Annotated in this window: 90 protein-coding genes and 3 tRNA genes (2 of these 93 running past the window's edge); 45 read left to right on the top strand and 48 right to left on the bottom strand. The window is 55.0% G+C overall.

Going from position 1 to position 115343, the window contains the following annotated elements; translation table 11 throughout:
- Together SERS4_RS0117585 and SERS4_RS0117580 are read left to right on the top strand one after the other, a co-directional pair.
- On the top strand, positions 1 to 1147 hold the 3' portion of the coding sequence (locus tag SERS4_RS0117585) for an MFS transporter (protein ID WP_017893485.1). 98 nt of this gene lie to the left of the window's left edge; the window shows 1147 of its 1245 coding nt (coding positions 99-1245); its start codon lies beyond the left edge, outside the window; the stop codon is at positions 1145 to 1147.
- Between the two features lie 260 nt (positions 1148 to 1407).
- Positions 1408 to 1902 carry a DUF1097 domain-containing protein gene (locus SERS4_RS0117580; protein ID WP_017893484.1) on the top strand — a complete coding sequence of 165 codons (495 nt, stop codon included), beginning with the start codon at positions 1408 to 1410 and terminating at the stop codon, positions 1900 to 1902.
- A 1-nt stretch (position 1903) separates the two neighbouring features.
- Here SERS4_RS0117580 and SERS4_RS0117575 read toward each other — a convergent pair whose 3' ends face one another.
- Positions 1904 to 2887, bottom strand: a complete 984-nt coding sequence (locus tag SERS4_RS0117575) for a substrate-binding domain-containing protein (RefSeq protein WP_017893483.1) — start codon at positions 2885 to 2887, stop codon at positions 1904 to 1906.
- Between the two features lie 270 nt (positions 2888 to 3157).
- Here SERS4_RS0117575 and idnO point away from each other — a divergent pair, with 270 nt between their 5' ends.
- From idnO to elaB, 3 genes are all read left to right on the top strand, one after another.
- Complete coding sequence (gene idnO, locus SERS4_RS0117570) at positions 3158 to 3922, top strand: gluconate 5-dehydrogenase (RefSeq protein ID WP_017893482.1); 765 nt, start codon at positions 3158 to 3160, stop codon at positions 3920 to 3922.
- 24 nt (positions 3923 to 3946) lie between these two features.
- Positions 3947 to 4978 (top strand): L-idonate 5-dehydrogenase, encoded by a 1032-nt coding sequence (gene idnD, locus SERS4_RS0117565; protein ID WP_026142459.1) that lies wholly within the window; start codon positions 3947 to 3949, stop codon positions 4976 to 4978.
- Positions 4979 to 5063: 85 nt separating this feature from the next.
- Entirely contained in the window at positions 5064 to 5375 is a 312-nt protein-coding gene (gene elaB, locus SERS4_RS0117560; protein WP_026142458.1) for a stress response protein ElaB, read from the top strand.
- Between the two features lie 42 nt (positions 5376 to 5417).
- On the opposite strand, the gene SERS4_RS0117555 is transcribed toward elaB, so the two are convergent.
- Positions 5418 to 14060 carry a GH36-type glycosyl hydrolase domain-containing protein gene (locus SERS4_RS0117555; protein WP_017893480.1) on the bottom strand — a complete coding sequence of 2881 codons (8643 nt, stop codon included), beginning with the start codon at positions 14058 to 14060 and terminating at the stop codon, positions 5418 to 5420.
- A gap of 286 nt (positions 14061 to 14346) precedes the next feature.
- On the opposite strand from SERS4_RS0117555, the gene menF reads away from it, so the two are divergent.
- The 6 genes from menF (at position 14347) to menE (ending at position 21557) form a co-directional block, all read left to right on the top strand.
- Positions 14347 to 15639: an isochorismate synthase MenF gene (gene menF / locus SERS4_RS0117550; RefSeq protein ID WP_026142457.1), complete on the top strand. Its 1293-nt coding sequence runs from the start codon at positions 14347 to 14349 to the stop codon at positions 15637 to 15639.
- Between the two features lie 252 nt (positions 15640 to 15891).
- Positions 15892 to 17565 carry a 2-succinyl-5-enolpyruvyl-6-hydroxy-3-cyclohexene-1-carboxylic-acid synthase gene (menD, locus tag SERS4_RS0117545; RefSeq protein ID WP_017893478.1) on the top strand — a complete coding sequence of 558 codons (1674 nt, stop codon included), beginning with the start codon at positions 15892 to 15894 and terminating at the stop codon, positions 17563 to 17565.
- The gene (gene menH, locus SERS4_RS0117540) at positions 17562 to 18332 is read left to right on the top strand and encodes a 2-succinyl-6-hydroxy-2,4-cyclohexadiene-1-carboxylate synthase (RefSeq protein WP_017893477.1); all 771 of its coding nucleotides are present in this window, start codon (positions 17562 to 17564) and stop codon (positions 18330 to 18332) included. The genes menD and menH overlap by 4 nt, the downstream gene beginning before the upstream one ends.
- An 11-nt stretch (positions 18333 to 18343) precedes the next feature.
- A complete protein-coding gene (menB, locus tag SERS4_RS0117535; protein WP_012145996.1) occupies positions 18344 to 19201 on the top strand; it encodes a 1,4-dihydroxy-2-naphthoyl-CoA synthase in 858 nt (285 codons plus the stop codon).
- Positions 19201 to 20184, top strand: a complete 984-nt coding sequence (gene menC, locus SERS4_RS0117530; RefSeq protein WP_017893476.1) for an o-succinylbenzoate synthase — start codon at positions 19201 to 19203, stop codon at positions 20182 to 20184. The genes menB and menC overlap by 1 nt, the downstream gene beginning before the upstream one ends.
- Entirely contained in the window at positions 20172 to 21557 is a 1386-nt protein-coding gene (gene menE / locus SERS4_RS0117525) for an o-succinylbenzoate--CoA ligase (RefSeq protein WP_017893475.1), read from the top strand. Before menC ends, menE begins: the two co-directional genes overlap by 13 nt.
- Positions 21558 to 21595: 38 nt before the next feature.
- Here the strand turns inward: menE and katA are convergent, their stop codons facing one another.
- Positions 21596 to 23032: a catalase KatA gene (gene katA, locus SERS4_RS0117520; protein WP_017893474.1), complete on the bottom strand. Its 1437-nt coding sequence runs from the start codon at positions 23030 to 23032 to the stop codon at positions 21596 to 21598.
- A gap of 327 nt (positions 23033 to 23359) precedes the next feature.
- Between katA and SERS4_RS0117515 the strand changes: the two genes are divergently transcribed.
- Positions 23360 to 23902: a YfaZ family outer membrane protein gene (locus tag SERS4_RS0117515; protein ID WP_012145992.1), complete on the top strand. Its 543-nt coding sequence runs from the start codon at positions 23360 to 23362 to the stop codon at positions 23900 to 23902.
- 50 nt (positions 23903 to 23952) lie between these two features.
- On the opposite strand, the gene tyrP is transcribed toward SERS4_RS0117515, so the two are convergent.
- Positions 23953 to 25161 (bottom strand): tyrosine transporter TyrP, encoded by a 1209-nt coding sequence (gene tyrP / locus SERS4_RS0117510; RefSeq protein WP_012145991.1) that lies wholly within the window; start codon positions 25159 to 25161, stop codon positions 23953 to 23955.
- A 244-nt stretch (positions 25162 to 25405) separates the two neighbouring features.
- Here tyrP and SERS4_RS0117505 point away from each other — a divergent pair, with 244 nt between their 5' ends.
- Positions 25406 to 26602: a nicotinamide mononucleotide deamidase-related protein YfaY gene (locus SERS4_RS0117505; protein ID WP_026142456.1), complete on the top strand. Its 1197-nt coding sequence runs from the start codon at positions 25406 to 25408 to the stop codon at positions 26600 to 26602.
- A gap of 227 nt (positions 26603 to 26829) precedes the next feature.
- Positions 26830 to 26982, top strand: a complete 153-nt coding sequence (locus tag SERS4_RS0117500; RefSeq protein WP_017893471.1) for a Hok/Gef family protein — start codon at positions 26830 to 26832, stop codon at positions 26980 to 26982.
- Positions 26983 to 27043: 61 nt separating this feature from the next.
- On the opposite strand, the gene yfaE is transcribed toward SERS4_RS0117500, so the two are convergent.
- The 4 genes from yfaE to ubiG all read right to left on the bottom strand — a co-directional run bounded on the left by yfaE (position 27044) and on the right by ubiG (position 31960).
- The gene (yfaE, locus tag SERS4_RS0117495; RefSeq protein WP_017893470.1) at positions 27044 to 27304 is read right to left on the bottom strand and encodes a class I ribonucleotide reductase maintenance protein YfaE; all 261 of its coding nucleotides are present in this window, start codon (positions 27302 to 27304) and stop codon (positions 27044 to 27046) included.
- A 3-nt stretch (positions 27305 to 27307) separates the two neighbouring features.
- Positions 27308 to 28438: a class Ia ribonucleoside-diphosphate reductase subunit beta gene (gene nrdB / locus SERS4_RS0117490; protein ID WP_012145987.1), complete on the bottom strand. Its 1131-nt coding sequence runs from the start codon at positions 28436 to 28438 to the stop codon at positions 27308 to 27310.
- A 70-nt stretch (positions 28439 to 28508) separates the two neighbouring features.
- Positions 28509 to 30797, bottom strand: coding sequence for a class 1a ribonucleoside-diphosphate reductase subunit alpha (nrdA, locus tag SERS4_RS0117485; protein ID WP_017893469.1), 2289 nt, complete (start codon positions 30795 to 30797; stop codon positions 28509 to 28511).
- Between the two features lie 437 nt (positions 30798 to 31234).
- A complete protein-coding gene (ubiG, locus tag SERS4_RS0117480; RefSeq protein WP_012145985.1) occupies positions 31235 to 31960 on the bottom strand; it encodes a bifunctional 2-polyprenyl-6-hydroxyphenol methylase/3-demethylubiquinol 3-O-methyltransferase UbiG in 726 nt (241 codons plus the stop codon).
- A 212-nt stretch (positions 31961 to 32172) separates the two neighbouring features.
- Between ubiG and gyrA the strand changes: the two genes are divergently transcribed.
- Positions 32173 to 34821, top strand: coding sequence for a DNA topoisomerase (ATP-hydrolyzing) subunit A (gene gyrA / locus SERS4_RS0117470; RefSeq protein WP_017893467.1), 2649 nt, complete (start codon positions 32173 to 32175; stop codon positions 34819 to 34821).
- A 163-nt stretch (positions 34822 to 34984) separates the two neighbouring features.
- On the top strand, positions 34985 to 37858 hold the full coding sequence (rcsC, locus tag SERS4_RS0117465; RefSeq protein ID WP_012145983.1) for a two-component system sensor histidine kinase RcsC: 2874 nt from the start codon (positions 34985 to 34987) through the stop codon (positions 37856 to 37858).
- A gap of 51 nt (positions 37859 to 37909) precedes the next feature.
- On the opposite strand, the gene rcsB is transcribed toward rcsC, so the two are convergent.
- From rcsB to SERS4_RS0117450, 3 genes are read right to left on the bottom strand one after another with little or no spacing between them, the layout of a single operon-like run.
- Positions 37910 to 38560: a response regulator transcription factor RcsB gene (gene rcsB, locus SERS4_RS0117460; protein ID WP_004947156.1), complete on the bottom strand. Its 651-nt coding sequence runs from the start codon at positions 38558 to 38560 to the stop codon at positions 37910 to 37912.
- On the bottom strand, positions 38553 to 41255 hold the full coding sequence (gene rcsD, locus SERS4_RS0117455) for a phosphotransferase RcsD (protein ID WP_012145982.1): 2703 nt from the start codon (positions 41253 to 41255) through the stop codon (positions 38553 to 38555). The genes rcsB and rcsD overlap by 8 nt, the downstream gene beginning before the upstream one ends.
- Positions 41256 to 41276: 21 nt before the next feature.
- Positions 41277 to 42431 (bottom strand): MFS transporter, encoded by a 1155-nt coding sequence (locus SERS4_RS0117450; protein ID WP_017893465.1) that lies wholly within the window; start codon positions 42429 to 42431, stop codon positions 41277 to 41279.
- Positions 42432 to 43261: 830 nt separating this feature from the next.
- Between SERS4_RS0117450 and SERS4_RS0117445 the strand changes: the two genes are divergently transcribed.
- Positions 43262 to 44374, top strand: coding sequence for a porin OmpC (locus SERS4_RS0117445; protein ID WP_017893464.1), 1113 nt, complete (start codon positions 43262 to 43264; stop codon positions 44372 to 44374).
- Between the two features lie 279 nt (positions 44375 to 44653).
- The gene (locus tag SERS4_RS0117440) at positions 44654 to 45070 is read left to right on the top strand and encodes a VOC family protein (protein ID WP_017893463.1); all 417 of its coding nucleotides are present in this window, start codon (positions 44654 to 44656) and stop codon (positions 45068 to 45070) included.
- On the opposite strand, the gene SERS4_RS0117435 is transcribed toward SERS4_RS0117440, so the two are convergent.
- Positions 45064 to 45642, bottom strand: coding sequence for a TetR/AcrR family transcriptional regulator (locus tag SERS4_RS0117435; protein WP_017893462.1), 579 nt, complete (start codon positions 45640 to 45642; stop codon positions 45064 to 45066). The genes SERS4_RS0117440 and SERS4_RS0117435 overlap by 7 nt on opposite strands.
- A 114-nt stretch (positions 45643 to 45756) precedes the next feature.
- Between SERS4_RS0117435 and SERS4_RS0117430 the strand changes: the two genes are divergently transcribed.
- Entirely contained in the window at positions 45757 to 46224 is a 468-nt protein-coding gene (locus tag SERS4_RS0117430; protein ID WP_017893461.1) for a nuclear transport factor 2 family protein, read from the top strand.
- Positions 46225 to 46230: 6 nt separating this feature from the next.
- On the opposite strand, the gene SERS4_RS0117425 is transcribed toward SERS4_RS0117430, so the two are convergent.
- The gene (locus SERS4_RS0117425; RefSeq protein WP_017893460.1) at positions 46231 to 47133 is read right to left on the bottom strand and encodes a LysR family transcriptional regulator; all 903 of its coding nucleotides are present in this window, start codon (positions 47131 to 47133) and stop codon (positions 46231 to 46233) included.
- Positions 47134 to 47212: 79 nt separating this feature from the next.
- Between SERS4_RS0117425 and blaSPR the strand changes: the two genes are divergently transcribed.
- The 5 genes from blaSPR to SERS4_RS0117400 all read left to right on the top strand — a co-directional run bounded on the left by blaSPR (position 47213) and on the right by SERS4_RS0117400 (position 49258).
- Positions 47213 to 48109 carry an SPR family subclass B3 metallo-beta-lactamase gene (gene blaSPR, locus SERS4_RS0117420; protein ID WP_017893459.1) on the top strand — a complete coding sequence of 299 codons (897 nt, stop codon included), beginning with the start codon at positions 47213 to 47215 and terminating at the stop codon, positions 48107 to 48109.
- A gap of 134 nt (positions 48110 to 48243) precedes the next feature.
- Positions 48244 to 48573 carry an osmotically-inducible lipoprotein OsmE gene (gene osmE, locus SERS4_RS0117415; RefSeq protein WP_017893458.1) on the top strand — a complete coding sequence of 110 codons (330 nt, stop codon included), beginning with the start codon at positions 48244 to 48246 and terminating at the stop codon, positions 48571 to 48573.
- Positions 48574 to 48729: 156 nt separating this feature from the next.
- Positions 48730 to 48817 (top strand) — tRNA-Ser (locus SERS4_RS0117410).
- Between the two features lie 6 nt (positions 48818 to 48823).
- A tRNA-Thr gene (locus SERS4_RS0117405) sits at positions 48824 to 48899 on the top strand.
- A gap of 152 nt (positions 48900 to 49051) precedes the next feature.
- Positions 49052 to 49258: a DUF2767 family protein gene (locus SERS4_RS0117400; protein WP_017893457.1), complete on the top strand. Its 207-nt coding sequence runs from the start codon at positions 49052 to 49054 to the stop codon at positions 49256 to 49258.
- Between the two features lie 299 nt (positions 49259 to 49557).
- Here SERS4_RS0117400 and SERS4_RS0117395 read toward each other — a convergent pair.
- The 3 genes from SERS4_RS0117395 to SERS4_RS0117385 form a co-directional block, all read right to left on the bottom strand.
- Positions 49558 to 49634, bottom strand: a tRNA-Pro gene (locus SERS4_RS0117395).
- Between the two features lie 78 nt (positions 49635 to 49712).
- Positions 49713 to 51494 carry an LPS biosynthesis-modulating metalloenzyme YejM gene (gene yejM / locus SERS4_RS0117390; RefSeq protein ID WP_017893456.1) on the bottom strand — a complete coding sequence of 594 codons (1782 nt, stop codon included), beginning with the start codon at positions 51492 to 51494 and terminating at the stop codon, positions 49713 to 49715.
- Between the two features lie 9 nt (positions 51495 to 51503).
- On the bottom strand, positions 51504 to 51731 hold the full coding sequence (locus tag SERS4_RS0117385; RefSeq protein ID WP_017893455.1) for a YejL family protein: 228 nt from the start codon (positions 51729 to 51731) through the stop codon (positions 51504 to 51506).
- Positions 51732 to 52024: 293 nt separating this feature from the next.
- Between SERS4_RS0117385 and yejK the strand changes: the two genes are divergently transcribed.
- On the top strand, positions 52025 to 53035 hold the full coding sequence (gene yejK, locus SERS4_RS0117380; RefSeq protein ID WP_017893454.1) for a nucleoid-associated protein YejK: 1011 nt from the start codon (positions 52025 to 52027) through the stop codon (positions 53033 to 53035).
- Positions 53036 to 53119: 84 nt separating this feature from the next.
- On the opposite strand, the gene rplY is transcribed toward yejK, so the two are convergent.
- Positions 53120 to 53404: a 50S ribosomal protein L25 gene (gene rplY, locus SERS4_RS0117375; protein ID WP_012145970.1), complete on the bottom strand. Its 285-nt coding sequence runs from the start codon at positions 53402 to 53404 to the stop codon at positions 53120 to 53122.
- Positions 53405 to 53566: 162 nt separating this feature from the next.
- Positions 53567 to 55324 (bottom strand): DEAD/DEAH box helicase, encoded by a 1758-nt coding sequence (locus tag SERS4_RS0117370; protein WP_017893453.1) that lies wholly within the window; start codon positions 55322 to 55324, stop codon positions 53567 to 53569.
- Positions 55325 to 55633: 309 nt separating this feature from the next.
- Between SERS4_RS0117370 and rsuA the strand changes: the two genes are divergently transcribed.
- The 3 genes from rsuA (at position 55634) to SERS4_RS0117355 (ending at position 58547) form a co-directional block, all read left to right on the top strand.
- The gene (gene rsuA, locus SERS4_RS0117365) at positions 55634 to 56347 is read left to right on the top strand and encodes a 16S rRNA pseudouridine(516) synthase RsuA (protein WP_017893452.1); all 714 of its coding nucleotides are present in this window, start codon (positions 55634 to 55636) and stop codon (positions 56345 to 56347) included.
- A gap of 39 nt (positions 56348 to 56386) precedes the next feature.
- Positions 56387 to 57595 carry a Bcr/CflA family multidrug efflux MFS transporter gene (locus SERS4_RS0117360; RefSeq protein WP_012145967.1) on the top strand — a complete coding sequence of 403 codons (1209 nt, stop codon included), beginning with the start codon at positions 56387 to 56389 and terminating at the stop codon, positions 57593 to 57595.
- Positions 57596 to 58202: 607 nt separating this feature from the next.
- On the top strand, positions 58203 to 58547 hold the full coding sequence (locus tag SERS4_RS0117355; protein WP_012145966.1) for a YejG family protein: 345 nt from the start codon (positions 58203 to 58205) through the stop codon (positions 58545 to 58547).
- Positions 58548 to 58556: 9 nt separating this feature from the next.
- Here the strand turns inward: SERS4_RS0117355 and yejF are convergent, their stop codons facing one another.
- From yejF to SERS4_RS0117315, 8 genes are all read right to left on the bottom strand, one after another.
- Positions 58557 to 60149 (bottom strand): microcin C ABC transporter ATP-binding protein YejF, encoded by a 1593-nt coding sequence (gene yejF, locus SERS4_RS0117350; protein ID WP_017893451.1) that lies wholly within the window; start codon positions 60147 to 60149, stop codon positions 58557 to 58559.
- A gap of 1 nt (position 60150) precedes the next feature.
- Positions 60151 to 61176, bottom strand: coding sequence for an ABC transporter permease (locus tag SERS4_RS0117345; protein WP_017893450.1), 1026 nt, complete (start codon positions 61174 to 61176; stop codon positions 60151 to 60153).
- Entirely contained in the window at positions 61173 to 62267 is a 1095-nt protein-coding gene (locus SERS4_RS0117340; RefSeq protein WP_012145963.1) for a microcin C ABC transporter permease YejB, read from the bottom strand. The genes SERS4_RS0117345 and SERS4_RS0117340 overlap by 4 nt, the downstream gene beginning before the upstream one ends.
- A 10-nt stretch (positions 62268 to 62277) precedes the next feature.
- Positions 62278 to 64086 carry an extracellular solute-binding protein gene (locus SERS4_RS0117335; protein WP_017893449.1) on the bottom strand — a complete coding sequence of 603 codons (1809 nt, stop codon included), beginning with the start codon at positions 64084 to 64086 and terminating at the stop codon, positions 62278 to 62280.
- 89 nt (positions 64087 to 64175) lie between these two features.
- Entirely contained in the window at positions 64176 to 65762 is a 1587-nt protein-coding gene (locus SERS4_RS0117330) for a cyclic di-GMP phosphodiesterase (RefSeq protein WP_017893448.1), read from the bottom strand.
- Positions 65763 to 66096: 334 nt separating this feature from the next.
- Positions 66097 to 66672, bottom strand: a complete 576-nt coding sequence (gene mepS, locus SERS4_RS0117325) for a bifunctional murein DD-endopeptidase/murein LD-carboxypeptidase (RefSeq protein WP_012145960.1) — start codon at positions 66670 to 66672, stop codon at positions 66097 to 66099.
- A gap of 414 nt (positions 66673 to 67086) precedes the next feature.
- On the bottom strand, positions 67087 to 67791 hold the full coding sequence (locus SERS4_RS0117320; protein WP_017893446.1) for a phosphatase PAP2 family protein: 705 nt from the start codon (positions 67789 to 67791) through the stop codon (positions 67087 to 67089).
- Positions 67792 to 67842: 51 nt separating this feature from the next.
- Entirely contained in the window at positions 67843 to 68817 is a 975-nt protein-coding gene (locus tag SERS4_RS0117315; protein ID WP_017893445.1) for a GTP-binding protein, read from the bottom strand.
- A gap of 296 nt (positions 68818 to 69113) precedes the next feature.
- Here SERS4_RS0117315 and SERS4_RS26510 point away from each other — a divergent pair, with 296 nt between their 5' ends.
- Positions 69114 to 69422, top strand: a complete 309-nt coding sequence (locus SERS4_RS26510) for a type 1 fimbrial protein (protein WP_017893444.1) — start codon at positions 69114 to 69116, stop codon at positions 69420 to 69422.
- 78 nt (positions 69423 to 69500) lie between these two features.
- Here the strand turns inward: SERS4_RS26510 and SERS4_RS0117305 are convergent, their stop codons facing one another.
- Positions 69501 to 70982: a mannitol dehydrogenase family protein gene (locus SERS4_RS0117305; protein ID WP_017893443.1), complete on the bottom strand. Its 1482-nt coding sequence runs from the start codon at positions 70980 to 70982 to the stop codon at positions 69501 to 69503.
- Between the two features lie 337 nt (positions 70983 to 71319).
- Between SERS4_RS0117305 and uxuA the strand changes: the two genes are divergently transcribed.
- Positions 71320 to 72510: a mannonate dehydratase gene (gene uxuA / locus SERS4_RS0117300; protein ID WP_017893442.1), complete on the top strand. Its 1191-nt coding sequence runs from the start codon at positions 71320 to 71322 to the stop codon at positions 72508 to 72510.
- A gap of 42 nt (positions 72511 to 72552) precedes the next feature.
- Here uxuA and yeiP read toward each other — a convergent pair whose 3' ends face one another.
- A complete protein-coding gene (gene yeiP / locus SERS4_RS0117295; protein WP_012145953.1) occupies positions 72553 to 73125 on the bottom strand; it encodes an elongation factor P-like protein YeiP in 573 nt (190 codons plus the stop codon).
- A 127-nt stretch (positions 73126 to 73252) separates the two neighbouring features.
- On the bottom strand, positions 73253 to 74497 hold the full coding sequence (gene mtr / locus SERS4_RS0117290) for a tryptophan permease (protein WP_017893441.1): 1245 nt from the start codon (positions 74495 to 74497) through the stop codon (positions 73253 to 73255).
- 283 nt (positions 74498 to 74780) lie between these two features.
- Between mtr and SERS4_RS0117285 the strand changes: the two genes are divergently transcribed.
- Positions 74781 to 75035: a YkgJ family cysteine cluster protein gene (locus SERS4_RS0117285; protein WP_017893440.1), complete on the top strand. Its 255-nt coding sequence runs from the start codon at positions 74781 to 74783 to the stop codon at positions 75033 to 75035.
- A 7-nt stretch (positions 75036 to 75042) separates the two neighbouring features.
- Here SERS4_RS0117285 and SERS4_RS0117280 read toward each other — a convergent pair whose 3' ends face one another.
- The 4 genes from SERS4_RS0117280 to SERS4_RS0117265 form a co-directional block, all read right to left on the bottom strand.
- Complete coding sequence (locus SERS4_RS0117280; RefSeq protein WP_026142455.1) at positions 75043 to 76221, bottom strand: sugar efflux transporter; 1179 nt, start codon at positions 76219 to 76221, stop codon at positions 75043 to 75045.
- Positions 76222 to 76397: 176 nt separating this feature from the next.
- Complete coding sequence (gene torA / locus SERS4_RS0117275) at positions 76398 to 78878, bottom strand: trimethylamine-N-oxide reductase TorA (protein ID WP_017893438.1); 2481 nt, start codon at positions 78876 to 78878, stop codon at positions 76398 to 76400.
- 12 nt (positions 78879 to 78890) lie between these two features.
- Positions 78891 to 80051 (bottom strand): NapC/NirT family cytochrome c, encoded by a 1161-nt coding sequence (locus SERS4_RS0117270; RefSeq protein ID WP_017893437.1) that lies wholly within the window; start codon positions 80049 to 80051, stop codon positions 78891 to 78893.
- 257 nt (positions 80052 to 80308) lie between these two features.
- Positions 80309 to 80731, bottom strand: coding sequence for an NUDIX hydrolase (locus tag SERS4_RS0117265; protein ID WP_012145947.1), 423 nt, complete (start codon positions 80729 to 80731; stop codon positions 80309 to 80311).
- A 247-nt stretch (positions 80732 to 80978) separates the two neighbouring features.
- Between SERS4_RS0117265 and fruB the strand changes: the two genes are divergently transcribed.
- The 3 genes from fruB to fruA are packed head-to-tail and all read left to right on the top strand — an operon-like array spanning position 80979 to position 84747.
- Positions 80979 to 82112 carry a fused PTS fructose transporter subunit IIA/HPr protein gene (fruB, locus tag SERS4_RS0117260; protein WP_017893436.1) on the top strand — a complete coding sequence of 378 codons (1134 nt, stop codon included), beginning with the start codon at positions 80979 to 80981 and terminating at the stop codon, positions 82110 to 82112.
- Positions 82109 to 83050: a 1-phosphofructokinase gene (gene fruK / locus SERS4_RS0117255; RefSeq protein ID WP_012145945.1), complete on the top strand. Its 942-nt coding sequence runs from the start codon at positions 82109 to 82111 to the stop codon at positions 83048 to 83050. Before fruB ends, fruK begins: the two co-directional genes overlap by 4 nt.
- 11 nt (positions 83051 to 83061) lie before the next feature.
- Positions 83062 to 84747: a PTS fructose transporter subunit IIBC gene (fruA, locus tag SERS4_RS0117250; protein WP_017893435.1), complete on the top strand. Its 1686-nt coding sequence runs from the start codon at positions 83062 to 83064 to the stop codon at positions 84745 to 84747.
- A gap of 246 nt (positions 84748 to 84993) precedes the next feature.
- Here the strand turns inward: fruA and nfo are convergent, their stop codons facing one another.
- Positions 84994 to 85833, bottom strand: a complete 840-nt coding sequence (gene nfo, locus SERS4_RS0117245; protein WP_017893434.1) for a deoxyribonuclease IV — start codon at positions 85831 to 85833, stop codon at positions 84994 to 84996.
- A gap of 117 nt (positions 85834 to 85950) precedes the next feature.
- Positions 85951 to 87039 carry a YeiH family putative sulfate export transporter gene (locus SERS4_RS0117240; protein ID WP_012145942.1) on the bottom strand — a complete coding sequence of 363 codons (1089 nt, stop codon included), beginning with the start codon at positions 87037 to 87039 and terminating at the stop codon, positions 85951 to 85953.
- 249 nt (positions 87040 to 87288) lie between these two features.
- Between SERS4_RS0117240 and yieE the strand changes: the two genes are divergently transcribed.
- Positions 87289 to 88164 carry a DNA-binding transcriptional regulator YeiE gene (gene yieE / locus SERS4_RS0117235; RefSeq protein ID WP_012145941.1) on the top strand — a complete coding sequence of 292 codons (876 nt, stop codon included), beginning with the start codon at positions 87289 to 87291 and terminating at the stop codon, positions 88162 to 88164.
- 197 nt (positions 88165 to 88361) lie between these two features.
- Complete coding sequence (locus SERS4_RS0117230) at positions 88362 to 89843, top strand: amino acid permease (RefSeq protein ID WP_012145940.1); 1482 nt, start codon at positions 88362 to 88364, stop codon at positions 89841 to 89843.
- Between the two features lie 59 nt (positions 89844 to 89902).
- Here SERS4_RS0117230 and SERS4_RS0117225 read toward each other — a convergent pair whose 3' ends face one another.
- Positions 89903 to 91000 carry a diguanylate cyclase domain-containing protein gene (locus SERS4_RS0117225; RefSeq protein ID WP_026142454.1) on the bottom strand — a complete coding sequence of 366 codons (1098 nt, stop codon included), beginning with the start codon at positions 90998 to 91000 and terminating at the stop codon, positions 89903 to 89905.
- A gap of 358 nt (positions 91001 to 91358) precedes the next feature.
- On the opposite strand from SERS4_RS0117225, the gene SERS4_RS0117220 reads away from it, so the two are divergent.
- Together SERS4_RS0117220 and SERS4_RS0117215 are read left to right on the top strand one after the other, a co-directional pair.
- The gene (locus SERS4_RS0117220; RefSeq protein WP_012145938.1) at positions 91359 to 92441 is read left to right on the top strand and encodes an iron ABC transporter permease; all 1083 of its coding nucleotides are present in this window, start codon (positions 91359 to 91361) and stop codon (positions 92439 to 92441) included.
- Positions 92438 to 93226 carry an ABC transporter ATP-binding protein gene (locus tag SERS4_RS0117215; RefSeq protein WP_012145937.1) on the top strand — a complete coding sequence of 263 codons (789 nt, stop codon included), beginning with the start codon at positions 92438 to 92440 and terminating at the stop codon, positions 93224 to 93226. The genes SERS4_RS0117220 and SERS4_RS0117215 overlap by 4 nt, the downstream gene beginning before the upstream one ends.
- A gap of 50 nt (positions 93227 to 93276) precedes the next feature.
- Here SERS4_RS0117215 and SERS4_RS0117210 read toward each other — a convergent pair whose 3' ends face one another.
- The 4 genes from SERS4_RS0117210 to puuR all read right to left on the bottom strand — a co-directional run bounded on the left by SERS4_RS0117210 (position 93277) and on the right by puuR (position 98804).
- Positions 93277 to 95274, bottom strand: coding sequence for a ligand-gated channel protein (locus SERS4_RS0117210; protein ID WP_012145936.1), 1998 nt, complete (start codon positions 95272 to 95274; stop codon positions 93277 to 93279).
- A gap of 261 nt (positions 95275 to 95535) precedes the next feature.
- Entirely contained in the window at positions 95536 to 96531 is a 996-nt protein-coding gene (locus SERS4_RS0117205) for an ABC transporter permease (RefSeq protein ID WP_012145935.1), read from the bottom strand.
- Entirely contained in the window at positions 96528 to 98039 is a 1512-nt protein-coding gene (locus SERS4_RS0117200) for a sugar ABC transporter ATP-binding protein (protein WP_026142453.1), read from the bottom strand. The genes SERS4_RS0117205 and SERS4_RS0117200 overlap by 4 nt, the downstream gene beginning before the upstream one ends.
- A gap of 207 nt (positions 98040 to 98246) precedes the next feature.
- Complete coding sequence (puuR, locus tag SERS4_RS0117195; RefSeq protein WP_012145933.1) at positions 98247 to 98804, bottom strand: HTH-type transcriptional regulator PuuR; 558 nt, start codon at positions 98802 to 98804, stop codon at positions 98247 to 98249.
- 394 nt (positions 98805 to 99198) lie between these two features.
- Between puuR and SERS4_RS0117190 the strand changes: the two genes are divergently transcribed.
- Together SERS4_RS0117190 and SERS4_RS0117185 are read left to right on the top strand one after the other, a co-directional pair.
- Positions 99199 to 100617, top strand: coding sequence for a glutamine synthetase family protein (locus SERS4_RS0117190; RefSeq protein ID WP_012145932.1), 1419 nt, complete (start codon positions 99199 to 99201; stop codon positions 100615 to 100617).
- Between the two features lie 533 nt (positions 100618 to 101150).
- Positions 101151 to 102518 (top strand): APC family permease, encoded by a 1368-nt coding sequence (locus tag SERS4_RS0117185; RefSeq protein WP_012145931.1) that lies wholly within the window; start codon positions 101151 to 101153, stop codon positions 102516 to 102518.
- 58 nt (positions 102519 to 102576) lie between these two features.
- On the opposite strand, the gene sbcB is transcribed toward SERS4_RS0117185, so the two are convergent.
- The 3 genes from sbcB to SERS4_RS0117170 all read right to left on the bottom strand — a co-directional run bounded on the left by sbcB (position 102577) and on the right by SERS4_RS0117170 (position 104581).
- Entirely contained in the window at positions 102577 to 104004 is a 1428-nt protein-coding gene (gene sbcB, locus SERS4_RS0117180; RefSeq protein ID WP_026142452.1) for an exodeoxyribonuclease I, read from the bottom strand.
- Positions 104005 to 104103: 99 nt separating this feature from the next.
- Positions 104104 to 104295 (bottom strand): DNA polymerase III subunit theta, encoded by a 192-nt coding sequence (locus SERS4_RS0117175; RefSeq protein ID WP_017893429.1) that lies wholly within the window; start codon positions 104293 to 104295, stop codon positions 104104 to 104106.
- A gap of 76 nt (positions 104296 to 104371) precedes the next feature.
- Complete coding sequence (locus SERS4_RS0117170; protein ID WP_017893428.1) at positions 104372 to 104581, bottom strand: hypothetical protein; 210 nt, start codon at positions 104579 to 104581, stop codon at positions 104372 to 104374.
- A gap of 257 nt (positions 104582 to 104838) precedes the next feature.
- Between SERS4_RS0117170 and SERS4_RS0117165 the strand changes: the two genes are divergently transcribed.
- Positions 104839 to 105948: an SDR family oxidoreductase gene (locus tag SERS4_RS0117165; protein WP_017893427.1), complete on the top strand. Its 1110-nt coding sequence runs from the start codon at positions 104839 to 104841 to the stop codon at positions 105946 to 105948.
- 42 nt (positions 105949 to 105990) lie between these two features.
- Here the strand turns inward: SERS4_RS0117165 and SERS4_RS0117160 are convergent, their stop codons facing one another.
- Entirely contained in the window at positions 105991 to 106737 is a 747-nt protein-coding gene (locus SERS4_RS0117160) for a helix-turn-helix transcriptional regulator (protein WP_012145927.1), read from the bottom strand.
- Between the two features lie 203 nt (positions 106738 to 106940).
- On the opposite strand from SERS4_RS0117160, the gene SERS4_RS0117155 reads away from it, so the two are divergent.
- From SERS4_RS0117155 to tmaR, 3 genes are all read left to right on the top strand, one after another.
- Positions 106941 to 107708, top strand: a complete 768-nt coding sequence (locus tag SERS4_RS0117155) for an N-acetylmuramoyl-L-alanine amidase (protein WP_017893426.1) — start codon at positions 106941 to 106943, stop codon at positions 107706 to 107708.
- A 98-nt stretch (positions 107709 to 107806) separates the two neighbouring features.
- Positions 107807 to 108874 carry an FUSC family protein gene (locus tag SERS4_RS0117150; protein WP_012145925.1) on the top strand — a complete coding sequence of 356 codons (1068 nt, stop codon included), beginning with the start codon at positions 107807 to 107809 and terminating at the stop codon, positions 108872 to 108874.
- Between the two features lie 161 nt (positions 108875 to 109035).
- Positions 109036 to 109353, top strand: coding sequence for a PTS system regulator TmaR (tmaR, locus tag SERS4_RS0117145; RefSeq protein WP_017893425.1), 318 nt, complete (start codon positions 109036 to 109038; stop codon positions 109351 to 109353).
- A 54-nt stretch (positions 109354 to 109407) separates the two neighbouring features.
- On the opposite strand, the gene SERS4_RS0117140 is transcribed toward tmaR, so the two are convergent.
- On the bottom strand, positions 109408 to 110193 hold the full coding sequence (locus tag SERS4_RS0117140) for an ABC transporter substrate-binding protein (protein WP_017893424.1): 786 nt from the start codon (positions 110191 to 110193) through the stop codon (positions 109408 to 109410).
- Positions 110194 to 110229: 36 nt separating this feature from the next.
- A complete protein-coding gene (locus SERS4_RS0117135) occupies positions 110230 to 111399 on the bottom strand; it encodes a M20 aminoacylase family protein (RefSeq protein WP_017893423.1) in 1170 nt (389 codons plus the stop codon).
- 139 nt (positions 111400 to 111538) lie between these two features.
- On the opposite strand from SERS4_RS0117135, the gene SERS4_RS0117130 reads away from it, so the two are divergent.
- On the top strand, positions 111539 to 112492 hold the full coding sequence (locus SERS4_RS0117130; RefSeq protein WP_017893422.1) for a LysR family transcriptional regulator: 954 nt from the start codon (positions 111539 to 111541) through the stop codon (positions 112490 to 112492).
- A gap of 158 nt (positions 112493 to 112650) precedes the next feature.
- Here the strand turns inward: SERS4_RS0117130 and SERS4_RS0117125 are convergent, their stop codons facing one another.
- Both SERS4_RS0117125 and SERS4_RS0117120 read right to left on the bottom strand, forming a co-directional pair.
- Entirely contained in the window at positions 112651 to 114264 is a 1614-nt protein-coding gene (locus SERS4_RS0117125; protein ID WP_017893421.1) for an LA2681 family HEPN domain-containing protein, read from the bottom strand.
- 12 nt (positions 114265 to 114276) lie between these two features.
- Positions 114277 to 115343, bottom strand: partial view of an NACHT domain-containing NTPase gene (locus tag SERS4_RS0117120; RefSeq protein ID WP_017893420.1) — the 3' end only. It continues 3004 nt past the right edge of the window; 1067 of the gene's 4071 nt are visible here — the last part of the coding sequence; its start codon lies off the right edge, out of view — the gene reads right to left on this strand; it ends in the stop codon at positions 114277 to 114279.

The following is a 115343-nucleotide window of genomic DNA, read 5'->3' as shown; positions in this document are numbered from 1 at the left end:
ATTGCTCAACAGCAGTGCGCCGACGCCGCTTTATCCGCTTTATCAACATGAGTTGGCGCTAAGCTCGGTCAGCCTGACGGTCATTTATGGCGCCTATGCCGCTGGCGTATTGATCTCACTGTTCGGCGTGGGCAACATGGCCGGCAAGGTCAAAGACTTGCGCAGCATGATTGTGCCGGCGTTGCTGGTGGTGCTGGCCGGGGCTTTGCTGTTCTCTATGGCCGATTCGTTTTTGATGATGTTTATGGCGCGTTTGCTGGCCGGGATCGGCACCGGGGCATTAACCGGTGCGGCCAATATTGCGCTGGTGCGTTTTGGGCCGAAAGACGGCGGTAAAAATGCGGCGCTGATTGCCACGCTGTCGTTTACCACCGGCCTGGCGTTGGGGCCGATTTTCAGCGGTGTGGCGCTGCAAACCGGGTTCCATACCACTTCGCTGCCGTTCATTATCATTATGGCGGTGGCGGCAGTGGCCGCGCTGGGCGTGATGCTGAAATGGCCGGTTGAAGTGGTGGTCGCGCCGTTAAGCGGGGCGGCGGCGGTTGATGGCGCAGCGGAAAAAAGCTCATTGGCTGACGGCCTGCGTGCGACCGGTGGCAAGTTCTACCTGTGTGCCGGTGCACTGTTTATCTGTTGGGCGGTGGCTGCCAGCATTTTGGCGATTGGCCCGAGCGTGTCGGAAAAGCTGCTTGGCATGCACAGCCGCGGTATTTATGGTTACGTGATCGCGGTTTACCTGGTGATTGCCGGTATCAGCCAGATCCTGAGCCGTCGTGTTAATGCACGTCACTCGCTGATGTTTGGCTGTCTGGCGCAGGCGTTGTCGGTGGTGGTGTTCGCCGAAGCGATTCAAATTCACTCGTTGGCCCTGGCCAGTGTCGGTATGGTGATTGCGGGTTACGCCTACGGGGCAATTTTTGTCGGCAGCGCCACGTTGGTGAACCTGATTTCGCCGAAGGCCAGCCATGCAAGACTGATTTCGCTGTTTTATGTTATTGCTTATATCGCCAACTGGGTACCGATTCTGTTGGGGGTAGTGATCGACCATGCCAGCCTGCATCTGGCGGTCAACCTGTTATTTATGGTCAGTGCCGTGGTGTGCTTGATTCTGAGCTTTATGGTGACCCGTGCGGGCTTCCCGCGTTGAAATATTCTTGTTCTTTTAAGCGGAAGTCTTGCTGACTGAAACTTGAAATAAATATGTTCTCGCTGCGCAATGTGGCGAGCCAATTTCCCTGGTGTTGTTGTGTGTCATTTCCAGCGTGCTTGCCACGCTGGTTTTTTTTGTGACAAATTCCACATCTATGTAATTTTCTTGTTTATCGTTACATATTTTATGTGAAATACATCACATAAAAATACCGATTTTCGAGTAAACTGCGCGCTTTCTCTGCTGCGGGTCGGTTTATGAACGTTATTTTTGCCATTGCGGTGACAACCGGGATCCTCTCCGGCGTTTGGGGCTGGGTAGCCGTCAGCCTGGGGTTGATTAGCTGGGCTGGTTTCCTCGGCTGCACGGCCTACTTTGCTTGCCCGCAGGGTGGGCTGAAAGGGTTGTTGATAAGCTTGCTAACCTGTGGCAGCGGGGTATTTTGGGCAATGGTGATTATTCACGGCAGCGAATTGGCCCCAGGCTTGAGCATCCTCGGCTACCTGCTGACAGGCGCCGTGGCTTTCCTGATGTGTATCCAGGCAAAACAGCAGTGGTTGGGGTTTGTGCCCGGCACCTTTATTGGTGCCTGTGCCACCTTCGCCGGTGGCGGCGACTGGCCGCTGGTGACCCTCTCCCTACTGGTGGGATTGGTGTTCGGCTACGCGATGAAAAACAGCGGTCTTTGGCTGGCGGCACGCAATGAGAAACCCAAACCGGTAACGGCTGTTACCGAGCATGTTAACCGCTGATTTAAATGGTGCCGCCGAGTGAAATGCGGTAGTGCAGGTCAACGCGCTCGATGCACGGCACCCCTTTGATGCGTTTGAGTAAAATCTCTGTGGCGACTTTGCCCATATCAAACCTTGGGGTGATCACGCTGGCGATGCCCGGCGTGGTGGCCTTGCCAATATCCAGACCGTGAAAACCTGACAGCGCAATGTCCTGTGGCACCTTCAGTCCGAGCCGCAGACACGCCTGCAACACGCCAACCGCCAGATCGTCATTGGTGCACAAAATGCCGTCCAGACTGGGGTAGAGCTGGCGGGCCATGGCCAGCATGTCAGAACCGACCGAGACCGACGAGACCCGATGCGGCGTGATTTGCCGTGGCGTCAGTCCCTGATTTTCCATCGCCCGGCAATAGCCCTGGAAACGTTTGGTGTCGCGTGCGTCGGACATGGCACCAAAGTAAACCACCTGGCGTTTCCCGCTGGCGAGCAGCGCTTCGGTCATGTCAAAACCCGCCTGATAGTTATCAAACCCCACGGCGATCCGCCCCTCGGGCCCTTCAAGACTCATCACCTGCGCCACCGGGATTTTGGTTGCCGCCAGATATTTTTCCGCCCGCAGGGTGTGCTCCGAATCGGTGAGGATCAACCCGGCGATGGGGTAGGCCAGCAGTTGGATAATCTGTTCCTCTTCCCGCTGCCGGCTGTAGTCATAGTTAACCACCAGAGTTTGATAGCCGTGTTCGAGGGTGATGGATTCGATGCCGGCCAACAGATCGGCAAAGATCTGGTTGTTGAAGGAGGGGATCAGCACGCCGATGCGCGGCTTTTGGGACGATCGCGCCTCATCGCTGTCGGTGAAGTTAACTTCTTTCATCACCTGGGCAATTTTCGCAGCCGTTTCGGTAGCCACCTTGTCCGGCGTGCGCAGATAGCGGCTGACGGTCATTTTGGTCACACCGGCGAGCAGTGCAATATCCTGCAGCGTGACGCGTTGGTTCTTCATTTAGGGGCCTTAACAGCGTGGAGCGTAGAGATCGCGAATTCTGCCATGTTAACAAATCGATCTGGCGATAACAATCGACGTTATAAAGTGTAAAATCCCTATTTTTCAATGAAATGAATTAATTATCGGGCGCGCTGGAATGCGTGGCTTCACGTTAAAGGTAACAGCTTTTAGTAACACGATTTTAAGTGATCTTAATCACGTTTTTACCGGCGATGATCCGCTGAGATAGGCGTCAGTCCTATCCAAATGACATCGCCGGGGAACGTTATGAACAATTTATTTTCACTGGATAACAAAAAAATACTGATTACCGGCGCTTCTCGCGGCATTGGTTTTTTGCTGGCTCGTGGGCTGGCGCAGTATGGCGCCCATATTCTGGTTAATGCCACCACGCAGGAAAACGCCCAGCGCGCCGTTGAAACACTGCGACGCGAAGGTTTTCGCGCCGATGCTGCGGCTTTTGACGTCACCGACTCGCAGGCTATCCATGCCGCCATTGAGCAGATCGAAGCGGAAAGCGGCGGCATTGACGTGCTGATCAATAACGCCGGGATCCAGCGGCGTCATCCCTTTACCGAGTTCCCGGAAAAAGACTGGGATGACATTATCGCCGTCAACCAGAAGGCGGTATTTATAGTGTCGCAAACCGTAGCTCGCCATATGGTACAACGTCAAAGCGGCAAAATTATCAATATTGGCTCGATGCAGAGCGAACTGGGCCGCGACACTATCACCCCGTATGCCGCCTCCAAGGGCGCGGTAAAAATGCTGACGCGGGGCATGTGCGTTGAACTGGCGCGTTACAACATTCAGGTCAATGGCATCGCGCCGGGCTACTTCAAAACCGAAATGACTCAGGTGCTGGTGGACAACCCGGAGTTTACCGCCTGGCTGACCAAGCGCACCCCGGCCGCCCGCTGGGGTGACCCGCAAGAGCTGATTGGTGCGGCGGTGTTCCTGTCGTCCCAGGCTTCCGATTTTGTTAATGGCCAGCTGCTGTTTGTCGATGGCGGCATGTCCGCGGCGGTATAGCCGCTTGCCCAGGAGAAAATCATGATGAGAATTCAAACCCAATCCTGCGTGGTGAACGGCAAATATGACGTGGCGGTGGTGGAGCAGGAAGTGGATTATCAGGGGATCGGTACGCTGGTGAAAATCACCCGTGGCGGCATCTGCGGTTCCGACCTGCATTATTACCAGGAAGGCAAAGTCGGCAGTTTCCAGGTGCGTCAGCCGATGGTGCTCGGCCATGAGGTGATCGGTGAAGTGGTGGCCAGTGATACTGCCCGCCTGCCGGTGGGTCAGAAGGTGGCGTTAAACCCCAGCAAACCCTGTGGGCAGTGCAAGTATTGTCTGGCAAGTCAGCAAAACCAGTGTACTCAGATGCGTTTCTTCGGCAGCGCGATGTATTTCCCGCATGTTGACGGTGCCTTCACCCAGTACAAGGTGGTCGATAGCGCGCAGTGTATTGCCTTTGACGCCGATCGTGATGAAAAGGTGATGGTGTTTGCCGAACCGCTGGCGGTGGCGATACACGCGGCGAAGCAGCCCGGCGAAGTGACAGGGAAAAAGGTGTTTGTCTCCGGCGTTGGCCCAATTGGCTGCCTGCTGGTGGCGGCATTGAAGGCGCTGGGCGCCGGCGAAATTGTCTGTGCCGATCTTAGCCCACGTTGCCTGGATATTGCCCAGAAAATGGGGGCAACCCGTTGTCTGCATGCCGGCAATGACGACTTTAGCCTCTATCAGCAGGAAAAAGGGTACTTTGATATCGCTTTTGAAGTCTCTGGCCATCCGTCGTCGTTGCAGCGCTGCCTGGAGGTCACCCGGGCCAAAGGCACGGTAGTACAGGTGGGCATGGGGGGCAGCTTCCCGGATTTCCCGCTGATGTTGCTGATCGCCAAAGAGTTAAACTTGCTGGGTTCGTTCCGTTTTGTTGAAGAATTTGATTTGGCAGTAGCCTGGTTGGCCGAGGGGACAGTCAATCCATTGCCGCTGCTGTCTGCCGAGTTTGATAACCAGCAACTGGCGCAGGCGTTGGCCTTTGCCGGTGACAAGAGTCAGGCGGCCAAAGTACAGCTAGTGTTCTGATTTTAGCCAATAGTCTGATGGCGAAGAGCGGCGATCCTTGTCTATAGTTAAGGACCGTATCATTTTTAATCACGGAGAACTTAACATGGCGAGAAATACGGATAGGGATCAAACCACGCTCGATGACGATCTGAGAATGCTGAGCGACACGCTGGAAGAAGTGTTGAAGTACTCCGGCGATCGCGCCGATCAGGCCTATATCGACATCAAGTCACATGCCGAAGAGGCATTGAGCGAGGTTAAGTCGCGACTGGCTGATACTACCGAGTCCTACTATGCGCGAGCCAAGGACGCGGTTTGCCGCACCGACGGTTACGTGCGTGAAAACCCATGGCACAGCGTAGGTATTGGTGCGACGGTCGGTCTGGTACTGGGCTTGCTGCTGTCACGTAAATAAGCTCCCTGGAAGTTGGGCGCGGCCACCGCCGCGCCCCGATGTTTATTGCCCCAGCGTCACCTCTACCTGATGGGTTTTGCCATCGTCTACCAGCGTTATCACCGCCTCCGGCTGTATTTCACCGTCGACAGTTACCTGTGCCGCCCCCTGACCCTGACGAACGGTCAATTGATACTCGCTGCCGCCTTCCCGATAGTTAAGCGTCACCTGCGGCCAGTCCGCCGGCAGACGGGTGTTGACGGTCAGCCGATCCCCATGGCGTTTCAGCCCCAGCAGTGACTCGACGATCAACCGGTACATCCAGCCGGCAGATCCGGTATACCAACTCCAGCCGCCGCGGCCAACATGCGGCGCCACCGCATAAATATCGGCGGTAACCACGTAAGGCTCGACCTTGTAGCGTTCGGCAGCGGTGCTGTCCAGGCTGTGGTTGATCGGGTTGATCAGTGCCATCAACTCCCAGGCGCGTTCAATATTGCCCATTTCGGCAAAGGCCATCACGGCCCATACCGCGCCGTGGGTATACTGACCGCCGTTCTCGCGCACGCCGGGCAGATAGCCGCGGATATAGCCCGGATTCGGGCCGTTGCCGTCAAACGGCGGCGTCAGCAGTTTGATCAGCCCGGCCTGGTCGTCGACCAGATGTTTATCCAGCGATTGCATCGCCTGCAGGCTGCGTGGCTCATCACCGGCTCCGGACAGCACCGACCAACTCTGGGCGATGGCATCGATGCGGCACTCTGTCGATTCATGGGAACCCAGCGGTTCCCCGCTGTCAAAATAGCCCCGGCGATACCATTCGCCATCCCAGGCGTGATCGCGCAGGTTATCGCGCAGGGTGGCGGCTTGTTGACGGCACTGCGCGGCCAGTTCGGCGTCGTTACGACGCTGCGCCAGTGCGCCGTAGCGCTGCAGAATATGGAACAGGAAGAAGCCGAGCCACACGCTCTCGCCGCGGCCCTCCAGACCCACCATATTCATACCGTCGTTCCAGTCACCGGCCCCCATCAGCGGCAGGCCATGCTCACCAAAGGTCAGCCCGTGCTTCAACGCCCGCACGCCATGTTGGTACAGCGTCTCCTGTATCGCACTAGGCGCCGGTTGTTCGTAAGAGGATTCCTCGCCCGGCGCCAGTTTGCGCGCCTCCAGATAGCCCACTTGTTCTTCCAAAATGGCTTGATCGTCGGTGGCGTCCAGGTAGTGGCAAATCGCCAGCGGCAACCACAGATAGTCATCCGAACAGCGCGTGCGTACGCCATTGCCCTGCGGCGGATGCCACCAGTGCTGTACGTCGCCTTCGACAAACTGGCGTGAGGCGCACAGCAGGATCTGTTCCCGCAGGCGCTCAGGCGCGGCATGGGTCAGCGCCAGCGTATCCTGCAATTGATCGCGGAAGCCAAAGGCCCCGCCGGATTGATAGTAACCGCTGCGTGCCTGAATGCGGCAGGAGAGGGTCTGGTACAGCAACCAGCCGTTGGCCAGCAGGTTGACGGCCGGCTGTGGCGTGGTTATTTGCACCTTGTTGAGAATAGTGTCCCAATGTGCCGCGACCTGCTGCAGTTCATCCTGCAGGCTGTCTTCCCGCAGGTATTTTTGCAACAGCGCTTCGGCCTCATCGGCGTTTTGTCCAAGGCCCAGAGCGAAGACAAAGCTGCGCTGATCGCCATCGATCAGACTGATGGCCGACTGGACCGCACCGCAAGGATCCATGCCCGCGCCGGTCTTGCCGGACAGCCGCCGCAGCTTCAGCACCGCCGGGCTGGTCAGCGATCCGTTGCGGCCAACGAATTCACGCCGATCGCCACTGACAGAACAGTGCGCACCGGTCACGCCGAAGAAAGCCGTTCGTTCCGAACCACTGCCGCCGTAATGGTTGGTGGCCAGGATGCCGCAGCCGCTATCGAGCGTAGCCTCCTGGGTGACGATGTGCATAGCCGATTTTTGCCGCAGATCGCCGAGGATAAATTCCACGTAGCCGGTGGCCGACAGCTTGCGGGTACGCCCGGAGGTATTGGTCAGCGTCAGCAGGAACAGTTTTACCGGTGCCTCTTTGGCCACCAGCACGGTGAGCTGGCTGTCGATGCCGCTCTCGCGGTGATCGAACACGCTATAGCCGAAACCGTGACGGGTCAGATAGTGGCCGCGGCCGCGGGCAGGCAGCGGTGTCGGTGACCAGAAATGCCCGTTCTCTTCGTCACGCAGATAGAAGGCTTCCCCGCTGCGGTCACAGACTGGATCGTTATCCCACGGCGTCAGGCGGTATTCATGGGCGTTTTCGTACCAGGTGTAGGCCTGGCCGCTTTCCGAGATCACCGAGCCGAACATCGGGTTGGCTATCACGTTTGACCAGGGCGCAGGGGTGATCTTGCTTTCATTCATCGCAATGACATATTCGCGACCATCCTCCGAGAAACCGCCGAGGCCGTTATAGAACTGCAGCGCGTCAATGGCGGGCAGCTGCGGTGAATGCAGGTTGCGCGGCAGATTATCCACCGTTGCCAGTTTCGACGAGGCGGTGACCGGCGACAGCGGTTGCTGCAGGACCTGCGGCAGTTGCAGGCGCTGGTTGAGCTGTTCGGTCAGGCCACCGCGCCGATCGTCGAGATAAATTCGTGCCACGCTAAGCAGCAGGCGGTGATCTTCCGGTGACATATGCTCGCTGGTGCGTACGAAGATGCCGCCGGGCTTATCGGTCTGGGTGGACTCCATACCGGCGGCGATCAGGCTCATGATCTGATTTTGCAGCTCCTGGCGGTAGCCGCCGACGTCTTCGTTGAGGATCACCAGATCCACCTGCAGGCCTTTCAGACGCCAGTAGTTGTGCGCCTGGATCAGTTGCTGCACCAGTTCGATATTTTCACCGTCGGTGACGGTCAGCAGGACAATAGGCAGATCGCCGGAGATCGAATGTCCCCACAGCCCTGACTGGCCGCGTCGGTTCTGGATGATTTCGTTGCTGGCGGCACGCATTTCCTGCGCCGGGAACACCACCGCGCTGGCCAGGCGGTTGAACAGATTGGCGTCCTCCTCATTGGCGTTGAGTTGGCGCAGCACCACCTGGCTGTGCGACCAGGCCAGTTCAAACACGCGATCCGCCAGATGACGGTCGCGGTATTTCTCCAGCATTGCCAGGCTGCTGACGCGGTCTTCACAGACGCCATAGAAAATATCCAGCGTCAGCGGTACGTTCGGCTCCAGTACCACGCGCTGGCGAATAGCGATGATCGGGTCAATGACCGGACCGGCGCTGTTGCTCAGCGGCGCATTTTGATACAGCGCCTGCGGGTTGGCCGGGGTACGACCACGGCCGATAAACCTGGCGCGATCGGTTTCAAACGACGTTTGGCTGGTGCGGCCCTGTACCGTCATCATGTGCAGTAGCCACGGGCATTTCTCCTGGGGTTCGCGCGGGCGACGGTGGCACAAGATGGCGTCCTGATCCGGCAGCAGTTCGGTCTGTACGAACAGATTGCTGAAGGCCGGGTGAGCCAGATCGTTACCGGCCGGTGCCAGCACCACTTCCGCATAGCTGGTGATTTCGATGGTACGCGGTTGTTTACCGCGATTGAGCAACGTCACACGGCGTAGCTCGATATCGTCCTCCGGTGACACCACGATCTGCGTTTTGACCGACAGCGACCCCTGCTGGCGCTGGAATTCGGCACCGGCATCGTTGAACACGGCGCTGTAGCCCTTGGCAGCCCCGCCGATCGGTTGCCAGGTATTACTCCATACCTCGCCGGTTTGCGGATCGCGCAGGTAGCAGAAGGCGCCCCAGTTATCGCAGGTGGCATCTTCGCGCCAGCGGGTCAGCGCCAGGTTTTGCCAGCGGCTGTAGCTGCCGCCTGCCTGGGTCAACATCAGGTGATAATTGACGTTGGACAGCAACTGCACTTCCGGGATCGGCGTGTCCACCCGGTTAAATTCGCGTGCGGCGAAGCTGGCCGGGGTAATGGTGCCTTCGTGCGTTTCGAAGTGGCGGCGGGTGCTGTAAAGCTCAACGGCATCCGGCACCCGTTCCTGCAGCAGCAGCCGCGTCGACTGGAATGCCGGATAGCTGGCGAAGCGCGCCACCATCGGCGCATCCAGCAGCAGGTGCGACAGGGCCAGGAAGCTCATGCCCTGATGGTGCGCCATATAAGAACGGATAATCACGTACAACTGGCCACGGCTGAGGCGAGCGGTGGTGTAATCCAGCGCTTCGTAGAAACCGTAACGGCCTTTGGCGCCATTTTGTTCCAGCGTGACCAGGTTATTGCAGGCGGCGTCCGGGTCAACAATCAGCGCCATCACCGTAGCGTAAGGCGCAACCACCATATCGTCACCCAGCCCGCGCCTCAGGCCCAGCCCTGGCACGCCAAAGGCGTGGTATTGATAGTTTTGATCGGCATCGAAGCCAAAATAGCCGGATTCGGAAATGCCCCAGGGCACGCCGCGCTCCTTGCCCCAGGCAATCTGTCGCTCCACTGCCGCCCGGCACATTTGCACCAGCAGCGAGTCAGGGTAGGCGGGCATCACCAACTGTGGCATCAGGTATTCAAACATCGACCCACTCCACGACATCAATGCCGCTTTATGGTCGATCAGGGTGAACAGGCGGCCAAGCGCAAACCAACTGCGTTGGGGTACCTGGTTGGTGGCGATGGCGACATAGTTGGTCAGACGGATCTCCGACGCCAGCAAATCGTACTTACTGCCGTCCATGCGGTTTTGATCGCAGTTAAAGCCGACGGTCAGTAAATGGGTCGATTCGTCATACAGGAAGTTGAAGTCCATCTGCGCCATTTTTTCCAGCCGCTGCTGCAGGCTGTACAACTGGGTCAGTCGCTCCTGTGCCAGGGCGCTGGCCTCGTCGAACGGGCTTTGTTGCTCTGGCGACAGCTTCAATGTTTCCGGTGGGGTTGCCAGCCAGTGCAGGCTGGGCACCTGTTCCAGTTCGGACAGGCCGTCGCTCAACCAACCGAACCACAGCGCCCATTCGGCACAAAGCTCGTTGAGCTGTTGATGCAGCGCACCGGCCCAGCGCTTGGTTTCTTCATCGTGATTCAGCGCCGGTTCCTGCAGCCCATTGCTGTAATTTCGCATGGCATTCAGCTCCGCCAGCAGGGCGGCGGGATGGCAGTGGTGCGCCTGCTCAAAATGGTTGCGCAGTTTTGGCAGGTTCTTCGGTGCGGCGTCACCCCAGTGTTGCTCCAGCAGTTGCAGGCTGTCACCCAGCCCGGCCAGTATCCGTTGCGGATCAATGACCGGCTGGTGGGCCAGGGCCGGCAGGCCGGCGCTGAGCGTCAGCAAATGGCCGGCCAGGTTGCCGCTGTCGACGCTGGAGATATAACGCGGGTTCAGCGGCTCCAGCGTGCGAGTGTCGTACCAGTTGTACAGGTGGCCGCGGTAGTGTTCCATGCGGTCCAGAGTATTGAGCGTCAACTCGATACGCCGTAGAGCTTCACTGAGCGTCAGATAGCCGAAGTCATAGGCAGTGAGATTCGCCAGCAGCGACAGCCCGATATTGGTCGGTGACGTGCGGTGCGCGACGACCGGCTCCGGTATTTCCTGGTAGTTATCCGGCGGCAGCCAGTTTTCCTGCTGGTTGACGAAGGTATTGAAGAAATCCCAGGTCTGGCGGCTGGTATGGCGCAGGAAGCGCCGCTGTTCTTCGTTAATGGCAGTCTTGCTGCGCTGCGGTTCGTGGCTGAGATAGCACAGCAGCCAGGGTGCCAGGATCCACAGGGCGGCGAAGGGCAGTGTGATAAGCAGTGCCATCGGGTTATGCAGTACGGTGAAAAACAGTAACGCCAGGCCCGTCACCGGGTTAATCCACATAGCGCGGTAGAAGTTTTCCAGCGTGACCTGTTGGCGGTTTTTGGATTGATCGTAGCTGGTCCACTCTTGCAGATTGCGTTTAGTGACCAGTAGCCGCCATAGGGTGACAATAATCGCTTTCAGGCTGTACAGCGTTTCATGCGGTAGCGTCGCCAACCGCAGCCCAACCTGTGCCAGGCGGTGCAGCGAACCGTTCAGCGCCAGCCGCAGGTGCTGCAGAAAAGGTCTGCGCGGTGGTTTATGCACAATATCCTGAGCCAGCGCCAGCAGGGTGGGGAGCAGCAGAATAATGGCGAACACCGCCAGCCAATAACGGGTATTCGGCAGCCAGACGAAACCGCAAAACAGCAACAGTAGCAGGCTGGACGCCGTCAGGCTGCGGCGCAGGTTATCGAACAGTTTCCAGCGCGACAGGGTGCTCAGTGGGTTGGCGGTGCGGGTGCCGCCTTCTGTTTTCACCCGTGGCAGCAGCCAGTTGAGCAGTTGCCAGTCTCCACGGATCCAGCGGGTACGACGTGCGACGTCCACCAGATAGTTGCTGGGATACTGCTCGTACAGCAGCACGTCGCTCAGCAGGCCGGAACGGGCATAACAGCCTTCGAGCAGATCGTGACTCAGTACCAGATTTGGTGGGCAGGTCCCCTTCAGGCTGTGCGAGAACACATCCACGTCGTAGATGCCCTTGCCAATAAACGAGCCTTCGCCAAACAGATCCTGATAGATATCCGAGGCCATCAGCGTATAGGGGTCATTGCCCGGCGTGCTGCTGCACAGTGCGGCATAGCGGCCTTGCCCATAGCTCGGGATCTCTTCGGCCATGCGCGGTTGCAGGATGGCGTAACCTTCCACTACCCGCTGCTGACGGGCGTCATACTGCGGCTGGTTGAGCGGATGCGCCATGGCGGCGATTAACTGGTGAGCGCTTTCCCGCGGCAGGACGGTATCGCTGTCCAGGGTGATGACGTATTTGACGTTTTTCAGCACCTCCAGCCCGTCGCCAATCTGAGTACAGAAGGCGTTACCGCGGTTGCGCAGCCAGTCGTTCAGCGCGTTCAGTTTGCCGCGTTTACGCTCCAGCCCCATCCAAACGCCCTGTTTTTCGTTCCATTCGCGGTTGCGGTGAAACAGGAAAAAGTGGCTGGGGCCTTCGCAGGGGTAGCGTGCATTCAGTGCCATCATCTGTTGGCTGGCATAATCGAGCAGTGCTACGTCATCGGCATGCTGCTGTTGGGGCGCATCGATAAAGTCGGTAAGCAGGGCAAAGTGCAGGTGTTTCATCGCGTTGCCCAGGTAACAAACCTCAAGGGCATTGATCAACTTATCAATGCCGCTTTTGCTGTCGATTAACGTCGGTATTGCCACCAGAGTCCGGAATTCGGCGGGAATACCGCAGGAGAAGTCGAGTCTGGGCAACGGCTGCGGCGTGCGGCTGCGGGTGGTGACCTCGCTGAGCAGGTTAAGCACGAATTGACTGATGACGATCGCCATGGGGAAAAACAACAGCGCCAGCCCCCAACTGATGCCGGTACTGTAAGCGTGGCGCAGCAGTTCGGCGCAGCAGGCGGTGGTGATCAGGCTCAGGCTACCGAGCCAGGAAAGTAAGGGTGCCTGATTCAACGCATGGCGCAGCCGGGTAATACGGCCCAGGCGTACGTCAAGCTGCTGCTCCAGCTCCGGGCGACCATCGTCAATCAGGTAGTAACCGATGTGATTGCAGCGGGGATCGCTGGACGGAATTTCTGACGCCACGCGCGCCATATTCAGTACCTGTTGGGCGACCTGCACCTCATTGTGCGGGCAGTGCCGCGCCAGCATCTCAATCACGTGGCGATAATTGTCGCGGGTGTTGAAGTGCATCAAAGGGTAAACGCCAGCCGGATCCTCTCGCAGGGTTTGTTCGACCTGACTCATGGTTTCGACAAATTCGGCCCAGTCCATTTCGCTGAGCTGGCGCAGGCCGGAAATGCTGTTGCTGACCGACAGTTGGCTGACGGCGAGCTGTTGGTTAAAACGGTGGATTAATTCATCCGATGTCAGGCTGACCTCTGCCAGACGTTGCTCGACCCAGGTGAGCGGCAGCGCCAGCATGGTGCCGTGCCCTTGCAGGCGACGAACCAGCTCGGCGACAAAGGCGCTGGTGCGTGGGGGATTGGAGCGCGCCATATCGGCAATCACTACGATCAGGTTGGCCGGATCGTTTTCCGCTGACTCCAGCATTTTAGTCACCCAGCTGTCGGCCAGGTTACGTTCTTGCTGGGCCTGGGCCACCTCAATGCTGACGCGCCGCAGGTTTTCGATCAACGCCAGGCGTAGCATGCCGGGCAGCGCCCAAAGCTCGCCCAGCGTCAAATTGACTTCTTTTTGATAGGCGGCGATATAGCGCGTAAGGCTTTCGGCGTCCCAGCGGCCATCTCCGTGTGCAATGGCTTCGGCAGCAATGTCATAGATGCGCGGGCAGTTGTGCGGCGCGCCCAGTTGGGGCAGGCCACGCCCGAAGGTTTTCGGCAGATGGTGGCGTACAACGCGGATTTGTTCTTCGATCAGATAGTAGTTGTCCAGCAGCCATTCGCCGGCCGGGGTCATGCTGGCTTTCTTGCCGTTGCTGAGTTGGTGACAGCTTTCAGCCAGAACGCGTTCGTTATCATCCAGCCGTTTCAGCAAATAGTAGGGGGTCTTACGCGTCGCCAGCTTGTGGGAGCGCGCCAGACGCTGGCCATAACGCTCCATTTGGTCGACAGAAAACAGCTCGGCCTTGATGGTGCCACCTGTCGGTTCCGGCTCACCTTTGGCACGCCGGACAGGCAACGAATTTACTTTGGTTGTTTTGCGTTTCTTTTTTAACCAATTGATTAGTATTTCTTTCACACAAAAGCTCCTTACATCTGACCCAAAGGACAGCCGGTGAAACCGCTGGGAGATCGTGAATATCCTGTTTTTGGCGCCGGGTAGATATGGCTTGGGTTCGCAGCAGGCAGGAACATGCTTTCTCAGTATAGCTGCATAATCCCAGGCTGGCCGTTTTTTGAACTAATTGTTTAATTTTAATAAACAATTGACCGCTACTGACGTTGACTCCCGGCGCTATTTTTCCGCCGTTCTGGCTTGATTTGCCGTATAATTCCCTACATTAAGCTTGGTTATTGAGGTGGTCGTGGAACAACTTTCGGGATTGCTGAGGCGGTTACGCCAGCAGCTTGAGCAACATTTGCCTTCTGATGGCGGTTTCCGGCAGCTTGCACTGCCCGTACCGGCGCCGTTGGCCACCCGGTTGCTTGAATGGCTGGCGGCGCAACCGGCATTCCCGCAGTTTTACTGGCGTCATCGCGACGGGCATGAGGAAGCGGCGGTCTGCGGCTCTGTGCGTCAGTTTACCCAGCCACGACAGGCACAGGCGTTTCTCAGGACGCATGAGGGAGCGCGAGTCTGGGGACTGAATGCTTTTGACGGCGTGGCGCATTTATTTTTGCCCCGTCTGGAAATTCTGAGCCGTGACGGTGAAACACAATTAACGCTGAATCTGTTTTCTGAAAGCTCGCTGCGTGAAGATGCGGTGTTTGCCGGCCGCTGGCTGGAGCAGGTATCGGCTGCAAGGCCCATCACGCCATTAAAGGCGCAGGTGGCAAAGGTGCAGCATCGACCGGAACGGGCTGGGTGGGAAATCATGCTGCAAGACGCGCTGAAAGCGATAGGCCGGCAACAGATGGAGAAGGTGGTGTTGGCGCGCAGTACGTTACTGACGCTGGATTGTCCGCTGTCTGCACCGGCGATGATGGATGCCAGCCGCAGCGTGAACCACCGATGCTACCACTTTATGCTGCGCTTTGATGCACATTCCGCATTTCTCGGCTCCAGCCCGGAAAGACTGTATCTGCGAAACGGCCGCCATCTGCTGACCGAAGCGCTGGCGGGCACCGTCGCCAATCACCCCGATCGGCTGCAAGCCCAGGCGCTGGCGCAGTGGTTGCTGCGGGATGGCAAGAACCAGCATGAGAATCTGCTGGTGGTGGATGATATCTGCCAACGCCTGCAAGGCGGTGCCGACGCGGTGGATGTGTTGCCGCCCGAAGTGGTGCGCTTGCGTAAGGTGCAGCATTTGCGGCGGCGTATTGAAGGCCGGCTTAACGATAACGACGATGCCGATTGCCTGCAGCGGTTACAGCCCACGGCGGCGGTAGCCGGGTTGCCGCGTCAGGCGGCGCGCGAGTTTATTTTGCAACATGAGCCTTTCCCCCGTGATTGGTATGCCGGATCTGCCGGTTACCTTTCCTCCTCCCGCAGTGAGTTTTGCGTAGCACTGCGCTGCGCGCAAATTGACGACCAGGAATTACGACTCTATGCCGGTGCCGGCATTGTGGCCGGTTCTGACGCCGAGGCAGAGTGGCAGGAAATCGAAAACAAGGCCGCCGGGCTGCTGACTTTACTGCTGCCAGAGCCATTGCGTTGAATTTCCCTGCTTATGCTCCGGATTTATTGAGCGAATGGCGCGGTGAGTGTAAACTGCTTGTGATTTTTATGTTTATTTTTTGTTCTAAATCAATTAATTGTCTACCATAAAGTCACCGGGATATACGGCGTTTTTGCGCTGGCGCAAAAGTCGTAAAGATAACTACTCATATAATGCAGAACATCATTTTTGGCATGCCGTCGATTGGCGGGTGCCAGGGGACGATTCTGTTAACCGACTTGTGAGCGAATTATGTCGACAAGTGTTTTTAATCGCCGGTGGGCGGCGTTGCTGTTGGAAGCGCTGGCCCGCCATGGAGTGCGACATGTCTGTATCGCTCCGGGATCGCGCTCTACGCCGTTGACGCTGGCTGCGGCGGCTAACAAGTCTTTTATCTGCCATACCCATTTTGATGAGCGCGGGCTGGGCCATTTGGCGCTTGGCCTGGCGAAGGCGTCGCGCGAACCTGTGGCGGTGATCGTCACTTCCGGCACCGCCGCCGCTAACCTTTATCCCTCTTTGATCGAAGCCGGGCTGACCGGTGAACGGCTGGTGTTTCTCACCGCCGACCGGCCGCCTGAACTGATCAACTGCGGTGCCAATCAGGCGATCCGCCAAAACGGCCTATATGCCAGCCATCCGGCGCTGAGTATTGATCTGCCGCGGCCGACGACGGACATCCCCGCTCGCTGGTTGGTGTCCACCGTCGACAGCGCGATGGCACGCCTGCAGCACGGCGCTTTACACATTAATTGCCCGTTTGCCGAACCCTTGTACGGCGGTGATGAGCAACAGTATGCCGACTGGTCGGCGACGCTCGGCGACTGGTGGCAAGGCAGCCACCCCTGGCTGCGGGAAGTGGATCCGCACCAGGTGCTCAAGCAACCGGACTGGTTCTTCTGGCGGCAAAAGCGCGGCGTGATAGTGGCGGGGCGCATGAGCGCGGAAGAGGGCGAACATCTGGCGCAGTGGGCCGAGATGCTTGGCTGGCCGCTGATAGGTGATGTGCTGTCCCAGACCGGGCAGCCGCTGCCCTGTGCCGATTTATGGCTGGCCCAGCCGCAGGCGCAAAAACGGCTGGCCGAGGCACAATTGGTGGTGCAGTTTGGCAGCAGCCTGACCGGCAAACGCCTGCTGCAGTGGCAGGAACAGTGCCAGCCGCAAGAGTATTGGCTGATCGACGATTTACCGGGACGTCTCGATCCGGCACACCATCGGGGGCGGCGGATCCGCTCCAGCGTGGCGCAGTGGCTCGAACTGCATCCGGCTCAGCCGCGAACCCCCTGGGCCAACGAGTTGACGTCGCTGGCGGACAACGCGCTGGATGCGGTTTCCGGCCATTTGGTTAACCGCTTTGGCGAGGCGCAGTTGGCGCATCGCCTGCCGGAACTGCTGCCGGAAAACGGCCAACTGTTCCTCGGCAATAGCCTGATCGTACGGTTGATTGATGCGTTGACCCGCTTGCCGGCCGGTTATCCGGTATTCAGCAACCGCGGGGCCAGCGGCATCGACGGTCTGATCTCCACTGCCGCAGGCGTACAGCGGGCCACCGCCAAACCGACGCTGGCGGTGGTGGGAGATTTATCGGCACTGTATGACCTGAACGCGCTGGCGCTGCTGCGCCAATGTTCTGCGCCGACGGTGCTGATTGTGGTCAATAACAACGGCGGCCAGATTTTTTCACTGTTGCCGACGCCGGAAGAAGATCGGCAGCGGTTCTACTGCATGCCGCAGAACGTAGAGTTCAGCCATGCGGCGGCGATGTTCCAGCTGGCTTATGCCCGCCCGGAAAACTGGGGGCAATTGCTGCAGGCGGTGGAACAGGGCTGGCGTCACGGTGGCGCTACGCTGATTGAGCTGCAGGTGCCGCCGAGCGATGGTGCGCAGACGCTGCAGCATCTGGTGCAACAGATGGCGGAGCAATGATGCTGGCGACAAAAGTATTGCAACAGGGCGAAGCCGATCGCCCATGGCTAATCTGGTTACACGGCCTGTTGGGCAATAATAATGAATGGCGAGTGATCGCTTCGCGTTGTCCTGAATGGCCGTCGTTGGCCATAGATCTGCCCGGCCACGGCGATTCCGTTGCGGTCGTCTGCACGAGTTTTGACGATATCAGCGCGCAGATCAGCGCTACTTTGCAGATGCATGGCATCGAACGCTATTGGCTGGTGGGGTATTCGCTGGGCGGACGTATTGCCATGTATCACGCCTGTCACGGTGAACCCCGGGGCCTGCAGGGCGTGATTATCGAAGGTGGCAATCCAGGGCTGGCCGATGCCGCACAGCGCGAACAGCGCTTGGCGCATGATACGGCCTGGGCTGAGCGTTTCCGCCGAGAACCCCTCGCTCAGGTGCTGGCGGACTGGTATCAACAGCCGGTGTTCGCCAATCTCAGTGCGGTGCACCGTGATGCGCTGATCGATGCCCGTTCTGACAACGCTGGCGCGGCCGTGGCGGACATGCTCGAAGCCACTTCTCTGGGCAGGCAGCCCTATCTGGCGCCTCAGCTGCAACAACTGGCGGTGCCGCTGGTGGTGTTATGCGGCGCCGACGATCACAAATTTCAGCAGCTGACGCGCGACGCCGGGTTGCCGTTGCGCATCGTGCCGCAGGCCGGGCATAACTCGCACCTGGCCAATCCGCAGGCGTTCGCCGCCGAGCTGCGCAATTTTCTCGTTAACCCTGGTTAAAGGAACCGAACATGCTCTATCCAAATGAAGAACAGCTGTATGCCGCTATCGAATGGCAGGATTGCTCCGGCGATTTCGAAGATATTCTGTATCACAAGTCCAGCGACGGCATTGCTAAAATCACTATCAACCGTCCACAGGTACGTAATGCCTTCCGCCCGCATACGGTAAAAGAGATGATCGAGGCGTTGTCCAATGCCCGTTACGACGACGGCATTGGCACCATTATCCTCACCGGTGCCGGTGACAAAGCCTTCTGCTCCGGCGGCGATCAGAAAGTCCGCGGCGACTACGGCGGCTATCAGGATGACAGCGGTGTACATCACCTGAACGTGCTCGACTTCCAGCGCCAGATCCGTACCTGTCCGAAGCCGATAGTGGCGATGGTGGCTGGCTATTCAATCGGTGGCGGCCACGTACTGCACATGATGTGTGACCTGACCATTGCGGCGGACAACGCTATTTTCGGCCAGACTGGCCCGAAAGTGGGCTCTTTCGACGGCGGCTGGGGCGCTTCCTACATGGCGCGCATCGTGGGTCAGAAGAAGGCTCGCGAAATCTGGTTCCTGTGTCGTCAGTATGATGCCGCTGCGGCTTTGGACATGGGCCTGGTCAATACCGTGGTGCCTTTGGCCGATCTGGAGAAAGAAACCGTGCGCTGGTGCCGCGAAATGCTGCAGAACAGCCCGATGGCGCTGCGCTGTCTGAAAGCGGCCCTGAATGCCGACTGTGACGGTCAGGCCGGTCTGCAGGAGCTGGCGGGTAACGCCACCATGCTGTTCTATATGACTGACGAAGGCCAGGAAGGGCGCAACGCGTTTAACGAAAAGCGCCAGCCGGACTTCAGCAAATTCAAGCGTAACCCGTAATGAACACAACCCCCCGTAATGCGGCCCTTTACCGTTACAGCCTGCCAATGGACGCGGGCGTTGTGTTGCGCAATCAGCGGCTAAAAACCCGCGATGGTTTGCTGATCCATCTGCAGCAGGGTGAGCAAGAAGGCTGGGGCGAGATTGCGCCGTTGCCTGAATTCAGCCAGGAAACGCTGGCGCAGGCTGAACAGGCCGCGCTGAACTGGCTGCAGAGCTGGCAAAGTGGGGTATTGCCACCCGAAAGCCCGTTACCCTCGGTGGCGTTCGGCACCAGTTGCGCGGTGGCGGAGCTGGAACAGCGGCTACCGCAGCAGGCTGATTACCGTAAAGCGCCGTTGTGCACCGGCGACCCCGATGAGCTGTTCGAGGTATTGACTGCTTTGCCGGGTGAGAAGGTCGCCAAGGTAAAGGTTGGGCTGTATGAAGCGGTGCGTGACGGCATGGTTGTCAACGTGCTGCTGGAGGCACTGCCGGATCTCAGGCTGCGGCTGGACGCTAACCGCAGTTGGACGCGCGCCAAAGCGGATGGGTTTGCCAAATACGTCAATCCGGCTGTGCGCGATCGCATTGCTTTCCTTGAAGAGCCTTGCAAAACCCGCGATGAATCACGGGATTTCGCTCGGGCGACCGGCATTGCCATTGCCTGGGACGAAAGCGTGCGCGAGGCGGATTTTGTGGTGCAGGCGGAGCCGGGCGTGGCAGCGATAGTGATTAAGCCGACGTTGGTCGGCAGCCTGGCCCGTTGCCGTTCGTTGGTGGAGCAGGCCCATGCGGTGGGATTAGCGGCGGTGATCAGTTCCAGCATTGAGTCCAGCCTGGGATTGACGCAGTTGGCGCGCATCGCGCACTGGCTGACGCCGACGACCGTCCCTGGGCTAGACACGCTGGATTTGATGCAGGCGCAAATACTGCGATGCTGGCCGGATAGCCGGCTGCCGTTATTGGAGACGCAAGAGTTGGAGTGTTTATGGCGCAGTTGAATGACTGGCCGTGGCGACATTGGGCGCAGCGGCGCCCGCAGGCGGCGGCGCTGGTTGTCGGCCATCAGCCGGTGAGTTGGCTGGTGTTACGCCGTCAGGTGGATAAGCTGGCGGCGGATTTTCAGCACCAGGGGGTGGAGCCAGGCTGTGGCGTGGCGTTGTTCGGCAAGAACAGTTATCCCTTGTTGCTGGCCTATCTGGCGCTGTTGCAATGCGGTGCGCGGCTGCTGCCGCTGAATCCGGCGCTCCCCGTTTCCTTACTGGGGACGCTGTTGCCCGAGCTGGATATCGACTTTGCCTTCAGCCCGGATCAACTGCCAGCCTTGCCGACCAGGATCATCCGTTTAAATCCCCCGTCTACCGAATCCCGCTGGCTGAATCCGCCGCGCTGGGATCCTCAGCGGTTGGCGACCCTGACCCTGACTTCCGGCTCCAGCGGCAGACCGAAAGCGGCCGCGCACAGTTACGCCGGCCATTTGGCCAGTGCCGAAGGCGTACTGCAGTTGATGGATTTCCAGGCGCAGGATCGCTGGTTGCTGTCATTACCCTTATTTCACGTTTCCGGACAAGGCATTGTCTGGCGCTGGTTGCTGGCAGGGGCCACGCTGGTGGTCCGTGATATGCATCCGTTGGCCGATGCTCTGGCGGGCTGTACTCATGCATCCTTGGTGCCGACTCAGCTCTGGCGCCTGCTGGCACAGCCGCTGGCAGCCCTGACGCTGAAAAAAGTGCTGCTGGGGGGCGCGATGATCCCGGTAGAACTGACCAAACAGGCAGAGGCTGCGGGTATCCGCTGCTGGTGTGGCTATGGCCTGACTGAACTGGCTTCCACGGTGTGTGCCAAGCGTGCCGATGCACGGCCGGGCGTTGGGCTGCCGCTGGCCGGTCGGGAAATTAAGCTGGTGAATGAAGAGGTGTGGATCCGCGGGCGGAGTCTGGCGCTGGGATACTGGCTACAGGGTTGCTTGCTGCCGATTGTCGATGATCAGGGCTGGTTCCATACCCGCGATCGTGGCGTCCTGGAGCAGGATGAGCTGCGGATTATCGGCCGTTTGGACAACCTGTTTTTCAGCGGCGGAGAAGGCGTTCAGCCAGAAGATATTGAGCGCGTATTGGCGGCCCATCCGCAAATTTCACAGGTGGTGGTGGTGCCGGTGGATGACGCCGAGTTTGGTCAACGGCCGGTCGCGGTGATCGACAGTGAGGAGTCTCTCTCGCTGGACGAGCTGCTGGCCTGGTCGCAGGACCGGCTGGTGAACTTCCAGCGGCCAATGGCGCTGTTGGCGATGCCGAATGAGCTGAAGGCCGGGGGTATCAAGATCTCGCGCCGTCAGTTGCAGCAATGGGCGGTGGAGCAGATCTCGGCTCAATAAAAATGGCCGCCTGAAGGCGGCCTTGAGGGTAACGCGGGTTATTTCAGACCTAACGCCTTGGCTACGCCGGCACCGTAATTCGGGTGCACTTTGGTAAACAATTCAACCTGACGACGCTGGATCTGTTCCGGCACCTGCGACAGCTCTCCGGCGATGCGGGTGAACATGCGTTGGTGTTCTTCGGCACTCAGCAGGTTGAACAGCGCGCGCGGCTGGCTGTAGTAATCATCGTCTTCACGGTGATTCCAGTGGTCAGCGGCACCTTCAATGCTCAACGGCGGTTCGCTGAAGTCCGGTTGCTCCTGGAACAGGCCGAAACTGTTTGGCTCGTAGGTGGCTCCGTTGCCGCTGTTACCGTCCACGCGCATCGCACCGTCACGATGATAGTTGTGGAACGGGCATTTTGGGCTGTTCACCGGGATTTGATGGTGATTTACGCCCAGACGATAACGGTGCGTATCCCCGTAGGAGAACAGACGCCCCTGCAGCATCTTGTCCGGCGAGAAACTCACGCCAGGTACCACGTTGGCCGGGTTCATCGCCACCTGTTCCACTTCTGAGAAGTAGTTTTCCGGGTTGCGGTGCAGCTCGAAGAAACCCACGTCGATCAGCGGATAGTCGCCATGCGGCCATACCTTGGTCAGATCGAATGGGTTGTATGGCGTCTGAGAGGCTTCGTGTTCCGGCATGATCTGGATTTGCAGCTTCCAGCGTGGGAAATCACCTCGTTCGATGGCCTCATACAGATCGCGTTGTGAGCTTTCACGGTCTTTGGCGATAATCGCTTCTGCTTCATCATCCATCAGGTTTTCAATGCCCTGTTCGCAACGGAAGTGGAACTTCACCCAGAAGCGTTCATTGTCGGCATTGATAAAGCTAAAGGTATGGCTGCCGAAACCATGCATATGGCGATAGGATTTAGGAATACCGCGGTCACTGAAGTCGATGGTCAACTGATGCAGGCTTTCCGGTGACAGCGAGAAGAAGTCCCACTTGTAGATTGGGTTACGCAGATTGGTGCGCGGATCGCGTTTGACTACGTGGTTAAGGTCGGGGAATTTCAGCGGATCGCGCAGATAGAATACCGGCGTGTCGTTACCCACCAGATCCCAATTGCCTTCCTCGGTATAAAACTTCATGGCGAAACCACGAATGTCACGCTCGGCGTCGGCGGCCCCGCGCTCACCGGCTACGGTGGAGAAGCGGATGAACATGTCAGTTTGCTTGCCGATTTCAGAGAAGATTTTTGCGCGGGTGTACTGGCTAATGTCGTGGGTGACGGTGAAAGTGCCGTAGGCGCCGGAACCTTTGGCGTGCATGCGGCGCTCGGGGATCACTTCACGGTCGAAATGGGCCAGTTTTTCCAGAAACCACACGTCCTGTAACAACATCGGGCCGCGTTTGCCGGCGGTGATCACGTTATTATTATCGACAACCGGGGCGCCGGCTGCGGTGGTCAGTCCTTTCTTGCTCATCACTTGCTCCTTATTGTAGTGCAATCGAGTTAAGATTCTGGCGGCGTAAGCGTTCATCATCATAATCTGGCAGGGCGTGGTTACCCTGACTTGGGTCAATGCCACTACTAGTTGTAGACCTATTGAACGGCTGCGGCAAATAGGTCTGAGTTATCGTTGCCATTACCTCAGTGAATGAGACCTTTGCTTGCAGAACTTTACATTTCTTTGATTAATTAGGGATTTATCCCTTAAAGACCGATTGCGCTTTGGTATAGACTTGTGACGGTATTATTACGGGTTAATTCATATCATTCGTAATGGATGAAGCAGCAAGAGGGATAGATGATGAAAAAGACTTTGGTCGCCTGCGCAGCAAGTATGCTGTTTGTGACCGGTGCGGCGAGCGCACTCAGCCTGTCGGGCGAGGCCGGGCAGCATTACACCAATCTTGGTTTCGGCCAGGATACCGGCAATTCCGGCTTGGGAATAACCGGCAACTGGGCGCGCAGCGATCATGACGGCAACGTCGGCAGTCTGGGGCTGAGTTTCGGTGTGCCGCTGGGGCCGTTGACCGCCACTGTGGGTGGCAAGGCGTTGTATCTAAGCCCGAAAGACGGCAGTGACGGCGGAGCATTGGCGTTGGGCGGCGGCCTGGACTGGGCTATCTCCCGTTACTTCAGCCTGCATGGCGAAGGTTATTTTGCCCCGGATTCGCTGACCAGCGGCGTGAAGGCGTATAACGAGGCCAGCGGCGGCCTGCGTTGGAATATTTTCCGCCCGCTCAGCGTAGATGTGGGTTATCGCTACATGAAGATGGAAGGGAAGGACGGACGTCGTGACAACACCCTGGCCGATGGCCCGTATATTGGTGTCGGTCTGAGTTTCTGATGCAAATAACAAAGGGGCCAAGCGGCCCCTTTGTTTTATCGTTCAATCTATTACCCAACCGCCGGCAGAATGCCGCTGGCAATGCCCAACTGAATGGCAATCACCGTTATTCCGCAAACAAACACCAGTGCCAGTGCCGGTGTGCCGCCCCAAACGCGGTATTTTGCCTGATGCTGCTGACGTGTTTTCCACACTAACAATGATGGCAGTAACAGCGCCAGCACCGCCAGCGCAATGGCGGCAAAACCCAGAGCCAACACAAAGCCACGTGGATAGAACAGGGCGAAAGCCAACGGCGGCAAGAAAGTGATGGCACCGGTCTGCAGACGACCCCGCACGTTATCCTGGCGCTTAAACAGGTCGGCCAGAAAATCAAACAGCCCGAGCGCGACACCAAGGAACGAGGTTGCCAGCGCCAGATCGGCAAACAGATGCACCGCCAGTTCGACGTGTGGGGACGCCACGACGTCTCGTACCGCCTGCAACAGGCCGTTCAGACCGGCTTGCTGTGCCAGAATGCCGACGAAAGTGGTGGAGCTGATGCTGCCTAGCGTCGCCAACTGCCAGAAAATATAGGCCACCAGTGGAATGGCGCTGCCGATAATGAACACCCAGCGCAGTTTACGGATATTGCCGCCCATGTAGTTAACAATGCTGGGCACGCTGCCGTGGAAGCCGAATGAAGTGAAAATCACCGGAATGGCCGACAGCGCCAGTCCTTGCTCCAGCGGTAGGGTCATCAGGTTGGTCTGGTGGATATTGGGCAACATCAACCCCAGCATGACAATCAGAAACACTACTTTGGCGCTGAACAGGATACGGTTAAACAGATCGACCGAATGGGTGCCGATGCAGACGACGCCACCCGCCACCAGAGTAAACAGCAATACGCCGAGCGTGGTGGGGAAGTCCTGCGAGGTCCACTGGCTGATGCTGGCTGCCAGTAATTCGCCGGCACCGCTGATATAGGCCGCGGTCAGGGCATACATCAGGAACATCATGCTGAAACTGGTCAGCCATTGCCCGCCGCCGCCAAGATAACGTTTTGCCAGAGTCCCGAGGCCGGTATCCGCCTGTTCATGCTGATAAACCTCGACCAGCAGCAGCGCGGTATAACACATCAACAACCACAGTCCGACCAACAGACCCAGCGTGACGCCAAAGCCGACACCGGCCGCCGCCAGCGGCATCGCCAACATCCCTGCGCCAATGGTGGTTCCTGCCACGATAAAAACACTGCCAAGCGTGCGATTCTTCACGTTTTTCTCTACCAGCCAAAGATTTTGGAAAATTATAGGTAACTCATTCTAAGTGCGGCAGGATAGTTGATGGATTATTTTGTGTCAAACAGGCGTTACGGGTGGTGTTAACTTATATTTACACATTGATGGGCCGCGTGATGTCGCAAAAAAGTGCCTTCGGCAGAAATTAACCGGCAATGCGTAGTGAAAACTTATTTACAGGCTTCTATAGTGGAATGATCAGAAAATGTGGGAGAGATCAATGTTAAGGGTGGAGATGCTTAGCACCGGTGATGAGGTGCTGCACGGGCAAATTATAGATACCAACGCCGCCTGGCTGGCAGACTATCTGTTCCAGCAGGGTATGCCGATGAGCGGTCGTGAAACGGTGGGGGACAGCCTCTCCTCTTTGATTGAAACATTACTGGAGCGTAGCCACATCGCCGATGTGCTGATCGTGAACGGCGGTCTGGGGCCGACCAGTGACGATCTCAGCGCACTGGCGGCGGCTAGCGCTTGCGGCGTCGAGCTGGTGGAACAGGCTGAATGGTTGGCGCGTATGGAGGCTTATTTTGCCGAACGTGGTCGGCCGATGGCGACTTCAAACCGTAAACAGGCGCAGATCCCGGCGAATGCCGAGATGCTCGACAACCCGGTGGGTACCGCCTGTGGTTTTGCGTTGAAGCTCAACCGCTGCACGATGTTTTTCACCCCCGGTGTCCCTTCTGAATTCAAAGTGATGGTCGAGCAGCAAATTGTCCCGCGCCTGCGCGAGCGCTTTACCTTGCCGGCTGCGCCGCTGTGTTTGCGTTTAACCACCTTTGGTAGCTCCGAAAGCGATCTGGCCGCCGAACTCGATGGCATGCCGCTACCGCCGGAAGTGGTGCTCGGTTACCGCTCTTCCAGCCCGATCATTGAGCTGAAGCTGACCGGCCCGGTCAGCCAGCGTGCGGCGATGGAGCAGGCCTGGGAACGAGTACGCCAGGTGGCGGGTGACAACACTCTGTTTGAGGGCACCATTGGCTTGCCGGCAGCACTGACGCAACGCTTGAACCAGCAAGGGTTGAAGCTGGCGCTGAGCGAACAGTTCAGCGCCGGATTGATCAATCTGCAGTTGCAGACCGAAGGCGCACCGCTGGCCGGTGGCGAGCTGCTACCGTCGCACTGTGTGGAAACACTGGAAACCACGCTGGCCCGCGCTCGTTCTCTGGCGGAACTGACCGGGGCACAGCTGGCGCTGGCGGTCAGTGCCATGAGCGGTGACCAGGTGAGCGTGGTGCTGCACACGCCGAAAGGCGATATCGGGCAGACGGTTCGTTACCGGGCAGCGCGTCATGGTTTACGGCTACGGCAAGAGTCGGTAGCAATGCTGGCATTGGACATGCTGCGGCGCTGGCTGAACGGTGGGCCAGTGTGTGGGAAAAACGGCTGGCTGGAGATCGTCGAGATTATCGAGTAGAGAATGCTTGATGGTAGTGATATATCCCTTATTAATCATAATATTATAAGGGGTTATCGCGTTGAAGATAGGCTGTTACAATCGCTGCGGGTGCTTGAGACTATTCGTCTTGGGCATTGTGTGGCAAGGCGGATAGATGAAAGCCCCAAACTGACTATCAATCAGAATGGGGCTGCCCTAACGCCTAGACACCGTTATGGTAGCCCCTTCACAGCAAGGAGGCAAGCATGCGGTTAAAGCATGTGTTTCACTCGTTAACTGTTGTATGTATTACTATTTTGATATTCATTTGGATGATAAGAGACTCACTGTGTGAGCTGATAATCTATCAGGAAAATATCACTATATTGATCAGGTTAGCTTGTGATGTGAAGCGGTAATCATAGGGCGGGGGAAACCCCGCCTTCTGGTCTTCAGGCGTGGTTTCAGGCACCCAACTCTTCAAATTTCCAGCTCGATATCGGTCAGTGGCATGCAGCAGCAGGGCAGGATTTCACCATCGTTGATAAATGCCAATGGCGGCTGTCGGTAAACCACATCACCTTTCACCAACTTCAGGCGGCAGGCGCCGCAATAGCCGGAACGGCACTGGTATTCCACCTCAACGTCGTGCAATTCCAGCACGTCGAGCAGACAGTTTTCACTTTTGGGGCAGCATAGCTGCGTACCACTGGCACGCAGCGTGACGATTGATGATGCCATCGCTTAGAGTTCGAAGTCGCTCAGGTCGTCGGCATGCACTTCCGAGTCGATCTGGCCAACCAGGTAGGAGCTGACTTCCACTTCCTGCGGCGCAACCTGCACGTTGTCTGACACTAACCAGGCGTTGATCCATGGGATCGGGTTAGAGCGGGTGGCGAACGGCAGGCCTAGACCCACCGCCTGCATGCGGATATTGGTGATGTATTCCACATACTGGCACAGAATGTCTTTGTTCAGGCCGATCATCGAGCCGTCACGGAACAGGTATTCCGCCCACTCTTTTTCCTGCTCGGCAGCCAGCACAAACAGGTCATAGCACTGTTGCTGACACTCAACGGCGATTTCCGCCATCTCCGGGTCATCTGCACCGGAACGCATCAGGTTAAGCATATGCTGGGTACCGGTCAGGTGCAGCGCTTCGTCACGGGCAATCAGCTTGATGATTTTGGCATTGCCTTCCATCAGTTCACGTTCCGCGAAGGCAAATGAACAGGCAAAGCTGACGTAGAAGCGGATGGCTTCGAGTGCGTTAACGCTCATCAGGCACAGATAGAGCTGTTTCTTCAGCGCGCGCAGGGTAACGGTTACTGTCTTGCCGTTGACCTGATGGGTGCCTTCACCCAACAGATGATAGTAGCCTGTCATCTCGATCAGATCGTCGTAGTAGCCGGAGATGTCTTTCGCGCGCTTGAGGATCTCTTCGTTAGTGACGATGTCGTCAAACACGATCGCCGGATCGTTGACGATGTTACGGATAATATGGGTGTAAGAACGGGAGTGGATGGTCTCAGAGAAGGACCAGGTTTCTATCCAGGTTTCCAGCTCCGGGATCGAGATCAGCGGCAGCAGCGCGACGTTCGGGCTACGGCCCTGGATCGAATCGAGCAGCGTCTGGTATTTCAGGTTGCTGATGAAAATGTGTTTTTCATGTTCCGGCAGCGCCTGGTAGTCGATACGGTCGCGGGAAACGTCCACTTCTTCCGGACGCCAGAAGAAGGACAGTTGCTTCTCAATCAGTTTTTCGAAAATTTCATGTTTTTGCTGATCGAAACGCGCAACGTTAACCGACTGACCGAAGAACATCGGCTCCAGCAACTGGTTGTTTTTATTCTGAGAAAATGTGGTGTAAGCCATAAGCCTGAATCCATTAGTGCCGTGCTGAATTAGAAGGGGCCGGAAGAGTTCCGGCCCGCTGTGTCAAACTTTAGATCTTGCAGGCGCCGCTTTCGCAGTCATCATCGCCGCCCTTTGCCGGCAGCAAATCTTCCTGAATATCATCAGCACCGTCGCGGGTGTTCTGATAGTACAGCGTCTTGACACCAAACTTGTAGGTAGTCAGCAGGTCTTTCAACAGCTGCTTCATTGGCACCTTGCCGCCCGGGAAACGGGTTGGGTCATAGTTGGTGTTGGCAGAGATCGACTGGTCGATAAACTTCTGCATCAGACCGACCAGTTGCAGGTAGCCGTCGTTGTTCGGCATTTCCCACAGCAGTTCGTAGTCGTTTTTCAGACGCTCATACTCTGGCACCACCTGGCGCAGAATGCCGTCTTTCGACGCTTTGATACTGATGTGGCCACGTGGTGGCTCAATGCCGTTGGTAGCATTGGAAATCTGCGAAGAGGTTTCCGAAGGCATCAGCGCCGACAGGGTAGAGTTGCGCAGACCGGTTTCCTTGATCTCTTTACGCAGGGTTTCCCAGTCGTAGTGCAGAGGTTCCTGGCAGATGACATCCAGATCTTTCTTGTAGGTGTCGATCGGCAGGATGCCCTGTGAATAAGTGGTTTCATTGAACCACGGGCAGGCGCCCTGTTCCTGAGCCAGACGGTTCGAGGCTTTCAGCAGGTAATACTGAATGGCTTCGAAAGTCTTGTGGGTCAGGGCATTAGCGCTGCCGTCGGAGTAGCGTACGCCGTTCTTCGCCAGGTAATAAGCGTAGTTGATCACGCCGATACCCAGGGTGCGACGGCCCATGGCGCCACGATGAGCGGCTTTGATTGGGTAGTCCTGGTAATCCAGCAGGGCATCCAATGCACGTACCGCCAGGGTAGCCAACTCTTCCAGATCGTCCAGGCTCTCGATGGCGCCGAGGTTAAAGGCGGACAGCGTACACAGGGCTATTTCACCGTTTTCGTCGTTGACGTCATCAAGTGGCTTGGTCGGCAGGGCGATTTCCAGGCACAGGTTGGATTGACGTACCGGCGCGATCTGCGGATCAAACGGGCTGTGAGTGTTGCAGTGGTCGACGTTCTGGATGTAGATACGGCCGGTAGAGGCGCGTTCCTGCATCATCAGCGAGAACAGCTCAACCGCTTTCACGCGTTTCTGGCGAATGCTGTCGTCTTGTTCGTACTGGGTGTACAGACGTTCGAATTCGTCCTGATCGGCGAAGAACGCGTCATACAGGCCCGGGACGTCAGACGGGCTGAACAGGGTGATGTCCTGGCCCTTGATCAGGCGCTGGTACATCAGGCGGTTCAACTGCACGCCGTAGTCCATGTGACGTACGCGGTTACCTTCAACGCCGCGGTTGTTTTTCAACACCAGCAGGCTTTCAACTTCCAGATGCCACATTGGATAGAACAAAGTGGCCGCACCGCCACGCACGCCGCCCTGGGAACAGGACTTCACCGCGGTCTGGAAATGTTTGTAGAACGGGATGCAACCGGTATGGAAGGCTTCACCGCCACGGATCGGGCTGCCCAGCGCACGGATGCGGCCGGCGTTGATACCGATACCGGCACGTTGCGAAACGTATTTCACAATGGCGCTGGAGGTGGCGTTGATTGAATCCAGGCTGTCGCCGCACTCGATCAGCACGCAAGAGCTGAACTGGCGGGTTGGGGTGCGTACGCCGGACATGATTGGCGTAGGCAGAGAAATCTTGAAGGTGGAGATCGCGTCGTAGAAACGTTTAACGTAGTCCAGACGGGTATCACGCGGGTAGTTGGAGAACAGGCACGCGGCGACCAGGATATACAGGAACTGAGCGCTCTCGTAGATCTCGCCGCTAACGCGGTTCTGCACCAGATACTTCCCTTCCAGCTGTTTAACGGCCGCGTAGGAGAAGTTCATATCACGCCAGTGATCGATAAAGGAGTCCATCTGCTCGAACTCTTCAGAGCTGTAGTCTTCCAGCAGATGCTTATCGTACTTGCCCATTTCTACCATGCGCGTTACGTGAGCGAGCAACTTCGGTGGCTCGAATTGGTCGTAAGCTTTTTTACGCAGGTGGAAAATGGCCAGGCGTGCTGCCAGATACTGGTAGTCCGGCGCGTCGCGCGAGATCAGATCGGCTGCAGCTTTGATAATGGTTTCATGAATATCAGCAGTTTTGATGCCGTCATAAAACTGAATATGAGAACGCAACTCTACTTGAGAAACCGAGACGTTGTTTAACCCTTCCGCGGCCCAGTCTATGACACGGTGGATTTTGTCGAGGTTGATGCGCTCTTTACGGCCATCGCGTTTAGTTACAAGCAGACTTTGGTTCATGTGGTGTTTTACCTGTCCGTATGGTGCCCCTAAGCAGAAGTGTAGTAGCTCTGCTCAGTATGTAAACACTATATATAGGGGTTGTATGTCGGTGAGGTAACAAGATAGTGAGAAAACAGGGCGTTTGCAAGTGAACAAAACTGGCCTAATTTGTGGATAACTTGGGGGTGAAATGTGACTTGTCTTTCGCAGTGCGCGCTGTGACTGGCGCGACAAGCTTGTCAATAAGCGGGATAAGAATTTCCCTAGAATCAGAAAAACGTGATCGTTTGCCGCTTTATTAAACGTTAGAAAAAAACGGCATATTGATCTGATTTAATATTCTTAAAAACTGTTTACAACGGCGATTTTGATCGAAAGCGGAAAAATTAGGTATTTATCTTAATGTTATCGGCGTACCGGAACTGGCCAGCCAGTCCCGGCGCGGTTTGGCAGGCTCAGCCTTCGTGCTGAGTATGTACCATATAGTTCACATCGACGTTACGGCCAAGCTTGAAATGGTCGGTGATTGGGTTGTAATGCAGGCCGATCATATGCTTTTCACGCAGTGGCGTGCCATCAACCCAGCCAATCAATTCAGAAGGGCGGATGAACTTCTTATGGTCATGGGTGCCCTGTGGCACCATCTTCAGAATATATTCCGCACCGACCACCGCCATCAGCCAGGCTTTGGTATTGCGGTTAATGGTGGAGAAAAACACGTGGCCACCCGGTTTGACCAGGTGAGCGCAGGCGCGTACCACCGAGGCCGGGTCGGGAACGTGCTCCAGCATTTCCATGCAGGTCACTACGTCATAGCGCTGCGGGTTGGCCTGTGCATGGCTTTCTACCGTTTCCTGGATGTAAGCCACATTCACGCCGCTTTCCAGCGCGTGCAACCGGGCAACCTGCAGCGGCTCGGCGCCCATGTCCAGTCCGGTGACCTGTGCGCCTTCGCGCGCCATGCTTTCCGCCAAAATGCCGCCGCCGCAGCCCACGTCGAGGACGGTTTTGTCAAAAATGCCGCCGGCACGCTGCAGGATGTAGTTCAGACGCAGCGGGTTGATACGGTGCAGCGGCTTGAATTCACCTTCCAAATCCCACCAGCGTGAGGCCACGGCCTCGAACTTGGCGATTTCATGATGGTCTACGTTTTGCGCTTGGCTGGATGATTCTGCATTCATGGGCGTATTTGGCTCCTGGTTCTCGTTGCGCGGATTATACATGTTCCGGCGCAGCACCGTCTGTGCCGATGCATTTTTACTGCACATATATGCACAATTTAAGTTAAACAGCGGCGGTTATTTTCCCGTAAAGCGTGCTTTGTGATATAGTTTTACACCTTTGCCACTATGGCAGCGGGCAGATGAATCATTAGTAGAGGGATAGCAGCTCCATGAGCGACCTTGCCAGAGAAATCACACCGGTAAACATCGAAGACGAGTTGAAAAACTCGTATCTGGACTACGCGATGTCCGTAATTGTCGGACGTGCGCTGCCAGATGTTCGTGATGGACTGAAGCCGGTGCACCGTCGCGTTTTGTTCGCGATGAGTGTATTGGGTAACGACTGGAATAAACCATACAAGAAATCGGCCCGTGTCGTTGGGGACGTAATCGGTAAATATCACCCACACGGTGACAGCGCGGTTTACGACACCATCGTGCGTATGGCCCAACCGTTTTCACTGCGCTATATGCTGGTGGACGGTCAGGGTAACTTCGGTTCTGTCGATGGCGACTCCGCCGCGGCGATGCGTTATACCGAAGTGCGCATGTCCAAAATTGCTCACGAACTGCTGGCGGATCTGGAAAAAGAAACCGTCGACTTCGTGCCTAACTACGATGGCACCGAGCAGATCCCGGCCGTCATGCCAACCAAGATCCCTAACCTGCTGGTAAACGGCGCGTCGGGCATCGCCGTGGGTATGGCCACCAACATTCCGCCGCATAACCTGTCAGAGGTTATCAACGGCTGCCTGGCCTATATCGATGATGAAAACATCAGCATCGAAGGTCTGATGGAATACATCCCGGGGCCGGACTTCCCGACTGCGGCGATCATCAACGGCCGTCGCGGCATTGAAGAAGCCTACCGCACCGGGCGTGGCAAAATCTACCTGCGCGCACGCGCTGAAGTAGAAGCCGATGCCAAAACCGGCCGCGAAACCATCATTGTTCACGAGATCCCGTATCAGGTGAACAAGGCGCGTCTGATCGAGAAGATCGCCGAGCTGGTCAAAGAAAAACGCGTGGAAGGCATCAGCGCGCTGCGTGACGAGTCCGACAAAGACGGCATGCGCATCGTAATTGAAATCAAACGCGACGCGGTCGGCGAAGTGGTGCTGAACAACCTGTATTCGCTGACGCAACTGCAGGTCACCTTCGGTATCAACATGGTGGCATTGCATCAGGGCCAGCCGAAACTGCTGAACCTGAAAGACATTCTGCAGGCGTTTGTTCGCCACCGCCGTGAAGTGGTGACCCGCCGTACCATCTTCGAATTGCGTAAAGCCCGCGATCGCGCCCATATCCTTGAGGCGCTGGCCATCGCACTGGCGAACATCGATCCGATTATCGAGATGATCCGCCGTGCGCCAACCCCTGCGGAAGCGAAAGCCGCGTTGGTTGCTCAAGCGTGGGATCTGGGTAATGTGGCAGCCATGCTGGAGCGCGCCGGTGACGACGCCGCTCGCCCTGAGTGGCTGGAGCCGGAGTTCGGCATCCGTGACGGTAAATACCATCTGACCGAGCAGCAGGCTCAGGCGATCCTGGATCTGCGTCTGCAGAAACTGACCGGCCTGGAGCATGAAAAACTGCTGGACGAGTATAAAGAGCTGCTGACGGCGATTGCCGCGCTGATCTTTATTCTGGAAAACCCGGACCGTCTGATGGAAGTGATCCGCGAAGAGCTGGTGGCAATCAAAGAGCAGTACAACGATGGCCGCCGCACCGAGATTACCGCCAATACTTCAGATATCAATATCGAAGACCTGATCAACCAGGAAGACGTGGTCGTTACGCTGTCGCACCAGGGCTATGTGAAGTATCAGCCTCTGACCGACTATGAAGCGCAACGCCGCGGCGGTAAAGGTAAGTCAGCGGCACGTATTAAAGAAGAAGACTTTATCGATCGTCTGTTGGTGGCCAACACCCACGACACGATCCTGTGCTTCTCCAGCCGTGGTCGTCTGTACTGGATGAAGGTGTATCAACTGCCTGAAGCCAGCCGTGGCGCGCGCGGTCGCCCAATCGTCAACCTGCTGCCGCTGGAGGCCAATGAGCGTATTACCGCCATTCTGCCGGTACGCGAGTATGAAGAAGGGCGTCACGTGTTTATGGCTACCGCCAGCGGCACCGTGAAGAAAACCGCATTGACCGATTTCAGCCGCCCACGCAGCGCCGGCATCATCGCCGTTAACCTCAACGAGGGTGACGAGCTGATTGGTGTTGACCTGACCGACGGCAGCAATGAAGTCATGCTGTTCTCCGCCAATGGTAAAGTAGTGCGCTTCCCGGAAACGCAGGTGCGTTCTATGGGTCGTACTGCCACCGGCGTACGCGGTATCAACCTGGGCGAAGGCGACAGCGTTATTTCCCTGATTGTGCCACGCGGTGAAGGCGACATTCTGACAGTTACCCAGAATGGCTACGGTAAACGTACCGCAGTCACCGAATATCCGACCAAGTCACGCGCTACCCAAGGGGTTATCTCCATTAAGGTGAGCGAGCGTAATGGTCAGGTAGTGGGTGCGGTTCAGGTGGATACCACCGACCAGATCATGATGATTACCGATGCAGGCACGCTGGTGCGTACCCGCGTATCGGAAGTTAGCGTGGTGGGGCGTAATACCCAGGGTGTTACGCTGATCCGTACTGCGGAAGACGAGAACGTCGTCGGTCTGCAGCGTGTCGCCGAGCCGGTGGAAGACGAAGAGCTGGACAGCCTCGAACCGGGTGCGGAAATTGCAGAAGAAGACGCTGCACCGCTGGACGAAGGTGATGATTCTGAAGCGCCAGACGACGTGGAAGAAGACAACGCCTAAGCCATAGGGGCCGGCACGTGCCCCTATCGCACTGAGGTAACAAGGGCCTGGCAGCGATGCTAGGCCCTTTTTCAGTTCTATGGTTTAATTGCCGGACCCAAGCCTGAGCTCCCGGCTTTGATATGAACGCGCTGGTCGCCACTGACATTCGTATGGTATCCGATTGAAATATTTAGCTTCTTTTCGCACCACGTTAAAGATATCCCGCTATTTGTTCCGGGTGCTGGCGATCATGTTGTGGTCGTTGGGGGCGTTGCTCACCACCTTCTATATCCTGAATATCCTGCATCAGAAAGAGTCTGATATTCGGCAGGACTACAATCTGAACTTCGATCAGGCTCAGGGTTATATCCGCCATTCGGCCGATATAATGCGTGATATCAAATACATGGCGGAAAACCGTCTCAACGGTTCAGTCAGTAGCATGGACATGTTTAGCGGCATCTTTCCCGGCAAAAACAGTCCGCTGGAGTTTGTACCGCTGTATCCAGAGTCCAGTTGTTCACTTAATACCACCTACCGCAGCTCACTCAATTCTCTGAGTGGGTTGATCCAGTATTGGAAAGAGAACTTCGTTGCGGCCTACGATCTCAACCGGGTGTTTTTCATCGACGGCGATACGCTGTGCATGGCGGAGTTTGGCGGCAGCGGTAGCGGCGTAGCCAATCGAGCCGACGCGCTGAAAACTCTGCATGAGCGTATCCTTAAATACCGTAATGCCAAGAATCAGGACAAAGACAATAATCTGTACTGGATCAGCCCAAGCCAGCAACGGCCGGATGTCGGTTATCTGTATGTACTGACGCCAATTTATATTGGTAACAAGCTGGAGGCGTTGCTGGGTATTGAGCAAACCATTCGCCTGGAGGACTTTGTTTCCGCCGGCAGCTTGCCGACCGGCGTAACCCTGTTGGATGAGAATAACCAACCGATACTGCGGCTGGCCGATGATGGGCGAGATGCGAACGCTCCCAGCAGCTATCCGGATGAGCCGGCTTACTTCGGCTATGTTGATAATTACCGCGACCTGATCATGAAAAAAGCGCTGCCGCCGTCATCGCTCAGTATTGTTTATTCTGTGCCGGTGAAGACGGTGGTTGAACGCTTCAGGATGCTAATCCTCAATGCGGTGCTGTTGAATATGTTGTCTGCCATTGTGTTGTTCAGCCTGGCCTGGCTGTTTGAGCGCAAAATGTTCCTGCCGGCAGAAGACAACGCCTTCCGGCTGGAGGAGCATGAACAGTTCAACCGCAAGATTGTCGCCTCGGCACCGGTGGGTATTTGTATTTTGCGTATCAGTGACGGCACCAACATTCTGAGTAATGAATTGGCGCATAACTACATCAACCTGCTGACCCACGAAGACCGTGACCGCATAACGCGCATCATCTGCGAACAGCAGGTGAACTTTGTGGATGTGATGACCAGTAATAACAATAACCTGCAAATCAGCTTTGTTCATTCCCGTTACCGTAACGAGGATGTGGCGATCTGTGTGCTGGTGGACGTCAGCGCCCGCGTGAAAATGGAAGAGTCGCTGCAGGAGATGGCGGCGGCGGCAGAGCAGGCCAGCCAATCCAAGTCGATGTTCCTGGCGACCGTCAGTCACGAATTACGTACGCCGCTGTACGGCATCATCGGTAACCTCGATTTGTTGCAAACCAAGGCGTTACCGCAGGGCGTTGACCGACTGGTCAATGCGATGAACAACTCGTCCGGGCTATTGCTCAAGATCATCAGCGACATACTGGATTTCTCCAAAATCGAATCCGAGCAACTGAAGATTGAACCGCGCGAGTTCTCCTGCCTGGAGGTGATCACCCACATCGCTGGCAACTATTTGCCGCTGGTGGTGAAGAAGCGGTTGGGGTTGTACTGCTTTATCGAACAGAACGTCCCGGAGCGCATTTCCGGCGATCCGGTACGGCTGCAGCAGGTACTGTCCAATTTGTTGAACAACGCGATTAAGTTTACCGATACCGGCTGCATCATTCTGCAGGTGTGTACGCGCGGCAGCTATTTGGAGTTTAGCGTTCGTGATACCGGGGTCGGCATCCCGGAGAAAGAAATTACCCGCCTGTTTGATCCGTTCTTCCAGGTGGGTAGCGGCGTGCAACGCCATTTCCAGGGCACCGGGCTGGGGTTGGCGATATGCGAAAAACTGATCAACATGATGGATGGCGACATTGCCGTTGAGTCTGAGCCGGGATTAGGCAGCCTGTTCACCATCCGCATTCCGCTGTTTAACGCTCAGTTCCCGATCCCGCAGCCCAGCGATACCTGGCAAGGTAAAACTCTGTGGCTGGCTATCCGCAACCAGCGGTTGGAAAGTTATCTGATGGAGGTTCTTGGCGGCTATGGCGCGACGGTACTGCGTCATCAGGGGCAAGAGACTGCGGCAGGGGATGTGATGCTCAGCGATCACCCGCTGATGATCAATACACCGCTGCTGGCGCAGATCCAGTTCTCTATTGAGCATATCGGCCCGTCGCAGGAAACCCGGCCGGGCTATTGGATGCACAGCACTTCGACGCCGCGTGAAACCCTGGCGCTGCTCAACCGCTTGTTTGGTACCCGTGATGAAAGCGGCAATACTTTGATGCAATTGCCGTTGCCGGCCAAGGCCAACAGGGTAGACAACGGGGATATTCATTTGCTGGTGGTGGATGACCACCCGATTAACCGCCGGTTGCTGTCCGACCAGCTTGGCTCACTGGGCTATCAGGTAGTGACTGCCAATGATGGGGTTGATGCGCTCGACGTGTTGAATCGCAATACCGTCGACATCGTGCTGACCGACGTCAACATGCCTAATATGGATGGCTACCGTTTGACCCAGCGCCTGCGCCAGTTGCACTTTACCGCTCCGGTAATCGGCGTGACGGCGAATGCCCTGGCGGAAGAAAAACAGCGCTGTATTGAGGCCGGGATGGATAACTGCCTGTCTAAGCCGGTGACCCTGGAAACGCTGGAACAGACATTAGGGTATTACAGCCAACAGGTTCGCCGCATGCGCGCCGAGTCTGAAGATGCCTGAAAGCAAAAGGGCGCGGCATAATGCCGCGCCCTCTGTTAACTACCGGGGATTTTATTCTTTGTCCAGCGGTGCCATGCTGACAGAAGAGAGGTAGTTGAGCAGCGCAATATCGTTCTCAACACCCAACTTCATCATCGCCGATTTCTTCTGGCTACTGATGGTTTTGATGCTGCGATTGAGCTTCTTGGCGATCTCGGTCACCAGGAAACCCTCGGCGAACAGGCGCAGTACTTCGCTCTCTTTTGGTGACAGACGCTTGTCACCGTAACCACTGGCGCTGATCCTCTCCAACAGTTTGGAAACGCTTTCCGGCGTGAACTTCTTGCCTTTTTGCAATGCGGCCAGCGCTTTCGGCAGGTCGGTTGGCGCACCCTGTTTCAGTACTATGCCTTCGATATCCAGATCCAACACGGCGCTGAGAATGGCCGGGTTGTTGTTCATGGTCAGAACGATGATCGACAACTGCGGATAATGGCGTTTGATGTATTTGATCAGCGTAATGCCGTCGCCATACTTATCACCCGGCATCGAAAGGTCGGTGATCAGGACGTTTGCATCCAGTTTGGACAGATTGTTGATCAGTGCTGTTGAGTCTTCAAACTCCCCAACGACATTCACCCATTCAATTTGCTCAAGTGACTTCCGGATGCCAAACAGTACGATAGGATGGTCATCAGCAATAATTACGTTCAGGTTATTCATGTTGTTGGCTACCTTGCTGCAGCAGTCTACTGACGAAAAAATCAATCTGACTGATGTTATTCTCGATCTTGAGCGCATCACCGTCTGCGATGTGCTGTTCTAACGATTCACACAGTTGCTTGCCGGGAAGCAGATTTAACATGGCAAACACGCCTTTCAGGCGGTGTGCTGTCTGTGACAGAGCATTGAAATCACTGCTGCCCGCCTCAGTATACAGTTTTTTGACATCGTCGGGTACTGTATCAATAAATAGGCCATAGTAATCACTTGATTTCAATTGTTTTTCATAGAGTTGGATGTCATCTGCGGTCAGTGATAATGCACTTTCCTGCTGTTCCAACGCGGCCATTTGCTGCTCAATCAGCATCAATACGGCGTCGATCATGGCACCACTCAGGTTATAGTTTACCCGAATATACCGTTTTTCAAGCTGTTGCCATCCGGCCTCATCGCTGGTCAGCAGCAGGGTATAATCATCAGCTCTTTGCGGGTTATCGGTCAACAATACGTCGTAGTCGCGATTAATCTGACGTTCGTCAGCAACGATGCAGCTCGCGCCATAGGCATGCAGCAGGCGGGTGACAATGCTCCGTATTTCCTCAGAAGTAATGTCCAGCAATGCGGTCACACCGTCGAGCAGTTTTTCTTGCGCTTCCGCCTCTTTTTTCTCCATCTCCATAGGCACGCGGATGGTGTAGCGGGTACCGATGTCTATCTTGCTGCGGATATCCAACTGGCCGTTAAGCTTTTTGCACAGTTGATTACACAGGAAGAAGGTGAGGCCGGAGCCATGATCAAAGCGGTCCACCAGCGTTTGGCTGAGGAACGGGTAATTCAGGTTGCTGATTTCTTCGTTGGAAATGCCCGAACCGGTGTCATTGATATGGAATACCAGGCGATCGGGGTGATCCGGTTCATGATCGACAACCAGCGAAATCTTGCCACAGGCAGTAGTGATAATGGCGTAATGCACCAGCAGTGAGATCACCTTGCGCAGTGCATTGGCATCGCCGATATATTGCTGTTCAACGTCAAGATGGAAATGGTTGAACAACGACAGGCCTTTTTGATTGATGGACGGCAAGGCTTCCTGCAGCAATTCATCTATCAGGGTCGATGGGCTGAAGGGATGACGCGAAGGCTGCCAGTCCTGGGTTTCCAACCGGGTGAGCAGGGTAATATTTTCAATCAGCCCCAACACCGTTGACGACTGCACCGCCAGTTGCTTTTGCAGCGCTTGCTGTTGTTCCTCATCCGCTTGTGTGCGCAGACGATCGACCAAATCGTGCATTTGCCGGACCGGTTGATTCAGCTCAATGCCCAGATTATGCAACATCAGTTTGCGTGCCTGCACGTTCTTGTCGTACTCGCGCTGTGCCTGCTGCAAACGTTTATTGACCATCACTTCCTTGTCCTGATCGTTAAGCAGGAACAGGTAGGTTTCCGGCGACAGCTGGCTGCGGAAGATGCGGATCTCATACACTTCATTGTTTACCGTCGCCTGAATCACACCGTGATGCTGTTCGGCCATGTGGGCGATTTTCTGCAGGCTAAGGTGCGGCAGCAGGTGCTGGGCGATCTTGTTACTGGCGATTACCGTATTACTGGCGAAATTGTACACCAGCAGGCCTGAAGGCAGGCTGGCGATGATTTCCTGATTCAGTGCTCGTTCGGCTTCCAGCTCAACCGCCATGTTTTCGCTCGGGCGGATATATTGGCGACGGATAAAGTAAATGCCCACCAATGACAGCGCCAATAGCAACAGATTGATGGCGATCAGCCAGATATTGTTTCGCAGCAGGTCAATTGCCAGGCTGATAGCCGAAACGCGGTAAACCACTTTCAGTGGCGCGTTAGGCAGCGGGGCGCTGAACTCCACCCAACTGCCGCTCATCGAAATACCGGTGCTGGTTGTGGCATCCAATGGCAAGGTACCGTCGTCCATGCTGCTATCGTCAGGCTGCAGCATAAAGTTGGATCGCGCCATATTAATGGGGATGATGTCGTTAATCGGCAGATCGAAGGCGATCACCGTAGCCAAATGCCCCGGTTGGTTAAAAGTGGTGCGGATAGAAAACGAATAGGTGTTCTGGAAGCGCTGTTTGCGCAAGGCAGAGAAACTTTCACGCTCATCGAGCATATTGGCCTGTTGCAGCATTTCAGCCCGGCGATCCTCTGCCGAGGTCGTCAGATAGCTTTCCTTGAACCTCGAGGCCAGCTCTTTTAACGGCTGGGTGGTGATTAGGCTCAGGCTGTTATCCTGACCGTTGAGGTAATACATGGCGTAATTTTCAGTCTTGGCTCCCCAGCGGGTATCCAGATAGTCTGAAATATTGGCGATCATCGCCAGGGTGCCTTCTTCATGACTGCCAAAAATAACCGCGTCGGTTTTTTTATGCGGCTTCTCCAGGTAGTAAACGTCCGGGCGCAGTCGGGTTTCCTGCAGGCTGGGATCGACATTCAATGAAGGTGCATTACCGAACTTGTCGTAAATCTGATAGGTGACATAACGGTAGTTGTCGATGCGCTTTTGCAGGCCGTTGGCGATGCTGTTCAGGGCGTATTTTTTTTCCGCCAGCCAGGCGTTGGTATAGTTGTAGCCGTACAGGCCGATAGCAATCGTCAGCAGCACGGAAAACAGCAGGAAGCAGCGAGTAATATTGCTTGAGCTGATGGTCAGTTGTTTATTTTGCATAGTTGACTGCGCATTCCTGAATCAACGGGTTATCGCCCGGGCGCTGGCGGTGACCACCAGGAGTAAAACTGCAACGCAGGCAAATGCCGCCGTCAGGCTGGAGAACTGAGCGATAAAGCCAATCAGCGCCGGTCCGGCGAGGATGCCGGCGTAGCCGACGGTGGTCACTGAGGCGATGGCCAGATTGGCCGGCATATCCTGCTGGTTGCCGGCAGCACTGAACAGGATCGGTACCACGTTGGAAGCGCCGAGGCCCACCAGCATAAAACCAATCAGTGAAACCATGGCGTTGTTGAAGATAATGGCCAGACTCAGGCCAATGGCCGCACACAGGCTGCCCAGTAACAACACCTTATATCTGCCCAGCGTATTCACCACCCGATCGCCGTTTAGTCGGCCAAGGGTCATGGTGATGGAGAACAGCGCATAGCCCAATCCGGCCTGGCTGTGATCAACGCCTCGCAGGGTGGTGAGAAACAGGGCGCTCCAGTCGAGCATCGAGCCTTCTGCCAGGAACATAATGAAGCACAGGATGCCAATGAACATCACCCAACCGCGTGGCAGCACAAACATCGGGCCACCTTCGTCACCGCCGCTTTCACGCAGCAAATTGCGACTGGCCAGCATCAGCAATGCGGCAATGGTCAATACGGCGACCCATGTTGCCAGCAAAGGAGACAGCCCCAGCCACAGCATCACACTAACACCGCCGGCACCGGCAATGCCGCCAACGCTGAAGAAACCGTGAAAACCGGACATCATTGCCTTGCCGCTGGCGCGCTCGACCACTACCGCCTGTATGTTCATCGCCACATCGGTCATGCCGATTGCCGCACCAAACAACAGCAGGGCCAGTGCCATACCGGTGGTGGTGTCCATCAGGACCAGCAGGGGTAAATCAATACACAGTGCCAGCCCGGCCAGCAGGATCACCGGGCGACAGCCCAACCTGCCGGTCAGGAAGCCGGTAAGCGGCATCGCCAACATCGAACCTGCGCCAATACACAGCAGCAGCAGACCCAGGGAGCCGTCATCAATGCCGATACGCGCTTTGGCGAAAGGGACCAGGGGAGCCCAGGCAGCCATGCCGAAGCCGGCGACAAAAAAGGCCAAACGCGTTGCGATCTGTGCCGGGACGCCGGGTTTCTGCTGTTCATTACACAAGGTGGATGTCATGTGGGAATCAGGATCTATTGTGGAAATGCGGGCTGAAAGTTATGGAGTGTTTTTATCACAATCCGCGATCCGGGTCGAAAGGATTTGCGCTCGCCCGCGCTTCTGGTCACAAGGCAATGACCTGAGCAAGGGACTCTGGATATTTTCCAGACTATCAAAATAGAAGGGGCGACCAATATTGCCACACCGAACAGAATGTCGGCCCAGAGAGTAGTTACTTAAGCAATAAAATGCTTTTCTAATTAATGCGATTAACCCGTAGACTGATATCGATTAATAAATTAGCAATTAGTGCGAAAATCAATTGCAGGGATAATATCGTGGCGTGATTATTTTTTGGCAAAAAGTGCGCATTATGATGAATTGTGGGGAAGGTTTCAGACAATAAAAAACCGGCCATAGGCCGGTCGAAGTGTACAAAAATTATCTTACAGATAATGAAGGTAATAATGAAAATAATGATGATAGCGGGATTATTATAACGTCAGCGTTATGAGAATATTTTGGCACAATGTGCTTATTGAGCGTGACTTTTGTATGGCTGTCTTTTTTTTCTTAAAGATTTGTATAACTGCATGATTTTGTATCTATAAATGTATTTTTTGTCATTGCGTGCCTTATTTTGTCTGTCTGTAATGTTTTGTGGAAGTTCGCGAAAATTTACATTTTGAAACCTTTATTAATCATGGTGAAACACTATCGGATACTTGGTATCATTTTCTTTCTGGATTAATATAACCCTTGTTACCAGAATGGTAATGCACAGTCGTGCTAATAATGCTCAAAAGGGCAGTGGCCATAGCTCGACATAATTAATGAGGATAATAACGATGAAACTTCGAGTACTCTCCCTGATAGTACCCGCACTGCTGGTTGCAGGCACAGCAGGCGCGGCGGAAATCTACAACAAAGACGGTAATAAACTGGATTTGTTCGGTAAAATCGATGGTCTTCACTATTTTTCCGATGATAAAGGTTCCGATGGCGACCAGTCTTATATGCGTTTTGGCCTGCGTGGCGAAACACAAATCAGTGACCAACTGACCGGCTACGGTGAGTGGGAATATCAGGCAAACCTCAACCATGCGGAAAGCCAGGACAACAAAAACTTCACCCGTGTTGGTTTTGCAGGTTTGAAATTCGGCGATTACGGTTCATTGGATTACGGCCGTAACTACGGCGTGCTGTACGACATCGGCGCATGGACCGACGTGCTGCCAGAGTTCGGTGGCGATACTTACGGTGCGGACAACTTCATGTTCCAGCGTACCAACGGCGTGCTGACTTACCGTAACTCAGACTTCTTTGGTCTGGTTGACGGCCTGAACTTTGCTCTGCAATACCAGGGCAAAAACGACAGCGCTACCGAATCCAACAACGGTCGTGACGTGTTGGCGCAGAACGGTGACGGTTACGGCATGTCCGCGTCTTACGATCTGGGCTACGGTATCAGCGCTGCAGCGGCGTACTTCTCTTCCGACCGTACCAACGATCAGAACGGCAATAACAACGCCGGCATTCTGGGCCGTGGTGACAAGGCAGAGGCTTACAGCGGCGGTCTGAAATATGACGCCAACAACGTCTACCTGGCAGCGATGTATACTCAGTCTTACAACGCAACCCGTTTCGGCAGCAGCAACAGCAGCACTTACGGTTACGCCAACAAAGCGCAAAACATGGAAATCGTTGCCCAGTACCAGTTCGATTTCGGTCTGCGTCCTTCCGTGGCTTACCTGCAGTCTAAAGGCAAAGACATCGAACGCGGTTACGGCGATCAGGATCTGATGAAGTATGTTGATGTGGGCGCGACCTACTACTTCAACAAAAACATGTCTACCTACGTTGATTACAAAATCAACCTGATGGATGAAAATGACTTCACCAAGTCTGCCGGTATCAACACCGACGACGTGGTTGCCGTGGGCCTGGTTTACCAGTTCTAAGCAACAGAGTGTGAATCTGATCACGCGGCCTTCGGGCCGCGTTTTTTTTGCCTGCGGTTTGGCACAAATTGGCATTTTCGCGGCACGGATTGCCATCCTGATGTGTCGGGGTTTAACTAAACTTTCACCGTATATACCCGTCATCTTTCAAGTCGCAGCGTTGTTACCTGCACTTGCTCACCCCAGTTACTTAACTTTTGTAAGCGCCTGGGGATGAGCAAGCTGGCCGCCTAGCTGCAACTTGAAAGCTATAGGGTATAGAGAAATCCGGAGGTGAATATGGAGCTCAAGATAGATCGGGTGATTGAAACGGTACTGTACGTCAAGGATATCGAGCGGGCCGCGGCTTTTTACCAGCAGGTATTAAAACTGCCGGTGATGGTGGCCAATGAGCGTTTTCGCGCCTATGACGTGAGCCAGCAAAGCGTCTTGCTGCTGTTTATTGAAGGCGACTCGGTCAAAGGAGCACATTACCCGGAAGGCTATATCCCCCCGCATGATGGCAGCGGACCGCTGCATATCGGGCTGGCCGTCACGAAAGAACAGCTGCCGCATTGGGAACAGCATCTGGCGGCACATGGCATAGAGATAGAAGGGCGCATGAGCTGGGAGCACGGTGGCGAGAGTATTTATTTCCGCGATCCCGATAATCATCTGCTCGAACTGGTAACTCCGGGGATTTGGGCCAATTACTGATGCTTCCAGGCGGCAGCCAGTGTCTTCAGCATTTCACTTAGCAGCAGCAGCGCGTTCTGGGGTTGCTGCTCAATTTGTACCTTGACGATGGCTCCGTCGATCAGCATCGACAGCATCTCCGCTCGCTGTTCCCGCTCAGGGCTTGTGGGCAGGTGGCTGGCAATGACTTCGGCCATCTGCTTCTTATGCAGGCGTGCGATTTTCAGGCTCTCCGGTAACATATCCGCCAGTTCCACCGCCGTATTGATAAAAGCACAACCGCGGTAATGCGGGCTGCTGAACCATTCCTCAAGGCAGGGCACCAAAGCGAGCATCACATCTCCTCGTCGGGTGGCATGCTGCTCCAAAGACCGACTGAACCAGCTCAGCCACTGATCATGACGGTAGGCAAGAAACGCCTCAATCAGCTCATTTTTACTGGGGAAATGACGATAAAACGTGACCTTGGCTACGCCTGACTCGCTGATGATGCGATCAATGCCGGTCGCGCGTATGCCATCGCGGTAAAACAAATCATGCGCTGTCAGCAGGATGCGCTGACGTGGTGGCAAAGTACTGGGGGCAACAGACATTAAAGCATCTCCTGAAATATCGTTGGAATGATTGTAGACAACTCTGTCTACATGCGCTAGCTTAATTGTGTAGACAGTTCTGTCTACCTAATGACAACCCAGCAGAGGTGAGCTATGAGCATTAACCCCCCGTTACCGCCGTTTACCCGAGAGTCGGCGATTGAGAAAGTCCGTCTGGCGGAAGATGCCTGGAACAGCCGCGATCCTGAACGCGTCTCGCAGGTCTATTCCGTCGATACCCACTGGCGTAACCGGGCGGAGTTTGTTGATGGTCGCGAGGCCGTTTGCGCATTCTTGCAGCGTAAATGGGCGAAAGAGCTGGAGTATCGGCTGATTAAGGAGTTATGGGCGTTTGATGGGGCGCGTATCGCGGTGCGCTTTGCCTATGAATGGCGTGATGATTCGGGCAACTGGTACCGTAGTTTTGGCAACGAGAATTGGGAATTTAACCCGGACGGTCTGATGATCAACAGACACGCCTGCATCAACGATATGCCGATCCGCGAGCAGGATCGTCAGTTCCATTGGCCGCTTGGCCGTCGTCCGGATGAAATTGCGGCACTGAGTGAATTTGGCTTCTGATTGTCGTTACTGATAATAAGGCCGCAGTTCCGCATGAAGCGCGGAAATAAGACGCTTTTTCCACTCAACTTCTCCCTGCCGATAGTGTGAAAACAGATGGCCAATTGCCAGGTTGTCCAGGATAGGCAGGGTGAATAACCCTCGTTTATCGGGTTGTGCACTGAACCAGGGCTGCGGAACTACCGCCATCAGCGGGGCCGCCCGCAGCACTGGTGGCAACTGGGCATAATCGGCACAGCTGAGCTGGATCCTGCGTTGTAAACCCTGGCGTTCCAACTGACGATCCAGCTCATTTTCCGCCTGTGGCCAAGGGTGACAGTAATAGTGCGCATAGTTTGCCAGTTCGCTGAAGGCCAGACTGCTCTTGTGCTGCAACCTCTGCTGCAAGGGGGCCCCAAATACTGCGACCAGGCGAGTGCTGCCAATCAGTGCATAACGCAGTGCGCTGGTACGCTGTTGATGATCGCCCACTGCGATCACCATATCGATGCTGCCTTCCAGCAGATCGTTCCGCCATGAGCGCCGCTCAAAGTTCTGACAACGGATATCCACATTGGCGAGTGTGCTTTTCTGTGCCAGCAGCGGCAGCAATATCGGATGCAGTGCCGGCGGTGCAACCAGGTTGAAATGTCGTGGTGCATCCTGCAAATGGCCGAACAGTTCACCGTCCAGCGAAGAGAACAATGGCGTTAGTTTCTCTTTAAGCGACAGGGCAAACAGCGTCGGCACCTGGCGATGCCCCTCCCGACGAAATAAAGGCTCATTGAGCACTTCACGCAGGCGGGCCAATGCATGGCTGACGGCCGAAGTGCTGATGCCCAACTTGTCCGCCGTTTTCTGGCTGGAGCCGGTGCTGGTCAACAGATAGAGCACTTTCAGCAGGTTCATGTCCATTTGCAGGATGTTCATTAATGGCCTTCTTAATTGAATACGTTTCAATATTGGGCTGAGTATACTTCAGCCCCGTTTACCTCCATAGAATTGGAACATGAAAAAAAACCTTGGTTATCTGACGGCTATGACGGTTGCTCTGTGTTTCGGCGCTCAGGCGCAGCTTAATCCGGCACAGCCGTTGTCCAGTGCGCCGCCCTATTCGCTTTTTGAACAGTGGGCGCAGCCGGTCGCGCCATTTCAGATGTTCCCGCATGTTTATTACGTGGGTACCCGCAACCTATCGTCCGTGCTGCTGAGCACGCCGGAAGGACTGATTCTTATCGACGCCGCGCTGGACGCCAGCGCTCCGGCGATAAGAGCGCACATAGAGGCTTTGGGTTTTAACATCAAGGATCTGCGCTATATCCTCAATAGCCACGCGCGTCTCGATCAGGCGGGTGGCATTGCGCGTCTGCAAGCCTGGAGCGGGGCTAAAGTTGTCGCCAGCGCTGCCAATGCCCAACAGTTGGCGCTTGGCGGAAAACAGGATTTTGCTCTGGGAGATGCGCTGAGCTTCCCGCCGGTGAAGGTCGATATTATCGTCGGGGAGGGGGACAGCATTACCTTGGGCGACCTGAAATTAACGGCATTGATGACGCCAGGCCATTTGCCGGGGGCCACCTCGTGGCTGACCACGCTACATCAGGGAGGGCAAAGTTACCGACTGGTCTATGCTGATAGCCTGGCAACGCCGGACTACTATCTGATCGACAACAAAAACTACCCCAGTCTGGTGCAGGATATCCGTGGCAGTTTTGCTCGGTTGGCTCAGCAGCAGGCGGATATTTTTATCGCCAATAAGGGAACGCGCTTCGATCTGGATAATAAAATGCAACGCCTGCAGACCGGCGATCTGGATGCGTTTGTCGATCGTCAGGGGTTGCAGCAATATGTGCAACAGTCACAACAGACATTTGAGGCGCAGTTAAAACAGCAACAAAATAAAATGTGAATTGCGCTGGTTGGCTACCGTGGCCTGCTGAGGATATTGGCGCGAACCGCACCTATCGACAAAGTGAAATTTGTAGAAAAGCCTTCTCTCTTCTAGACTTAGAGGACAATAAACGTACTCAAAGAGGACAAACCATGACGAATAAGCTGGTTTTAGCCATTTGCACCGCAGCGACTTTCACCCTTCTTGCCGGTTGTACTGCGTATGACAGAGCCGCCAGTTACGTGGATGAGCCTGTGGTCAGCGATGTGAAAGTGGGGATGACCAAGCAGCAGGTTCGAGCCATTGCAGGACCACCGTCAACTACAGCTACTCTGGTTCATGCTCAGGGTACCTGCGACACCTACGCGGTGGCGCCACGTGACGGGAAAGTACAAACCTATTTTGTTAGCTACAGCGATACAGGTCATGTGATGAACAAAGGTTATCAGACTTGTTCAGACTACGACTCCCAGCCTAAATAACGGCTGTTATATTGAGCAATCTGGCCCCGCTTCGGCGGGGTTTTTCATTTTTTAACCGCCAGTGGCATGAAGTTTAACCAAACGCACTTTTTCCCGCTTTTTTTTGCATGAAACGATAGACATTTCATAACGGTAGCGCTAATATCTGCGCCCATTGGAAGGATGGCCGAGTGGTTTAAGGCAACGGTCTTGAAAACCGTCGAGTGTAACAGCTCCCAGAGTTCGAATCTCTGTCCTTCCGCCAAATTTAGCCGGCTTAGCTCAGTAGGTAGAGCAACTGACTTGTAATCAGTAGGTCACCAGTTCGACTCCGGTAGCCGGCACCATATAGTTGTACAGACGGTTAATCCCGTCTACGAACCCCAGCAATCTTAATGATCGCTGGGGTTTTTCGTTTTCCGCCCGCGCCGACCGGGCCCTTAAAGGGCATTGTCAGGCGCAAGATGTTAATCTGCATAAATTGCAACCGGAGGTAGTTATGGGCAGCGGCTTCGAAGATTCAAAAGCTTTATATATCGGCATATGCACAGTGATAGGCGATGCGGTTTTGGTGTTAATTAATGAAGAACGGGCGACGGAAAAGGCCGATATCATTGATGTGTTGAAAACGGCAATCACCAGAGAAGGCAGGGATGTCAGTCTGGATGAGGCTCGTATACTGGCCGTTGAATGGCTGGAGCGTTAAGCGCTAAAGGCCCATGCTCGCCGGCATTTTCACGAAAACTGACAGTTTGTTGAAAGACAGTGAGCCATGAATAAGATATAACCAGATAGCGAAAAGATAAGGAGTGTTGGATGAAAAGGGTATTGTTTCTTTTGGTTATTTTAACCCTATCTGGGTGTACAGGCTCTTTGGGCTCAATATTGGGTGTTATTCCGCAAAGTTCCGACGTTTGCCCCCAGGGGAAAAACTCAATCACGGGTGAATGCCGAGTTTAATCATAAAAAAACCAACCGCTAAGGGTTGGTTTTTAAAGGGATTTTTGGTCGGCATGAGAGGATTCGAACCTCCGACCCCCGACACCCCATGACGGTGCGCTACCAAGCTGCGCTACATGCCGACGCTATAACAAATTATACTACCCGTTCCCAATCTCAAATCAAGAGCTCCCCCAACTGACTGATTGTATTTTAAGCAGTTAGTTGGCGATAAAGCGTTTCACATCGGTCAACACCTGCAACAGCAGGGCCAGCTGTGGCTTCTCGTCTTTGATCTCTTTGTCGTTCTTATCGTATGCACGGTAGTTACCGCTGCTATCCAATACCAAAGTTTGCGTAGGAGTGGTGATCACTAACAGGCTGTTGTCGCCGGTCGCGACCCAGTTATTCCTGCGTTGGGCGGTAAACAGATCTTCACCCTGCGAATAATCATTAGGGTTGGTTTTCACGTGTAGCAAACGCTGCATCAGCGTACGCATCACGTCGTTATGACCGGTCAGTTTACTGATGGTCTGTGCCGGGGTGCCCGGCCAGTGGATAACCAAGGGGACCTGCAACTGTTGCTGGTTGAAACTGGTACCCGCACCCCAGTAGCCTTTACCGGTGTCATTAAATTCAACGCCGTGCTCTGCGGTTATCACCACTACGGTTTTATCCAGAACACCACGTTCTTTCAGCGTGCTGAGCACCTGAGCAATTTGCGCATCCACATCCTGCGCACCTGCGCGGTAGCGCTGAATAAAATCGGCCGGGGCTGGTGTTTTCTCATTGGCCCCAGGTTCAGTACCACGGTAATTGATATAGGAGAACCACGGACCGTTACTGTTTTGGTCAGCCAGCCAGCGTTGCCATTGTTGCGTGGTCGCCGCATCATTTTGCTGTTTTGCTGCCGGCAGCGTGAAGTCGGTCAACAGGGCCTGGCGATACAGGCTGGCGTTAAAACCGTCAGACGAGAACAAACCAAACTGATAACCCTGGGCGCTGAGAGCACTGACCAGAGCGGAAGGTTTGCGCGCGGCGAGAACGCTGTCCAGATAGGTAGGTGAAATACCGTAGAACAGGCCAAACAGGCCGGTATCCGCATGATTACCAGAACTGTAGTGATCGCTGAAGCGAACGTTTTCCTGCGCGAAACGGGTCAGGGCAGGCATATCCTGTTTCATATCCTGCTCGCGAACGCCGTCCACCACGATCATCAGCAGGTTATAGCCGCTGCCTTTGTCGCTGTAGCCAAGATCGTTCAGCGGATATTCCACCGCAACGGCTTCCGGATTCCCTTGCTGCACCAGGCGGCGTTCATATTCCTGCGAATCGAGCAGGCCGTGTTTTTCAAGGAATTTACGTGCGGTCATCGGGTACGACAACGGCAGGTTGGCCCGCTGCATGGTGATCGGACGGTAGAAGTTGGCGTCGGCCCAGATATAAATCAGGTGCGAGGCGAAAAAGGCACTGATGAACAGTGCGGCCAGCGGCTTGCCGAATCGTTGACGGTTCAGACTGCGCAGCTTTTGCCAGCTCCAGGTACCAAACAGCATTTCCACCAGGAAGATAACCGGCACGCAAATGAACATCAGCTGCCAGTCGCGTGCCAGTTCACTTTGATCCGGGTTGATCACCAGTTCCCACACCACCGGGTTAAGGTGAAGATGGAAATGCGTGAACACTTCACTGTCTACCAGCAATAGCGTTAACCCGGCGGTAGCCAGGGCGGCGGAAATAAATCGCAACAGCCGCTGCGACATCACCACAAAGGTGAGCGGGAAAATTACCAGCAGGTAGCCGGCGAAAACGATAAAGCTGAAATGCCCCAGCAGGCTGACCAGCGCATAAACCCGACCCAACAGGGAAGAGGGCCAGTCGGTGACAAACAGGTAGCGGCTACCCAGCCCGAGGGCAAGCAGGATATTGAATAAGGCGAACCAGTGCCCCCAGCTAATCATCTGGGAGACTTTTTCACGATAACGCTGACGGTTTGTCACCATAATTAATTATTAATGCGCTTTATCTTCACGAATAGAAGCTTGCAGAGCTTCTGCAAACGATTTTGCCAATGTTTTCCGCTGCGCGGGAGCCACACTGGTATTGATCAGATTAGTTACCATGTTGCCCAGCACCATCAGAGAAAGATCGGTGGGAGTATGGTGTTTTTCCAGAACATTAACCAGCTCGGAGAGCAGCTGTTCAACGTGTTCGTCACTGTAACGGGATGATTGTGGCATAAAAATTGCGCTCAAAGCCTGACAAAGTCCCATATCTTACCGTATAGGACAGTGATTTTCCGCTCTTTTATCTATTCCCTTTGTCTTTCAAACCGCAGCGTAGCTGGGCTCCCTTTACGGGGGCTGGGCAACTCTCGTTGTGTCACCTGAAATCCATCGGTTCTGCCAGCCATTTACGACCTGAATGGGCGCTGGAAATTTATTGATGTCTGGTGATGAGATCACTGCTTTAAAGTTGCAGCACGGTAGCCTTCAGTGTTTGAATACGCGCCTAAAGAACAGGAGGATTTACCATGAGTCTGGATATCGACCAGATCGCTCTGCACCAGTTGGTCAAACGCGACGAACAAACGCTGGATGTGGTGCTGCGCAATTCTCTGCTGCCCACCAATGCGGCGGTGGAAGAGATGATGGAAGAGCTGCATCGTGTCTACAGTGCCAAGAGCAAGGCTTACGGCCTGTTCAATGAAGGCAGTGAGCTGGCGGACGCGCTGCGTACCTGCCGCAAGGAAGATAAGGACTTTCTGGCCTTCAGCCGTGCGGCGACCGGTCGCCTGCGCGATGAGCTGGCCAAGTATCCCTTTGCCGAAGGCGGCGTGGTGCTGTTTGGTCAGTACCGCTACCTGGCGGTGGAGTATTTGCTGATTGCGGTGCTGAACAGCCGCAACAGTTCGCGCGTTAACGAAGAGCTGGATATCAATACCACTCATTATCTGGATATCAACCACGCCGATATCGTGGCACGCATCGATCTGACCGAGTGGGAAACCAATCCGGAGTCGACCCGTTACCTGACTTTCCTGAAAGGGCGGGTGGGCCGCAAGGTGTCCGATTTCTTTATGGATTTCCTGGCGGCGGCCGAAGGTCTGGATACCAAGGCGCAAAACCGGGGCTTGCTGCAGGCGGTTGACGATTACTGCGCCGATGCCCAACTGGACAAGAATGAGCGCCAGTCGGTACGTCAGCAGGTTTACAGCTATTGCAACGAACAGCTGCAGGCTGGTGAAGAAATTGAACTGCAGGAACTGTCGAAAGAGATTGCGCCCGTAGGCGAGAAAGATTTTCTGCAGTTTTCCAGCGAACAAGGTTATCAACTGGAAGACAGTTTCCCGGCCGATCGTGGCACGCTGCGTCAGTTGACCAAGTTTGCCGGCAGCGGTGGTGGCATCAGCATGAACTTTGATGCCATGCTGTTGGGGGAGCGAATTTTCTGGGATGCGGCTACCGATACGCTAACCATCAGAGGGACGCCACCGAACCTGCGTGACCAGTTACAACGTCGCCAGAACAGCGGCAACAAGTAATTTCACCGGATCGCAGACAATAAAAAACGCCGCAATTGCGGCGTTTTCTACTTCGGCGTCCCGAAAGGTTCGATTTCGTTGCGATTAAACGCGACGGAAGTCGATGTGAGCCAGTTTCGGCTTGAACGGGTGACGCTGTACAGCCTGAACTTTCACTTTGGTTTCTTTACCGTCGATAACCAGAGTTACTGCTTCGCTGTAGAATTCTGGTTTGGATTCCATGTTCTTAACAGAATCATGGTCCAGTTCGATGGAAACTGGAGCTTCTTCGCCACCGTAAACGATAGCTGGGAATTTGTTGGCAATACGCAGGCGGCGGCTCGCACCCTTACCCTGGTCTTTACGTACTTCTACATTGATAGTGAACATTGTTTTTTCTCTTAAAAGAAAATTTACCCTGCTACAGGCGACCCAGTAGCAAGTTCGATAACCTGCTTTAGCACCGGGCGAACCCAGGCAAAGCGGGCGGCAGTTTAACGGAAAGCCGTCCGCAGGGCAATGGAAACCTGCCCGATTTGCCGGCCGTCAGGATCAAGACAGCTCGTTGGCACGGCGGAAGCGGCCTTGATAATCGAACACTTTTTCCCGTATCTGCCAGAACTGTCCGCGTTTGCGCGCCACTACAAAATCCGGATGGCGCAAGGCCGCTTGCTGGGCCAGCACGTCGGCAGCGGTTTGCCAGGCAAAGGGGACCCCTGGCGCACGCTGATGCGGGCGCAGGAACAGCATTTCGAAGGCTTTGCGCTGCGCCGGGGTCTGTAGCCGGAAACGTTCACTGGTGCTGGTGCCGTCTTCGTCGTAATAAGTGGCTTTCAGCCACTCGCCTTTTTCATCACGGCCGCTTTGCAGCTCCATGCCGCCACAGCGCAATACCAAAGCGTCTTTCAACTTCAGCGCTGCCTTTAGCATATCGTCAGGATCGACCAAGACTTCCTGACACTGGTGGCAGCGGCGGGCGGCAATGTCATTCTCAGCGCCGCAATGTGGGCAAATCTTGAATCGGAAGCGGTAATCGCACTGCTCGCGATGGCCTTCATCATCCTCCAGCCAGCCCTGACAACGGCGACCATAGTGTTCGATGATATCGCCGTTCTCGGTGCATTTGCCCCAAAACAGGTTGGCGAAGCCGCAGCCGGGGCAGAACACCTGTACCGGCTGACTGTCGCTGTGTGGCTTACTGATCCCGACCTCTGGGGTAAACAGATCGTGCGGGTTACCGGCGTAGTCGAGGATCAGGCAATCTTCCTTGCCGGGGGCCAGCCGCAGCCCACGCCCGACGATTTGCTGATACAGGCTGACGGACTCGGTTGGGCGCAGAATAGCGATCAGATCGACATGCGGTGCATCAAAGCCGGTGGTCAGTACCGCCACGTTGACCAGGTAGCGCAATTGCTGTTGTTTGAAAGCCTCTATCAGCGCATCACGCTCGCTGGCCGGTGTTTCGGCGCTGACCAGCGCGGCTTCACCCTGGGGCAGCAGGCCGTGAATTTCACGGGCGTGCTCAACGGTGGAGGCGAAAATCATTACCCCTTTACGCGTTTCGGCATATTCAACGATCTGGCTGATGATGTGCGGCGTAATGCGATTTTGCTGCTTCAGCTCACGGTTCAGGTCGACCTCACTGAACAGGCCGTTGCTTCTGGCCTCCAGACGGCTGAAATCATACTGCACAATAGGCATGTCCAGCCTTTCCGGCGGCACCAGAAAGCCGTTTTTGATCATGTAGCGCAACGGCAGTTCATAGATGCAGTCACGAAACAGACTGTTGGCATCGCCACGGGTAAAACCGTGATAGTGATACTGATAAATCCAGCCTTTGCCCAGCCGGTAGGGCGTGGCGGTCAGGCCCAGCAGCCGCAACTGCGGATTGGTTTTTTGCAGATGCTGAATAATCTGCTGGTACTGACTGTCGTCATCGTCGCTGATGCGGTGGCATTCGTCGATAATCAACAGCGAAAACGCACCGTCAAACAATGGCAGGTTACGCGCCACGGATTGTACGCTGCCGAATACCACCTTGCCGGCGCTGTCTTTTTGCTGCAGCCCGGCGGCAAAAATATCGGCTTCCAACCCGTAGGCGCGGTATTTGGCGTGGTTTTGCGCCACCAGTTCTTTCACATGAGCCAGCACCAATACCCGGCCACGCGCGCGCTTTGCCAACTCGGCGATCACCAGGCTTTTACCGGCCCCGGTCGGCAGCACGATCAGCGCCGGTTGTGGGTGCTGACGGAAATGTTTGATGGTGGCTTCGACCGCTTCCAGTTGGTAGGGGCGTAGAGTAAAGGCCATAAATTAACGCCGTGGGTTGAGAAGGGCCGTCAGGAACAGGTTTTGTAACATCTGATCCCATAAAAACAGTGACATTTTACTCCCCTGACGGCTAAAAAATTTCTATTATTATGCCTTCTGAGCGCCGATGGTGCGAGAAGCGTGGAAATTACCTCTGTCAGGGGGCCGTTTCCACCGCTATACTTGCGTGACAGTAATCGCTGTTTCCCCCTCTTCGAACCTGCCCTGTTGCACCTGGTGCAACGGTGGGTGTCATATTTTAGCAATACGATCAATGCGATCATAACAACGACAGGCAAAGCAGATTCAATGCGACTGGACAAGTTTTTATCTCAGCAGTTAGGTGTTAGCCGTGCGCTGGTAGCGCGTGAACTTCGGGCAAAACGCGTCACCGTAGACGGTGAAGTGGTGAAGAGCGGGGCACTGAAACTGACTCCGGAGCAGGAGGTGACGTTTGACGGCAACCCACTGCAACGCCAAAACGGCCCGCGCTATTTTATGCTCAATAAACCGCAGGGTTACGTTTGCTCCACGGACGATCCCGATCATCCGACGGTGCTGTATTTCCTCGATGAGCCGGTGGCCTACAAGCTGCACGCCGCCGGTCGCCTGGATATCGATACCACCGGCCTGGTGCTGATGACCGACGACGGCCAATGGTCGCACCGCATCACTTCACCCAAGCATCACTGTGAGAAAACCTATCTGGTGACGCTGGAGCATCCGCTGGCGGAAGATACCGCGCAGCAATTTGCCGAAGGCGTGCAGTTGCATAACGAAAAAGATCTGACCCGACCTGCGCAACTGGAACAAATTGAAGACAAGCTGGTACGCCTGACCATCAGCGAAGGGCGTTATCACCAGGTGAAACGCATGTTCGCGGCGGTCGGCAACCGGGTTCTCGAGCTGCATCGCGAACGTATTGGTGCCATCGTGATGGATGAGGATCTGGCAGAGGGCGAATACCGTCCGCTGACAGAAGAAGAAATCGCCAGCGTTGGTGCTCCGCACCTGCAAGATTAATTCATTACAAGACTACGGCTGATGAAGGAGTCGTCGAACGTGTTACAGAACCGGTCATCTCACCTCGGTTTGATTTTTATTCTGGGTCTGCTTTCCATGCTGATGCCGCTGGCTATCGACATGTACCTGCCCAGTATGCCGGTGATTGCCAAACAGTTCGGCGTCGAGTCGGGCAGCGTGCAGATGACGCTCAGCGCCTATATGCTCGGCTTTGCCCTGGGGCAGTTGTTCTACGGGCCGATGTCGGACAGCATTGGCCGCAAGCCGGTGATCCTGTGGGGAACGCTGATCTTCGCCATTGCCGGTGGTGCCTGTGCGATGGCGCAGTCGATTGACCAATTGATCAATCTGCGTTTCCTGCATGGGCTGTCGGCGGCGGCGGCCAGCGTAGTGATTAATGCCCTGATGCGCGATATGTTCACTAAGGACGAGTTCTCGCGCATGATGTCGTTTGTCATCCTGGTAATGACCATTGCGCCCTTGCTGGCACCGATGATTGGTGGCGCGCTGCTGCTGTGGTTCAGTTGGCATGCGATTTTCTGGACCATGGGCGGTGCGGCGCTGATCGGTTCATTGCTGGTGGCGTTCTTTATTAAAGAGACGCTGCCGAAAGAGCGGCGGCAAAAATTCCATCTGCGTACCACGCTGGGTAACTTCGCTTCCTTGTTCCGCCATAAGCGCGTGCTGAGCTATATGCTGGCCAGCGCCTTCTCCTTCGCCGGTATGTTCTCGTTCCTCAGCGCCGGGCCGTTCGTGTATATCGAACTGAATCATGTTTCACCGCAGCACTTTGGTTACTATTTTGCGCTGAATATTGTTTTCCTGTTCCTGACCACGCTGGTTAACAGCCGTAATGTACGGCGGTTGGGCGCGATCAAAATGTTCCGTCTGGGGCTGTTTGTGCAGTTGGCTATGGGGCTGTGGTTACTGGCAGTGAGCGCTATTGGCCTGGGGTTCTGGGCGTTGGTGTTGGGCGTGGCCGTTTATCTGGGGTGTATCGCCATGATTTCCTCAAATGCCATGGCCGTGATCCTGGACGACTTCCCGCATATGGCAGGTACGGCATCCTCTCTGGCAGGTACCTTGCGTTTCAGCATCGGTGCGTTGGTGGGGGCGATACTGGCAATGGCGCCCGGCAAAAGTGCCTGGCCGATGGTTTCCTCAATGGCGCTGTGTAGCATTGTTGCGGTGTTGTTCTATCTGTATGCCAGTCGGCCACGACAAAAATCCTCGTCTGATACCCCCTAGTCTTTTCTTCCTGATCCAGGCTCAGCGTGATGTTGGGCCTGGGTGAAATATCCCCTCCGACCCAAGCCCGCTCTGAAACCCAATGGCAATGAAGACTTCGTTGCTAAACATAAGTGTGCTAATTAAATCCCCTGCGCACTATCTGTATTCTTTTTGTTAAAAAAATGCTCTGCCTGCTCAGACAGATAACCCGGCTATCCGTTATTTTCCTGGACTAATACCGGTGAGTAATTTGTTTTAAGGCCATTTATAGTCAATGAGTTAGCTTGTAACTCACCGTTGTGGTGCGAGGCTAAATGTTTCCTCAATGTAAAATTATGCCGAGCAATAAGTAACCGTATTGCAAGAAAAAAGAGTTGAGATCGCGGCGGGAAAGGGTTACATATAACGCAAAAATGCGAGCTGAGTCGCAAAATGCCGTGAAATGACCCCGCAGGGCGTCACTCAAACCGCAGGACATCAGCGAGCGCAGGGAGCGAGTTAACCGCTTGTGATGTTTTTTACATTTAAATAACATTCATAAGGGGCAGAGTCGAGCGTCAACGGCTATAACTTAGTTACCCTGTCAGGTAAAAAGCGTTTCATTTTTTCAAACTAGGGATTTCATGTGGAAAGTATCCAACTTTCGGTAGTGCATCGCTTGCCGCAAAGTTATCGTTGGCTATCAGGTTTTACCGGCGTCAAGGTTGAACCGATTCCGCTCAGCGGAATAGACGAAGATAACAACCTGATTGGTCTGAAACTGCTCAGTCATGAGGGTGCTGACGCCTGGCAGGTGATGCAACAGCTTAAATTGTCGTTGCAGGAGATCCAGGTCGACTGCGCCATCGTAGAGTGGGAAGGGGAACCTTGCCTGTTTGTGCATCGCTGCGATGAAAGCGCCACCATGTGTCGGCTAAAAAACGTGGGTGCCGCTATTGCCGAGCCGATGAGCGCTCAATATCCTTTCTGAATCCCGTCGCTAATCCGCCAGCTGTAACAACTGCTGGGTATAAGCGGCGGCCGGTGAGTTAAAGACTGTCTGGCAATCACCTTGTTCAACCACTTCCCCCTGTCGCAGCACAATCACCTGATGGCACAGTGAACGCACCACCTGCAAATCATGGCTGATAAACAGATAGGCCAGCCGGTGGCGCTGTTGCAGTGATTTAAGCAGCGTCAGGATTTGCGCCTGTACCGATTTATCCAGTGACGAGGTCGGTTCATCGAGGATCAGCAACTGAGGTTGTAAAATCAGCGCACGTGCGATGGCGATGCGTTGGCGCTGACCGCCGGAAAACTCGGTAGGGTAACGGTGGCGCAGGGCGGGATCCAGCCCCACCTCCTGTAGTACTTCGATCACCCGCTGTTCTCGCTGCTCAGCGCTCAGTTTCTGGTGAACCTCCAGCCCCTCGGCAATGATTTGCAGCACATTGAGCCGGGGATTAAGCGCGGAGTAAGGGTCCTGAAACACAATCTGCATCTGGCTGCGGTATGGCAGCATCTGCTTCATGCTGAGCTGGTGCAACGGCTGGCCTTTAAACCACATCGCCCCCCTGGCGCTAAGCAAGCGCAGTAACGCCAGCCCGGTGGTGCTCTTACCGGAGCCGGACTCGCCCACCAATCCAACGCTTTCCCCGGCCTTCAGCTCAAAGCTCAAATCTTTCAGCGCATAATGCTGACCCACGGTGCGGCGCAGTAAACCGCGCCTGATCGGGAAACTGACCTGCAGGTTTTCCACCTTCAGCAACGGGGCGGCGTCAGCAGGTAGCGGCAGCGGATCGCCTACGTTCTCTGCCGCCAGTAATTGTTGGGTATAGGGGTGTTGCGGCCGGCTAAACAGGTTGCTCCGGCTGCTTTGCTCAACGCATTGCCCCTGGCGCATGACCGCTACGTTATCCGCCAGGCGGCGTACAATATTCAGGTTATGGGTGATAAACAGCAGCCCCATGCCCATTTCTTGCTTCAGTTCTTTCAGCAACAGCAGAATTTGGGCCTGAATGGTGACATCGAGCGCCGTTGTGGGTTCATCGGCAATCAGTAGCTTGGGCTGGGTTAACACCGCCATGGCGATCATCACCCGCTGGCGCTCGCCGCCGGAGAGCTGATGTGGGTAGTCTTTCAACCGGCCCTTGGCGTTGCGAATACCTACGCGATCCAGACACTGAATAATCTCACTGCGTGCTGCGTCGCGCCGCATACCGCGATGCAGCGCCAGGACTTCCGCCAGCTGTTTCTCGATGGTATGCAAGGGATTGAGTGACACCATCGGCTCCTGGAAGATCATCGAAATCTGGTTGCCACGCACCTTGCGCAGCTCAGCCTCAGGCGCATGCAGCAACGAATTGCCGTTGAACTGGATATCACCGCCGGTATAGACCACCGGTGGTGAAGGTAGCAGGCGCAACACCGACAGTGCAGTGACGCTTTTTCCCGAACCGGACTCGCCCACCAGTGCCAGCGTTTCTGCCTTTTCTATCTGCAGCGAAAGCCCACTGACGACCTGATTCAGTTGGTCACCCTGGCGGAAAGCAACGCCGAGATCCTGAATTGAAAGCAAAGGAGTGCTAGCCATATCAATGCGCCTTGCTGGGGTCAAAGGCGTCGCGTACCGCTTCGCCAATAAAAATAAGTAAAGACAGCAACACCGCCAACACCAGGAACGCGGTAATGCCAAGCCAGGGTGCCTGCAGGTTGTTTTTATCCTGCAACAGCAGCTCGCCGAGCGACGGAGAACCGATCGGCAGGCCAAAGCCCAGGAAATCGAGGGAGGTCAGGGTGGTGATGGATCCGCACAGGATAAACGGCAAGAAGGTCAGCGTTGCCACCATGGCATTGGGCAGCATATGCCGGTACATAATGACCCGGTCCTGCACCCCCATGGCACGTGCGGCGCGGATGTAGTCGTAGTTACGGGTGCGTAGGAACTCGGCGCGTACCACGCCCACCAGGCTCATCCAGCCAAATAAAATGGTGATGCCGAGCAGCCACCAAAAATTGGGTTGTACGATGCTCGACAGCAGAATAATCAAAAACAGCGTCGGCATCCCTGACCACACTTCAATAAAGCGCTGGCCCCATAGATCCACGCGCCCGCCGTAGTAGCCCTGCATGGCGCCGGCGCAGACGCCAATCACGCTGGAAAACAGCGTCAGCGCCAGCCCGAACAGCATCGAAATACGAAAGCCGTACAGCACGCGGGCCAGCACGTCGCTGCCGTTACTGTCGGTACCTAATAAATTCTGCTGTGAAGGGGCCGAGGGGAAGGGCACCTCGGTGGCGAAGTTGATGGTGTTATAACTAAAGCGGATCGGTGGCCAAACTGCCCAGCCGTGGCTGTCGATCTGCTTTTTAACAAACGGATCCTGATAGTCGGTGGCGGTATTGAGCTCACCGCCGAAGGTGGTCTCGCTGTAGTCGATAATAAACGGCAGATACAGGCGGCCCTCGTAGCGCACCAGTAGCGGCTTGTCGTTAGCGATCAGGTTGGCACCCAGGCTGAGGATAAACAGCACCAGAAAAATCCACAGCGACCAATAGCCACGGCGGTTGCTGCAAAAACGTGCCCAACGAGCCTGATTGATCGGGCTTAAGCGATTCATTGGCGGGCCTCGAAATCAATGCGCGGATCGACCAGGGTATAGGTGATATCGCTAAGGATATTCAACAGCAGGCCAATCAGGGTGAAGATATACAGCGTGCCGAACATCACCGGGTAATCGCGCTGCAGGGTGGCGTCATAGCCCAGCAAGCCCAGCCCGTTGAGCGAGAACATCACCTCGATCAGCAATGAGCCGGTGAAAAACATGCTGACAAAGGTCGCCGGGAAGCCGGCGATCACCAGCAGCATGGCGTTGCGGAACACGTGGCGGTAAAGGATCTTGTTCTCGTCCAGCCCTTTGGCACGTGCGGTGACCACATATTGTTTGCGGATCTCATCGAGGAATGAGTTTTTGGTCAGCATGGTCAGGGTGGCGAAGCCACCAATCACCGTCGCCAGCACCGGCAGCGTGATATGCCACAGGTAATCGGTGATTTTGCCATACCACGGCAGGGTATCGAAATTGCTGGAAACCAGACCGCGCAACGGGAACCAGTCGAGGTAGCTGCCACCGGCGAACAGCACAATCATCAAAATCGCGAACAGGAAGGCCGGAATGGCATAGCCAATGATAATCAGGGTGCTGCTCCAGGTATCGAAGGCGCTGCCGTTATGCACCGCTTTGCGGATCCCCAGCGGGATCGACACCAGGTAAATAATCAGCGTGCTCCACAGCCCCAGCGTGACTGATACCGGCAGACTATGACCCACCAGTTGCATCACCGATGCGCCACGGAACAGACTGTCACCGAAGTCGAGGCGCATGTAGTTCCACAACATGGTGAAATAGCGCTCATGTAGCGGTTTGTCGAAGCCATAGCGTTTGGTGATCTCGGCGATCACCTCCGGATCCAGCCCGCGTGAGCCACGGTATTGGCTATCTGTCGCACTGCCAACACCAATACGTGCGTGCCCCAGGCCTTCACCGGCACCGCCACCGCCGAAGCCGCTGCTCTGGCCCATTTCGATAGTGGCAATCGCCTGGTCGACCGGGCCACCGGGGGCGATCTGCACAATAAAAAAGTTAATGGTGATGATCGCCCACAGGGTGGGGATAATCAGCAACAGTCTGCGAATCAAATAAGCCGCCATCGCAAACCCCTTATTGTTGTTGAGCCGGCAAACGCGCCGCCTTGTTGACGTCAAACCACCAGTTATCGAAACCAATCACGTAGGCCGGACGGATCGACGGCGTAGAGAATTTGTCCCAGTAGGCATAGCGATCGTGGTTGGAATACCACATCGGCAACATATATCTGTTCCAGGTCAGTACCCGATCCAGTGCGCGGCCCAGCGGCCGCAGGGCTTTTTCGTCGCCCTGATGCGCGGCGATCTGCCTGACCAGGCTATCGACGGCCGGATCGGTGACGCCGGGAGTATTCCAGCTGGAGTTAATGTATTTGGAGTCCCAGAGCGTCTCAAGACTTGAACCAGGGAAAGGCATTGCCATATAAACCGTCGGCATCATATCGAAATCGCCGTCGCGCATGCGCTTGGTGAATTGGGATATGTCGATTTCACGGATCTGCATATCAATGCCCAGTCGTTTCAGGTTGTGCTGAAACGGCAAGACGTACTGGAAGTTGCTGCCGCTTAGCAACATCAGTTCGAAGCTGAATGGCTGGCCGGTTTTACTGTTCACCAACTTTTGGTTTTTGACCTCCCAGCCGGCCTGTTTCAGCAACTGAGTCGCTTTCAGCAGATTTTGCCGATCGTTACCGCTGCCATCAGAGGACGGTGGCTGGTAGATACTGGTGAATACCTCCGCCGGTACCTTGCCCTTTAGTGGGCCCAGCAGCGCCAGTTCGGCCGCATCCGGATAACCGCTGGCAGCGTAGGGGGTGTTCTGGAAATAGCTATTGGTTCGTTGGTAGGCGTTGTAATACAGCGCCTTATTCATCCAGTCGAAATCGAAAGCCAGCGTGAGCGCTTCGCGCACCCGAGGATCGGCGAACAGAGGGCGCCGCATATTGAAGGCCATCCAGCGGGTGTTTTGTGCCGACTGATTGGTTTCATCCTGTTTGATGATGTAATTGCGGGTGAAATTACCGCCCTGGTACTGAGTCGCCCAGCTTTTTGGCGAACCTTCGATGCGGAAGTCGTAGGCACCGGCCTTGAAGGCCTCCAGTGCGACCTTGTCGTCCAGATAGTAGTCGTAGCGGATGCTGTCGAAGTTAAAGCGGCCGCGGTTGACCGGCAGGTTGGCGGCCCAATAATCGCGTACCCGTTGATAGGTAATGTATTGGCCCAGTCGATAACTGGCGATCTTATAGGGGCCACTGCTCAGCGGTGGGGTGCTCAGTGGTTCGTTCAGCTTGTGATCTTTCCAGAAGCTCTGTGGCAAAATGGGCAGGCTGAACAACCCGAGCAACTTGTCTTTATCCGGCTGTGGAAATTCAATGCGCACCGTCAGGCGTGAGATGGCCTTGACCGATATGCCCTTATACGCCACGCGAAACTGCGGTACGCCTTCGGTCATAAACTTGGTAAAGGTAAAGGCCACATCGGCGGCGGTAATGGGCGTGCCATCCTGGAAGCGGGCGCGCGCGTTAATATCCACTTCTACCCAGCGCATGTCGGCCGGGAAGCGGGCAGATTCGGCAATCAGTGGATAGTAGCTGCCGATTTCATCGTCTGAGGTGGTGAACAGGGTATCGTACAGCGCATCGGTACGCTCGCCGGGAACGCCACGTTGAGCATAGCGGTTAAAGTTATCGTAGGTGCCAATGGCTGCCAGGCGCACGTCGCCGCCCTTTGGTGCCGCCGGGTTGACGTAGTCATAATGGCTGAAATCGGTGGCGTATTTCGGCTCACCGAGCTGGGCGAAAGCGTAACTTTCATTGAGGGTTTCGGCCTGCAGGCCAAAACTCAGTGCCGAGAGCACCAGGGCAGCAAAAACGCGCACGGACATCTTGACGGTAAGCTCCTGCTGTTAAGTCGATTAAATCTGGGTCAGCATAACATTTACTGCCGCACCGCAGAGTAAAGAAGTTAAAAGATTCAGTCCGTTAGCGCCTGATGGTCCATGACCGTATGGGCGTTGCAGAAGGCGACAAAATTGTCGATGCTCAACGGTTTGCTGTAATAGTACCCCTGCATAAAATTAACGTCCTGTTCCTGCAGGAAGCTCACCTGTTCTGCGGTTTCTACGCCCTCCGCCACGGTTTGCATTTTCAGCTTCTTGGCCAGTGAAATGACCGCGTCCAGTACCGGGGCGGTGACCGTATCCCGGCCGATGGAGTTGACGAAACCGCGGTCGATTTTCAGATAGTCCATGCTAAAGCGTTCCAGATAGATCAGTGCGCTGTGGCCGGTACCGAAGTCATCGATGGCAATTTCAATGCCTTGTTTATGCAACCAGTCGAACTCCGTCAGCGCGTTGCCTTCCTCCACCATGCCGCGTTCGGTAATTTCAAACACCAGCGTAAAGTAATCGCCCGGCAATTGCGCCAGCAGTTCGTACACGTCGTGGTGGAAGGAGGGCGCACTGAGATGAGAAGGGGAGATGTTCAGGCCAAGTTTTGCACCCTGCGGCAGCGCCGTCGCCAGCCTGGGGGCATCTTCGGCAATCAGGCGGAACAGGTGACGTGTCAGCGGCACTATCAGCCCTTCACTTTCGGCGTAGGGAATAAACAGGTCCGGCGGAATACGTCCTTCGATCGGGTGCTGCCAGCGGATCAGCGCTTCCAATCCACCGATGGTGCCGCTTTTGGTATGAAATACCGGTTGATACTCGATAAAGAATTCGTTGCGTTTGATGCCGCGCATCAGTGCGCGCTCCGGGCTTTGGCGCAGCAAAAGCATGTAGTAGCACAGCACGCCGATCATTAAGGACAGCACCAGACTACCCAGCAGAGTCAGGCGGATATCGTTGGGCGTCAGTTTTTGGTTATAAAACATAATGATCATCGGGGTGCCGGCGATGGAAATGCGGTCGGCCTTTTCGTCCGGCAACTGGTTGACCGGCATCAGATTTGGACTAAAACTGGTCAGGGCGCGATCGCCCAGAATAATGGCAACTCCCTGGGTCTGATCGGTATTGGAGCTGAACATCTGTTGGGGCATCAGGCCAATATCCAGGGTGGCCAGTATGCCGGTGTCTTCTTTGCCTTGCTGACGCAACCAAACGGCAACCGCCGGTTTTCCCGGCACCAGTGGGGTGCCCTGCTGCAGTTTGAGATCCAGCCGCTGCTGTTGATTAATTTCCGGGTAGATGTTTTTTAACGCCAGCATCATGTTGCCGGTAGCGGAAGAGCAATAGGCAAAGCCGTTTTTTACCAGCATAAAGGTGCGTACGCCGGAGTGAAATGCCGCCTGATAGGTAATTTCCGGCTGACTGGTTGCGCAGGAGCGTTCGGTCAACGGCATCAACTGTTGCATGATTGCCGTCAGACTATTAAAGGTCTCGAGGGTGAGTTTCTGCGTCCGTTGCTCTACTGCGCGTTGATATTGCGTGCGCTGGTGGCTAATCAAGGAAAGTGTAATTGCCATAAACAGAATAAAAAATACCAGGGCCACGATGCCGCTTTTAGCCAGGCTACGTCGTCTGTGCGAGACGTGGCGTGCAAATGCCCTTTTCAAGCCCATAAACCTGCCCCCTGAACCCGGCGTATCAATTTGTTTTTGTTATAGAGTGACTGGCTAATATATCGCAATGACGGTGTTGTCGTCATTATTCATCGTTTATCTAATGGCTGATAATAGTTTAAATGCGGCATTATCGCTGTTTTCCCATTTGACGATAATAGGTGAGTTTTTCATCGTCGGCGTAGTTCACTCCAATAATTTTGTGAAATATAAAGTGGCAATGTTGAAAATACCGCGAATTTATAATGGGGGAGGGCGGTGGCGCAAAAAAAACGCTGCCCGGAGGCAGCGTTCTATCGCTCGTTTGGTCTTCAGGACAATCAAGGTTGCGCCGTCAGCTGCTGGTTAGCACCCGGCGGGCTTCGCGATAACGTTTATTCCAGTAGTTATCGCTCAGTTTCGAAATCATCACGCCGCTGCTGGTAGAGGCATGAACGAATTGATCGTTACCTAAATAGATGCCGACGTGGCGTCCGGTAGAGCCGGCGCGGAACAGCACCAGATCGCCAGGACGCAGTTTGGTACGCAAGATTTTCTTGCCCATGTCTTCCTGTTCATAGGTTGAACGAGGTAAGTCCATGCCAAACTGTTCACGGAAGGTGCGCTGTACAAACGCCGAGCAATCGATGCCGCGCTTGGTTTCACCGCCTAAACGGTAGCGAACGCCTTTCCAGTCTGCATACTGATCCATAATTTTTGACTTAACGTCAACGTTACGGACCATTGCTTCGAATTCATCCTGAGAGGCTTGCAGTAAAAGACCATCTTTGTCATTAACTGCACGCATCTCAGTTTGTGCGTTATTCAAGTTCGAAGTGTGAGTCGTGCTACATGCGGAGAGCATTACCGCTGCGGCAATTGCAGGTACTACCCGCAAAAAATATCTCAGAAACGGTTGAGATTTGACCATTGTTATTGTTTTCCCTTGAAGTCCTTAACGACGTCAGTCGCTACCTGAAAAATGCCAAACGGAACGAGACTAATCTGCACCTGCTTTATCGACAATCAGATACCGCTGAAAATGTGCTGGAACGCACATTTTTAGAGGATTTGATGCTGAGTCGAGTTAAACCAGGCACAAACGCATCCGAGATTACCGTAACGGATTGGTGATTGCGAGCCTTTTTCCACCCTTTTATATATGAATTTGTGATGTAACATAATGTAAATCTTCATATAAAAAACGCTGATGGTCCGTTGTGTTGGTTTTGCGTGAAATGAGGTGACAGAAGCGTTAACGCGGTGATGTGGAAATAAACGGCAAGCGGCGAGGAAATTATCAGGAGGCCAACGGCCTCCTGCAGGTCATAACTGTGGGTTATAACTACGCTGGTCGGTGCTTGCCGGGCAGCATACGGTTCAGGCGCAGGATCAGCCTATCGCTGAGTGGAGTCATCAGGCACCAACTGGCACCCACCAGTACCACCGACAGCGAACCTACGGCGATATCCGTAAACCAGTGGGCACCAATCATCACCCGCGGCAATGAAAACACCACCGTAATCAGCAGCGCGACGGCAAACGCGCGGCGGTTAAAGTAGCGCAGCATAAAACAGGAGAAAATCATCAGCATCATGCCATGGTCGCCAGGGAAACTGTCGCTGGAGGCGTCTTTGGTCGGAATGCCGGTCAGTTCACTGACGCGGTTAACATTCTCAAAGCTCAGCGACGGGCTGGGGTGCTTGACCGGAAGCAGGTGCCCAAGCTGGTTCAGCACTACGCCGGTCAGCAGCATGATAACGCCGGTTACCAGCAAACGACGGCGGCCAGCGGCATCCTGTTGCAGATAAAAGCACAGGTACAGCAGCCCCATGGCAACCAGTGAAATCACGTCAAATGCACGGTTATTGGTGATGGCCACCAGATGCAGAAACCCGGGGTCAGTCGCCAGATGACGATTAAAAAAGAAGAAAATCGATGAGTCCAGAGTAAACCAATAGCCATGGTTAACCGGCAGGTACCAGGACAGAAACAGCGCAATGCCCAGTAAATTGAAGAAAATGATGAAGGGTAAATTGCGGCGAGTCATGGCATAACCTGTTTTAAGTCTAAAAATAAAAAGAGGCTAACGGTAAAGTTCTCAACTTAAACGAATGTTAAACAGCTTGGATTGCAGCGCGTTCCAATCCGCATTCCCGCTGTGAATCAGTTCAATTCGGCTGTCCAGTGGTGCGACAGGGCGCGTTTCGATGTTGAGATCTTGTCCCTGGCGGTTGATCAACAGCGTGCCTTCAGCAATGCGTACTACGCCTTTGGCGCGTTCAACCGGTGCCAGCCGTATCCATTCCATAATACCAACGGTATCGAACACCGTGTCGGCGTCAAAGATCCAGCCACAGCTGGTAAATCCCTGCCCTTGATTGAGCGCGCGCCGCCAGCGTGAGGTTTCCGGCAATCGCAATGCGGCCAGACCCGGTGTTTTACCGTGGCTATGATGCTGCTGTGCATTCGGTAATGCTGTGCGATTCGTGCGAGGCAGGTCCAGCAAGGTGACATCCGCCTGGCCCTGTTGAATGTGATAAAGCGGCCGCTGCAGGGAGTCCTGCTGCGCCCATTGCTGCAGGGCCAGCAGATCCTGCGGCTGATAGGTGTCGCTTTTGCTGGCCAGAATAACGTCGGCTGCCGCCAGTTGATCGCGGAAGTTTTCGTTTTCTACATAGCGCGGTTCGCTGAGCTGGCGTGCGTCCAACAGGCACAGGGTGGCCTGTAGATCGATCCAGCCGGCATAGCTGTCCTGCGTCAGCAACGACAGGATCTGTTTCGGGTGGCCCAGTCCGGTGGGTTCGATCAACAGTCGGTCGGGTTTACTCTGTTGCAGCAGCATATTCAGCCCGACCTGCATCGGCAAGCCGTTCACACAACACATGCAACCGCCAGGGATCTCCTTTAACACCGCACCGCTGTCTGCCAGCAATGCGCCATCAATACCAATTTCACCAAACTCGTTTACCAGCACTGCCCAACGCTCATGTTCCGGTTTGTTAGCCAGTAAGTGACGAATGGTGGTGGTCTTACCGCTGCCGAGGAAACCGGTGATCAGGTTAGTTTTAGTCATAAATTATTCCTGATGTTAATAATATTTATTGAACGACAATTAAGCAGCGCCATTCCAACCTGCGCCAGCTCACAAATTTGGCAGGTTAAGATGCGATATTTAACCGCTTAAATCCACGATAAGTTATCGGAAAATTCTTAGCAAAAACCACGAATTAGCCATGGACACTAATTGTTAGTAGCTTGTTTTTTCTTTGTTAATTGCCAGATTAGCCGCCAAATAATTCCCCTGACCTTGCGATTATTCTTAGGAAAATCCTCTATGGTTAAATTGGCTTAACAAAAAATGAGGTTGCCATGAATGTCTTCCGGTTATTTTTGATCGCAGGAATGTTGTTTTCATGGACGGCAGCAAGCTATGCAGGAACCACTGGCGGGGTAATTCGTTTTGTTGGCTCTATTGTGGAAAGCCCCTGCACGGTGAACATCGCTGATTCAACGGCCAATACACAATGTTATCGTAATGGGCGGCACTATCAAGACCAACAGACGCTGTCAAAATTTGATGCTACACGCAAAGAATTGCCACTGAATTTAGGTTCGACCGAGATGAAGTGGGTAGATCAGCAGAAAAAACTTGCAGTAATGACGGTAGTTTATCGTTAAGTCGTTCGGCCATGCCGGACATCCGGCATGGCCATTTTCCTCTTAGCCTTTCAAGTCAGGGTCTGGTTTAACCGGGTATCAAGCCAGTTGAGTCGACACCCAATTTTGCACCGTTTGCCGCGCCCCGCGATCGCGCAGGGAAATATAGGCGCGGGTCACCGCCGCCACAAACGCCTCATTTGCCGGCAGTTGTTCACCAAAAACGGCTTTCAACGCCAACAGGGCTTTTACGCGTTGTTCATCGTCCGGCGTTGCGGCCACCGTCTGTTGCAGCGTTGTCAGCAGCGGATCGCGGATATCAATCGGCTGACCGGCATCATCCACGCCGCCGACATAACGCATCCAGGCTGCCACGCCCAGCGCCAAACCGGCATAGTTGCCGCCATGCTGCAGATGCCAACGAACCGAATCCAGCATCCGCTGTGGCAATTTTTGTGTGCCATCCATGGCGATTTGCCAGGTGCGATGTTGCAGCGCCGGATTGCTGTAGCGTTCAATCAACTGCGCGGCATAGGCGGCCAGATCGATACCGCTGACGCTGAGCGTCGGTGCCTGCTCGGCCAGCATCAAGTGGTGTGCCGCTTGGCGATAAGACTCGTCGGCCATACAGTCGTTTATATACTGATAACCCCCCAGATAACCCAGGTAGGCCAGGAAGGAATGACTGCCGTTCAGCATACGCAGCTTCATTTGTTCAAAAGGCAGTACGTCATTTACCAGCTGCGCACCGGCCAGTTCCCAGGCCGGACGGCCTGCGACAAAATTATCTTCCACCACCCATTGGATAAAGGGCTCGCAGGCGATGGCGCATTCATCACGTACGCCGCCCAGTGCGGTAGCCACTTCATCGAGCGTTTCCGGGGTGGCGGCTGGAACAATGCGGTCGACCATAGTACTGGGGAAACTGACCTTCTGGGCAATCCAATCTGCCAGGGCGCCGTCACGCGCCTGCGCCAGGCCGATGATGGCGTTGCGCAGTACATGGCCGTTTTCGGGAATATTATCGCAAGAGAGCAGGGTAAAGGCGGGCAGACCGCGTTCCAGGCGCAGGCGCAGGGCTTCGACCAGAATGCCGGGTACCGTAATGGGTTGCGCGGGGTTGGCAAGATCGGCGCGGATCCCCTGGTGTTGCAGATCCAATTTCCCGCTACCGGGTTCGATGCAGTAGCCTTTTTCGGTGATGGTCATTGAGACGATGGCGACCTGCGGTTCCGCCAGTTTCTCCAGCACCGCACCGATCCCTTCCAGTTTGCGGTGTACGCTTTCATGCACTGCCCCGATCACTATCGCCTGATCCCCCTCAGCGCCTTTTTCCAGCACGCAATAAAGATGGTCTTGCTGACGCAGCGTCTGGAACAGAATGTCGCCACCGAACAGGCTGATCTCACAAATTCCCCAGTCTCCCCCCTGGCGGTTCAATACCCGGTCGGTCAGCAGTGCCTGATGGGCGCGGTGAAACGCCCCGAATCCAATGTGCACCATGCGGCTTTGTAATGTGCTGCGGTCATAGCGCGGTTGCTGGACGGCGTCGGGAAGCGGTGAGTTGGCGATAGTCTTCATGCATGGCTCCAAGCTGGGTAAAAGGTGCTGGCCGGGAACTTTTAAAAAGTTATCAGACCAGTTTTGCGAATGGAAAACGGCACGGCGCTTACCTTTTTCGCATCAGTTCTCTGCCGCCAGTGTAAGGCTGGAAGGGGGCTAATAACATTGCCAAACCCAAAATAAGCCAGAACCGTGAAGTGGATCAACCAATCAGGGTTTCGCTTTTGACAGTCAGGTGCGAAAGAGTAAGGTGAAAGATAACCGATATCTATTTAAATTTGGTATAACAAGATTGTCGAGGCGGTGCAATCTTGAGCACAACCACAATACTGGGCGATTTTTACAAGGATAAATAATGGAACAAACATGGCGTTGGTATGGGCCGAACGATCCTGTCTCTCTTGACGATGTGCGCCAGGCCGGTGCCACTGGCGTAGTCACCGCCTTGCACCATATCCCGAATGGCGAGGTGTGGCCGATCGAAGAGATCGAGGCTCGTCAGGCGTTGTTGGCGGAGAAAGGGTTGGTGTGGTCGGTGGTGGAAAGCATTCCGGTACATGAAGAGATCAAAACCCACAGCGGTAACTACCAGCAGCACATCGCCCATTACCAGCAATCGTTGCGTAACCTGGCGGCCTGCGGTATCGACACCGTGTGCTACAACTTTATGCCGATCCTCGACTGGACGCGTACCGACCTGGAGTATTTGCTGCCCGACGGGTCAAAGGCGTTACGTTTTGATCAAATCGCCTTTGCGGCCTTTGATTTGCATATTTTGCAACGTACAGGGGCAGAGCAGGATTACACGCAGGAAGAGCAACAGCAGGCCGCCGCGCGCTTTGCTGCCATGAGCGAGGCGGATATCGCCAAATTGACCGGTAATATCATCGCCGGGCTGCCGGGGGCTGAAGAGGGATATACGCTCGATCAGTTCCGCGCCCGTCTGGCCGAGTACGACGCCATCGACAAGGCGCAGCTGCGTGAGAATATGGCGGTGTTCCTGCGCGCCATTGTGCCGGTAGCGGAAGAGGTCGGCGTGCGGCTGGCGGTACACCCGGACGATCCACCCCGGCCGATCCTGGGCCTGCCACGCATTGTCTCGACCATCGAGGATATGCAGTGGTTCAAGCAGACGGTCGACAGCCTGCATAACGGTTTCACCATGTGTACCGGCTCCTATGGGGTACGTGAGGATAACGATCTGGTGCGGATGATTGAAACCTTCGGCGATCGCATCCATTTCACCCATCTGCGCGCAACCTGCCGTGAAGATAACCCAAAAAGTTTCCATGAGGGCGCACACCTGCAAGGCGACGTCGACATGGTGGCGGTGATTGAGGCGATCCTCAGCGAGGAGCAGCGCCGTCATCAGGCGGGTGATACCCGGCCGATACCAATGCGTCCCGATCATGGGCATCAGATGCTGGATGACTTGAAGAAAAAAACCAACCCGGGTTATTCGGCAATTGGTCGTTTGAAGGGGTTGGCGGAACTGCGCGGTGTCGAGCTGGCGCTCAAACGCCGTTTCTTCCCTGAATTGCCGTAGCGTTAAAATCAACAGGGGCCATAATCGGCCCCTGAGTTTCAACTAGTCGGCGCGGCTCATATAGCGGCGTTCGGCAATATGAATGCGGATTTTGTCACCGGCGCTGAGGTATTCCGGCACCTGAATGGTCAGGCCGGTCGCCATGGTAGCCGGCTTGTTGCGGGCACTGGCGGAGGCACCTTTGATGCCCGGCGCAGTGTCGACAATTTCCATATCCACGGTTTGTGGCAATTCCAGCGCCAGCACCTGGCCTTCCAGCGTCAGTACCTGCATGCCTGGCAGGCCGGCTTCAGGAATGAACAGCAGTTCGTCTTCGATCTGGTCCTTCTTGAAGATGTAAGGGGTGTAATCCTCGTCATCCATAAACACGTATTCTTCGCCGTCGATGTAAGAGAAGTTCACCTTACGGCGGGACAGGCTAATGGTGTCCAGAATATCGTCGCCCTTGAAACGCTCTTCTACCTTCAGCCCGGTGCGGACGTCAGAGAAACGCATTTTGTATAGGGTGCTGGCACCGCGTGCGCTTGGGCTTTGTACATCAATGTCTCTCACCAGCAGCAGTTTGCCGTTGTAGCTGATCGCCATGCCACGCTTAATTTCGTTAGCCTTTGCCATATAAAATAACCTGCAATAAAGAGTTTTTGGGAAGTTGCGACAAGTTACTCGCGCCGATGATTTCAGGCAAGCAGATCAAGCAAAAACAGTGGCGGAAAAAGGGATGGCGAGCGCCATCCCCTGCGTATTACTTGAAGACCGGCAACAGACCCAGCAATGCCAGCACGTGTGCGACGGCGTTGATCACCCCGAACAGAATGATAAACAGGATCATCCCCCGGCCACCGGGAGCGCGATATTGCGCCTGGGCAAAGCGACGACGACTGGCGCGTGCCATCATGGCCGGTACGATCACCGCCCAAACGGTGGCCGCCAGCCCGGCGAAGCCGATGGCGTACAGGAAGCCGTTCGGGAACAGCAGGGCGGCTATGGTCGGTGGTGCAAAGGTCACCAACGCGGTTTTACTGCGCCCGGTGGTGTCATCACTGAATTTGAAGAAGTCAGCCAAATAATCAAACAGGCCCAGCGAGACCCCGAGGAACGAACTGGCCAGTGCCATATATGAGAAGGCGTTCAGCAGTTGGCCAACGGTCTGGCTGCTGGAAACGTTGCCCATTTGTTTCAGCAGGCTGCCGATATTGCCGCCTTCGGCAATCACCTGGCGGAAGGCATCGCGGGCGATATTGCCCTGAATCACATACTGCCACAGGATATAGATCGCCAGCGCCAGCAGCGTGCCGTACACCAGGCTGCGCACTACGGCACCGCTATCCTTGTGATAATACTTCACCAGTCCCGGCACATTGCCGTGATAGCCGAACGAGGTCAGCAGATAAGGCAGCGCCGCCAGGGCGTAAGGCAGATAGCTGGCCTGGCTGTCGCCCCGGTTGAACAGCACTGCCGGTTGCACATGAGTGAACATATCGCCCACCGACATCACAAAGGTGATCACCATACCGCCGATCAAAATGGTGCTCAGACGATCGACCGCACGGGTGGACAACCAGACGATAAACGCCACCACGATGGCAAACACCAGCCCGGCGGTGGTCTGCCCGACGCCGACGATGCCTTCCAGCGTGTGGGCGATAATTGAGCCACCGGCGGAAATATAGGCATAGGTCAGAATGTACAGCACAAAGGCGATGGAAATGCCGTTAATGGCGTTCCAGCTTTTACCCAGCAGATCCTTGACGATGGTATTGAAGCTGGCACCGCTTGGGTAATGCAGTGCAGCTTCGAGGATCATCAGGCCAGAGATCAGCATACAGGCCCAGGTATAAATCAGCAGCGCGACCGAGCCGCTGAACCACACGCCAGAAGTCACAATAGGAATGGAGAACATACCGGCGCCGACGGCGGTGCCTGCAATGATCATCGCGCCGCCAAGGACCGAAGGGCGGGAAAGCTTCTGGATGGTGTCCGCGGACATTTTTGCTCCTGAGTGGCCATAGCGGCCGCAAGTTCTTTTGTACTAGCTCAATGGTACAGGTGCGGTCGGCGCATGTAAAGCCGTGAAGATGCTTGTTTCATGCATTAATCGGTGTGAATAGGGCGATTTGAGGCGTGTTTTAGCCCGGCATGAATGCAAACGTTTAGCGGTTATAAGGGCGCGATGTAAAGATTGTTGGGCAAACCCGGATTCTGCTGGCGGCGGATGAGCGCTACTGATATTGTCGCGCTTCACTTCTGCCAGCCCACCGAGAGACTCGCTGATGGACTGCCGTGCCGACTGTGGCGCCTGTTGTATTGCGCCTTCAATATCCAGCCCGATCCCCGGCATGCCCAATGGCAAGCCTGCCAATACCCGCTGCATTCATCTGAGCGAGCAGCTACGCTGTGGTCTGTTTCACTCGCCATTGCGGCCCAAAGTCTGTGGCAGCCTGCAGGCCAGCCGCGAAATGTGCCACGATCACCGTGACGACGCGCTAATTTATTTGGCCAAGCTGGAAGCGGATACGGCCCCCTAAGCCGGTTTTACGCGTCTTTAAGCTTCCACAAGCACAGCACTGCGCCAACGACCATCGCCAGTGCGGAATAAAACACCGCGTGATAATTCCAGACTTCCGCCACTACGCCAGCGATGGAACCGGCAAAAATCCAGCCCACGCGAGTGGTGTTGGTAAACAGGGTGGTTGCGGCACCGGCCTGCCCGGGCATCAAATCCTGAAAATAGAGCATACCGATCCCCGCCAGTACGCCGATAAACGCCGCGTTAAGCAGTTGCAGGGCGATCAGTGGCCAGGTGCCGGTAATAAACAGCAGACCGAAGTAAAACAGCAGGCCCGCCACCACCGCCCAACGCATTAAAAAGCGCTTGCCGAAGCGTTTCGCCACCATGCCGGCAAGCAGCATGGTCGGTATCTCCAGCCCGGCCGCCGTACCCATTAATATCCCGGCCAGTCTTTCCGGCTGATGCAGCTCATGCACCATATACAGCGGCATATTGATCAGATACATGCTGTTGGCGGTCCACATAAAGGTGCAGGCCATAAACAGCAGCAGCGTATCGCGACGGTTGTGTCGCGGCGCCTCCAGCGTGGTGCTGGTGGCTACCGGCGTTTTGCGCATCGAGGGCAGCATTTTCCACACCAGCACGCCACACAGAATGAACGCCGCCGCGGCGGCCAGATACATCACTTTAAAACCGAACCCCAGGGCCAGTGCAAAGGCGATGGGCGGCCCTATGACCCAGGCGAGGGAAACCTGCGCCCGCAGGATTGAACTGAACATGACGGCTTCGCGACCGGTGCGATCGGCATGTTCGCGCGCCAGGGCGAACATCTGCGGGTTAGCGGTGGAACCGAAGCTGGTCAACATCACGCCGACCGCCAGTAACAGGTAATAATTGCGGTTCCAGGCGAACAGCACGCAGCCCAGCGCACCCAGCATGCAGCAGAGGAAAATCAGCGTTTTGCGATCGCCTTTTTGATCCGAACGGCGAGCGAGAAACTGGCTGACCAGAATGCCAATCACCGCGCTACCGGTGAAAAACAGCCCGACCATCGAGGGGCGCACCTTCACTTCCGTCGCCAGGAACAGGCTCAACGTAGGGGTCTGTAGCGCCCCGGCAATACCGGTGAGAAACGCCACCACTAAAAAAGCCAGTGAAGTGAGGTCGGGTGAGCGTCGCGTTGCCGCAGATGATGTAGACATAGAGGTCAGCAAATAGCCATCAATGAGGGATCCGGCGCATAATACGCCCATTTATTTGTAAAAAAAAGAAATGAACCGAAACCGGTTTCATTCCTTTTAATGGTAAAGTTTTTTCCGGTATAAAGGCATAAAAAAGGGCGATGTCACCATCGCCCCTGGTATTACGCTATGACCCGTTACGCGCCGGCCGGCACGTCGTGCGCGGTGTTTTTCAGCACTTCGCCCTGATATTTCTCGATCTGCAACTGGGCCATCTGGCCACAGTTCCCCTGCGCCAGGCTGGAGGAGCCGACGTCGAAGGTCAGACAGTTGACGTTGCCGTTCTTGCACAGCGAGCCCGGCTGAGAAGGATCGGCCGGATCGAACCAGGCCCCTTCGCTGATCCGTACCACGCCAGGGCGCACGTCTTCACTGACTACTGCACCGACCAGGATCTGGCCGCGATCGTTAAAGGCACGCACCAGGTCCCCGCTGGCGATACCGCGTGACTTGGCGTCCTGCGGATGGATCACAATCGCTTCCCGGTCTGCTACCGCATACTTTTTACGCAGCGGCGTATTGTCGAGCTGTGAGTGCAGACGGTTGATCGGGTGCGCGGTGTTCAGCGACAGCGGATATTTAACCGCCTCCGGCCCACGATACCATTCATGCGGTGGCATCCAGGTCGGGATGCCCGGGCAATCCTGATACTTCATTTTGGCAATGGCGTCGGAGTAGATCTCGATCTTACCGGATGGCGTACCCAACGGATTGAGCAGCGGATTTTCGCGATAGTCGGCGAAACGTACCCATTGGGTATTGGCCTCGGGCACCGGGAAACGCACATAGTTGTTGGATGCCCAGAACATGTCGAACGGCGGCAGGGCCACCCGGGCGGCGCGCGCCTGGGTTTTCATGTCGTCGTACATGCCTTTGAGCCACTGAGTTTCATCTTTGCCTTCGGTAAAGGCATCCTGCACACCCAACTTGGCCGCCATGGCCGCGAAGATATCGAAATCGCTGCGCGATTCATGCTGCGGCTCCACGCACTGATGCATTGGGAACACATACAGTTGCGAGTAGTCGCCGCCCATTTCCAAATCGTTACGTTCATAGCTGGTGGTGGCCGGCAGCACGATATCGGCGTGTTTGGCGGTGGCGGTCCAGTAAGGTTCGTTCACCACGATGGTGTCCGGCCGTTGCCAGGCCTTGACCAGATTGTTGGTGTCCTGGTGCTGGTGGAAGGTGTTGCCACCGGCCACATACACCATTTTCACTTCGGGGTAGGTGACCTGTGTGCCGTTGAAATTAATGGTCTTGCCCGGGTTGGTCAAGCATTCGGCGATGCGTGCCACCGGGATCGGGGCCGGTGAGTTTTTCGGCGCATTACCGGCAGAAATACCGGAAATGATGCCGCCTTTCGCCGTCGGGCTACCGCCGGAAGAGTAGTGATAGCTGAAGCCGAAGCCCCCGCCCGGCAGGCCAATTTGGCCGAGCATCGCCGCCACGGTGACCAACAGCCAGTGCTGCTGCTCGCCATGATGCTGACGTTGAATACCCCAACCGCCCATGATCATGGTGCGATTTTTCGCCATGTCGCGTGCCAGTTGGCGCAATACGTCGGCATCGACGCCGCAAACATCGGCGGCCCATTCGGCAGTTTTCGGTGTGCCATCGGTTTCGCCCAGCAGATAAGCCTGGAACTTGTCGAAGCCGGCGGTGTAGGTTTTCAGGAAGTCCGGGTTATGCAGTTTCTCTGTCAGCAGCGTGTGAGCGATACCGATCAACATGGCGCCATCGGTATAAGGGCGTGGAGCGATCCACTGGGCATCGATAAATTTGGCGCTGTCGTTATGCACCGGGTCGATGCTGATCACGCGGGTGCCTTTCTTCTTCAGCGCCTCAAAGCCGGTCTGGCCGTAGTGGTCCGGCACGTTCCAACTGTTTTTCAGCGTGATCATAGGGTTACAGCCCCACAATACCACCAGTTGGCTGTTTTCGATCACGTTCGGCCAGGCGGTTTGTTGTTCGTAAACCTCCATGGAGCCGACCACGTGTGACATGATCACCTGTGCGGCACCGGTGGAATAGTCACCGGCATAACCGAGGAAGCCACCGGTCAGGTTCATCAGGCGTTGCAGCAGCGTGCGGCTGTTATGCAGCATGCCGACGCTTTTCCAGCCATAGGAACCGGCATAGATTGACTGCGGGCCGTGATCTTTTTGCAGACGGGTGATCTCGCCACAAACCAGTTCAATCGCCTTGTCCCAGCTGACGCGCACCCATTCGTCGCGGCCGCGCAGCTCGGTATGGCTGCCGGGGCCGCCTTCCAGCCAGCTTTTACGCACCATCGGATATTTGATGCGGTTTTCGGCATGTACCTGGTAGGGCGCCATGGTGATCAGTTCGTTCGGGTAAGGATCGTCCTTGACCGGCTGCACGCCGACCATTTTGCCGTCCTGCACTATGGCTTCAAAAGCGCCCCAGTGTGCGCCGGTCAGAATGCCTTTTTGCGCCTGACGCAGCACCACAAATTGCGGCAGCGCCTGGCTGATGGCCTGCGCCAGCGCTGACTTGGGCCACAGGCCTGCCAGCAATGGGGCGGCGGCCAGCGCGGTAGCGCCGGTCAGGAAGCGGCGGCGGCTCATTTTTAACGCTTGTTGTTGATATTTGCTCATTTCGCTTCTCCCTTAAAGCTTGGCAGGTTTGGTTGGCTGCATGTCACTGGCGTGTTTCTGCACGTATTGTGTCAGAACGCGCAGTTGTTCCTGCGTCAGCGAGGTGCGTGGAGCCATGCCTTTAATAACGCCGATCCACTGGTTGGCGTTGAAGCGATCAAGGGCGGTCAGGCCGTGACAGCCGGTGCAGTTGGCCGACATCATATCTGCGGTGTAGCGCCAGATTTTTTGCTGATCGTCGATCAGTTGTTTGCGCGGCAGCCAGACCTGCAGGGAAACCTGGTGCCATACCAGGCCGGTTTCGGCATCGGTCATGGTGGTGCCGGTTTTCAGCAGTTTGCGAGCGTCTTCACCCAGCAGCACGCTAAGGATACGTTTGCCCTGTGCGGCATAGAACACCTCACTGACGCCGTCCTGCTGCCAGCCGGTGACGTTGGCCAGCACCTTGTCGCCTTCCTGTTTCACCACCTGAACTTCGGTGGATGGCATCAGGTTACCGGCGTTGTGGCTGTCGCCCGGTTTCAGGAAGAAAGGTTCAGTGGCAATGGTGTACAGCGTGGTGGCGGTAGGTGAGGTTTCAGCCGCGGCCTTCGCCAGTTCGGCTGCACCGGCCTGGGCGGCACCGCTCATGTCCGGCAGAATGTGCGCGACTCCTTTATGGCAATCAATACAGGTTTCGCCCTGCTTGATAGCCACCGGATGCTGAATGCGTGCTTCAGGCCGTTGGGCGGTGATATCCATGGCATCAAAGCTGTGGCATGAACGGCAGGTGGCGGAATCGCTTTCTTTCAGCGTTTTCCATACCGACCGAGCCATGGCCAGCTTATGCGCCTCATATTTTTCTGGCGTATCGATAGTGCCCACCATCTCGCCATAAATATCTTTTACCGCGCGGATCTTGGTCCACAGGTAATCGAGCGGTTCGTGTGGGACGTGGCAGTCGGCGCATTCAGCGCGGATCCCCTTGGTATTCTGGAAGTGAATGCTGCCCTGATATTCGGCCAGCGGTTGTTGCATGGTATGACAGGACACACAGAAGGCGGTGTCGCTGGTTTTGTGGAATACCGTGGCGGTACCCGCCAATAATGCTGCTCCGAGGATAATCCCCAACAGCAAAAGCCACAGCCATCCCCAGCGGTGCTTTCTTATCAAGCCAGTGAATTTATTGGTCATATTGAACCCACTTATAATTATGAAATACCAAGGAAAACCTTGCCAAAAAAAGTGCCGGCCGAGCGCCGACATACTTGAGGAAGTATAGGTAACATTAGCAATGACATCTAATACTATAGGGTTATTTTTAGCAGAAAAATGGCCATTTGAGGGATTTTACAGCGTTATATTCTGGGTTATATAACGCATTTTTTATGTGTCTTTATCAGCCCATGATTCAGATCACGGACAGATATGAAAAATACTGAACGAAAAGGCTATTTCGTCGGCTGGTAGGCCTGGCCTGTTTGCCAGAGATTAATGGCGTTACGGCTGGCTTCGAAGTGGGGTTCCGGTAACTTATTCGGAGAGCACCAACGCCATTCTGCACATTTTTCCGGTTCTTTGAGTTCTGGGGTGCCACCGGGATGCTGCGTCAATAAACAGACGGATATCGTATGCTTTCCCTCGGCGCGCCAGGTTTGCAGATTATTGCTGATGCCGATAAAAGTGGGTGGGGCGATGGTCAGCCCGGTTTCTTCGGCAATCTCACGCTGAGCGCACTGTTCAAAGGTTTCACCGGCATCCAGATGCCCGCCGGGAATCGACCAGAAAGGCGCGTGCTGACCGCAGCGTTTTCCCAGTAATATTTCCCCTTGTGCATTTACGATGATCACCCCTACGCCCGCCACTACAGTCATGCTTGTCTCCGTCAGCAAAATTTCAGCTTAGTATGTCATTTTAGCGCCGCGACGGATAACCCTTCGGGAAAAGTGTGCGTGAGGTCAAAAATCTATCACATCAATTTTGAGAAAACTTGCTTTCAGCCGGTGCTGCTCACACACTCCTTGAAACGTTTCAGCGTTATGGGCGCGATGATTCCGTACCGATAACGCTCCTTTTTCCCAATAAAGCTGAAACGATTCAATTCAGCAGGAGAGGAAAATCATGTTCCAGTTGTCACCGCAAGATATTCACCTGGGCGCAACTGCCGGCAGCAAGCAGGCAGCCATCCAGCAGGTTGCCGCCGCACTGACCGAAGCCGGCTGCGTCAGCGCCGCCTACGTGGACGGCATGCTGCAGCGCGAGCTGCAAACCTCCACCTATTTGGGTAACGGCATCGCCATCCCGCACGGCACTACCGATACCCGTGAACTGGTGCTGAATACCGGCGTACAGGTATTCCAGTTCCCGCAGGGCATTGAGTGGGGCGAAGGCCAAACCGCCTTTGTGGTGATCGGCATTGCCGCCCGCTCCGACGAACACCTGGCGCTGTTACGCCAGCTGACACACGTGCTGAGCGACGACAGCGTAGCCGAACAGTTGGCGAAAACCACCTCGACAGAAGAGCTGCGCAGCCTGCTGATGGGCGAAAAGCTGACGGCAGAATTCAAATTTGACGCTTCTCTGATCGCGCTCGATGTGGCCGCCGACAGCCTGATGACGCTGCAGGCGCTGAATGCCGGTCGTTTGCAGAAAATTGGTGCGGTCAACGCCCAGTTCGTCAGCGACGTCATTACCCGCAAGCCGCTGAATTTGGGGCAGGGTATTTGGCTGAGCGACAGCACCGAAGGCAATCTGACCAGCGCAGCCACCCTGAGCCGTCCGGTGCAGGCGTTTGACGAAGACGGCGAGAAAGTTGCGCTGCTGCTGACGCTGTCGGTGGCTGACCAGCAACCGCTGGCGGTGCTGAACTACCTGAGTGACCTGCTGTTGGCAAATAAAGCTGAACGCTTGCTGAACGCCGATGCCATCACCGTGCTGGCATTGCTGACCAGTGAGGTCGAAGAAGAAAATACCACCCTGAGTGCCGAGTACGTCATTCGTAACGAACACGGCCTGCATGCCCGTCCGGGGACGGCGCTGGTCAACGTAATCAAGAAGTTCGAGAGCGAAATTACCGTCACCAATCTGGATGGCAGTGGCAAACCGGCCAACGGACGCAGCCTGATGAAGGTCGTGGCGTTGGGCGTAAAAAAAGGACATCACCTGCGCTTTACCGCCAAGGGTGAAGATGCTGAAACGGCGCTGAAGGCGATCGGTGAGGCCATTAACGAAGGACTGGGCGAGGGCGCAGCATGAGCAGAAGAGTAGCAACAATTACCCTGAATCCGGCTTACGATCTGGTGGGTTTTTGCCCGGAGATCGAGCGCGGTGAAGTTAATCTGGTCAAAACCGCCGGTCTGCACGCCGCCGGAAAAGGCATTAACGTCGCCAAGGTGCTGAAAGATTTGGGCATTGATGTCACTGTGGGCGGTTTCCTGGGCAAAGATAACCAGGATGGCTTCCAGCTGCTGTTCAGCGATCTGGGCATTGCCAACCGCTTCCAGGTGGTACCGGGCCGCACCCGCATTAACGTCAAGCTGACGGAAAAAGACGGTGAAGTGACAGATTTCAACTTCTCCGGCTTTGAGGTGAGCGGTCAGGATTGGGAACGTTTCGTGACCGACTCCCTGAGCTGGCTCGGCCAGTTCGATATGGTGGCAGTGAGCGGCAGTCTGCCGGCCGGGGTTGATCCCGATGCCTTTACCGACTGGATGATCCGCCTGCGCGCTCAGTGCCCGTGCATCATTTTCGACAGCAGCCGTGAAGCCCTGGTTGCCGGCTTGAAAGCCGCGCCATGGTTGGTGAAACCCAATCGTCGCGAGCTGGAAATCTGGGCCGGTCGCCCGTTGCCACAGTTGGCTGACGTGGTTGAGGCCGCACATGCGCTGCGCGATCAGGGCATTGCTCACGTGGTGATTTCTCTCGGTGCCGAAGGGGCGCTGTGGGTCAATGCTTCCGGCGCCTGGATCGCCAAGCCACCGGCCTGCGAAGTGGTCAGTACCGTCGGTGCCGGCGACTCGATGGTCGGCGGCCTGATTTATGGCCTGCTGATGCGCGAATCCAGTGAACATACTTTGCGTTTGGCTACCGCCGTAGCTGCGCTGGCCGTCAGCCAGAGCAACGTTGGCGTGACCGACCGTCCACAGTTGGCCGCGATGATGGCGCGTGTCGACCTGAAACCTTTTAATCAATAGCGGGAGGCAGAATGAAAACACTGCTGATGATAGACAGTTCGCTGGGGCAGGCGCGTGGTCACCTGGCGAAACGCATGCTCGGCGCTGCTGCAGCGAAGGCCGGCCTGACGCTGGTGGAGTCCCCGGATGAGGCTGAACTGGTGGTGGTGGCGGGGCAATCTGCGCCTGCTGACGCCGCGCTGAACGGCAAGCGGGTTTATGTGGGCGATGTGGAACACGCGGTGCGTGAGCCGGAAGCCTTCCTGACGCAGGCTATCGCCGAGGCAAAAACCTGGCAGGCACCGGCAACGGCTGAACCGGTCAAAGCGGCGGGTCAAAAACGCATTGTGGCGATCACCGCTTGTCCAACCGGTGTGGCGCATACCTTTATGGCGGCAGAGGCGATTGAGAGCGAAGCCAAAAAACGCGGCTGGTGGGTAAAGGTTGAAACCCGCGGTTCCGTGGGTGCCGGTAATGCCATTACGCCAGAAGAAGTGGCGGCGGCGGATCTGGTGATCGTGGCGGCCGATATCGAAGTGGATCTGGATAAATTTGCCGGCAAGCCAATGTATCGCACCTCTACCGGGCTGGCGCTGAAGAAAACCGCGCAGGAACTGGACAAGGCGCAGGCCGAAGCCGAGATTTTCCAGCCGCAGAAAAGCGGTGCTCCGGCCGCGGCCGGCAAGAAGAAAGAGAGTGCCGGGCCTTATCGCCACCTGTTGACCGGTGTGTCTTATATGCTGCCAATGGTGGTGGCGGGCGGTCTGTGTATCGCACTGTCGTTCGTATTCGGTATCAAGGCGTTCGAAGTCAAAGGCACGCTGGCGGCGGCACTGATGCAGATCGGTGGCGGATCGGCATTTGCACTGATGGTGCCGGTGCTGGCTGGTTTTATTGCTTTCTCAATTGCTGACCGTCCGGGCCTTACGCCGGGGTTGATTGGCGGCATGTTGGCAGTAAGCACCGGAGCCGGTTTCCTCGGCGGTATCATTGCCGGTTTCCTGGCGGGTTATGTCGCCAAATTTATCAGCACCAAACTGCGTTTGCCGCAGAGTATGGAAGCGCTGAAGCCGATCCTGATCATTCCGCTGGTTGCCAGCCTGATCGTGGGTCTGATCATGATCTTCATCGTCGGTACGCCGGTGGCGAAAATCATGGAAGGTCTGACCCATTGGTTGCAGTCACTGGGTACCGCTAACGCGGTGCTGCTGGGCGCAATCCTCGGTGCCATGATGTGTACCGATATGGGTGGCCCGGTCAACAAGGCGGCCTATGCTTTTGGCGTGGCGTTGCTGAGTTCTTCGGTGTATGCGCCGATGGCGGCGATTATGGCTGCCGGTATGGTGCCACCGCTGGCGATGGGGTTGGCAACGCTGCTGGCGCGTCGCAAGTTCGACAAGTCACAACAGGAAGGCGGGAAAGCGGCGCTGGTGTTGGGCCTGTGCTTTATCTCCGAAGGCGCGATCCCGTTCGCTGCCCGTGACCCGATGCGCGTGCTGCCATGCTGCATCGCTGGTGGCGCGCTGACCGGTGCGTTGTCCATGGCGTTCGGCGCCAAACTGATGGCGCCGCACGGCGGGTTGTTCGTGCTGCTGATCCCGGGCGCAATCACTCCGGTACTGCTGTATCTGGTGGCGATTATCGCCGGTACGCTCTTGGCGGGCGTGTCTTACGCGCTGCTGAAACGTGCTGACGTCCCGGCGGCCAGCGTAGCTTAAGATTAGCGTTGGTAATAAAAAAACCGGAGTCCAGACTCTAATGCTTGTAAGTTAAGGTGATATTGTTCCCTCTCCTTTGGGAGAGGGTTAGGGTGAGGGGATACATACTAACGCGAAAGCCCCTCACCCCGGCCCTCTCCCTCGGGAGAGGGGGACGCCGACTTAAACAACGTCGTACATTCTTATTCAGAACTTTGCTTAACTGACCGGCATTAGAGTCCAGGCTCCGGTTTTTTATTGCGACAACTACTGCTGCGCCTTCAGCCAGGCGATCTCTTCCGCCCAGATATCCGGATTCACCGTTTCCAGGATCAGCGGGATATTGTCGAAGCGCGGGTCGCGCATGATGTAGCTGAACACCGTTTTACCGATGTTGCCCTCACCCAGACTGTGGTGACGGTCAACGCGACTGCCGAATTCGCTTTTGGCGTCGTTCAGGTGCATACCGCGCAAATACTTGAAGCCTACCACCTCACCGAGTTCCTTAAAGGTCTGTTCACAGGTTTCCTCGGTACGCAGATCGTAACCGGCGGCAAAGGCGTGACAGGTGTCGATGCAGACGCCGACGCGGCTTTTGTCTTCCACGCCGTCGATGATCGCCGCCAAATGTTCAAACTTAAAGCCCAGATTACTGCCCTGACCGGCGGTATTTTCGATCACCGCTGTCACACCGCTGGTTTTATCCAGCACCAGATTGATGGATTCAGCGATGCGTGCCAGGCATTTGTCTTCGTCAATTTGCATCAGATGGCTGCCAGGGTGGAAGTTCAGCAGCGTCAGCCCCAGTTGCTCACAACGTTGCATCTCATCAAGAAAGGCTTCGCGGGATTTTTCCAATGCCTCGGTCACCGGGTGGCCGAGATTAATCAGGTAGCTGTCGTGCGGCAGGATCTGTCCTGGGCCGTAACCGTACTGCGCGCAGGCGCTCTTGAATTTATCAATCACATCGGCAGGCAGCGGCGCTGCTTTCCATTGACGCTGATTTTTAGTGAACAGGGCGAATGCGGTCGCCTCTAATTCGTGCGCGCGGATAACCGCCTGATCCACGCCGCCTGACGCGCTGACATGTGCACCGACAAACTTCATTTTCATTCTCCTGTGTAATCGGCGTCATTATGGCATTGATAGCGGAAGGATTGAATGGCTGAAAAAGTTCAGGCCCGCGATGGCGGGCCTGAGGTAGTGGAATAATCGCGGGGTGAATCAGAGGAAGTGTTGCACCAGCAGGTTAATCGCACCGCCGCCGACAATCAGCCAGATGAACAACAGGGTGGCCAGCAGAATCGGTTTTACCCCCGCCTGGCGCACTGCGCTGATGTGGGTGGTCAATCCCAGCGCCGCCATGGCCATCGCCAGCATCCAGGTATCCGCAGTAATCAGATGTTTTACCAGCGTAGCCGGGATCAGGTTGAACGAGTTCAGCCCGGCGACGGCGATAAACAGCACGGCAAACCAGGGAATGGTAATGGCAGACTTTTCTGCTTTCTCACCGCTGTTGCCAGTGCTACGGCTGCGGCTGATAAACCCTGAAAGTACGACCAGGAAGGGTGCCAGCATCATTACGCGGATCATTTTGGAGATCACCGCAGCGTTTTCAGCATCCGGCCCGATGGCATGTCCGGCGGCGACGACCTGTGCCACTTCGTGGATGGTCGAACCGGTGAAGATACCGAAGCTTTCCTGATTAAACGGCAGCCATTGGAATTGTTCGTTCAGATGGTACAACCACGGATAAGCGAAGATTGCCAGCGTACCGAACACCACCACGGTGCTCACGGCGACCGCCACCTTATTGGCATCGGCTTTCAGTACCGGTTCGGTAGCCATGACCGCAGCCGCACCGCAGATGCTGCTGCCGGCACCGATCAGCATGGTGGTATGAGTGTCGAGGCCAAACACTTTCTTGCCCAACCAGCAGGCGAGCAGGAAAGTGGTGGTGAGCGTTAACGCATCAATGATGATACCGGTAGTGCCCACATCGGCAATTTGCTGAAACGTCAGGCGGAAGCCGTAAAGGATAATGCCCAACCGCAGCAGGCGCTGTTTGGCGAACTGAACGCCGCTGTGAGCGCTGGGCTGTAACCAGGGGTACAGCGTATTACCTACCACAATGCCGAGTAAAATCGCCAGCGTCAGCGCTCCCAGCCCCAGTCCGGCCACCCATGGAATATCACCGATCCAGACGGCTAACGCGGTGATAGCCCCGGTCAACAGTAGCCCTGGGATCAGGTGAGGTAAACCGAACAGGGCAAATTGCCGAGTGGGGAAATTATGTGTGGTATTGGTCGCCATAAGTCAGCCCTTTTAATCAAAATCTTGAGCACAGACTACGTTCTGGCTGCATAAAAGAGAAATTGATTATATGGTTATAACCTATCTGAATAAGTGGTTAATCGACATGGGCGGCTTTCATGCTGATTTCTGCAAACGTGGTACCATTAATAGTATTCACCCTGTGCGTTGTTGCCGGTCAGCAGCGCAGATTTTGCATTAATTTCAGTGACTTTTTTCGATGTCACCTTTGCTTAAAACCGAGACGCTATGCATATCACCTTACGTCAATTGGAAGTGTTTACCGAAGTGCTTAAGAGCGGTTCGACCACGCAGGCTTCGGTAGTTCTGGCGTTATCACAATCGGCGGTCAGCGCCGCGCTGGCCGATCTGGAAGGGCAATTGGGCGTGCAGTTGTTTGACCGCGTGGGCAAGCGTTTGGTCATTAATGAGCATGGCAGGTTGCTGTACCCGAAGGCGCTGGCACTGCTGGAGCAGGCGGGGGAGATTGAACAACTGTTCCGCCATGACGGCGGTGCATTGCGCATCAGTGCCAGCAGCACCATCGGCAACTATATGCTGCCGGAGATGATCGCCCATTATCGGCATGATTTCCCCGCTTCACCGTTGGAACTGAACGTCGGCAACAGCCAGGACGTGATCGGCGCTGTGGCGGATTTCCGCGTCGATCTGGGACTGATTGAAGGCCCTTGTCATATGCCGGAACTGATCACTCTGCCGTGGCTGGAAGATGAATTGGTGGTATTTGCCGCGCCGGACAACCCGTTGGCCGGGCAACCACTGACCCTGGAAATGCTGGCCACAGCCCCCTGGATCCTGCGTGAGGGTGGATCGGGGACGCGCGAGGTGCTGCACCATCTGCTGCTGGCGCACTTGCCGCACTTCCAGCTGGTGATGGAACTGGGTAATTCGGAAGCGATCAAACATGCGGTTCGCCATGGCATGGGGATCAGTTGCCTGTCGCGGCGTGTGATTGGCGAACAGTTGGCCAGTGGCGTGCTGGTGGAGCTGAATATCCCTTTACCGCCGCTGATGCGCACCCTTTATCTGATCCATCACCGGCAAAAGCATATCTCCAACGCGCTGCAGCGTTTTCTCGGATACTGTGGGTTTCAGCCTCAATAGCGTCTCCGAAAGCAGTAAAAAAGCATAAAAAGCTGCTCCCTGTCACATTAATGACAGTAAGTAAGGTATTCTGGCCTGTCGCTAATAATTAGCCCTGAATTATGAAGCTATCTTATATCAGTGGAATGTTATTAGTTCGCCGGCGGGTATTTGTTACAATCCGCCCTCATTTTTTTTGACCAGCAGATAGGGTAAGAATGGCTCAGCAGGATATAAAAACAACATCGGAGCAAGCAGTGCCCGGATTACGCCGCGAGCTGAAAGCTCGGCACTTAACCATGATTGCTATTGGTGGCTCTATCGGCACCGGTCTGTTTGTCGCCTCTGGCGCTACGGTTTCTCAGGCCGGTCCGGGCGGGGCACTGCTGTCTTACGCGCTGATCGGACTGATGGTTTACTTCCTGATGACCAGCCTGGGCGAATTGGCAGCCTTTATGCCGGTGTCCGGCTCTTTCTCCACCTACGGTGCCAAATACGTAGAAGAAGGCTTTGGTTTCGCGCTGGGCTGGAACTACTGGTACAACTGGGCGGTGACCATCGCCGTTGACCTGGTAGCCTCGCAGCTGGTGATGACCTATTGGTTCCCGGATACGCCGGGCTGGATCTGGAGCGCACTGTTCCTTGGCCTGATGTTCCTGTTGAACTACATCTCGGTCAAAGGCTTCGGTGAAGCGGAATACTGGTTCTCGCTGATCAAAGTGACCACCGTCATTATCTTTATCGGTATCGGCGTGCTGATGATCTTCGGCATCCTCAAGGGGGGCGAGCACGCGGGCTGGCAGAACTGGACTATTGGCGATGCGCCGTTTGCCGGGGGCTTCTCGGCGATGATAGGCGTGGCGATGATAGTCGGCTTCTCGTTCCAGGGTACCGAGCTTATCGGCATCGCGGCCGGCGAGTCGGAAAACCCGGGCAAAAATATCCCGCGCGCTGTGCGTCAGGTGTTCTGGCGTATCCTGCTGTTCTATATCTTCGCCATTTTGATTATCAGCCTGATCATTCCTTATACCGATCCGAGCCTGCTGCGTAACGATGTGAAAGACATCAGCGTCAGCCCGTTCACGCTGGTCTTCCAGCACGCCGGCCTGCTGTCGGCGGCGGCGGTGATGAATGCGGTGATCCTGACGGCGGTGCTGTCCGCCGGTAACTCCGGGATGTACGCTTCCACCCGCATGCTGTTTACCCTGGCATCGGAAGGCAAAGCGCCGCGTATTTTCGCCAAACTGTCGAAGGGCGGGGTGCCACGCAACGCGCTGTACGCCACTACCGTGGTTGCTGGCCTGTGCTTCCTCAGCTCAATGTTCGGCAACCAGTCGGTTTATCTGTGGCTGCTGAACACCTCGGGGATGACCGGCTTTATCGCCTGGTTGGGGATTGCCATCAGTCATTACCGTTTCCGTCGCGGCTATATGATCCAGGGGCGTGATCTGAACGATTTACCTTACCGTTCCGGTTTCTTCCCGTTGGGCCCGATCTTTGCGTTTGTCCTGTGCCTGATTATCACGCTGGGGCAGAACTATCAGGCGTTCCTGCAAGACCGCATCGATTGGTACGGCGTGACCGCAACTTATATCGGTCTTCCGCTGTTCCTGATTATCTGGTTCGGCTACAAGCTGACGCGCGGCACCCGTGTCGTGAAGTACAGCGAAATGGAATTCCCGAAAATGGACGTGAAGTAATCCCTGTCTATGCCCGTTAAATTTCAGGCTGCAGCTGACCGTTCGGCCGCAGCCTGAAACTAATCCTTTCCTTTTATCCCCAGCGCTTGCTGCGCCGCCGTCATCAGGCTTGCTACCGTTTTATAATCCTGGGTTAACGCCAGTACTCCGGTATTCAACCGCAACGTCACCTCACCGAATGCGCCAAAGTCGTAAGGCACCTCCAACGGTGGAACGATACGCGCCAAAAATTCGCCTTCGGAACCGTAAGGCAGGCCGTGCACCAGGATCAGAAACTGACCACCGCTATAGCGGCAGACAAAATCGCTCGGGCGCACCAGCATTTTCAGGCGCTCGCCGATGGTGCGTAACACGTCATCGCCGATCAGCACCCCGTGGCTCTGGTAGAGCGCCGCCAGTGGGGTGAATTCGATAATAAACAGGTGAGATAGCGGGTGGATCGTCGTGGCGGGATGGCAAATTTCTTGCATCACCGCTTCACCGCCTGCGCGGTTAAGGAAACCGGTCAAATGATCGCGATGGGCCGCTTTTTGTTTTTCTGCGGTGAGGGTGACGTATTGTGCGACCTGACGATGGTAAAACGCGATCAGTCCATAAGCCAGCAGCAGCCACAGCGGGAGGATATCCGCCAGTAAAAACAGATTTTGTACGCGTGACAGCGGTGCGGCCAACAGATAGGGCAGGGTCAGCAGCATAATTTCCAGCAGGGCAAAACGCGGGGCGGCGGCATGACGCTGCATCAGCCAGAATGCCAGCGCGGTGATCAACAGGCCGGCGGACAGGATCAGTAGCATACGGCCTGAAAGCATCGCCAGCAGTGCAATTGCGCCCACCAGTGCACACCACAGCAGTACCGTCACCAGCATGGCTGTTGGCCTGATAGGGGGAGTGACGCGCGCCAGCCACCAGCGCCCGGCGGTCAGTAATGCCAGCAACGCCAGCAGTGCAGCCGCGATTGCCAGGTTGCTCAGCCAGCCATACGCCAGCAGCAGCAGTGCCACACCGGCTGCATTCAGCCAGGGAGTGGTGGGGGATGGCACCAGCGTAAGCCGCATTTGGCGTTGAAATTGGGCGTTATCAGCCTGATGCGAACTTTGTAGCAGCCAATTCAGTAGCGCAGGTTTTTTAGGCGTTAACGTTGGGGAGCGACTTCTCATGGCGGCCTCTTTAGTAAAGGGCCCGCTAACGGGCCCTAAATATCCGGCATAAGGTGCCTGGTACACCCTTTGCCGGTCTGGCTTTGGATTCTATGTGGTTTTGTTGCAATTTGTCATAGTCGGGCGCGGGGCGGCCAAACTTTCGGAATTATTAACCCTGTACGCCATCGGAAGCTTGTCGGACCTGATTGGCTAATAGTCTTATAAAATAAAGCGTTACACATTAACATGGCAGGTAATAGCTATTGGTATGATTGATAAGTATTATCGTTTGCTTTATTGTTATCGGCTGCTTATCCCGTTCAAGCGGCCGTCTGGCGCGCCGCCATGGTCATTGTCGTAACAGGTATCCGAAATAATGAGCGTATCCACCGATCCTCTGTCTGACGCCAAGGGGCAACCCGACGTCAACGTTATGGGGCGTTATCACCATATTCTCCGCCACCGTTTATTGATGATGGGGGTGTTGGCATTGGCGATTTTGGGTTCGCTGCTGCTGGATTTTACCCTGGGGCCATCCGGACTTTCGCTGTCCTCCCTGTGGCAAACGCTGATTGATCCTGCGGCTGCAGATGCCGGTACGCGGGTGATTGTCTGGGATATCCGTTTGCCTTACGCCTTGATGGCCGTGGTGGTGGGGTTTGCGCTTGGCCTGGCCGGGGCAGAAATGCAAACCATCCTGAATAACCCGCTTGCCAGCCCCTTTACCCTCGGGGTTTCTTCTGCCGCCGCTTTCGGCGCGGCACTGGCCATTGTGCTGGGGATTGGCGTGCCGGGCATTCCTGACCAGTGGTTTATTTCCGCCAATGCGTTTATTTTCGCCTTGTTTGCCGCATTGATGCTGGACGGCATTACACGCTGGACGAGGGTTGCCACCTCTGGGGTGGTGCTGTTCGGGATTGCGCTGGTGTTCACCTTTAACGCGCTGGTCTCCATGATGCAGTTTATTGCCAGCGAAGATACGCTGCAGGGGCTGGTGTTCTGGACGATGGGTAGTCTGGCCCGCGCCTCCTGGGACAAACTGGGCATCCTGCTCGGCGTATTTGCCGTGCTGCTGCCGTTGTCTATGATGAGCTCGTGGAAGTTGACCGCGCTGCGTCTGGGTGAGGATCGGGCGGTGAGCTTCGGCATCGACGTGCGCCGCCTGCGCCTGACCACCTTGCTGCGTATCAGTATTCTTTCCGCATTGGCGGTGGCATTTGTTGGCCCGATTGGTTTTATCGGCCTGGTAGCGCCACATATCGCCCGCATGATTTTCGGTGAAGATCATCGTTTCTATCTGCCGGCCAGTGCGTTGATTGGCGCACTGGTGCTGTCGATGGCCTCAGTGGCCTCGAAAAACCTGATCCCGGGGATCATCATTCCGGTCGGCATCGTCACCTCGCTGGTGGGTGTGCCGTTCTTCCTGAGTATTATTCTGCGTCATCGGGGGAATGTATGAGCCAGGGATTGCGTATCGAGCATTTCTCCGCCGGTTATCCGAAGCGTCAGGTGATCGGCAATTTAGCGGTGCCAATGTTGCCACGTGGCCAAATCACCGTGCTGTTGGGGCCGAACGGCAGCGGCAAGTCGACGCTGCTGCGCTCGCTGGCCGGGCTGAACCCGGCGCAGGGGCAACTGTGGCTCGATGATATCGATCTGATGCAGATGCCCTTTGCCCGTCGGGCCGAGAAAGTGGTGTATTTGCCGCAATCGTTGCCTGCCGGAGTGCATTTGCACGTGCTGGAGTCGATCATTGTGGCGCAACGCGCCTCGGGCGGCCGCAGCAACGCCGGCAGTGAGTCGGAGGTTATGGCATTGCTGCAGCAGCTTGGCATCGCACATTTGGCGCTGAGCTACCTCGACCAGCTTTCCGGCGGCCAGAAACAGCTGGTTGGCCTGGCGCAATCACTGATCCGTCAGCCTTCGCTGCTGTTGCTGGATGAACCGCTGAGCGCGCTCGATCTTAACTACCAGTTCCATGTGATGGATTTGGTGCGCAAAGAGACGCGTAAACGCAATATCATCACAGTGGTGGTGGTGCATGACATCAATATAGCTCTGCGCCATGGCGACCATGTGTTGATGCTGCAGGACGGTGAATTGATTGCCGACGGTGCGCCGGAAGAGGTGATCACGCCGCAGAGTTTGGCGCGGGTTTATGGCGTTCGCGGACGTATTGAGCGTTGTTCACAGGGCACCCCACAGGTGTTGATCGACGGATTGGTGAACCAGCCGGTGGTTTGAAAAAACCTGAAAAATTATAAGGCCCCGATCTCGGGGCCTTTTTTATCGCATCAGAAGTTGTAGGTCATGCCGACGGTGTAACGACGGCCATCCAACACGGTATTGTAGTTATCGTAATCGACGGTTTTATCGAGGATGTTGTAAACCCCACCGGTAACCTGCAGGTTTTTATTCGCCTGGTAGCTAAGGCCAGCGTCAACAAAGGTGTAAGACGGTGTGCTCTTGGCCATCGATGCTCGGCTCATGTAGTCCGATGTCTTACTGCGGAAGTTAACGCGGGACCACAGGCTGACGTCGTGAGTTGCCTGCCAGTCCAGCACGCTGTTAACCATATGCTTCGGCATCTGGTTCAGTGGTTTGCCCTGGAAATCCCCACTTTTTTGCTCTGATGAGGTATAGGTGTAGTTGGTGTTCCACTTCCAGTCTTTGCTGATTTGCCAGCCAAAGGTGGCCTCTACGCCACGCATATTGGCTTTATCGACGTTAGTACGGTCGCTGATAAAGTAATAAGGCGTGTCGCCGATCATGCATTGCGCGTCGCCGTCGCCGCTGTCGCAGCGGCGCACTTCGGTAATTTTATCTTTGAAGTCGGTGTTAAACAGGGTAACGCCGGCGTTCAGGTTTTGCTGGTTATCCCACATCACCCCGATCTCTTCGCTCAGGCTTTTTTCTGGCTGCAGGTCCGGATTGCCGATGATGATTGAAGTGCGGCCACCGCCGGTGATTTGCCCCCAATTGGCTGAGGATTGACGCAGATCCGGTGAACGGTAACCGGCAGAAACGCCGCCTTTCAGCGTCCATTGCTCGGCCAGGTGCCAGACGCCGTACATGCGCGGTGTCCAGTGGTTGCCGTAGTTCTGGTCCTGATCCATACGGATGCCGCTGGTCAGGCTGAAATCGTTGGTCATCGCCCATTCGTCTTCGGCAAACAGCGCCCAGCTCCAGCGCGTCAGTTTGTTCAACCCATCCGCTGCTGCCAACTGATTGCCACCGTCGCTCAATTTTTCGTAACGGTACTGGCCGCCGAGATTCAGCATATGGTCGCCGAGGTCAAACTGGGTTTGCGTATTGAAGATAGTGTTGTACATCTTCATGTCGCGGCCCGGGTTATTGGTTTCTTCGCGCTGAATGTAGCTGGTGGTATTGCCGAAGTCGTAATAACCGTTATGGGTTACGGCGTAGTTGGTCCGGGTGTAGAGGCTGTCGCTGGCGCTGTTAGCCGTGCATTTATTGTTACGGCAGTTTTCAGTCGCCATGGATTTGCCCGGCGTACTGTCACGATCCTGCAAAGAGCGGCCAATTTCGAAATCAAAATCGTTCTGTTCGTTTGGCGTCAGGTTGAATACCGCGGTGCCGCTGCGCATGCGCTGCTCGCTGTAGCCATTGAGGATTTGGTCCTCGGCGCGGCGGGACAGCAGGCCATTGACCCGCAGACCCAGCAGGCCTTCAATCAGCGGACCGGAAGCGTAGGCGTTAGTCTGGAACAGATCGCCGGAGTTGCTGTTCTCCTGGAAGGTGGCATCGCCGTGCAATGAACCTTTCCAGCCCTGGGTATTGGAGGTTTTGCGGGTGATCACGTTGATCACGCCGCCCATGGCATCAGAACCGTACAGCGAAGACATCGGGCCGCGCACCACTTCAATGCGCTCAATGGCTTCCAGCGGCGGCAGCCAGCCCTGCTCAATACCCGAGTTATCGCTGTTCGGGCGGGTGCCACGGGTGTCCACGCGTTTGCCATCGACCAGAATCAGGGTGTATTTAGAGGACATGCCGCGGATGCTGATATCGCTGTTGCTGGCCCCGCCGGTTACCACCACGCCCGGTACGTCTTTCAACGCGTCGGTAATGTCGCGGTAGGCTTTGTCTTCAATCTGTTGGCGCGGGATCACCGAGATAGAGGCGGGGGAGTCCTGGATTTTTTGCTGGAAACCCGAGGCGGTCACCACCATGGTGTCCTGAGCGTCATTCTGTGGTGCGGCGAACGCGCCGGCGCTGCCGAGTGAGGCAATAATCAGTGCGGTGAGCTGGTTATAACGTGGCTTTTCCATGAGGCAAACCTTTCCTGGTCTGATGTAAATCGACAAAGTGTCGTTTTAACGTTTTGAATAATAAGTAGAAACGGAGCCTCGTCGTTGCGAGATTCGTCGTTCCGGCAGTATTTCGTCAGGCCATTGTAAGGATTTCAAACAAAATGTAAACGCAAATGATAATTCGTATCATTTGTATGCTTATAAAAGGAAAGGAGAACTAACGTATGAATTGATGAATTGAGGGGAAAACCGGCGCAGCAGGGCGTGCGCCGGGCAGAATCAGCGTTTCTGGATGTAGGTAATTGCCAACGCCAGGGCCAGCACCAGGCCTTTGATAATGTCCATCGCGTAGTAGGGGACGGAGAGCATTACCAGGCCGTTTTGCAGTACGCCGAGGATCACCGCACCGACCAGCGTGCCGAGCGCGTTCGGTTTGCCGGAGCCGGCCAGCGAAAAACCAATGTAGGCGGCGGCGACCGCATCCATCAGATAACCGCCACCGGCATTGACCTGCGACGAACCAATACGTGACGCCAGCAGTATGCCGCCAAGCGAGGCCAGCAGGGCAGAAATGACATAGGCAGCAACCCTGTAACGTACGGTGCGAATGCCCGACAGGCGTGCCGCTTCCGGATTACCGCCGATGGCGTACATGCGGCGGCCATGCTTGGTCAGCGACAGAAACAGCTGCACCACAACGGTGACCGCCAGCATAATCAGCACGATCACCGGTACCTGGCCCAAAGACGAGAAAATCTCCGGGATCAGGCCTTCTGCCATGTCACCGTTCGGCAGCAGCATATTTTGGGTGATGGATCCGCCGTAGCTGTAGGTCATCGCCACGCCCTGGATCACAAACAGGCTGGCCAGGGTTGCCAGCATATCGGGAATTTTCAGCACCACGATCAGGAAAGCGTTGAACAGCCCGACGAGCGTGCAAATCAGCAACGTCAGCACAATCGCGCCGGTAGTGCCGAAGCCGTACCAGACAAACAGCGAAACCACCAGGGCGTTGGCCAGTGACGCGGTAGAACCGACGGAAAGGTCAAATCCGCCGACCGACAGTGAGATGGAGACTCCGATGGCGATCACCGTGACGATGGCTATCGAGCGTAAGATATTGATGATGTTGTTGGGATCGAGAAAGTTGTCTGACGCCAGCCCGAACAGGGCTATCAGCGCGACAACGGTGAGTAACATCCCCCACTTGTAGAGAAACTCAAACAGCTGATGGCGCCAGGGTTGCGCATTCTGCAGGGATAATTCTTTACTCACGCTGGGGTTCCTCCGGTGGAATACAGTAATAGGGTTTCTTCATCAATCTCGGCGGCGTCAAGTTCCGCCACTACCCGGCCATCCCATAGCACGCAGATGCGATCGCATAAACCGACCAGCTCCGCAAACTCGCCGGAAGCATAGATAATGCCTTTGCCGTCGCGGGCCAGCCCGTCGATCAGGGTGAATAATTCCTGTTTGGCCTTGATATCCACGCCCTTGGTGGGTTCATCGAAAATCAGCACTTTGGCGTCGCCGCGTAACCATTTGCCAATGGCCACTTTTTGCTGGTTGCCGCCGGAAAGCCTGGTCAGTCGCTGCTGTGGGCCGGAGGCGCGAATATTCAGGCGCTGCATGATATCCCGCGCCCAGCGCAGTTCCTGACGACGGCTGAACAGGCTCCAGCGTGAGAAGCTATCGTCGGCGCTGACGCTCAGATTCATCGGGATGGCTTCATCAATAAAAATGCCTTCTTTACGCCGCTCTTCCGGCACCAGTGCCAGCCCTTGTTCGACGCTAAGGTGCGGCGCACGCGGGGCCCAGGGTTTACCCAGTAGTTCTCCTTGTTCAACCCGTGCCGGCGTGGCGCCAAACAGTGCCTTGCACAGTTCGGTTTTGCCTGCCCCGGCCAGTCCGGCAATGCCGAGGATTTCCCCCTGATACAGCCGCAGGCTGACGTCGCGCAGCTTGTGACGATCGCTCAGACCCTCCACCTGCAGCAGCGGGCGGGAACCGTGCGGTGGGCGCGGCGGCGGGAAGATATCATTCAATTGATGACCAAGCATTTTCTCGACTATCTGCTCACCGCTCAGGCCCTGCATGGCGTCTTCGCTGACGTGGCGACCATCCCGCAGCACCGTCAGGCGGTCGCAAATTTCGCTCAGTTCATGAATGCGGTGTGAAATAAACACCACGCCAATACCTTCGGACTTAAGGCGGCGTACCACGCGAAACAGCCGTTCGCTTTCGGCGCGATCGAGCGGGGCGGTAGGTTCATCGAGCACCAGGAAACGGCAGCGGTGGGACAACGCACGCGCCAGCAGCACCTGCTGTTTTTCCGCCAGCGTGCACTCTGTCAATCGCTGACGCAGGTTAATGGTCAGATCCAGCTGGGCCAGTAACTGCGCCGCCTGGCGGTACAGTTGCGCCCAGTTCAGCAAATGCCCCGGCTCATTTAGCCAGTCGAGCATGATATTTTCCGCCACCGACAGCGTGGGGATCAGCGCCACATCCACTTCCTGCTGCACCACATGGATCCCATATTGGCGCGCCTGCAGCGGCGAATGAATATCCACTTTTTGCCCGTCGATAAAGATCTCGCCGCGGTAATGATTGTGCGCGCCGGAAAGTATCGCCATCAGCGTGGACTTACCCGCACCGTTAGCGCCGACCAGCGCATGGGTAGAGCCGCCCTGCAGGGTGAAGTCGACGTTTTGCAGTGCGTTGAAGCCGGCAAAGGCGATCGAGATATTGCGCATCTCGAGGCGTGAGGGCGTATGGGTTGGCATAGTGTGATTAAAAGACGTTTAGGTGTTTAGATGGCTAAATTGAGTATTTTGTAACACAGATTTTGTTTTTCTCAACAAACTAAATGGCATAACCAGGATGAAAATAATCTTTCGCCGATGAGGGCGCCCGTTCAGAGGCGATGGCAAAACTGAACGGGATGCCGCGGAAAGGGAATCGCTGATAGCGCCATCCCCTGGTCCGGTTTCTCAGAAGGTCGTCGGGGTATGGGCGCTGACGATGCGACAGACGCGCGCCGAGGTATTGCTGAAACTGTGGGGAATGCCGGTGTTGATGGCATAGCTCTGACCGGCGGTCAGGCAGTGAGTCTGACCGTTGATGGTCAGCATAATCTCGCCTTCCAGCAGGGTACCGATCTCCTCGCCCTGGTGCTTGATTTTCTCTCCGGTGGTGGTGCCGGGCTGGTAGGTTTCCAGCATCATTGCCAGATTGCGGGTTGGGTTGCCGTTGTGTACCAGCTTCATCGAGACACCCTGGCTGCCGATTTCGATCAGGTCTTCGGCCTCGATCACCACTTTGGGTTCATTGGCGGCCTCTGGCTCGGCAAAGAATGCAGACAGCGACAGTCCATAGACCTTCAGCAACTTTTGCAGCGTACTGATGGCCGGACTGACCTTGTCCTGTTCGATGGTGCTGATTGCGCTGTGGGTTAACCCGGACAGTTCGGCGACCCGGCGCTGCGACAAACCCAATTGCAGACGGATCTGTGACAGGCGCTTACCCGGCGCCAAGCTGACTTCGCTCATAGAGGGACTTCCTTCTGGTAGGGACGACAGGCTGAAATGAATATCGGTGTCAGGTACCTGTTCGAGTGGCTTCGACACAACATGATATCGGTAGTTGCGACCAATTTGGAAAATATATTGCCCATCACCACCCCCGTTCTGGCGGAAGAAATTCTGCACACAAAAAAGCAGTTAACGCCTTTTCGGTCAATATTTTATCAATTTAGCAGTCGGTGGCGAATAATCAAACAGGATTGTAACATTTGCAAACCATTTGTGTTAAGGCTATGTTTCATATTATGGATGTTATTTTGAGCGCCAGTTCTGGCGCAGTCTACAGAGAAATCAGACCATGTGTTGAACCTATCGGCAGGTGAACGCGAACGCGTTCTCAGAGCATAATGGCGGGTGATGTATGCAAACCAATATCGCAGCAGTTGAAAATTTTGCACAGCATAATGAAGAGAGGCGAAGTAGCGCGTTCCAACGTGAGGTTGCTCATTATTTGGAACGCCACCCCTCAACGCAGTATATCGATATCCTTCTCACTGACCTGAATGGTTCCTTCCGCGGTAAACGCATCCCTGTCTCCGGACTGAAAAAATTGGAAAAAGGCTGTTACTTCCCCGCCTCGGTATTCGCTATGGATATTTTGGGCAATGTGGTGGAGGAGGCGGGTCTGGGCCAGGAACTGGGTGAACCGGACCGTGTATGCATGCCGGTGTCGGGTTCACTGACTCCCTCAGCGGCGGATCCGGATAATATCGGTCAGGTATTACTGACCATGCTGGATGAAGATGGCACTCCCTTTGACGTTGAACCCCGTAATGTCCTGAATCGAGTGTGGCAGGCGTTGCGCCAGCGCGGCATGTTCCCGGTGGTAGCGGTAGAGTTGGAGTTCTATCTCATTGACAGGCAGCGAGACTCTGAGGGGTATTTGCAGCCCCCCTGTGCGCCCGGTACCCAGGAGCGCAACATGCAGAGCCAGGTTTACTCGCTGGATAACCTGAATCATTTTGCCGAAGTGCTTAACGACATCGACACACTGGCGCAGATGCAAGGCTTACCGGCAGACGGTGCGGTGGCGGAGGCGTCCCCCGGCCAGTTCGAGGTGAATCTGCAGCATACCGATAATGTGTTGCTGGCCTGTGACCATGCGTTGGGGTTAAAGCGCCTGGTACGCATGGTGGCGGAAAATCATCATTTGCACGCCACTTTTATGGCCAAACCCTATGAAGAATATGCCGGTAGCGGTATGCACGTGCATATCAGCATGCTGGATGGCAACGGCAACAACCTGTTCGCGCAAGCGGACGGCGAAGACTCGACGCTGCTGCACCGCGCGCTGGCCGGGATGATCACCTTAATGCCAGCCTCCATGGCGCTGCTGGCACCCAATGTGAACGCTTTTCGCCGTTTCCAGCCGGGCATGTATGTGCCTACCCAGGCATCATGGGGGCACAACAATCGCACCGTTGCACTACGCATTCCCTGCGGCGAACCGGAAAATCATCGGGTGGAATACCGCGTTGCGGGTGCCGATGCCAACCCTTATCTGGTGGTGGCGGCGATACTGTCAGGCATTCTTTACGGCCTGGACAACGAATTGCCCTTGCCTGAGCCGGTGACCGGCAACGGGCTGGAGCAGGAAGGGCTGCCGTTCCCGATCCGTCAAAGCGACGCCCTGTACGAGTTTGAGCACCAGCATGAACTGACGCAGTATCTGGGCGAACGTTTTGCCCACGTTTACCACGCCTGCAAGCTGGACGAACTGATGCAGTTTGAGCGACTGGTGACGGAAACCGAGATTGACTGGATGTTGAAAAATGCCTGAAGCGGCGTAAAATGTGCGTCATTAACTTGATAGGCGATAGAACGATAGCGGATTAATTCACCTGTAAGGGTTGTTTTCCGAACGATCGCGAAAAGAATTTGTGTAACGGGCCTTCCTGATCTTGTCATCAGGAGGGTTTCTGGTGCAAAATATCCTTAATGCAGATAGCCGACGTTTTAACGCGTCGGTTATTTTTTTTGCATTTGTGTTTTACAAACTGTGCGTTTCATACACCAAGCGAGGCCGGACACCGATCCGGATAGATAAATAGTTTCGTGCGCGATCAAATAAAACTTTATGGTCGTGACTCATGAGGATAAGAAAGATGGGGCAATTTTTCACTTTAGCACCGGTGCCCGCCGGTTTCCGCTGCGGTCGCAGCGATTATGGAGCAGCCAAGGCCGCCTTGACTCGTTATCCAGCTTCCAATCCCCTTCTTTTTGAATTCAGTCGCAAGTTGCGAAGTTTCCCCGCAACCTTAAGTCTTGGCGTGTCTACGCTCCGCAAGACCGAAGGTAAGGGGGGGCTGCGTCATGTCCGATAACATCATCAATGCCGCTCCGGCTGAACGCGCACAGCTGCGTAAAACCCTGACTTTAGTTCCGGTAGTGATGATGGGGCTGGCTTATCTGCAGCCAATGACCATCTTCGATACCTTTGGCATCGTATCCGGCCTGACCGATGGTCACGTCGCCACTGCGTACGCCTTTGCTCTGCTGGCGGTCCTGTTTACCGCACTGAGCTACGGCAAACTGGTACGGAAATTCCCGTCCGCCGGTTCTGCCTATACCTATGCCCAGAAAGCCATCAGCCCGCACGTCGGCTTTATGGTGGGCTGGTCGTCGCTGCTGGACTACCTGTTCATGCCGATGATCAACATCCTGTTGGCCAAGATTTACCTGGAAGCCATTTTCCCGGGTGTGCCTTCGTGGATCTTCGTGGCGGCACTGGTCGCGCTGATGACGCTGTTCAACCTGCGCGGCATCAAGCTGGTGGCGAACCTGAACTCCATTATCGTGGTGGTGCAGGTGGCGATCATGATCGTGTTCCTGTTCCTGGTAGTGAACGGTATTTCACATGGTGAAGGTGCCGGTACGCTGATCAGCAGCCGTCCGTTCTGGTCTGAGGGTGCGCACGTGGTGCCGATGATTACCGGTGCGACCATTCTGTGCTTCTCGTTCCTCGGTTTTGACGGTATCAGTTCGCTGTCGGAAGAAACCAAAGACGCAGAGAACGTGATCCCGAAAGCCATTTTCCTGACGGCGTTGATCGGCGGTATCATCTTTATTGTGGTGTCCTACTTTGTGCAGTTGTACTTCCCGGACATTTCACGCTTTAAAGATCCCGATGCGTCCCAGCCGGAAATCATGCTCTACGTGGCCGGCAAGTTCTTCCAGTCGGTGATCCTGGTGTTCTCCTGCGTGACCGTGCTGGCTTCTGGCATGGCATCTCACGCCGGTGTTTCGCGCCTGATGTATGTGATGGGTCGTGATGGCGTATTCCCGGAGCGTTTCTTCGGTTATGTGCACCCGAAATGGCGTACCCCGGCACTGAACGTGCTGCTGGTCGGCGTGATTGCGTTGTCTGCAGTTTCGTTTGATCTGGTTACCGCAACGGCGCTGATTAACTTCGGTGCGCTGGTGGCGTTTACCTTTGTGAACCTGTCGGTGATCTCGCAGTTCTATATTCGCGACAAGCTGAACCGTACCGTTAAAGACACCTTTAACTACCTGATCCTGCCAATTATGGGTGCGCTGACCGTGGGTGCGCTGTGGCTGAATCTGGAAGCCAGCTCAATGACGCTGGGCCTGGTGTGGGCGGCAATTGGCCTGATTTATCTGGCCTTTGTCACGCGCAGCTTCCGCCTGCCGGTACCACAGGCTAGCGAAGACGTAGCCTAAGCTTTATTCGGTAAGTATTATTAAGAAGGGCGCCTTGGGGCGCCCTTTGTTGTTTTTGTCAGCCGACCAGCTCTTTGCCGTATTCAAACAGCGCTTTCAACAGCGCGGTCTTCTCTTGATCGCCTTCATGCAGGTTATACAGCGACTCCAGTTGCAGGACATAGCTCTGCACCCGCTCGGCGCTTAAGGCTTCCTGACGATGCTGTAACCAGCGGCGTTGCTCGGTGTCATCGAGCGTATTGGGGTAATTGCGGGCGCGGAAGCGGAACAGCAGCTCTTTCAGACGGCCATCGTTGAAGGTCAAATCCAGCGCCGGCAGGTTCTGCGGCTTGGTTTGCTGGATAATTTTCATCGTTGCCTTGTCGGCATCGCTGAAGAAACCGTCGTACAGCCGCGCATCGACATCATCAGAACCCTTGAAAGGCTCGGCATCGGCGAACAGTGCGACCACTTTTTCGCGCACTTGCGGATGCTGGCGCAGCAGCTGCAGGTTTTGCAGGCAGGCCTGACGATCGATACCCAGTCGCTCGGCGTTTTCCGGCAACAGGGTTTTCGCCGGTGCCAGCACCGGACATTTATTGATATGTACCAGTTTGATCGGCACCGGCGATTGGCCGGGGGCCAGATCCTCACGGCGGGTATACAGCCGTTCACGCAGCTCGTCGGCGCTCAGCGTCAGCAATGGCGTCATATCACCGGCCAAATCGCACATGATCACCGCATTCTTGTTGTCCGGGTGCCAGGCCAGCGGCGATACCCAACTGGTGTTGCCACGTGCCGCGCCGAACATGCCGGAAACGTGTACCAACGGCGTCATTTCTGCGATGTCGATCAGCGCGTTCAGCTTATGTTTGTTGCGGTGCTGCAACAGGAAATCAAATAACCGTGGCTGCGCCTGCTTGACCAGTTTGGCCATGGCAATGGTGGCGTAAACGTCCGACATGGCGTCATGGGCATGTTCATGTTCGACGCCGTTGGCGCGGGTCAGGTGCTCCAGACGGAAGCTGGGGAAGCCATCTTCGTTCTCCGGCCAGACGATGCCGTCCGGGCGCAGTGCATAACAGGCACGCATAACGTCGAGCAGATCCCAGCGTGAGTTGCCATTCTGCCAACTGTAAGCATAGGGATCGTAGAAGTTGCGGTAGAAAATATTGCGACTGACTTCGTCATCAAAGCGGATATTGTTGTAACCCAGAATACAGGTGCCGGGCACGCTGAATGCCTGATGAATTTGCCGTGTAAACTCGGCTTCGTTAACGCCCTTGGCCAGTGCCAGTTGCGGCGTAATACCGGTGATCATCACCGCTTCGGGATCGGGCAGGTAGTCATCGGCCGGGGCGCAGTAGATGACCAGCGGCTCTTCGATAATATTGAAGTCCATATCGGTACGCACGCCGGCAAACTGCGCCGGGCGGTCCATCGATGGGCTTATGCCGAAGGTCTCGTAGTCGTGGATGTAGAATGTGGCCGGTGCCTTGCTGCTCAAAATCGCATCTCTCGCGTGCGTAGGGAATATGCCCCTATTGTAACGGCGAGATGAACGATGCCAAGCGGTCGTTAGTGTTAATCACCGAAATGCGCTGTATTACGCACCGCGATAGTAGTTCAGGCGTAAATGAAAGTAGGGGCGTAAATAATCGGGCACCTGTTGTTCGGCATTGCTGGCGTCATTGACGCTAATGCCATAGCGTTCGTTGTAAATGACGCTGAGGGCCAGTAAATCGACTTCAATTTTTTCACGTTCTGCTTGCGGTAAGCTATCCAGCTTTCGACCCATATTATTCTCCCTGTGATTCCTGGGGCATCATAGGATCGTTAGCCGCGCTTGTCCCTACCCCATTCTGGGGGGAGCCTCAAGATGTGGGCGACTGTGCCTGGAGGCCGTGGCCTGGAGCCGCTGCACCCTGAACATGTTGCGAGTATCTGACCGTAAATTCCTGCCGGTTTTGCAGATTAGCGTGCTCGAAGGCCCTGTGGGCCGAGAAAACGCTGCCGATCACCGCCAGCCAGAAAACGCTGCACAGCACCAGGATGCCCAACCAGACTTTTTGGTTATAGCTCATAAATACTCCGGATGAGAAAAGGTAATAGAATTTGCCAGGAAATTAAATCAGAGTTTCTCTCAATGGAATGTCAACGGCCACATTATTATGGTTTGTTTTTTGGTTAATGTGTTACCAAATACCTTCGTGATGTTTCAGAACATTCCTTAAGATAATATTAAGAAAAGATAAGTAGATGCCACTGAGTTTTATTTAGTATTCGTTTAATTGTTTCCACATACAATCAGCAGCATTCAATACCAATGTGGATACGTATTATGAAAACTCTGCTGTTAACCGGTGCTACCGGCTTTCTCGGTGGTGCAGTTCTCGAGAAACTAATTAAAGAAAATCAGTCTATTAACTATCTTCTGTTAGTGCGGGCTGAAAATGCACAGCAGGGACTGGAACGTATTCGATTGAATATGGAAAAGTTTAATATTGATGCTGATTTATTTTCAAAGATCACGATAGAAAATATATTGTTGGGCGATTTAGGTGAGCCTGCTGACTTTTTGGCAGACACACGAATTAACAATGTAACGCACGTTATTAATTGTGCCGCAGTAGCCTCGTTTGGCAACAACCCTCTTATTTGGAAGGTGAATGTCGAAGGTACGCTGGCCTTTGCCGAGAGAATGGCGCAGGTGTCTGGATTAAAACGTTTCCTGCACGTGGGTACAGCAATGTCCTGTGCGCCGGAACCGGGTTCTCTGGTGGCAGAGAGCGGTGAATTTGAAGAAACCGCCGAGCATTTGGTGGAATACACCCGCTCCAAATCGACCATCGAGCAGCTAATGCGCCAACGCTGTCCGCAGCTGCCGCTGGTGATTGCCCGTCCTTCGATCGTGGTGGGGCATACTCGCCTGGGGTGTCAGCCTTCCAGCAGTATTTTTTGGGTGTTCAGCATGGCGCTGATGCTGCGCAAGTTTATGTGTTCACTGCAGGACAACATCGACGTGATCCCGGTCGACTACTGTGCCGATGCGCTGGTGATGCTGTTGAACAGCGAAACGCTGGATAATGATGTTTATCATATCTCGGCCGGTGAAGAGAGCAGCGTCAGCTTTGCGGATATCGACCGGGCCATTGCCGCCGCGCTGGAAAAACCGCCGCTTGGCGATCATTACGCGCAGGTCAGTTACGAAGCGCTGCTGAAGATGCGTAAGCAACTGAAGGATATTTTCGGGCCTTGTAACGAACGACTGATGCTGAAGGCGATGCGCCTGTACGGATCTTTCGCCATGCTTAACGTGCGTTTCAGTAACGATAAAATTCTTAAGCTGGGCATGCCGAAACCCCCGCGTTTTACCGACTACATTGACTGTTGCGTACAGTCGACCCGCGGTTTGTCTATCCAGCAGCAAATGGTGGTAGATTTCAAATAACAGCACGGCGCCGATTGGCGGCGCCTGACTGTATCCACCTCATTACCAGGACGAAGACGACCAGAAAACGCGGCCCAGCACCACCAGTTGGTCTTTACGCTGCGGGTAACTCAGGTGTTCGTCCTGGTACTCTTCCCTGTTCAGGGAGCGAATAGTGACACCGCCGTCGGGCTGTTCGATCAACACTTTTACCCGCAGCAGATTGCCATGACGAATAGCGTAGGTTTTGCCTTCGCGAATACGTGTGTCATCGGTATTAATCCCTACCACATCACCGTCTTGCAGGCGCGGTTCCATACTGGAGCCGGAAATGCGGATGATGCGTGCGGCATTCACCGCCACCCCCATCTTGTGCAGATAGTAGCGACGGAAGATCAGCGAAAATTCTTCGCGATCGACGATTTCATAACAGCCATCGCCGGCCGAGAAATTAATATCCAGCAGGGGAATTTCCACAAACTCTTCCTTGTCCTGTTCGGTGTCTTCCCATACCACCGGCTTGAGGCGGGCGGGTTGAAAATCCGACTCTGCCGCTACGTTATCAAACGGCCGCACCAGCTGTTTTTCATGGAAAACGTCAAACCAGCCCTTCGGCAGGTTCAGTTTGGCCTCGATCCGCCTGGCGAGGTTATCACCCAGATTGCGGGAAGACTTTTCACCGCTGATTTGGCTCAGCGTCGGCGAAGAGGACTCTACCAGCAGCGCAAACTCGTTCTGGTTGACACCCTGTCGGGCGTAGCTGGCCATCAGCTCGCGCAAATTATTGCGTCTTATTTCTTTGGTTTCCATCGTCGGATGATCGCACTCTTTAGCAAAAAGGTAAATATTGCTTTCACTAAATATTTCTTGCTTTAACTTTAGCAATTAGCTAAACATGAACGGGTGGACATGGTCCGCAAAGACATTGTAGGGTCGCTGTACGTTGCGGCCGTTTGAGCGGAACGGATCCTGCAATGCTGTGGCACGCGAGTTTAACCAACAAGGAATCTATTATGTTCAGTATGGATTACAACAGCTACCGTTCGGTAGCCAGCTTTGGCCACCGGGTGCGTTTTCTGGTGCTGCATTACACGGCGCAAAACTTTGCCGATTCGGTGCAGTCACTGACCGGTAAGTCGGTCAGCGCCCATTATCTGGTGCCGGATCCTGAAGATCAAAGCTATCAGGCCGCCGGTTTCAGCGGCGTGCGCATTTTCAACCTGGTCGATGAAGTGGAACGCGCCTGGCATGCCGGGGCCAGTCAGTGGGGCAATCGCAATAATCTTAACGATACGTCCATTGGCATTGAGATCGTCAATCTGGCCAGCGGCGATGGCGAAGACATTACCTTCCCGCCGTTTAACCCGCAGCAGATTGCCGCGGTCAGCCAACTGGCGCAGAACATTCTGCAACGCTATCCGGACATCACGCCGGTCAACGTGGTGGCGCATTCCGATATTGCTCCGGGCCGCAAAAGTGATCCAGGCCCGAAGTTTCCGTGGCACCAGCTATATCTGGCAGGTGTAGGCGCCTGGTATGACGAAGCAGTAAAGCATCGTCACCAGCATGAATATCAGTGCCAGGGCCTGCCGGCACAGCCTGATTTGCTGGCGCTGTTCGCTAAATACGGTTACGACACCTCGGCAGCGACCAATGCCGAAGGTTATCGCCAACTGGTGCGGGCCTTCCAGCTGCATTTCCGTCAACGAAAGTATGACGGAGTGATGGATGTGGAAACCGCCGCCATTTTGCGTGCGCTGGTGGATAAATATGCCGCTTAACGTCTGACTGCGGATAGGGGACGCCTTATCCGCCTTTTTCAGTCTGCCTTCCTCCGCTAAACTGATATCCTTTCTCGCCATCGATAACGGGATGCATTGTGCGCCTCGACAGAAAAATATCGTCGTTTGAACGTCTGACTTACCGCCATTACCGCATTGTGCATGGTGTACGCATTGGGCTGGCGTTTATCCTGACCTTCTTGCTAATCCGCCTGCTTGAAGTGCCGGAAGGCACCTGGCCGTTGATTACGCTGGTGGTGGTGATGGGGCCGATTTCATTCTGGGGCAACGTGTTGCAAAGGGCGCTGCAGCGTATTGCCGGCACGGTGTTTGGTGCCGCCTCCGGTCTGATTGCCCTGTATCTTGAACTGTATTCGCTACCGCTAATGCTGGCGTGGTGTGGCGTCGTGATGTTTTTCTGCGGCTACCTGACGCTTGGCAAACGGCCCTATATGGCATTGCTGGTGGGCATTACGCTGGCGGTGGTTTGTGGCGCGGGTGCCGGTGATATGCATACCGCGCTGTGGCGCAGTGGCGACGTGATTTTTGGCTCATTACTGGCGCTGTTGTTCACCAGCATTTACCCGCAGCGGGCCTACATTCTGTGGCGCATGCAGATGGCCGATTGCCTGCAAAGCGCGGGCAAGATCTACGGCGCTTACCTGTCCCCGAATATGATCGAAAGACCACGGCTGGAGCCGCAGCTGAAAGACTTGCTGAATCAGGTGGTCAAATTGCGCGGGCTGATTGTGCCCAGCAGCAAAGAAACTCATATTCCCAAAGCAGTATTCGAAGCGGTGCAGACGCTGAGCCGCAATTTGGTCTGTACGCTGGAGCTGTTGGCCGACGCCTACTGGGCCTCGCGCGAAACCCATTTTATTATGCTGAATGCCAAAACCCTGCGCAGCGCGCAACTGTTGACGCTACGCTCATTGGAAGCGCTGGCGGAGACAATGCGTAACGGCCCGCAGGCTCAGCAGGCGATGGCGGCAGGGGAACTGAGCGAAATCGCTGCGGAGCTGAAAACCCTGATGCAGGAGGCCAGCGTCAGCCAGCATGGTGAAGCGCCGATCTACGGCTACGTATGGCTGAGCATGGAACTGACGCAGCAGTTGGAAGAACTGGGTGACTTGCTCAAGGTGTGTACCGCCGGCGAGCGTGAATAGGGGGCCAGATCATGAAGCAGGCGCTTCGGGTTTTTGTCGCGGCGGTAAAGTGGGTAAGATAGGGCGATGAGTGTTGTGTCAGAGCGCCACAAACCTGTATCTTGGTCTCATTGTGGCCGTAAGCCAATGAATCTGTGTATTACTAAAGCAAGGGTATGAAGATGGAAAATGCAAATAAGCCGAGTTTCCAGGACGTTCTGGAGTTTGTGCGTATGTTCCGACGTAAAAATAAGCTGCAACGCGAAATTATCGACAACGAGAAGAAAGTCCGCGACAACCAAAAGCGCGTGCTGCTGCTCGATAACCTGAGTGAGTACATCAAACCGGGCATGAGCATTGAAGATGTTCAGGGCATCATTGCCAACATGCGCAGCGACTATGAAGATCGCGTTGATGACTACATCATCAAAAATGCCGATCTGTCTAAAGAACGTCGCGACCTGTCCAAAAAGCTGAAGGCTATGGGCGAAGTGAAGTAACCATTTTTATCGGGCCAGGCGCTCGCCTGGCCCTTTTAATCTGCCCCTCAGTTACTACCCTTTACCGTACATATCAAAATCAAAGTATTTATCGTTCACCTTCTTATAGGTGCCGTTGGCGATAATGGCTTTCAGCGCCGCGTTGAAGGCATCAAGTAATGCGCGGTCCTCTTTACGCACGCCAATGCCATCGCCAATACCAAAATATTTGCTGTCGCTCAGTTCCGCGCCGGTAAAGGCAAAATCCTTGCCGCCGGGCGTTTTGAAAAATTCGCTGGCGCTGACGCTGGCCAGCAGCGAAGCGTCCAACCGGCCGTTGGCCAGATCCTCATTCACTTCCTGTTGGCTCTGATAGGCAATCACGTTGACGCCGGCCTGGCGCCACATTGCGTTTGCGTAAGCTTCCTGGCTGGAGCCTTGTTGCACGCCAATCGATTTGCCTTTCAGTGAAGCCGCCGTGGGCTGCAGATCGCTACCCTTGCGGGCCACCAGGCGTGCCGGGGCGTTAGACACCTTGTTCGAGAAGGAGATCTGCTTTTCGCGCTGCGGCGTAATGGTCATTGACGAGGCGATGGCGTCAAACTTTTTTGCCTGCAACCCCGGGATCATCCCGTCCCAACTGCTTTCGACCCACACGCACCTGGCCTGCATCTCATTGCACAGCGCCTGAGCGATATCTACACCGAACCCGGTCAGGGTTCCTTGCGCAGTTTTGTATTCCAGCGGCGGGAAGGTGGGGTCTATGCCCAGCTTAATCACCTTGCCGCTGAACTCCCCGCCAAGGGCGGCGAAACTGAATGCCAGTGGCAGCAATAAAACCAGGCTACTTTTTGTTTTCATTTTGTTTTCCTCAGCGTAGTGGTGTTCAAAAAGGGATTAAGCCAGGAAGCGTTCCGCCAGCTTGACCCAGTAAGTGGCGCCAATCGGCAAACACTCGTCGTTAAAATCGTAACCGGCGTTATGCAGCGAGTTACCGGGCGTGCTTTCCCCGTTGCCAATTGAGATATAACTGCCGGGGCATTTTTCCAGCATAAAAGCGAAGTCCTCACTGGCGGTAATCGGGCGCAGATTGGCGATAACCCGGCTTTCACCGGCCCATTCCAACGCGACCGAACGAGCCAGTTCGGTTTCCGCCGCGTGGTTCACCAGCACCGGATAACCCTGTTGATAATCAATCTCTGCCCGGGCTCCAAAACTGACGGCCTGCGCTTCCACCAGTGCCGTAATGCGGTCTTCCAACCGTTGACGGACATCGGCATTCAGCGCACGCACGCTCAGCGTCATGGTGGCGGTCGAGGGGATGACATTGCTGGCATGACCGGCCTGGATCGCGCCTACGGTCACAATCGCCGTTTCCTGTGGATCGATATTTCTGGAGACGATGGTCTGCAGGCTCATCACGATGGCGGCACAGACCACCACCGGATCGACGGTGTGCTGTGGCACCGCGCCATGGCCGCCGTGCCCATGCAGGGTGATGTTGACGGTATCGGCCGAACACATGAAGGGGCCGCTGGCAAAGCCCAGTTGGCCGACCGGGAGGCCGGGCACGTTGTGCATGGCGAACACCGCGTCGCAGGGAAAACGCTCGAACAGCCCGTCTTCCATCATTACCCGGGCGCCGCCGCCGCCTTCTTCCGCCGGCTGAAATATTAACCGCAATGTACCGGTAAAGTCAGAGTGGTGCGCCAGATAACGCGCCGCCGCCAGCAGCATGGTGGTGTGGCCATCATGACCGCAGGCGTGCATCACGCCGCTGTGGGTGCTGGCATAGGGCAGCCCGCTGGTTTCTTCAATCGGCAATGCATCCATATCGGCCCGCAGGCCAAGCGTTTTCCCCACGCCGCGTTGCAGCGTGGCGACAACCCCGGTTTGTCCTATATGGCGCGTGACCTGATAACCCCATTCGGTCAGCAGTTTTGCCACCAAATCGCTGGTGGCAAACTCATTGAACCCCAGTTCTGGATGCGCATGAATATGGTGGCGAATGGCGACCATTTCGTGTTGAACGGCAGCTATTTCAGGTAAAACAAGCGGATTGCTCATCGCGATATCCAAAGTGAATTTTCGGTTCCCGACGCGATCGATAACCGGGAACAAGGTACTTCGGAGACTAACAAACAACCTTTTGCCCGGGGAGCCGCCGTTCGGTTATGCTGACAACCTTTGATTGTCAGGGGGCGTGATGAAACTACATCAGTTACAGGCCTTGGTCGCCAGTGCCGACGGTGGCAGCATCCGAGCCGCCGCACGCCAACTGGGGCTTTCACAGGCGGCGGTCACGCGGGCCTTACGCGAGCTGGAGCAGCAGCAGGAACTGCCATTGCTGATCCGCACGCCGGCCGGACTGGGTTTTACACCTTACGGGAAAACGCTGCTGGCACATGCCCGGTTAGTGTTGAACCAACTGGAACAGGCCAACAATGAAATGGCGGGCCTGCGTGGGTTGGCGCAAGAGCAGGTGAAGGTGGCGATCACGCCCTGGCTGATGTTGACGGTGTTACCGGCGGCGGTGGTGGCCTTTCGCAAAAAGATGCCGAGGGTAAAACTGGAGCTGTTTGAAAGCCTGATGGCCAATGCCCAATCCCAACTGCGAGAGGGCACGATGGATTTTGCCATCACGCCGCTTCCGGCTTCGATGGCACCGCAGGAGTTTCATTGTGAGCCGTTGCTGGATTATGAAACGGCGGTGATGGTGCGCCACGGCCATCCGTTGGGCCAAAGCACCTCAGTCCACCAATTGCTGGAGCAGGACTGGGTGCTGAATTACACCCCAGAAAATTATGACGATTTAATCCAGCAACTGTTCAGCCGACATGGCGCTCAGCTTGATCCGAACCGCATTATTCATGCGCATTCCCTCGGCATGCTGCAAGCAATGGTGGAGTCGGCAGACATGTGCACCTGGTGCCCGGCACCGTTGCTCGGGTTACCGCAGTTTGCCGGACGCCTGCAACCGCTGGCGCTACAGGAAGGCTGTGACCTGGCGCGACTGAATATCGTCACCCGGCGTAACAGCATCCTCAGCACCGCCGCCCATGCCCTGATCGATAACCTTATCCGCACCCTGCGTCAGCACGCCCGCTCCGCACGGCTCGAGGACCGACTGATTTATGATCGGGTGAAGTTGTTGATTTAGGGGGGAAGGGGGGACGGAGTTATTGGTGGTGTCTTTGCTATTTTGTTATCCTGACCGTCGACTTTGTGCCAGAAGCGGACGCTGGAGTGCCAAAGACTCTCTACTTGTGGATGGGTAGTTTTGCAGGGATGTTTACATAGCGCTTCGCTTGCTGCCTTTTACTTAGGTTCTGACGAATACTTTTTCATATGCAGTTCATTGGTAAGATAAGGAATATTCTCTTTTTTTTGTTTCTTTCCTTCATGCCTAACCATAAAAGCAAATGAAAATATTGCTGAACGGGTTATCTGAATCAACTGAGCGAAATGGTGAATAAACTCATCCTCTTTGATAAAAAGAATATCTTTAATCAATTTATAAGACTGGTAAAGATCTTCTGCTTTATCACTTTTGTGTACCACCAAAAATTTATGTTCTAAACCATTGCGCCACTCTTTATAAAAAGACAATTCGCCACCTTTATTTTTATTCAGATCAGTAGCAATACTGTACAATGCTAAAAGTCCAGGTGACTTTATATCTTCAAACCGTTGTCTTCTGTTATCAACGTCTAACTGCCAGAAACTTTGAAAATAGATATTTTTCTGTAACCCGCCCTTCTTTGCAGGTGGATAAACTTTGTGAAGTTCACAGATACATACCGCAATCTTATCGAGAATACCAAAGCAGAGACGAAATGCCGCTCTGATCTTCTCAATATCAATGCCTAAGATCTCGTCATTATGTAACTCCAGAAAATGGCATTCTTCTTTGATAGCATCCGTATCCTGAGGATAAAGGTAATCAAAATAGAGATGGCGGGCGAGTGAAAACTCTGATTTAAAGCGGTTTAGCGCCATCTCCATAGGAACAATAAAATCACCGGTTACACCACCAGAGGAAGAGATGACAAGATTATCGGTGGCACTCACCACGCAGGGGCAATAAAGACCGTGCTCGGACAGCGTCAGATGATTTATAAGGCAGAATTGCCTATATGCACTCAATGCGCCAAACTCCAGTTGCGTGAGCATGTCATCATGCTCGTCCGTTTCGCCTTCTGCTGATACACATTTTTCTATTTTATCGTTTGTTTGTGCTATACGCCCAAGATAGAATGATTCCCATTGTGGAGGAATTTTTTTGGAAACAGATGCATTAATATAACCTTTTCGTATCTCCTTCAATTGCTTAATGGAGTATGAAGATGAAACAAGGTTTAGCTCAATGAGCGCGGCAGAACGATTGACCCAAGACTGTGGTATATCTAATCCCTTGCGATTAGTGAGATCATAATATCTCAGTGCCTCACTCAGCCTAAATTGGCTTCTTAGCGAATTGGCCAGATTAACGGACAGTTCCGCCTGAAACTCTTCGCTCTCTTGTGAGGAGAATCTAAAGGCTCGCCAGTAGATGTTTTTTAACGAAACAAGTTCTTCTATTGACTGGAATGTGTGGTCATGAGGATTATCGGCACTTATCTTATTAGACAAGGCATTAGCATAATTATAATAAAAATGGCTCTCTCCTTGTACAAGCGCTAATGCTTCCTTATTATTATCCATCAGCTTAAAACCAAGCTCTGCTGCATTTTTATGCTTGCTCATTTGCCCAATATCAACAAGACCACCAGCCACATTCCCCAGCACTATAAAATAATTATCACCTTTGACCGTTATCTTTTCCAGTTTTTCCAGAAATACAACGAATTGCTGATATGCCAGGTCAAAATTGCCACAATCAACCAGTCGGTGAATATTGATACTTTCATCAACAAGTTCTTTTGTAATCATAATTCACTTTCCTTACATAGATGTTTTTTGCATTTCAACAGTAGAATTAGCCTCACCTGAGACATCAATCACTACTGCAGACAGGCGGTCTCGTTTACCGACTGGCACAGCCTCATTAAGAATTTCCGCCATTGTCCTGGCATTTGCTGGGGGGGGCGTGTTTTTCGCCGGGCGGGGGATCGCATTTGGTCGAGAAGCACCAAACCAGAACACCAGATAGATGCCGTAGCCTGCGGCATCGGGATTGGTGGTATACAGTCGGTTCAGTTGCTCATTAAGCGCGTTCCAGACATCCCGGTGATAATCACGTTTTATCTCAATGGGTATCTTTATTCCTGGGAGTGAAATTATGATATCAGCCCTTTTACCCGAAACCATGTAGCCTTCTGGCTCGCAGGTTATTTGTAACGGGTGGAGTCGTACTCTAAGCAGCTCCAGGAAAAAATTCCGGCAGCTTTCTTCAGGCTTAGGATTTAAAATTTTACCATGGCCATTCTCATTCCAGAACTGTTTATAAATATCGGTATTTTCATAAGTAATTCGGTTAGCGATATCCCGCAAATGATCTAACAATAACGCATAAAGATCCATCACATTAGTCGGGGTCTGATTTGTCAACGTATTCAGTGCTTGTTTCCAGTCGGCGTGTTGAAACTGTGATTCCCGATATCGAACCTTCTGATTGCTTTGGGCATGCAGGAGATAATCCTGGTAACTTGTACATTCTGGCAGTAATAATAAACGCTCAAATACTTCACTGGCATCGTATGAGGAAATAGAAGAAACATCATCAATCAACCTTTTGACAAAATCAGCGAACTCCCAATTGTTTTCTGAGTTAGGATCGCTACTTGCAAGGCGATCTGCATTAGGAAAGTGAATAGCAGAGACAGTGATGATCGCTTCCAACTGAGTTAGTGATAAACGCTGCTCACTATTCCCACGACCTCTTTTCACCTTACCTGATAGTTGACGAATCAGCGCTATCATTTCCGGTGCGAATTTTGATTCAGATAAAAACAGAGTCTGGCACTGGTCTGGAGCGAATAAATAAGTACATACCAGCCAAATTTGATAAC

The sequence above is a fragment of the Serratia sp. S4 genome, assembly GCF_000347995.1.
GTDB lineage: Bacteria > Pseudomonadota > Gammaproteobacteria > Enterobacterales > Enterobacteriaceae > Serratia > Serratia quinivorans.
This window is presented reverse-complemented; position numbering and strand designations above follow the sequence as displayed.

Bases quoted from the DNA above. Each gene is read 5' to 3' on its own strand.
- SERS4_RS0117185 (WP_012145931.1), top strand. From the start codon at position 101,151: ATGTCCGATAACATCATCAATGCCGCTCCGGCTGAACGCGCACAGCTG.
- nfo (WP_017893434.1), bottom strand. From the start codon at position 85,833: ATGAAGTTTGTCGGTGCACATGTCAGCGCGTCAGGCGGCGTGGATCAG.
- SERS4_RS0117400 (WP_017893457.1), top strand. From the start codon at position 49,052: ATGGGCAGCGGCTTCGAAGATTCAAAAGCTTTATATATCGGCATATGC.
- SERS4_RS0117160 (WP_012145927.1), bottom strand. From the start codon at position 106,737: ATGGAAACCAAAGAAATAAGACGCAATAATTTGCGCGAGCTGATGGCC.
- SERS4_RS0117335 (WP_017893449.1), bottom strand. From the start codon at position 64,086: ATGTCCGTGCGCGTTTTTGCTGCCCTGGTGCTCTCGGCACTGAGTTTT.
- puuR (WP_012145933.1), bottom strand. From the start codon at position 98,804: ATGAGCGAAGTCAGCTTGGCGCCGGGTAAGCGCCTGTCACAGATCCGT.
- SERS4_RS0117345 (WP_017893450.1), bottom strand. From the start codon at position 61,176: ATGAATCGCTTAAGCCCGATCAATCAGGCTCGTTGGGCACGTTTTTGC.
- SERS4_RS0117200 (WP_026142453.1), bottom strand. From the start codon at position 98,039: ATGCCAACCCATACGCCCTCACGCCTCGAGATGCGCAATATCTCGATC.
- SERS4_RS0117125 (WP_017893421.1), bottom strand. From the start codon at position 114,264: ATGATTACAAAAGAACTTGTTGATGAAAGTATCAATATTCACCGACTG.
- SERS4_RS0117140 (WP_017893424.1), bottom strand. From the start codon at position 110,193: ATGAAAACAAAAAGTAGCCTGGTTTTATTGCTGCCACTGGCATTCAGT.
- fruB (WP_017893436.1), top strand. From the start codon at position 80,979: ATGTTCCAGTTGTCACCGCAAGATATTCACCTGGGCGCAACTGCCGGC.
- nrdB (WP_012145987.1), bottom strand. From the start codon at position 28,438: ATGGCTTACACCACATTTTCTCAGAATAAAAACAACCAGTTGCTGGAG.
- SERS4_RS0117330 (WP_017893448.1), bottom strand. From the start codon at position 65,762: ATGGGCTTGAAAAGGGCATTTGCACGCCACGTCTCGCACAGACGACGT.
- SERS4_RS0117575 (WP_017893483.1), bottom strand. From the start codon at position 2,887: ATGAAGAACCAACGCGTCACGCTGCAGGATATTGCACTGCTCGCCGGT.
- SERS4_RS0117225 (WP_026142454.1), bottom strand. From the start codon at position 91,000: ATGAGAAGTCGCTCCCCAACGTTAACGCCTAAAAAACCTGCGCTACTG.
- SERS4_RS0117305 (WP_017893443.1), bottom strand. From the start codon at position 70,982: ATGAAGACTATCGCCAACTCACCGCTTCCCGACGCCGTCCAGCAACCG.
- SERS4_RS0117445 (WP_017893464.1), top strand. From the start codon at position 43,262: ATGAAACTTCGAGTACTCTCCCTGATAGTACCCGCACTGCTGGTTGCA.
- menE (WP_017893475.1), top strand. From the start codon at position 20,172: ATGGCGCAGTTGAATGACTGGCCGTGGCGACATTGGGCGCAGCGGCGC.
- yeiP (WP_012145953.1), bottom strand. From the start codon at position 73,125: ATGGCAAAGGCTAACGAAATTAAGCGTGGCATGGCGATCAGCTACAAC.
- SERS4_RS0117505 (WP_026142456.1), top strand. From the start codon at position 25,406: ATGTTAAGGGTGGAGATGCTTAGCACCGGTGATGAGGTGCTGCACGGG.
- torA (WP_017893438.1), bottom strand. From the start codon at position 78,878: ATGAGCAAATATCAACAACAAGCGTTAAAAATGAGCCGCCGCCGCTTC.
- mepS (WP_012145960.1), bottom strand. From the start codon at position 66,672: ATGGTCAAATCTCAACCGTTTCTGAGATATTTTTTGCGGGTAGTACCT.
- SERS4_RS0117210 (WP_012145936.1), bottom strand. From the start codon at position 95,274: ATGGAAAAGCCACGTTATAACCAGCTCACCGCACTGATTATTGCCTCA.
- SERS4_RS0117370 (WP_017893453.1), bottom strand. From the start codon at position 55,324: ATGGCCTTTACTCTACGCCCCTACCAACTGGAAGCGGTCGAAGCCACC.
- rcsD (WP_012145982.1), bottom strand. From the start codon at position 41,255: ATGCAAAATAAACAACTGACCATCAGCTCAAGCAATATTACTCGCTGC.
- ubiG (WP_012145985.1), bottom strand. From the start codon at position 31,960: ATGAATGCAGAATCATCCAGCCAAGCGCAAAACGTAGACCATCATGAA.
- SERS4_RS0117435 (WP_017893462.1), bottom strand. From the start codon at position 45,642: ATGTCTGTTGCCCCCAGTACTTTGCCACCACGTCAGCGCATCCTGCTG.
- mtr (WP_017893441.1), bottom strand. From the start codon at position 74,497: ATGTCCGCGGACACCATCCAGAAGCTTTCCCGCCCTTCGGTCCTTGGC.
- SERS4_RS0117270 (WP_017893437.1), bottom strand. From the start codon at position 80,051: ATGACCAATAAATTCACTGGCTTGATAAGAAAGCACCGCTGGGGATGG.
- SERS4_RS0117240 (WP_012145942.1), bottom strand. From the start codon at position 87,039: ATGGCGACCAATACCACACATAATTTCCCCACTCGGCAATTTGCCCTG.
- SERS4_RS0117215 (WP_012145937.1), top strand. From the start codon at position 92,438: ATGAGCCAGGGATTGCGTATCGAGCATTTCTCCGCCGGTTATCCGAAG.
- fruK (WP_012145945.1), top strand. From the start codon at position 82,109: ATGAGCAGAAGAGTAGCAACAATTACCCTGAATCCGGCTTACGATCTG.
- uxuA (WP_017893442.1), top strand. From the start codon at position 71,320: ATGGAACAAACATGGCGTTGGTATGGGCCGAACGATCCTGTCTCTCTT.
- osmE (WP_017893458.1), top strand. From the start codon at position 48,244: ATGACGAATAAGCTGGTTTTAGCCATTTGCACCGCAGCGACTTTCACC.
- SERS4_RS0117230 (WP_012145940.1), top strand. From the start codon at position 88,362: ATGGCTCAGCAGGATATAAAAACAACATCGGAGCAAGCAGTGCCCGGA.
- rsuA (WP_017893452.1), top strand. From the start codon at position 55,634: ATGCGACTGGACAAGTTTTTATCTCAGCAGTTAGGTGTTAGCCGTGCG.
- SERS4_RS0117580 (WP_017893484.1), top strand. From the start codon at position 1,408: ATGAACGTTATTTTTGCCATTGCGGTGACAACCGGGATCCTCTCCGGC.
- SERS4_RS0117175 (WP_017893429.1), bottom strand. From the start codon at position 104,295: ATGGGTCGAAAGCTGGATAGCTTACCGCAAGCAGAACGTGAAAAAATT.
- SERS4_RS0117320 (WP_017893446.1), bottom strand. From the start codon at position 67,791: ATGACTCGCCGCAATTTACCCTTCATCATTTTCTTCAATTTACTGGGC.
- fruA (WP_017893435.1), top strand. From the start codon at position 83,062: ATGAAAACACTGCTGATGATAGACAGTTCGCTGGGGCAGGCGCGTGGT.
- menC (WP_017893476.1), top strand. From the start codon at position 19,201: ATGAACACAACCCCCCGTAATGCGGCCCTTTACCGTTACAGCCTGCCA.
- rcsB (WP_004947156.1), bottom strand. From the start codon at position 38,560: ATGAATAACCTGAACGTAATTATTGCTGATGACCATCCTATCGTACTG.
- SERS4_RS0117165 (WP_017893427.1), top strand. From the start codon at position 104,839: ATGAAAACTCTGCTGTTAACCGGTGCTACCGGCTTTCTCGGTGGTGCA.
- menD (WP_017893478.1), top strand. From the start codon at position 15,892: ATGTCGACAAGTGTTTTTAATCGCCGGTGGGCGGCGTTGCTGTTGGAA.
- idnD (WP_026142459.1), top strand. From the start codon at position 3,947: ATGAGAATTCAAACCCAATCCTGCGTGGTGAACGGCAAATATGACGTG.
- SERS4_RS0117265 (WP_012145947.1), bottom strand. From the start codon at position 80,731: ATGACTGTAGTGGCGGGCGTAGGGGTGATCATCGTAAATGCACAAGGG.
- menB (WP_012145996.1), top strand. From the start codon at position 18,344: ATGCTCTATCCAAATGAAGAACAGCTGTATGCCGCTATCGAATGGCAG.
- SERS4_RS0117170 (WP_017893428.1), bottom strand. From the start codon at position 104,581: ATGAGCTATAACCAAAAAGTCTGGTTGGGCATCCTGGTGCTGTGCAGC.
- SERS4_RS0117130 (WP_017893422.1), top strand. From the start codon at position 111,539: ATGAAACTACATCAGTTACAGGCCTTGGTCGCCAGTGCCGACGGTGGC.
- SERS4_RS26510 (WP_017893444.1), top strand. From the start codon at position 69,114: ATGAATGTCTTCCGGTTATTTTTGATCGCAGGAATGTTGTTTTCATGG.
- SERS4_RS0117315 (WP_017893445.1), bottom strand. From the start codon at position 68,817: ATGACTAAAACTAACCTGATCACCGGTTTCCTCGGCAGCGGTAAGACC.
- menH (WP_017893477.1), top strand. From the start codon at position 17,562: ATGATGCTGGCGACAAAAGTATTGCAACAGGGCGAAGCCGATCGCCCA.
- yejF (WP_017893451.1), bottom strand. From the start codon at position 60,149: ATGGCTAGCACTCCTTTGCTTTCAATTCAGGATCTCGGCGTTGCTTTC.
- yieE (WP_012145941.1), top strand. From the start codon at position 87,289: ATGCATATCACCTTACGTCAATTGGAAGTGTTTACCGAAGTGCTTAAG.
- SERS4_RS0117135 (WP_017893423.1), bottom strand. From the start codon at position 111,399: ATGAGCAATCCGCTTGTTTTACCTGAAATAGCTGCCGTTCAACACGAA.
- SERS4_RS0117440 (WP_017893463.1), top strand. From the start codon at position 44,654: ATGGAGCTCAAGATAGATCGGGTGATTGAAACGGTACTGTACGTCAAG.
- SERS4_RS0117340 (WP_012145963.1), bottom strand. From the start codon at position 62,267: ATGGCGGCTTATTTGATTCGCAGACTGTTGCTGATTATCCCCACCCTG.
- idnO (WP_017893482.1), top strand. From the start codon at position 3,158: ATGAACAATTTATTTTCACTGGATAACAAAAAAATACTGATTACCGGC.
- SERS4_RS0117500 (WP_017893471.1), top strand. From the start codon at position 26,830: ATGCGGTTAAAGCATGTGTTTCACTCGTTAACTGTTGTATGTATTACT.
- tmaR (WP_017893425.1), top strand. From the start codon at position 109,036: ATGGAAAATGCAAATAAGCCGAGTTTCCAGGACGTTCTGGAGTTTGTG.
- nrdA (WP_017893469.1), bottom strand. From the start codon at position 30,797: ATGAACCAAAGTCTGCTTGTAACTAAACGCGATGGCCGTAAAGAGCGC.
- elaB (WP_026142458.1), top strand. From the start codon at position 5,064: ATGGCGAGAAATACGGATAGGGATCAAACCACGCTCGATGACGATCTG.
- yejK (WP_017893454.1), top strand. From the start codon at position 52,025: ATGAGTCTGGATATCGACCAGATCGCTCTGCACCAGTTGGTCAAACGC.
- yfaE (WP_017893470.1), bottom strand. From the start codon at position 27,304: ATGGCATCATCAATCGTCACGCTGCGTGCCAGTGGTACGCAGCTATGC.
- yejM (WP_017893456.1), bottom strand. From the start codon at position 51,494: ATGGTGACAAACCGTCAGCGTTATCGTGAAAAAGTCTCCCAGATGATT.
- SERS4_RS0117220 (WP_012145938.1), top strand. From the start codon at position 91,359: ATGAGCGTATCCACCGATCCTCTGTCTGACGCCAAGGGGCAACCCGAC.
- katA (WP_017893474.1), bottom strand. From the start codon at position 23,032: ATGAGCAAGAAAGGACTGACCACCGCAGCCGGCGCCCCGGTTGTCGAT.
- gyrA (WP_017893467.1), top strand. From the start codon at position 32,173: ATGAGCGACCTTGCCAGAGAAATCACACCGGTAAACATCGAAGACGAG.
- SERS4_RS0117385 (WP_017893455.1), bottom strand. From the start codon at position 51,731: ATGCCACAATCATCCCGTTACAGTGACGAACACGTTGAACAGCTGCTC.
- SERS4_RS0117280 (WP_026142455.1), bottom strand. From the start codon at position 76,221: ATGTCTACATCATCTGCGGCAACGCGACGCTCACCCGACCTCACTTCA.
- blaSPR (WP_017893459.1), top strand. From the start codon at position 47,213: ATGAAAAAAAACCTTGGTTATCTGACGGCTATGACGGTTGCTCTGTGT.
- rplY (WP_012145970.1), bottom strand. From the start codon at position 53,404: ATGTTCACTATCAATGTAGAAGTACGTAAAGACCAGGGTAAGGGTGCG.
- SERS4_RS0117450 (WP_017893465.1), bottom strand. From the start codon at position 42,431: ATGACATCCACCTTGTGTAATGAACAGCAGAAACCCGGCGTCCCGGCA.
- SERS4_RS0117515 (WP_012145992.1), top strand. From the start codon at position 23,360: ATGAAAAAGACTTTGGTCGCCTGCGCAGCAAGTATGCTGTTTGTGACC.
- SERS4_RS0117285 (WP_017893440.1), top strand. From the start codon at position 74,781: ATGGACTGCCGTGCCGACTGTGGCGCCTGTTGTATTGCGCCTTCAATA.
- SERS4_RS0117155 (WP_017893426.1), top strand. From the start codon at position 106,941: ATGTTCAGTATGGATTACAACAGCTACCGTTCGGTAGCCAGCTTTGGC.
- SERS4_RS0117430 (WP_017893461.1), top strand. From the start codon at position 45,757: ATGAGCATTAACCCCCCGTTACCGCCGTTTACCCGAGAGTCGGCGATT.
- SERS4_RS0117190 (WP_012145932.1), top strand. From the start codon at position 99,199: ATGCAAACCAATATCGCAGCAGTTGAAAATTTTGCACAGCATAATGAA.
- SERS4_RS0117425 (WP_017893460.1), bottom strand. From the start codon at position 47,133: ATGAACATCCTGCAAATGGACATGAACCTGCTGAAAGTGCTCTATCTG.